This window comes from Amycolatopsis stemonae (genome assembly GCF_054781455.1).
Genome location: NZ_BAAGUJ010000001.1, coordinates 163159 through 275607 on the forward strand (window position 1 = coordinate 163159; position 112449 = coordinate 275607).

Sequence of the window (112449 nt, forward strand, 5' to 3'; positions counted from 1 at the left end):
ACGGGGTTGCGCGTGATGCCGCACAGCGGGCTGTCGGTGACGCCCTTCCACGCGATCTCCGGCGTGGTCGTCTTGCCCAGAACCACCAGGCCGGCTTCGCGCATCCGCGCGGCGACCGGGCTGTCGACGTCCCACGGCTGGTCCGGGCTGATGCTCTTCGAGCCCCGGACGGTCGGCCAGCCCTGGGTGAGGAACATGTCCTTGATCGACGCCGGGACGCCGTCGAGCCAGCCGATCGGGTTGCCGTCCCGCCAGCGCACCTCCGACGCCTTCGCCTGCTCCAACGCGCGGTCGGCGTCGACGAGGCAGTAGGCGTTGCACTCGCCGTCGCGGGCTTCGATGGCCTGCAGCGCGTTCTGCGTCGCCTCGATCGGTGAAAGTTCGCCGGTCGCATAGGCGGCCACGAGCTCACTGGCGGTCAGCATCCTGTCGTTCATCCGGCTCCCTGGTTCCCCGACGGCACGTAGCCGAGCGTCTTGTCGACGACATTGCGCAGCGGCTCCCCAGCCTGCCAGCGGCGGAAGTTTTCGCTGAACACCTCGACGAGCGTGTTCCGCCAGCCGATGAAGTCGCCGGACATGTGCGGCGAGACCAGCACGTCCGGCATGCTCCACAGCGGGCTGTCGGACGGCAGCGGCTCAGTGTCGAACACGTCGAGCGCGGCGCCGGCGATGGTCTGTTTCTCCAGCGCGTCGACCAGGTCCGACGTCACGACCAGCTCACCCCGGCCCACGTTGACGAACCGCGCCGACGGCTTCATCGCCGCGAACGCGCGCGCGTCGAACATGCCCTTGGTGTGCTCGGTCAGCGGCGCGACGGCGACGACGTAGTCGGCTTGCGGCAGGAACTCGGTGAGCCGCGCGGAGTCGTGCACGACGCCGAAGTCCGGGTCGCCGGCGCGTTCCCGGCGGCCGGCACCGCTCACCCGCATCCCGGCCGCGCGCAGCAGCCGCGCGATGGCCCGGCCGATCGGCCCGGTGCCGACGACGACCACCTCGCGCCCGGCGATCCGTTCACTCTCGCGGTGCAGCCAGCGGCCCTCGCGCTGCAGGTCGTGCGACCGCGCGAAGTCCTTCGCGAACGCGAGGACGACCCCCAGCACGTACTCCGCGATGGCGTCGTCGAACACTCCCCGAGAGTTGGTCAGGACGACGTCGCTCTCCACCAGTCCGGGGAACAGCACCGGGTCGACACCGGCGCTCGCGATGTGCAGCCAGCGCAGGCGATCGGCCGCGTGCCAGGCACCCGGGACGGCGGTCGAGAGGAAGTCGTAGACGAAGAGCGCGTCCGCTCCGGACAGCGCTTCCGCCAGGCCGGCCGCGTCCGTGTAACGCACGACCGCCCCGGATTCGACAGCACGCATGTCCGGTGGGCGGTGCTCGCCACAGAGCACCGCCAGGACCGGGGTTTCCTGGGTTTCCGCGGCGATCACGTTGACACGGTAAGAGTGGCTCGTATGATTGTCAACAATCCGAGGAACGACCCCCGGAGCACCGGACGTGTCATCGAGTTCAGACGTATTCCGGAGGCTGAGCCTTGGATTTCGACTTCCTGGCGTTCGAAGGCCCGCTGGCGCAACGGGGCATCGGCGTCATCGCGCCCTTCGACCTCGCGCTGGAGCGCGAGCTCTGGCGCTGGGTCCCGATGGAGGTTTCCCTCCACCTCGCGCGGACGCCGTACGAGCCGGTGCCGGTCAGCATGGAGATGGCCCGCCTCGTCAGCGACAGCCACCACCTGGCCAGCGCGACGCGCGACGTGCTGCACGTCGAGCCCGAGGTCGTCGCCTACCTCTGCACTTCGGGCAGCTTCGTCAACGGCGTCGACTACGAGCGCTCGCTGACCAAGGCGATCTGCGACGCCGGCGCGCCGGACGCCGTCACCACCTCCGGCGCGCTGGCCGAGGTGCTGCACCAGCTCGACCTGCACCGCGTCTCGGTGCTGACGCCCTACGACGGCGACCTCACCCAGGCCCTGCACGATTTCCTCGGCGAGCTGAACGTCGAGACCGTCGCCAGCGACCACCTCGGGCTGGGCGGCGGCATCTGGAAGGTCAGCTACCGGACCATCGCCGAGCGCATCCTCGCCGCGGACCACAGCCAGGCCGAGGCGATCTTCGTCAGCTGCACGAACCTCCCCACCTACGACCTGATCGAGCCGCTGGAAGCCGCGCTCGGCAAGCCGGTGCTCACGGCCAACCAGCTGACCATGTGGGCGTGCCTGCGCCGCATGCACCTCCCCATCGTCGGACCAGGGAAGTGGCTGCGTGACGTGTCGTGAGAGACGGCTCCGGGGAATCCGCCCCGGCTCGCCCGCGGACCCGGCGGAGGGTAGGCGGGTTCGTGAGCCGATCGCGGGTTTCCCGGCCAGTCGTGAAGGTGTTCCTTGACCATCCCTCTAGGATTGTCGACAATTTGCGTCCCTCCGGAGGTTCCGTGCCCACCATCGGCTTCATCTACCCCGACCACGCGGCCGAAGACGACTACCCGCTGGCCGAGCAGCTGCTCGGTGGCGCGGCCGCCGACGAGGGCGACATCCGCCTCCCGGTCGAGCACATCTACGGCACCGACAAGCACGCCGTCGCCGAACTGCTCGACCTCGGCAGCGAAACCCGCCTCGCCGACGGCGCCGCCCTGCTCAAGAAGCACGAGCCGGACGCCGTCATCTGGGCCTGCACCAGCGGCAGCTTCGTCTACGGCTGGGACGGCGCGCGCGACCAGGCCGACCGCCTCACCGCCGTCGCCGGGGTCCCGGCCTCCAGCACCTCCTTCGCGTTCGTGCACGCCGCGCACGCCCTGGACGTCAAGCGGGTCGCCGTCGCCGCCAGCTACCCGGACGACATCGCCCGCCTGTTCGTGGCCTTCCTCAACGCCGGCGGCATCGAGGTCGTCTCGATGGCCAGCGCGGACATCATCACGGCCGCCGAAGTCGGCGCGATGAGCGCGGAAGCCGTCGTCGAGCTCGCCGTGCGCCACGACCACCCGGACGCCGACGCCGTCCTCGTGCCGGACACCGCCATGCGCACCCTCGGCGAAATCAACGCGATCGAGGAGGCGCTCGGCAAGCCCGTGCTGACCGCCAACCAGGTGACCGTCTGGGAGGGCCTGCGCCTGACCGGGCAGCACCGGCTCGTCCGCTCGCTCGGCGCGTTGTTCCGGCACCTGCCGGACGGGAGCGCCTGACATGGCCCTCCCGCCGGGCATGCTGCCCGAGATCGAGCCGGTCAGCCGCGAGTCGACGGCCGCGGTGATCGCGCGCCAGCTGCGCGACGCGATCATGACCGGCGCCCTCCCGCCCGGGACCCAGCTCGGCGAAACCGAGCTGGCGTCACGGTTCCAGGTGTCACGGGGGCCGCTCCGGGAAGCGATGCAGCACCTGGTGTCCGAAGGGCTCCTGCGCAGCGAACGGCACCGCGGCCTGTTCGTGATCGACCTCGAGCCGGGCGACGTCTACGACATCTATGCAGCGCGCTGGGCGATCGAACGAGCGGCCATGGTGCGCGCCATCCGTGGCGGCGACCGCGACCGGATCGCCGGCCTGCTCGAACACACCGTCGCCGAGATGGCGACCGCCGCGAGCGAAGACGACCCCACCGCACTCTCCACCGCGGACCTCAGGTTCCACGAAGCCCTCATCAACGCTTCCGGGAGCAAACGGCTCGTCCGGATGGCTCGGACCCTGCTCATCGAGACCCGGATGTGCCTGACCGCGCTCCAGAGCACCTACCAGCGGGTCGAGGAGCGCGTGGACGAGCACACGAAGCTCATCCAGGCGCTTCGTGACGGAGACGAAGAAACCGCGCTGGCGCTTCTCGAGGCCCACATGGAGGACGCCGTGCAGCGGCTCGCGCCGGGCACGAGCCTCCGGGAGGGGCAAGCCCCGCCGGTGCCGGGCAACGCGTGAGCGGAACTCCGACACCCGTGCTTTGAAGGCCTCGCCGCGTGCGGGCCGGATCGGCACCCGCACGTGGATCGGCCCGCGCACCCGGGACGGCGGTACACGTGCGTGGACGGCCGGCACGGGTTCCGGGAAGCAGTTGGCCGGGACGCCGCATCCGCAGTCAGCGCGCATGGCGCACCCCCAGGACCGGCTGGCCGCCCCGGTGCCCGGGCGACCACGGCCAGCGGCCGCGCTCGTCCACGTGAACCAGTTGCAGCGCAAGGATTTCCGGACCGTACAGGGCCGCCGCGAACACCAGGTGGGCCGGCGGGTCCGCCACCGCGACCACCTCGATCAGCGGCCCGCCCCGCAGCGGGATGCGTTCGCCCGCCGCGGGTGGCGACGCGTGCAGCGCGTGCGCTGCCAGGTCGTTCAGCAGTTCGGCGCATTCCGTCAGCGGCAGGCCGGTGACGACCAGTTCGGGCAGACCGTACGCGCTCAGGCCGATCGTGTAGGCCCACGGTGGATCCGCACCGGCGTCGTCCACGCCTTGCACGAGCCAGCCCCGGTCCGCCACGCCTTCCCGCAGCAGGGTCAGGTATTCGGACCGGGGCCGGTCCGGGTTTTCGCAGTACCAGCACATCGATGTCTCCTCCCCCTCGGTGGGTTCGCGACCACCGTGCCGGAGGGCACCGACAAAAACTCAGCCCAGCGCTTCGGCCACCGCCGTGCCGAGCCGCTCTGTGGTATCCGTGCCGCCGAGGTCCGGCGTGCGGACCCGGCCCTCGTCGAGCACCCGGTCCACCGCGGCCCGGATCGCTTGCGCGGCAACGGTTTCGCCCAGGTGTTCGACCAGCATCGCGGCCGCCAGGACCTGGGCCACGGGGTTGGCGATCCCTTGCCCCGCGATGTCCGGAGCGCTCCCGTGGACCGCCTCGAACATCGACGGATATTCACCCGATGGGTTGATGTTGCCGGACGGCGCCATGCCGAGTCCGCCGGTGATCGCGGCCGCCAGGTCGCTCAGGATGTCACCGAAGAGGTTCGACCCCACGATGACGTCGAGCCGGTCCGGCGCCTGGACCATGCGTGCTGCCAGCGCATCCACGTGCATCTGTTCACTGTGGACATCCGGGTACTCCGCCGCGATCTCGGCGAAGATCTCGTCCCAGAACGGCATCGAGTGGATCAGGCCGTTGGACTTCGTCGCCGAGCAGACGCGCGAAGACCGCGTGCGCGCCAGCTCGAACGCGTACCGGATGATCCGCGAAACGCCGACGCGCGTGAACACCGACTCCTGCAGCACGAACTCGTCCGGCCGCCCGGCGTTGTGCCGGCCGCCGATCGCGGAGTACTCCCCTTCGGAGTTCTCCCGGACGATGACGAGCTCCAGCTCCTCGGCCTTGCGCCCGGCCAGCACGGATGTCGTCCCCGGCAGCAACCGCACCGGCCGCAGGTTGACGTACTGCTGGAACGCGCGCCGCAGCGGGATCAGCAGGCCCCACAACGAAACGTGGTCCGGAACGCCCGGGAAGCCGACCGCGCCGAGCAGGATCCCGTCGAACGCCGAGAGCTGCTCGACGCCGTCCTCCGGCATCATCGCCCCGAGCTGCGCGTACCGCTCGCAGCTCCAGTCGAACTCCGTCCACTCCAACGAGAAGCCGAAGAGCGCGGACGCCCGGTCGAGGACCTTGCGGGCCTCGACCGTGACGTCCACGCCGATCCCGTCGCCGGGGATGCTCGCGATGCGGTAGGCCGTCACAGGGCCACCGCGATGTACTTGGTCTCCAGGAACTCTTCGATGCCCACCGAGCCGCCCTCGCGACCGAGCCCGGACTGCTTGATCCCGCCGAAGGGCGCCGCCGGGTTCGACACGATGCCCTGGTTGAGGCCGATCATGCCGGCTTCGAGGGCCTCGGAGACGCGCAGCGCGCGCTTGAGGTCGCTGGTGTACACGTAGGAAACCAGACCGAACTCGGTGTCGTTCGCCTTCGCCACCGCCTCTTCTTCGGTGTCGAACGACGTGATCGGGGCGACCGGCCCGAAGATCTCCTCGTGCGTCAGCCGCGCGTCCTGCGGGACGTCGGTGAGCACGGTGGCCTGGTAGAAGTGGCCGGGCCCGTCGACGCCGGCGCCGCCGGTGAGCACGCGCGCGCCGCGGTCGGTGGCGTCCTTGACCAGTTCCGTCACCTTGTCGACGGCCTTCTCGTCGATCAGCGGGCCGACGACGACGTCCTTCTCGGTGCCGCGGCCCATCGGCAGGGCCTGCATGCGCTCGGTCAGCCGTCGCGAGAACTCCTCCACGACGCCGCGCTGCACGTAGAAGCGGTTCGCCGCGGTGCACGCCTCGCCGATGTTGCGCATCTTCGCCTGCATCGCGCCGTCGATGGCGGCGTCCATGTCGGCGTCTTCGAAGACCAGGAACGGCGCGTTGCCGCCCAGCTCCATGGACGTCCGGAGGATCTTGTCGGCGCACTGTTCGAGGAGCTTCCGCCCGACGCCGGTGGAGCCGGTGAAGGAGAGCTTGCGGGCGCGGCCGTCGCGGATCAGCGGCTCCATCACGCCGCCGGAGTCGCTCGTCGTGATGACGTTGAGCACGCCCTCGGGCAGCCCCGCCTCGGCGAGGATGCCGGCGAGCGCGAGCATCGACAGCGGCGTCTGCGCGGCGGGCTTGATCACCGACGTGCAGCCCGCGGCGATCGCCGGGCCGATCTTGCGGGTGCCCATCGCCATGGGGAAGTTCCACGGCGTGATCAGCAGCGTGGGCCCGACCGGCTGCTTCGTGATGAGGAACCGGCCGACGCCGTTCGGGGCGGTGGCGAAGCCGCCGTCGATGCGGACGGCCTCCTCCGCGAACCAGCGGAAGAACTCGGCGGCGTAGGCGATCTCACCCTTCGACTCGGCGAGCGGCTTGCCCATCTCGAGCGTCATGAGCAGGCCCAGCTCGTCTTGGCGCTTCATCAGCAGCTCGTACGCGCGGCGCAGGATCTCGCCGCGTTCCCTCGGCGCCATCTTCGCGAAGTCCGATTGCGCGGCGACGGCGGCGTCCAGCGCCGCGACGCCGTCCGCCGGGGAGGCGTCGGCGACCTGGCACAGCTCCTTGCCGGTGGCCGGGTCGACCACCGGGAACGTCTTCCCGGACGCGGCGGCGACCCACTTGCCGCCGATGAACAGTTCCTTGCCGACCGCGTCGACGACGCCGGACTCGGTGCTCGTGCTCATCCCGACTGCTCCTCACGTGTTGTCCCGAGGGCCATGCTATGGATATTGTCAACAATCGACAACCCGCTCAACCGACCTAGGAGCACGCTGCCATGGCCCAGCTATCTCCGCTGCTCAAGCAGGCAACGCCCGTCGTGGTCGACCACGGTGAAGGGGTTTACCTCTACGACGTCGACGGCAAACGCCACCTCGACTTCACCGCCGGCATCGGCGTCACGAGCACCGGGCACTGCCATCCCCACGTCGTGCGGGCCGCGCAGGAGCAGATCGGCAAGCTCGTCCACGGGCAGTACACGACGGTGATGCACCAGCCGCTGCTGGAGCTGACCCGGCGCCTCGGCGACGTGCTGCCCAGCGGGCTCGACTCGCTCTTCTACTCGAACTCCGGCAGCGAAGCCGTCGAAGCGGCGTTGCGGCTTTCGCGACAGGCGACGAAGCGCCCGAACGTCATCGTCATGCAGGGCGGCTTCCACGGCCGGACCGTCGCCGCGGCGAGCATGACGACGTCCGGGACGCGGTTCAGCGCCGGCATCGGCCCGCTGATGGCGGGCGTGCACGTCGCGCCGTTCCCCTACGCCTACCACTACGGCTGGGACGAGCAGACCGCGACGAAGTTCGCGCTGCGGGAGCTGGACTACCTGTTCCAGACGGTCAGCGCGCCGAACGAGACCGCCGCGATCTTCGTCGAGCCGGTGCTCGGCGAGGGCGGGTACGTCCCGGCGAACACCGAGTTCATGGCCGGCCTGCGCGAGCGCGCCGACCGGCACGGCATCCTGCTGGTCGTCGACGAGATCCAGACCGGCTTCGGCCGCACCGGCAAGTTCTGGGGGCACGACCACTTCGACGTCTCCCCCGACATCGTCCTCATCGCGAAGGGCCTGGCCAGCGGCTTCCCGCTGTCGGGCATCGCCGCTTCGCAGGAACTGATGGCGAAGGCACTCCCGGGCTCGCAGGGCGGCACGTACGGCGGCAACGCGGTGTCATGCGCCGCGGCGATCGCGACGCTCGAGGTCATCCAGCAGGAGAACCTCGTCGAGAACGCCGCCGAGCGCGGGCGTCAGCTGCTCGAAGGCGCGCGGGTGATCGCGGACAAGACGCCGGCGATCGGCGAGGTGCGCGGTCTCGGGCTGCTGGTCGGCTCCGAGTTCACCACCGCCGACGGCGAGCCCGACGCCGCGACCGCGGCGGCCGCGCAGCAGACGGCCTCGAAGAGCGGCCTGCTGCTGCTCACGTGCGGGCCGTACATGAACGTCGTCCGCATGGTGCCGCCGCTGATCGTCAACGCCGAGCAGGTCGACGACGCGCTGCGCATCTGGGGCGACGTCGTCGCGTCCGTCACGGGGAGCTGAGCATGGCCCGGTACATCACGATCACGCTCGACAAGCGCGGTGTTTCCTGCCGTGCCCGATTGCTGGACGACGAAGCGCCGCGGACGTGCCGCGCGGTGTGGGACGCCCTGCCGCAGAGCGGCTCGGCCTACCACGCGAAGTACGCGCGCAACGAGGTCTACACGCTCGTGAAGCCCTTCGCGGACCCGAAGCCCGGCCGGGAGAACCCGACGATCACGCCGATCCCGGGTGACGTCGTGTACTTCGGCTTCGAGGCCTGGGAGATCGGCAACCCGGCGTACGGCTACGACGAAGGCAGCGAGGCCCACGGTGACCAGGGCGCCACCGACCTCGCGATCTTCTACGGGCGCAACAACCTGCTGATCAACGGCGACGCGGGCTGGGTGCCCGGCAACGTGTTCGCCACGATCGAGGAGGGCCTCGCCGAGATGGCGGCGGCCGCGCAGGACCTCTGGCTGCGGGGTGTCGAGGGCGAGACGCTCTCGTTCGCGCGAGCCTGAATCCCCTGTCCGGCAAGGGGACGCCGGGTGCGGTGACCGCATCCGGCGTCCCCTTCCCATGTCCGGAGCCACTCGAAAGGGTGATCACCGCGATTTCACTTTTCGTGGCTGGTGATCACCGGATCGAGCTACGCGCCTACCCGGGATGCCGGATCAAGGTCAGCATTACCGACAGTGATGTTCGCCCGCCCTGCTACCCACAGTGGTGGACCGCCGAAGTGGGCACCCCGGCGTCGAACACGAAGGGATTACATGTTTAGTATGGGAAGATTCCGCGGCGCCGGGGTCTCCCGGAAATGACTCTTTGACACGTCGCCAGCACGGTGAAAACCTGATTCCGCTCCCCACGGGGAGCTCTCCAGGGAATCAATGAGTTATTCGACAAGGAGTCATTCCATGCAGATGTTCGCCCAGCACGCCCACTACTGCCACGACATCATCTCCGGCGCGCTGGCGCACCTGGCGCACGTTCTCGGCTGGCTCGTCTGAGCCAGGCCAGAACCGGACGCCCGGCCGCGGGAAACCGCGGCCGGGCCGTTTTTACGCGAGTTTCCCCAACCGTGCGAAATCGTCGTCGGAAAGCGTGATCCCGGCGGCACCACAGTTTTCTTCGAGGTGCGCGAGCGACGACGTCCCGGGAATCGGGAGCACCACCGGCGCTCGACGCAGCAACCACGCGAGCGACACCTGGGCGGGTGTCGCTCCGAGGTCGGCCGCGACCTTTCCGAGCACTCCGCCCGCCGCCGCGTGGTCACCGCGCGCGATCGGCAACCAGGGCACGAACGCGATCCCTTCACGCTCGCAGTAGACGAGGACGTCTTCGGAGGTGCGGTCGGTCAGGTTGTAGCGGTTCTGGACGCTCGCGATGGGCGCGACGGCCCGCGCTTCGGCCAGCTGCGCGACGGTGACCTCGGACAACCCGATCCGGGCGACCTTGCCCTCGTCCCGCAGCCGGGCGAGCGCGCCGACCTGTTCGGCGAGCGGGACCTTCGAGTCCAGCCGGTGCAGCTGCAGCAGGTCGAGCCGCTCGACGCGCAGGCGCCGCAGCGAAAGCTCCGCCTGCTGCCGCAGGTATTCGGGCCGGCCGAGCGGCACCCATTCGCCGCGGCTCGGGCGCGCGTGACCGCATTTCGTCGCGATGAACAGTCCCTCGTACGGGTGGAGGGCGTCGGCGAGCAGTTCCTCGTTCAAGCCCAGGTCGTACGCGTCGGCGGTGTCGAAGAACGTCACCCCGAGCTCGGCCGCGCGGCGCGCGACCGCCGCGGCACCGTCGGGGACGTGGTCCCATTCGGTCAGCCGCATGGCGCCGAAACCCAGCCGCCGCACGGAAAAGCCGTCTTCGAAGGTGTACGTCGATGTCATGCCGGAAAGCTTCACGCGCCTGGCCGTCACCCGCCAGAGATTTAGTCACAGCTAAATCCTGATCTGTAACCGCCTGATCACAGGTTTCATCGGGATTTCATCGGCCCTCCCTAACGTCGCCGCCGCAGTGATCAACTGATGGAGGGGACTGCGCAATGAAAAACCTGAAACGGCTTTCGCTGATCGGGGCGGCGGTGGCGGCGCTCGTCACCGGCTTCGTGGCCGTGCCGGCCGCCCACGCCGACGGCGCGCACTACTACATCCTGATCGGCGGCACCTGCAACGGGAACGCCGACCAGTACCAGGAAGCGTGGCTGCGCGGCGGGATCCGCAAGGTCGTGAACTACCCGGCCGGCGCGTCCGGGCTGCCGGGGCCGTGCGGCCAGACGCCGATGGACCAGAGCGTCGCCATCGGCCGGGAAGAGGCGAAGCGCGTCGCGCAGGATTCGTTCCACGAAGACCCGGGCGGCGAATTCACCGTCGTCGGGTACTCGCAGGGCGCGATCGTCGCGAACTTCCTGCTGAACGACATCGCGGACGGCGTCGTCGACGTCGACAAGGGCCACTTCAACGCGAAGCTCTACGCGGACCCGATGCAGCCGGTCGGCCCGCCGGGACGCGGGATCAGCGCGGTGATCCCGCAGGGCGCGGGCGCACCGTCGCCGTTCGGGGGGTACGTCTCGTTCGGTCCGGGGCGGACGGACTTCGGCGGCATCCCGTACATCCGCTACTGCATCCAGACCGACGGGGTGTGCCACTTCGACACACCCGAAGCGCCGGGCGGCTACTTCGCGCAGCACTGGTGCTACGTCGAACGCCCGATCATGGAGAACACCCTCGCCGACGGCGTGTACACGAACTCGTCGATCGAGCTGCCGCGGCAGGACTGCCGTCCGCCGTGGCCGATCGGCTGATCCCGGCGGTCCGGGCAGGCGTCGCGAAGGCGCCCGCCCGGACCGCTCCGCGCTAATGTGAAAAACCTTCATAGCGGCGTACCGGCGGTACGTACTACGCTGCGGTAACCACAGCAACGGTGCGGAGGAGAGGCTGTCGATGGGCGACGTGGCGGCACGGCTGGCCGAGATCGTCGGGGACAAGAACCTGCTGACCGGCGAGGCGATTTCCGAGGACTACGCGCACGACGAAGCGTTGACCACGGAGCCGCAAAAGCCTGCGTACGTCGCGAAGCCGGCAACCCCCGAAGAAGTCGCGGAGCTGCTGAAGGCTGCTTCGGAGCACAACGTGCCTGTCACCGCGCGAGGCTCGGGAAGCGGACTCTCAGGCGCCGCGCGCCCGCAGAGCGACGGCCTGCTGATCTCCTTCGAGCGGATGAACGCGGTACTCGAAGTCGACACGGGCAACCACGTCGCCGTTGTACAGCCCGGTGTGACGCTCGCCGAACTCGACGCCAAGACCGCCGAAGCGGGGCTGAGCTACACCGTCTACCCCGGCGAGCTGAGCGCGAGTGTCGGCGGGAACGTCGGCACCAACGCCGGCGGGATGCGCGCGGTGAAGTACGGCGTCACGCGCAACAACGTCCTCGGCCTGCAGGCCGTGCTGCCGACCGGCGAGATCCTCCGGACCGGCGGCAAGACGTCGAAGATCTCCACCGGCTACGACCTCACGCAGCTGATCATCGGCTCCGAAGGCACCCTCGCGCTGGCCACCGAGATCACCGTCAAGCTGTACCCGCGGCTCACGCACGGCGCCACGGTGCTCGCCCCGTTCGGCGACTTCGGCCAGGTGATGGCCGCGGTGCCGGCGATCGTTTCCAGCGGGCTCGCGCCGCACATCCTCGAGTACATCGACAACATGACGATGGCCGCGATCGTCTACAACGAGAAGCTCGAGCTCGGCGTCCCGGACAAGATCCGCGAGACCAGCGAGGCGTACCTCGTGGTGGCGCTGGAGAACCGGGACAACGGACGCCTGCACGAGGACGTCGAGACGGTCGGCGAGCTGCTCGGAGAGCTCGGCGCGACCGACGTCTACGTCCTCGAAGGTCCCGCCGCGCGCAAGCTCATCGAAGCCCGCGAAAAGGCCTTCTGGACCGCGAAGGCGGCCGGCGCCGACGACGTGATCGACGTCGTCGTGCCGCGCACGGCCATGCCGCAGTTCATCACCAAGGCGCGCGAGCTGGCGATGGCCGCCGGGGGCGGTGCGCTCGGCTGCGGGCACGCCGGCGACGGCAACGTCCACCTCGCGATCTTCTGCAAGGACGCGGACAAGCGGAAGCAGCTCCTGACCGACATCTTCGCCCACGCGATGGGACTCGGCGGCGCGATCTCCGGCGAGCACGGTCTCGGCCGCTCCAAGGCGAAGTACCACCAGGACCTCGAAGACCCGGCGAAGATCGAGTTGATGCGCCGGATCAAGCAGAGCTTCGACCCCGCCGGGATCCTCAACCCCGGCGTTCTCTTCCCCGAAGGAACAGCATGAGTGAGCTTGCGAACGAATCATTCAACACTGCGTTTGCCGCTCAGGCCGCGCCGAGCGTCAGCGAGGTGTGCGCATGAGTGAGCTGAACGGCGCCCAGTCCCTGATCCGCACGCTGGTCGACGCCGGTGTCGAGGTGTGCTTCGCGAACCCCGGCACGTCGGAGATGCACTTCGTCGCCGCGCTCGACACCGTCCCGGAGATGCGGGGCGTGCTCGCGCTCTTCGAAGGCGTCGTCACCGGGGCTGCGGACGGCTACGCGCGCATCGCGGACAAGCCCGCCGCGACGCTGCTGCACCTCGGCCCGGGCCTGGGCAACGGCCTGGCGAACCTGCACAACGCGCGCCGCGCGCACACGCCGATCGTGAACGTCATCGGCGACCACGCGACCTACCACAAGCAGTACGACGCGCCGCTCGAGTCGGACATCGAGTCCATCGCGAGCTCGCTCGAAGGCTGGGTGCGCCGCTCAGAGCACACCAAGGACGTCGGGGCGGACGCCGCCGCCGCGGTCGCCGCGGCGCAGGACGCGCCCGGCCGGGTCGCGACGCTGATCCTGCCCGCGGACGCTTCGTGGGGCGAAGGCGGCGAGACGTGTGCGCCGATCCCGCCGCGCGTTCCGCAGACCGTCGACGCGACGACCGTCAAGGACGTCGCCGCGGTGTTCGGCACCGGCGAGCCGGTCGCGCTGCTCATCGGTGGCGGCGCGTGCCGCGAGGAAGGCCTGCGTGCCGCCAGCCGGATCGCGGCCGCGACCGGCGCGAAGGTGTTCGTCGAGACGTTCCCGGCGCGGCTGGAGCGCGGTGCCGGCCTGCCGACGATCGAGCGGCTCGGCTACCTCGCGGAGCAGGTCACCTACCAGCTCGACGGGGTCAAGCACCTCGTCGTCGCGGGCACGAAGGCGCCTGTGTCGTTCTTCGCTTACCCGGGCAAGCCGAGCGACCTGGTGCCCGAAGGCGCGCAGGTGCACAGCCTCGCGGCGGTAGGCCAGGACGTCACGCGCGCGCTGAACGAGGTCGCCGACCTCGTCGCCGCGGACACCGAACCCGTGCTGGCGCAGGCGTCCCGGCCCGCGCTGCCCAGCGGTCCGCTGACCCCGCAGAACTGGGTCGACGTGATCGGGGCGCTGCTGCCGGAGAACGCGATCATCGCCGACGAGGCCAACACGTCCGGCCTGATGCTGCCGATGGCGACGGCCGGCGCGCCGCGTCACGACGTGCTGACGCTGACCGGCGGCGCGATCGGATACGGCATGCCCGTCGCGACCGGCGCCGCCATCGCGGCACCGGACCGGCCGGTGCTGAACCTGCAATCGGACGGCAGCGCGTTGTACACGATCTCGGCACTGTGGACGCAGGCGCGGGAGAACCTGAACGTCACGACGGTGCTGCTCAACAACCGCGCGTACGCGATCCTGCGGATGGAGCTGCAGCGCGTCGGCGCGGAGTCGGGCGGCCCGAAGGCGAACGAGCTGCTCGACCTGTCCCGCCCGGACATGGACTTCGTGAAGATCGCGGAGGGCATGGGCGTCCCGGCGACCCGCGCGACGACGGCCGAAGAGCTGGCCGAGCAGCTGCAGCGCGCCTTCGCCGAGCCGGGACCGCACCTCATCGACGCCGTGGTGCCGCCGCTGCTGTGAACCGGACTATTCTCCCGGGCACACCCTGAGCCCGGGAGCGGCGATGAGCGAAGACGAACACGCGAAGCGGGGCATCGACCTCGAAAGACCGAACGCCGCGCGCGTGTACGACTACATGATCGGCGGCGAGCTGAACTACGCCGTGGACCGGATGTTCGCCGACCGGATCCTCAGCGTGCTGCCGAACGCGCGGCACATGGCGCTGGTCAACCGGGCGTGGCTGCGGCGCGCGGCGCGGTTCGCCGCGGAGCAGGGCGTCCGGCAGTTCCTCGACATCGGCTCGGGGATGCCGACGGTCGGGCACGTGCACGAGGTCGTCCAGGAGGTCGACCCCACGTCGCGCGTGGTGTACGTCGACAACGAGCCGATCGCCGTCGCGCACAGCGAGATCGTGCTGGAGGGCAACGACAACGCGGCGATGGTCCAGGCCGACGCCGAGTACCCGGACGAAGTCCTGGAGGCCCCGGCGACCGAAGCCCTCCTGGACTTCAGCGAGCCGGTGATGGTGATCATGGCGGCGTTCGTGCACTTCATCCCGGACTCGCGGGACCCCGCGGGGCTGATCGCCGCCTACCGCGACGTCCTCGCGCCGGGCAGCTACCTGGCATTGTCGTCGGGCACGTGGGAAGGGCAGGGCGAGGAGTCGCAGCGCTCGGTCGCGCTGTACGAGAAGAGCGGCACGCCCCTGACGTTGCGTTCGCCCGACGAACTGCGCGCGCTGGTGAAGGGCTTCGAGATCCTTCCGCCGGGCGTCGTGTTCACGCCGGAGTGGCGCCCCGACGGGCCGCTCGAGGACCCGCCGGAGCTGTCGGGCGGGCTGGCGTTGGTGGGCCGCAAGGAGTGAACGGCCGCTATCCTCGCCGTCACACCGACGGCGAGGAGCGGCGATGACCGACGAACACGCGGCGCGCGGGATCGACTTCGACAAGCCGAACGCGGCGCGCGTGTACGACTACCTGATCGGCGGCAAGCTCAACTACGCCATCGACCGGATGTTCGCCGAGAAGATCCTCGAGGTGCGGCCGGAGGCGAAGGACCTGGCCCTGCTGAACCGGCGCTGGCTGCGCCGGGCGGTGCGCTTCGGCGCCGAGCAGGGCATCCGGCAGTTCCTCGACATCGGCTCGGGCATGCCGACCGTCGGGCACGTGCACGAGGTGGTCCAGGCCATCGACCCGGCCGCCCGGGTGGTCTACGTCGACAACGAGCCGGTGGCCGTCGCGCACAGCGAAATCGTGCTGAAGGACATCGACAACGTCGAAATGGTCCAGGCCGACGCCGAGCTGCCGGACGAGGTCCTCGAACACCCCACCACCGAGCGGCTGATCGACTTCGGCCGGCCCGTGATGGTCGTCATGGCCGCGTTCATCCACTTCATCCCGGACGAGCGCGACCCCGCCGGGCTGATCGCCGCCTACCGCGACGTCCTCGCGCCGGGCAGCTACCTGGCGCTGTCGTCGGGGACGTTCGAGGGGCAGGGCGAGGAGGTCCGCCAGGCGGCCGCGCTCTACCAGAAGAGCGGCACCGAAGTCGTCGCGCGGTCGAAGGACGAACTGCGCGCGCTGCTGGACGGCTTCGAGCTCGTGCCGCCGGGGATCGTGTTCACGCCGGAGTGGCGCCCGGACGACCCCGCCGAGGTCGGCGCCCACCCGGAGCTGGCCAGTCAGCTGGCTTTGGTGGCCCGCAAGGATTAGCCGTGCGCTGGGTTTACGTCGTCACGCACCCCGAAGCCACCCACCACGTCGAGAACCGGGTCGGCGGCTGGTTCGACTCCGCGCTGACGGCCCGTGGCCGCCTGCACGCCGGGGCGGTCGCCGCCCGGCTCTACGAGCTCGTCCCGCGGACGGCGCGGATCGCGTTGTACAGTTCCGACCTCCGGCGCGCGGTCGAGACGGCGTCGCCGATCGCGCGGCTCTTCGACGTCGAGCCCACGCTCGTGCGCGACCTCCGCGAGAAGTCCTACGGCCAGGCCAGCGGACGGTCTCAGGCGTGGCTCGACGAGCGTTTCGTGCCGCCACCGGCCACGGGCGAACGGCTCGACCACGACGAAGGGATCGAGGGCGCCGAGACCAAGCTCGAGTGGGTGACCCGCGTGTACCGCGCGGTGGATGGAATCCGCGCCGCGGCCGGCGAGCACCAGGTGGTCGTCACGCACGGCGGCTCGCTGAGCTGGGTCGTCGCGGCGTGGCTGGGCCTGCCTGTCACGGCGTGCGCGTACGCGTCGTTCCGGGCGAGTGCCGGCGGCATCACCGTGCTGCACGAAGACGACCGATTCGGCAACCGGACGCTGCACACGCTGAACGACACGAGCCACTTGATCGGGTGACCCGCTATCCTCGCCGTCACCACCGATCATGGAGCGGCGATGAGTGAAGACGAGTACGCGCGGCGCGGCATCGACCTCGACAAGCCGAACCCCGCGCGCGTGTACGACTACATCCTCGGCGGGCAGCTCAACTACGCCGTCGACCGGATGTTCGCCGACCAGGTGCTGGCCGCCCAGCCGAACGCGCGGGAGCGGGCCCAGCTGAACCGGCAGTGGCTGCGCCGCGCGATCCGGTTCGGGATGGACCAGGGCATCCGGCAGTTCCTCGACATCGGCTCGGGCATGCCGACGGTGGGGCACGTCCACGAAGTCGCGCAGTCGATCGACCCGACCTCGCGCGTCGTGTACGTCGACAACGAGCCGGTCGCCGTCGCGCACAGCGAGATCGTGCTGGAAGACAACGAGAACGCGGCCATGGTGCACGCCGACGCCGAGTTCCCGGACGACGTCCTCGAGCACGAGACCACCGAGATGATGCTGGACCTCGACCAGCCGGTGATGGTCGTGATGGCGTTGTTCGTGCACTTCATCCCGGACGAGCGCGACCCGGCCCGGCTGATCGGTGCCTACCGCGACGCGCTGGCGCCCGGCAGCTACCTGGCGATGTCGTCGGCGACCCCGGAACAGCAGAGCGCGGGGACGGCGCGGGCCGTGGCGATGTACCAGAAGAGCGCGAACCCGGTGACGCCCCGCTCGGCCGACGAACTGCGCGCGCTGGTGGACGGCTTCGAGATCGTCGACCCGGGCATCGTCTTCATCCCGGAGTGGCGGCCCGACTCCCCCGCGGACGTCCCGGCGAACCCCGTCGAGTGCGGCGGCCTGGCCCTGGTGGCGCGCAAGGACTAGACGGCGACCAGTTCCGGCGCCACCTTCGTCTTCGGGACCAGCGCCGCGAGCAGCACGCCCGCGAGCGCGGCGCACGCCGCCACCGCGAACGTCGCCCGGAAGCCGAACAGCGACGGCACCGGCAGGCCGCCCACGGTGATCGTCAGCTGGGCCAGCATCGCCGCCATCACCGCGCTCGAGATCGCCGTGCCGACCGAGCGCATCAGCGAGTTGAGGCCGTTCGCGGACGCCGTTTCGGTGACCGGCACCGAGCCCATGATCAGTGCCGGCATCGCCGCGTACGCGATCCCGACACCCGCGCCGATGATCACCGACGCCGTGATCAGCTCCAGCGCGTTGTCCATCAGCACGATCGCGAACGCGTACCCGACGGCGATCACCAGGGCGCCGCTCATCAGCGTCGGGCGCGGGCCGAACCGGGCGATCAGCCGCGCGGAAACCGGCGAGAGCAGCATCATCACCAGGCCGTTCGGGGCGAGCGTCAGCCCGGACTCGACCATGGTCTGGCCCAGCCCGTAGCCCGTCGACGCCGGCGCCTGCAGCAGCTGCGGGAACGACAACGCCATCGCGTACAGCGCGAAGCCGACCATGATCGACGCCAGGTTCGTGAACAGCACCGGGCGGCGCGCGGACACCCGGAGGTCGACCAGCGGGTCGCGCCGGCGCAGCTGGTAGGCGCCCCAGCCGAGCAGGATGACGACCGCCGCCGCGGCCAGGCCGAGCGTCGGCAGGCTGGTCCAGCCCCACGCGCCGCCCTTCACGACCGGCAGCAGCAGGCAGAGCAGCCCGGCGGCCAGGCCGAACGCGCCGAAGTAGTCGAACGACGCGGGCGTGCGCAGCGGCGACTCCGGCACGACGGCGACGATCAGCAGCGCGCAGGCGAACCCGAGCGCGGCGGCCATCCAGAACAGCACGTGCCAGTCGGCGTTCTCCGCTACGACGGCCGCGACCGGCAGCCCGATCGCGCCGCCCACCCCGAGCGTCGCGCTCATCAGGGAGATCGCGCCGCCGACGCGTTCGGGCGGGAGCTCGTCGCGCATGATGCTGATGCCGAGCGGGATCACACCCATCGCGCAGCCCTGCAGGCCGCGGCCGAGGATGTGGAACCCGAGCTCGCTGGTCGTCGCGGACACGATCGAACCGGCGATGAGCAGCGCGAGGCTGACGAGGATCATCCGCCGCTTGCCGTAGAGGTCGCCGAGCCGCCCGCTCACCGGGGTGATGACGGACGCCGCCAGCAGCGTCACGGTGACGACCCAGGACGCGTCGGCCGCCGAAGCGTTCAGCAGCCGCGGGAACACCGGGATGAGCGGCACGACCAGCGTCTGCATGAACGAAGCGACCAGCCCGCACGAGGCAAGCACCACGACGATCGCGGAACCGGACCGTCCGGGTCGGGACACCACCACACCCCCAGTGCGTAGTTAGTACGCATCATGCAACTTCATGCACTGTACCCACGCACTGGGGGATTTCCGCCTCGATTGGTGCTCTCGTCACAGCCAGGTGCGCACGCCGCCGTGCCCGGAGCAGGTGCCGGAGCGGTGCTGGCTGTAGCTGTAGCTGCCGTCCTTGCAGAGCGCCGTCGCGCCGGACGGGTTGTCGCTGGGCCGGTGGACGCAGTTGCCGCTCGAGTTCACGTAGTAGTCCGCGCCGCACTCGGCGGGTTTCGGCGCGGCCTGCGCGGTGCTCTTCGGCGCGGTCTTGGGCTTCGCCGCCGCGGTCGTCTTCGGCGCGACGGCCTGCGGTGTGGTCACCGGTGCCGCCGTGGTGGCGACCGGCGCCTCGGACGTGGGCGTCTCCGTCGTGACCGGAACGGAATACGCCGGCGTCGAAGACGTCGAAGCCGGTGCTTCGAGAACGCCGACGCTGCCCGGGTCCTTGACCTGCGGAGCACCGACGCCACACCCCGCGACCAGCAGGCCTGCGGCCAGGATCAACCCCAGTTTCTTGCTCACGAACACCCCTTAGCTACGCGAACCAATGCCGCAGAGTCGCTCGCTCCGGAGTGTTTGTTACGCCCTTGGACTCGACGCTTCGCGCGCGAAGGCTACGAAGCCGCTGTCGTGGAGGACAACGCGCGTAGCGCTGTGAAACGCCGTGAAGGCCCCCTCGCGACGCGAGGAGGCCTTCACGGACTTACGGCTTATTCGTAGATCTCGCCCTTGGCGGCCTTCTCCACCAGCGAAGCCGGCGGCTCGAAGTGGTCGCCGTACCGGGCGGCCAGCTCGCGGGACCGGTCGACGAAGCCCTGCAGGCCACCCTCGTACTGGTTGATGTACTGGATGACACCGCCGGTCCACGCCGGGAAGCCGATGCCGAAGATCGAGCCGATGTTGGCGTCCGCGACCGACGTCAGCACGCCTTCGTCGAAGCACTTCACCGTCTCGAGCGCCTCGGCGAACAGCATCCGCTCCTTGAGGTCCTCGAACGGCACCTCGGTCGAGCCGGACTTGAACGCGTCACGCAGGCCCGGCCACAGCCCGACGCGCTTGCCTTCGGCGTCGTACTCGTAGAAGCCCGCGCCGGTCGAGCGGCCCTTGCGGTCGTACTCGTCGAGCATCTTGTCGATGACGGCCTCGGACGCGTGCGCCTTCCACGTACCGCCCGCGGCTTCGATCGCCTCGCGGGTCTCCTTGCGGATCTTGCGCGGCAGCGTCAGGGTCAGCTCGTCCATCAGCTGCAGCGGCGGCGCCGGGTAGCCGGCCTGCGAACCCGCCTGCTCGATCGACGCCGGCTCGACACCCTCGCCCAGCGCGGCGACGGCCTCGTTGATGAACGTGCCGATGACGCGCGAGGTGAAGAAGCCGCGGCTGTCGTTGACGACGATCGGGGTCTTCTTGATCTGCAGCGTGTAGTCGAAGACCTTCGCCAGCGTCGCCGGCGACGTCTTCTCGCCGCAGATGATCTCGACCAGCGGCATCTTGTCGACCGGCGAGAAGAAGTGGATCCCGATGAAGTCCTCGGTGCGCTGCACGCCCTCGGCGAGGGTGGTGATCGGCAGCGTCGAGGTGTTGGAACCCAGGACCGCGTCGGCGTTCACGACGCTCTCGATCTCGCCGAACACCTTGTGCTTCAGCTCGACGCTCTCGAACACGGCCTCGATGACGAAGTCGACGCCGGCGAAGTCGGCCGGGTCGGCGGTCGGCTTGATCTTCGCCAGCAGCGCGTCCGACTTCTCCTGCGTGGTCTTGCCGCGCGAGAGGGCCTTCTGCTCGAGCTTCTCCGCGTAGCCCTTGCCCTTCTCGGCCGCCTCCTGCGAGACGTCCTTGAGGACGACGTCGATGCCGGCCTTCGCCGACACGTACGCGATCGCGGCGCCCATCATGCCCGCGCCGAGCACACCGACCTTCTTGGCGGTGTACTTCTCGAAGCCGTCCGGCCGCGAACCGCCGGAGTTGATCGTCTGCAGGTCGAAGAAGAACGCCTTCGTCATGTTCTTCGAGACCTGGCCGGTGGCGAGGCTGATGAAGTAGCGCGTCTCGATCAGGATCGCGGTGTCGAAGTCGACCTGCGCGCCCTCGATCGCGGCGGCCAGGATCGCCCGCGGCGCCGGCATGTTCGCGCCCTTGATCTGCTTGCGCAGGTTCGCCGGGAACGCCGGGAGGTTGGCCGCGAAGCTCGGGTTCGACGGCGTGCCGCCCGGGATCTTGTAGCCCTTCACGTCCCACGGCTGGACGCCGCCCTCGGGGTTCGCCTTGATCCACGCCTTCGCGGCGGGGACGAGCTCCTCGACCGTGCCGACGAGCTCGTGCACCAGGCCGAGCTCGAGCGCCTTGGCCGGGCGGTGCCGCTGGCCCTGCAGCAGGACGTTCAGCAGCGCGCTCTGGATACCCAGCAACCGGACAGTGCGCACGACACCGCCGCCGCCGGGCAGCAGGCCCAGCGTCACCTCGGGCAGGCCGATCTGGCTGCCCTTGACGTCGGCGGCGATGCGGTGGTGCGTCGCCAGCGCGATCTCGAGACCGCCGCCGAGCGCGGCGCCGTTGATCGCCGCGACGACCGGCTTGCCGAGCTGCTCGATCCGCCGCATCTGCCCCTTCATGAGGCTCGACGACTCGGTGAACTCGACCGCGTTCTCGGGCTTCGCCTGGATGAGGTCGTTCAGGTCGCCGCCGGCGAAGAACGTCTTCTTGGCGGACGTGATGACGACGCCGGTGATGGAGTCCTTCTCGGCCTCCAGGCGGTCGACGGTGACGCCGAGCGACTCGCGGAAGTCGGCGTTCATCGTGTTCGCCGACTGCTTCGGGTCGTCCAGGGTCAGCGTGACGATGCCGTCGGAGTCCTGCTCCCAGCGGATGGTCTTGCTCTCGGCCATTGTGGTCCTCACACCCGCTCGATGATGGTCGCGACACCCATGCCGCCGCCGATGCACAGGGTCACCAGGGCGCGGCGCGCCTGGCGGCGTTCCAGCTCGTCGACCACGGTGCCGACCAGCATCGCGCCGGTGGCGCCGAGCGGGTGGCCCATGGCGATCGCGCCGCCGTTGACGTTGACCTTCTCCTCGTCGAGGTGCAGGTCCTTGATCCACTTGAGCACGACGGACGCGAACGCCTCGTTGAGCTCCCACAGGTCGATGTCCTCGGGCTTGAGGCCCGCGGTCTTCAGCACCTTCTCGGTGGCCGGGGTCGGGCCGGTGAGCATGATCGTCGGCTCGGAGCCGATCGACGCGGTCGCCACGATCCGGGCGCGCGGCGTCAGCCCGAAGGTCTTGCCGATCTGCTCGGAGCCGACGAGCACCAGCGCGGCGCCGTCGACGATGCCGGAGGAGTTGCCGCCGGTGTGGACGTGGTTGATCTTCTCCACCGAGTGGTACTTCTGCAGCGCGACGGCGTCGAAGCCGCCCAGCTCGCCGATGCCGGCGAAGGCGGGCTTGAGCTTGCCGAGACCCTCGATGGTCGAGCCCGGACGTCGGTGCTCGTCGTGGTCCAGCACGGTCACGCCGTTGATGTCCTTGACCGGCACGACGGACTTGGCGAAGTAGCCACCGGACCAGGCCGCCTCGGCGCGGTCCTGCGAGCGGACCGCCCAGCGGTCGACGTCCTCGCGGGAGAAGCCCTCGATGGTCGCGATCAGGTCGGCGCCGGTGCCCTGCGGGACGATGTAGTTGTCGTACGCGGTGGCCGGGTCCATGAACAGCGCGCCGCCGTCGGAGCCCATCGGCACGCGCGACATCGACTCGACGCCGCCGGCGATGACCAGGTTGTCCCAGCCGGAGCGGACCTTCTGCGCGGCGGTGTTGGTGGCCTCCAGGCCGGAGGCGCAGAAGCGGTTGAGCTGCACACCCGCGACGGTCTCGGGCAGGCCCGCGTTCAGCGCGGCGGTGCGCGCGATGACCGCGCCCTGCTCGCCCACCGGGGAGACGACGCCGAGTACGACGTCGTCGATCACCGCGGGGTCGAGGTTCGGGTGGCGGACCTTGAGTTCGTTGATCAGGCCGACCACCAGGTCGACCGGCTTGGTGCCGTGCAGGGCACCGCCCTTGTTCTTGCCGCGAGGCGTGCGGATCGCCTCGTAGATGTAGGCCTCGCTACTCACAGAACAACTCCTCGCGAGCGTGTGGGACGTCTTCGTACCGTGGCCGATGATACCGGCCAGTAGTGCTAATGACCATTAACATATCGCCGGACAACCCCATGGTGTCAATGGGTTGCACCTGTGCCGTTAGCCGCTATCGTCGACTCACCATGACCGACTCCGTGCGTAACGTGCGCCCCCGCGACCGCAAGGCCCAGCTGGCCGCGGTGGCGGCGGAGCTCTTCCGCGCGCGGGGCTTCCCCGGCGTCGGCATCAAGGACATCGCGGACGCGGCAGGCGTCACGGGGCCGGCGCTGTACCGGCACTTCGCGGACAAGCAGGCGATCCTGGCGTACGTCGTCCTCAGCGGCTTCGAAGACCTCGAAGCGGCGACGGCGGAGGCGTTGTCGGACTCGGTTTCGCAGGCCGACCAGCTGGAATCCCTCCTCGGCCGGCTCGCGACGCAGGCCGTCGAACGCCGTGAGATCGCGGCGCTGTGGCGCTGGGAGGGCCGTCACCTCCCGAAGGAAGACCAGCGCGAAATCGCCCGCCGTTCGACGCTCGCGCTGACGTCGTGGTCGAAGGCACTGCAGGTGCGACGCCCGGAGCTGGCGGCCGACGACGCGGAGCTGCTCTGCTGGGCGGCGCTGTCGGTGTTCGGCAGCGTGTCGGTCCACCACACGTCGGTGGCGCGCCGCCGCTTCGCCCAGTTGCTGGTCGAACTGGCGCTCGGTGTGCTCAACGCCACACTCCCGACGCCGTCTTCACCCCCCTCCGAACCGGCGCTGAGCCTCGGCACCCCGTCCCGCCGCGAGCAGGTCCTGGCGGCGGCGACCGGCCTGTTCGCCCAGCGCGGCTTCCACGACGTCAGCATGGAGGACATCGGCGCGGCGGCGGGCATCGCGGGCCCGAGCGTCTACCGCCACTTCCCGAGCAAAGCGGCCCTGATGGTGGCGATCGGCCACCGCGCGGCGGACCGCCTGGCCCTGGCGGCCGAGCGCGCACTACAGGCATCAGACGAACACGACGCCCTCCGCAGGCTCGCGGCGTCGTACGTGCACACGATCCTCCACACGCCGGAACTGCTCGTCTCGTTCTCGGCCGACCGCGTGACGATGCCGGACCGCGACAAGGCGGACCTGCTGCGGGTCCAGCGCGACTACGTCGCCCAGTGGGTGACGCTGCTGTCGGCGGTGCGCCCGGAGCTGCCCCCGCGCGAAGCGAAGATCACGGCCCACGCGGGGTTAACGATCGCTAACGACCTGGCCCGGACGCGACGGGTGGCGTCCCGGCCCCACTTCGAAGCCGAGCTGACGACTTTGCTCCACACTGTCCTCGGCGTGACATAATATCCCCGGACCGGTGGCGTTTCGAACCACTCGGGTGACAATTCTGGGACATCTCGCCGGGAAACATCACGGAAACGCGACCGGAAGCGGAAAATCACCCACCCGGAAATGACCGTTCGGATGACCGGATCCGGCACCGAACGCCACTGACTCCCGTGTGTGGACACGGAAGTAACACAGCGAAGTCGGGTGCGCGGGCCGCCGCGAGAATCGCCGGAGCGCGTAGAATGACTCGCACGGTCGCCACCTGGGGAAACGTCGAACGATGCCTCGCCTTCGGCAGCGATTCGCTTGCCTGCTAGGTTTTCACCCCTCCAGACCGGCTCCACTGAGAGGGGACGTCGCTATGCGCGGAGACCCGGAGATCTCGAGCGAACTCCTCGATCTCGGTGCCATGCCGCTGTCCGCGCTGCGCGCACTCGACTCCGTCGCGCTTCGACGTTCATTGCGGCACGCCGTCGAACGGACCGCCCACATTCCCGTCACGGCCAGCTCGAGCGGCGGGGCCAAGCGGGTCGATTGATCCAGGAAAAGGTTTTTCGCGTGCCGAGACCGAACCACGCAGTTTCCGAACCGGCCCCCCACACCCTGTCCTGGGCGATGTTCGACCAGCTGGCCCGCGGCGAAGGCGGGGCCGACGGCGTGCGCGCGCTGCGGGCCGTGGAACGCAGCCGGCGGCTGCTCCTGCTGCGCTGGCTGATCGACGAAGCCGCGGCGGTGCCGGGACCACTCCCCTCTCCCGAGGCAGCTTGGGAACTGCTCACCCAGGTCGAAGAAGCGGCCCCGGAAGCGCTGAACACGGTGCTCGCCCATCCGTACACCGGCTTCTGGGCCGGCTACGCGACGCGGATGCTCCACGAGCACCTGACTCCCTCGCAGCCACCGTGGATGATCGTCGGGCACATCCACGCCCTTGCCGCGGCCGCCGCCGTCCACGCGGGGCTCGGCTTCGTGCTCGACGTCCCGGCCTGGGAGGGCCGGGTCGCGCTGCCCACGCTCGGGCTGGCCCGGCTCACGCACCCGGACACGTTCTCGGTCGCCCGCGTGCGCAGCGAACACGGCGTCGTCCGGATAGCCAACGAGCACGCGTCGGTGACCCTGCCGGCCGACCCGGCGACCGACGCCGACGGCTGGTCGGGCATCCGGACCATCGCGCCGGGCTCCGGGGACGCCAGGCTGAAGCTGCGCATCGACGACGTCGACCCGTACCGCGGGCTGTTCGAGCCGGTCGCCCCCGACCGGCTGCGCCCCGAGGCCTTCGAAGCCTGGCGGGACGTCCTCGGCCGGGCCTGGCGGATGATCGCCGACCACCTGCCGGAGTTCGCCGCGGCCCTGCCGGCCGGGCTCGACTCCGTCGTCCCGGCGCCCGCGGTCCCCTTCCGGTTGCCCAGCGCGTCGACCGGGGAAGCCTTCGGCAGTGCGGTGATCGCCGAGCCCGACGACCCGGCGCCGCTGGCGGCCGCGCTGGTTCACGAGTTCCACCACATCCGGCTCGGCGGGCTCCTGCACCTGGTCCGGCTGCACGACGACGACCGCACCGAACGGCTCTACGCACCCTGGCGCGAGGACCCGCGACCGCTCGGCGGCGTCGTCCACGGCATCTACGCCTTCTTCGGCGTGACGTGGTGCTGGATGGCGTTTTCGGCCGCGGCCCCGGCCGACCGGCTCGCGGCGTTCGAGTTCGCGCACTGGCGTGGCCAGACCTGGCGGACGCTGCTGGCGGTCCGGGACGACCCGGCGCTGACCGACGCCGGGAAGCGCTTCCTCGACGGGATCGCGCAGCAGCTGAGGCCGTGGCAGGACCTGCCCGTCCCGGCCGAAGCGGCGGACTGGGCGGACACCCTGACGACCGACCACTACGCCGGCTGGCGGACACGTCACCTCCGGCCCGCGCCGGAAACGGTGAAGGAGCTCGTGAGCGCGTGGCTGGCGGGCGACCCCCGGCCACCCGCCGTCGACCTCACGGGATCCGTCGTCCTGGACACCGTTTCGGACGGCGAATGGCACAACGCCCGCACGGACCTCGTCCGGCTGCGGCTCGGCGATGACGGCGAGGCGCGGCTGGCGGAGCTCTGGCGGAAGGTCCACGGCGCGCTCGAAGCCGACTACGCGTACGTGGACGGGCGGATCGGCGACGCCGCGGCCGGCTACCGGGCCGTGCTCGCGGCCGACCCGGACAGCCCGGCCGCGCTCGTCGGGCTCGGCCTCACGCTGTCCGGCACGGGCAGCGGCGCCGCGGAAACCCTGCTGCGCTGCCCGGAACTGGTCCGCGCGGTCCACCGGGACCTGCGGACCGGCACGCCCGAACCCCCGGCGGTCGAGGACCTCGCCGAATGGCTCGGCCAGGGCTACAGCGGCATCGGGTCGATGTCGCATTCGGCCCGGACGCCGCCTTCGGCCGCCGCCAGCATCGGGTGACCGTCCCGCAGCACGTGCTGGAGCCGGGCCACCACGGCCAGCTGTTCGGCCCGGCCCTCCAGGTCCCGGCCCAGCCGCTGCAGGTCGATGGCCCGGTTGAGCCGGACCGCCAGCGTGCCGGGGTGGTGGTCGCCCTGCGTGCTGCGCGCCCGGATCAGCACTTCGGTGTCGAGCAACAAAGCGCGTTCCAGCTCGCCCAGCTCGAACCAGCCGTTGGCCAGGTTCGTCGCGCACGCGATGGTGTGCGGGTGGTCGCCGCCGAGCCGGTCGCGGAGCCGCTCGAGCGACCGTTCGTCCTGCCGCACCGCGGCTTCGGCGTTTCCCCGCCGACGCAACGTGACAGCCAGGTCCACCTCGGCGGCCACGGTGTGCGGGTGGTGCTCGCCGAGACTGCGGCGGTAGAGCTCCAAGGCACGCAGCCCCAGCTCGAGGGCTTCGTCCGGGCGGCCCGCGTGGCGCAAGTCGATGGAGTGCGCGAGCGCGCACGCCACGGCGTTCGGGTGCGCTTCGCCGTAGCTGAGCCGGAACTGCTCGAGCGCCCGGCCCGAAAGCGTCAGCGCCGCGGGGAAGTCGCCGTCCTTGCGCCGGGCCACGGCGAGGAAGTGGTTGCGCCGCAACACCCCGACCGTGCCCTCGCCGAACAGCTCGCGCACCCGCTGGACCACTTTCTCCTGCTCGACCCGGGCCCACGTGTAGTCGCCCAGCTCGCGGCGGCTGATCACCAGCAGCGTCAACGTGGTGATCGTCGCCGCGTTGTCCTGGCCCAGCACCTGGTGCCGGAGGCGGTAGGTCTCCGTGCAGAGCCGGTGCGCCTTCTCGTACTCGCCGGTGAGCAGCCACGAGACGACCAGGTCGGAAGCCGCGTCGAGGGTGACCGGGTCGTCGACGCCGAAGAGCTTGCTGGCCTTCGTGTAGGTCCGCAGGTTCAGGTCCCTGGCCTCGAAGAAGTCGCCTGCCGCCTTCTTGTCCACCGCCACCGAAAGCTGCGCGTTGAGCACCTCTTCGGAGTCTTCGTCGGCGATCTCGCGGTACAGCTGCAACGTCCGCTGGTTGATCTCGGCCGCTTCGGCGTAGCGGCCGAGCATGCAGAGGAAGAACCCGAGCCGCTCGGAGGCTTCGAGCGTCTGCGGGTCCGGACCCTCGGCGCTGCGCTCCCGCGACCGCTCGGACCAGCGCCGGACCGCGTGCCCCGCGAGCGCGACGGCGCCGTGGTGGTCACCCCAGTGGTAGAGGAACTTCATCAGGTTGATCACGAGCTGGCGGACCCAGTGGTCGTCGCTCTCGATCAGCTCGGCCGCGTACATGTGCGGCACGATTTCCTGGTAGCGCGGCCATTCCCGGGTCGACGCCGGGGCGTTCGGGTCGGTCTTGGCCAGCAGCATGTGCGCCCCGTGCTGCATGACGGCGCGTCGCGTCGGTGACATCCGGTTGCGCAGCACCAGCTGCACGAGCCGGTGCAGCAGCAGGGTGTCGCTGCGGTGGTCGAGCCGGGCCAGCCCGCACCGGTTGATGTCGCGCAGGACCCGGCCGAGCCGCATGGGGTCGCGCAGCGCGAGGTCGAGCTCCGGGGCGATCGAGACGCCGTGAACGCCGGTGAACAGGTTCCGGGAAATGGGTTCGGGCGCGAAGAACGCGCAGACCTGCAGCAGCTGGTACGCGGCCGGGTCCAGCGTCCGCAGCTGGTCGAACGAGACGCTCCAGGCTGCGGCGATCGGCACCTCGTACTCGGCGGGCATCGAGGCGTCGAGGATCTCGGCGACCTTCTCGTCGAACAGCCGCAGGTACTCCTCGATCGGCATGCCCGTTTCGGCGCGCCAGGTCGCCGCCTGGGCCAGGGCGAGCGGGAGGTCGCCGAGCTTGCCCGCGAGTTCGTCGGCCTGCTCGTCGGTGATCACCGGGTCCCGCCGGCACAGCAGGTCCTTGCTCTCCGCCCGCTCGAACAGGCCGACCTCGATCGGCTCGGCGACGGTGCCCGTCCAGCCCGGTGCGCGGGAGGTGATCAGGATCCGGCCGGGACCGCCGGGGAGGAACGGGGCGACCTGCTCGGGTGCTTCGGCCGAATCGAAGACGAGCAGCCAGCGGACGTGGGGCGTGCCGGTCCGCAGCGCTTCCAGCACCGCGGGCACCGCCGTGACCGACTCGTCGGCCCCGGGCAGGTGCAGCTGGCGCGCCAGCTCGGTCAGCGACGCCCGGATCTGCATCTCCTGCGCGGCCCGGATCCACCAGACGACGTCGTAGTCCTGCAGGTGTCGGTGGACGTACTCGATGGCCAGCTGCGTCTTCCCGAGCCCGCCCATCCCGTGCAGCACCGCCCGCGAGTCGCGGTCGAGCTCGCGCGCGAGGGTCGCGAGAAGGTCGCGCCGGCCGACGAAACCCGGGTTGCGGCTGGGCACTTCGCCGAGGACCGCGGGCGAGTCGGTGCTCACCGGCCCGGCGCTCCGGGACGGCTCGGTCTCTTCGTCCTCCGGGCGGGCGCGCCCTTCCGTCCTCGGCTCGGCCTCTTCCAGCTCGAGCTCCAGCGCGCGCAGCCGGTCGGCCCGGGCCAGGTACGGCCCGGACAGCGCCCGCATGACCGCCTGCTCCAGCCGCACCTCCGGGGCCAGTTCGACGGCCGGTTCGGGCAGCCGGGCCCGCTCCGGATCGGCCAGCGCGTCCCGCAGCCGCACCAGCACCGGGTACTCGGCGCCGAAGCGGTCGGTGGCCGCGACCACGACCTCCGCCGTCTCCGACCGGCGCCCGGCGGCCAGCAGTGCCGCCCGCACCGGCGCCGGGATCTCGAAGACGACGTCGTCCCAGCTCCGCTCCGGGCCGGTGTCGCCGGGGAGCTCCAGCAGACCGCTGGTGAACACCTCGGCGAGGTGCGTCGTGCCCGCCTCCGGCACCAGCTCGGCCTGGACGAACCGGGCGATCGGCAGCGTGACGGGCACCGCGGCCAGGAGCTTGGCCAGCCGGAACGCCGGCTCCGACGCGACGCCGTGGAACCGCCGCACGCGTTCCTGCGGAGTCACCGGAAGTGCCTGGTCGTCCGCGCGGGTGACCGGGTTCGGCTCGCCGGACACCAGCAGCACGGTCGCGGTGACGGGGTCCCGGTGCGTCCGGGTCACCAGCCGCGCCCACCAGCCGAGCCACCGCGCGTCCAGTTCGAGGAGCGGGATCGGTACCGGGCGCGGTCCCGGCTCGGCGGGCTCGTCGGCGGTCAGCCAGGCGTCCGGCAGCTCGACGCCGTAGGTCCCGTTGGGCCGGAGCGGCCCGGGGGTCTCGAGGAGGGCCTGCTGCGGGTTCAGCCCGCCGTGGCCCCACAACCACTGCGGCAGCAGGTGCACGACGGCCACCGGCATCGCGCCGCCCCACTGCGCGAGCAGCGGGGCGACGAGGTCGTCGCGCCACAGCTCGCTCGCGCCGTCGGTCAGCACCAGCAGCACCCGGTGCCCGGCCGGGTCCAACAGCTCCGCCGGCGGCCGTTCCGGTGCGTCCGCGGTGCCGCCGCGGAGCACGGCCCGCACGGCGCCGCCGGGACCGCGTTCGGCCGCCAGGAGCCGGATCCGGATCGACTGGAACGCACCGAGCTGCTTCAGCAGGGCGAGGAACGCGTCGATCGTCGGCTGCCAGAGGGCCATCGACGGGCCCGTGTCCAGCACGACGGTGAGGTCGAGCCCGCGGACCCGCCCGGGAACCGTGACCGGCAGCCAGATCCGGTCCTGGACACCGGTCTCCGCGGTGAGCTCCTCGTCGAGGACGGCGTCTTCCGCCCACGGTGACGACCGGGTCAGCTTGAGCAGCCGGAGCGCTCGGACGATGTCCGCCGCCCCCGGCAAGGGCGACGCCGGGGACCTGCTGCCCGCGCCCGGGTTCGCCGAGAGCGACGCGACGGCCTCACGCGAGAGGCCGGCGACCATCCGGTGCGGCGGCCGGGCTTCCGAGACCACCGGTTCGGGCGGCTCGCCGGCCGGCTCGGGCGCCCGGCGCGGTGCTTCCGGCACCGCTTCGGGGGCGTGCTCCGGCCCCGGCGCGCGCGGGGAACCGGTGTCCGCGTCCCTGATCGCGGCCGCCAGCCACAGCGCGTCGCCGACCTCGCTCCAGGTCGCTCCGGAGCCCGGCGAACCGCCACCCGGCCGGTCCACGTCAGCGCGCCAAGGGGTTCAGCTGCCGCCACAACGCGTCGACGAGATCCGACCACGACTCGTCGTCCGGCCGGTACGCCCCCGAAGTGGCCAGGAAGATGGCGTCGAGCAGCTTGTCCGCCGGAAGACCACCCGCGGCGGCACTGCGGGCGAGGAACTCGGCGATGAGCCCGGGACTTTCCGGGCCGTCGAGGGCGTGGCTGGCGACGATCGCGGCGAGCTGCTCGGCGTTCGGCTCCTTGGTCTCGAGGCGGAGGCACCGGCGCAGGAAGGCCGGCGGGAAGTCCCGTTCACCGTTGCTGGTGATCACGATGACCGGGAACGCGCAGCAGAGCACGCGACCGCCGTCGATCTCGGCCGTGCCCTCCGGGTCCGCGGTGAACACCTCGACCGAGCGCATGCGGTTGCGCACCCGGACCAGTTCGGGGATGTCGAACTCGCCGTCTTCGAACACGCTGAGAAGGTCGTTCGGCAGGTCCGCCTCGGACTTGTCCAGCTCGTCGATGAGCAGCACCCGCGGCAGCCGCCGGGGCAGGAAGGCCGTGCCCAGCGGGCCGAGCCGGACGAACTCGCCGATCGGCGGCTCGCCCGCGCCGGGCTCGTCGGCGGCCAGACGGGCACCCGCGGCCTGGGCGCGGCCGATGGCGTCGTAGCCGTACAAGCCCGCCTTGACCGTCGTCCGGGACCCGATCGGCCAGCGCAGCACCCGGCCGAGCCGCAGCTCCCGCGCGATCCGGTAGGCGAGGCTGGACTTCCCGCTGCCCGGCCGCCCGGTGACGAGCAGCGGACGTCGCAGGTACAGCGCCGAGTTGACCATCATGACCTCGAGCGGGTCGACGTGGCGAGTCGTGCGGATGTGTTCGGCGCCGAGCCGGCGATCCGTCTCCCGCTCGTCCTCGGGTGCCGGGCCGGCGCCGGGCGGCGGCACACCGGAGAACCGCCGCCACGGCGGCGGCTCCGGCAGCACGTCCATCAGGTCGATGCCGTCGAGCGGCCGTCCCGAGCCCTGGTAGACCGACCAGACCGGCGGGCCGTCAGGATGCGCGGTCTCGCTCATCCGGGCCTCCCTTCCGCGCACCGGCGGGGAACGGCGGGCCGTCGAGGAAGACCAGGCGGGCCGGGTCGTCCCAGAGGATCACCAGGTTGCGCGCCAGGGTCAGGTGCACCGGAATGGCGACCTCGCGGAACGCCTCCCGGCGGGACGCCTGGACGCGCGCCGGCAGGTCGTCGAGCCCGCCTTTTTCGACGAGCCACGAGACCACCTCCCGCAGGAGGTCCGGCGAAGCGTCGGGGTGCCAGAGCAATGCTGGGAGACCGGACCGCAATCCCGCCGCGAGTGCGTCCGAGCCCGGCCGCGGACGGGGCGGCGGAGCACAGTCGAGTATCATGACCACCCATTTCTCGTCGCTCAGGATCGCGTCGAGCTGGTGCCTTTTCCCGGTATCTTCACTGTCGCAGAAATACACCCGTTCAGCCGAGGGATCGGCCATCATCGCTTCCCACCGTATCCGCCAGGCGCGGTGCCATTGGCGGGACCGCATCCGTTCCAGTGACCGGACGACGATCGGGTAATCGAGGAACAACGGCCGCGGGTCGCCGCTTTCGTGCTCCTTGCACCACAGGTGCACGGGCAGGTTCAGCAATGAACGTGGCAACACGAACTCAAGCGCGACTTCGCCGCGGTACTCCGCCCACGCCCGTTCGGCGTCCACGACGAGCGCGTCGACGTGGTGTTCCAGCTGCTCGACCTCGACGGCGACGAGACCGCCGCGCGTGGGTGGCCATTCCGCCGGATCCTCCTGCCGCCAATGGGAAACCAGGTGCCGGTCCGGGTCGATCCCGTCGGGTTGCACGACGATCATCAGGTGCAGCCGCGCGCCTTCCGGCACCGCCCGTTCGCGTTCCGCGCGCAGTTCGTGCAGCCGTGGTTCGGCCTGCAACCGCCGCGCCTGGGCCGTGTTCCAGTCGCGCAGCCGCTCGCCGAGCGCGGGAGCGCATTTCGCCGCGAGCAGTTCGACGAACGTCAGCGACGGCGGCAACCCGCTCGCCGGGGTGTTGAAGTCAGAGAGGACGTAGAAGGCTTCCCACGCGTCCCGCACCTCGGGCACCGGGCCGGCTTGCCCGGCCGCGCGCCGGACCAGCGCCGTCAGGTGCGGGGGCACGACGCCCGACAGCACCGAGCGCAGCCACGCCGATTCCGGCTCCGGCAACAGGTCGTGCATGCGCGGCTGGTGCACGAGCCGGCGGATCGCGTCGGATTCCGGGGAGCCCGGGCGCATCATGCGGACCGCACCGGCGAGCGCGCTCATCCCGCCGTCCGCTTTCGCACACGCGTTGACGACTTCGATCAGGTGGTCCCGCCCGGTGGCCTGTTCCGGAACGGTCAGGGGAAAACCCAGGTTGTCGTGGATCAGGTCGAGCAGCAACGCCCGCCCGGCCGGATCGACGGCGAGCCCGGCGGCCGCGAGGACGTTCACGATCGCTTCCCGGACCGCGACCCTGGTCCCCGGCGAAGCCCGGTATTCCTGCCGCGGTCCGTAGACCCTTTCGCCGGCCGACACCTGCCGAACACCTCCCCGTCGTGCGAGCCCGGGAAACGTGAGTTTACCTATCCGGACCCGGCGGAAAAGGGGCAAAAGCTGGACAAAGAATCAGGCGGGCCAGTTCGCGATGATCTCCGCGAGCGCGGTGACCTGGGGCGATTCCGGCTCGATCGTCTTGATCGCGTCCAAGAGGTCGTCGAGACCGTTCGTGAAACGCAGGCAAGTGCGCGCCAGCGCGATCACGTGCAGGCGGTCTTCGGCGTGGTAGGGCACCACGTCGGCGATTTCCCGGCGGGGGAACAGGTCCAGCAGCAACCGGCGGCTGTCGGCCTTGCGGACGCACGGAACCGCGAGCAGCGCGTCCACCAGAACCATCAGATCGGCGGGGGTCGACGGCCGGGTCACGCGCACCGGGAAGCCGTTCGCCACCGCGCCGAGCAGGCGCAGCCACGCTTCCGTCTTCGTTTCCTTGACCTCGACGGGGATTCGGCGGTAGGAATCGGCGTCGGCCGCCGGATCCGCGCGCACGACGTCGCGGAAGAACGTGTCGGAAACGATCAGCGCCAGCGCGGCACCCGATTCCTTCAGCGCTTTCTTCACCGCGGGCTCTTCCAGGAGGCGGAACGCGAAACTCGTCGCGTCGCTGATGGTGCCGTGGCTGCCCTGGTAGACCTCGCCGGCGTGGAGGGCCACCCGCAGGCGGACGTTCGCCTCCTCCGCGTGCACCGCGTTGTACCGGCGCAGCTCCGCGAGCATCCGGTCGGGCAGCTCCGCCACCAGGTCGGCCTTCGCCACCTCCGGGGGCAGCTGGATCATCGCGCCGTCGCCGGTGTTCTCCATGAAGAGGACGTCCCAGGGCACCCCGACGTCCGCGAAGGCCGAGCGCATGAGCTTCCAGAACCCCTCGTGGACGACGAGCCGGTGGGCCGTCGTGCGCCTGGGGTCGTTGTAGCCGGCGATGTCGACGGCCATGATCGTCTTGTGGTGCGCGGCCGCATAGGAATGCACGACCCACCTCCCCACGTCCGCCGTCCATTGTCCCAGACGTATGCACGTCCGGCCATGTTCGCGCAGGGCGTTACCGCGAAACGGGACCTCCTTGACCTGCTTTCGTCCATAATTCGGCGTGCCCACGAGACGCCTGCACCTGGTGAGCGCGGACGAGGACCACCGCGTCTCCACCATCGAGCTCTTCTTCGACCTGGTCTTCGTCTACGCCATCACCCAGACGACCCAGCTGATGGCCGACCACCTGAGCCCCACGGGCGTCGGGCAGGGGCTGGCCATGCTCGCCGTCCTGTGGTGGTGCTGGTGCAGCTACGCCTGGCTCGGGAACACCATCCACGTCGACCACGGGGTCGCGCGGCTGGCGATGTTCGGCGCGATGGCCGTGATGTTCCTGGTGTCGCTGACCATTCCCGAGGCCTTCGTCGACCACCCCGGCGGGCTGTTCGCGCCCGCGTTGTTCGTCGTCTGCTACGCGCTCGTGCGGTTGCTGCACCTGGTCGCCTACCTCGGCGCCGCGCGCCACGACCCGGGGTTGCGGCACGTGCTGCTGCGGATGTTCGTGGGGCTGCTGCCGAGCGTCGCGCTGCTGGGCGTGGCCGCGTTCCTGAGCGGGCCGTGGCAGCTGGGGCTGTGGGTCGTGGCGCTGCTCGCCGACTACCTCAACGTCTACCTCACCGGGCCCGAGGGCTGGCGGCTGAACTCGCCCGCGCACTTCGCGGAGCGGTTCGGGCTGATCGTGATCATCGCGCTCGGGGAGTCGATCGTCGCGATCGGCATCGGGATCGGGGCGCTGCCGATGTCGTGGCTCGTCGCGGGCGCGGCGGTGTGCGGGCTGGCGCTGGCCGCCGGGATGTGGTGGACCTACTTCGACGTCGTCGCGCGCGTCTCCGAGCACCGGCTGACCCGGGCCACCGGGATCGAACGCACGAAGCTCGCCACGGACTCCTACACCTTCCTGCACCTGCCGCTGATCGCCGGGATCGTGCTCGTCGCCCTCGGGCTGAAGAAGGCGTTCCTCTACATCGCCGACACCGAGCACCACACGCCCGGCGAAGCACTGCACGGCGTGCCGATCTGGACGCTGACCGGCGGGCTCGCGCTCTACCTCGTCGCGCTCAGCTCCCTGCGCAAGCGCAACCTCGGCAGCTGGAACCACCAGCGCGTCGTGCTCGCGGTGCTGCTGGTCGCGGCGACGCCGCTGCTGGAGCACGTGCCCGCCGCCGCGCTGCTCCTCATCGTCGCCGGGCTGGTGCTCGGGCTCATCACTTTCGAACGATTCCGGTTCGCCGAGTGGCGCAGAAAAGTGCACACCGCTCACTCGTAAGTGAGCCCACACTGGCGCCGAGCGGCCTCCCGCGTTAACCTACTGGCGAGTAGGTAACGGATGGAGGGCCACATGGCTGCGCCAAGGAAACGGGACGCGATGGGCTGGGGCCTTTCCGCGCTGACCCGGCTGGCCGGGAGCAAGGCCGTCGACCGGGCGGGGCTGCGCAAGCCCCTCGAAGGCCTGGTCACGGCGGGAACGCGCAACGGGTTCCGCGTCGCCGGCGCGGCGACGCGGTCGTTCAAGTCGGTGCAGAAGCTGGGCAAGCCCGCCCGTCTCGCGCCGGCCGGTGACACCGGGTTGTTCGATCTCACGCCGAGTGAAGACCAGCAGCTCATCGTCGAGACGGTGACCGAGTTCGCCGCCGAGCAGCTGCGCCCGGCCGCCGCGGACGCCGACGCCAAGCTCGAGGCACCCGAGGGACTGCTGACCAGGGCCGCCGAGCTGGGCATCAGCCTGGTCGGCATCCCCGAGGAGCTCGGCGGGGTCGGCACCGAACGCTCGGTCGTGACCAACGCGCTCGTCGCGGAAGCGCTTGCGCACGGTGACCTCGGCCTGGCCGTGGCCGTGCTCGCGCCGTCCGCCGTCAGCACCGCGCTGGTGAGCTGGGGCGACGAGCAGCAGCAGGCCGACTACCTGCCCGCGTTCGTCGGCGAGAACGTGCCCGCCGCGGCCCTGGCGCTGCAGGAGCAGAAAGCGCTCTACGACCCGTTCAAGCCGGCGACGAAGGCGCGCCGCACGCCCAAGGGTTACCAGCTCGACGGCGTCAAGTCGCTGGTCCCGCGCGCGGCGCAGGCCGAGCTGTTCATCGTGTCGGCCGATCTCGAAGGCCGCGGCCCGGCGCTGTTCCTCGTCGAGTCTTCGAACGCCGGCGTGACCATCGAGGCCGAGCCGGCGATGGGCCTGCGCGGCGCCGCGACCGGCAAGCTGCACCTGGAGAAGGTGTCGCTGCCCGCGGGCGCGCTGCTCGGCGGCGGCAAGCTCGACGTCTTCACCGACCTCGTCCGGCTTTCGCGGCTGGGCTGGGCGGCGCTGGCCGCCGGCACCGCGAAGGCCGTCCTCGACTACGTCGTGCCCTACGTGAACGAGCGCGTCGCGTTCGGCGAGCCGATCAGCCACCGGCAGGCGGTGGCGTTCTCCGTAGCCGACATCGCGATCGAGCTGGAGGGCCTGCGGCTGGTGACGCTGCGCGCGGCGGCGCGGGCCGAGCAGGGCAAGCCTTACGCGCGAGAGGTCGCGCTGGCCCGGAAGCTCGCCGTCGACAAGGGCATGCAGATCGGCAACGCGGGTGTGCAGCTGCTGGGCGGGCACGGCTTCGTCAAGGAGCACCCGGTCGAGCGCTGGTACCGCGACCTGCGTGCCATCGGCGTGATGGAAGGCGCCGTCCTTCTTTAGGCTTCGGAAAGGCGTTAACGATGATTAACCTGGAAACCCCCAAGAAGGCCGGCGCGCTGATCAACCAGGCGTACCAGGCCGCGGCCGAGGTGTTCCGGCCGATCTCGCGCAAGTACGACCGCGCGGAGCACACGTACCCGGCCGAGCTGGACATGTTCGCGGCCCTGCTGGACGGCCTGAACTCGTCGGGCGAGGGCGGCGCGGGCGCGGCGGGCGTCCGGCGGTCCGCCTCCGAGAAGGAGGAGAAGGGCAACCGCAACGGCGCCAACCTGAACGTCGTGCTCGGCACGATCGAGATGTGCTGGGGCGACGTCGGGCTGCTGCTGTCGATGCCGCGCCAGGGCCTCGGCAACGCGGCGATCAGCTCGGTGGCGACGGACGAGCAGCTCGAGAAGTTCTCCGGCATGTGGGCGGCGATGGCGATCACCGAGCCGAGCTTCGGCTCGGACTCGGCGGCGGTGACGACGACGGCCCGCCTCGACGGCGACGAGTACGTGCTGAACGGCGAGAAGATCTTCGTGACGTCGGGCGAGCGCGCGGACGCGGTGGTCGTCTGGGCGACGCTGGACAAGTCCAAGGGCCGCGCGGCGATCAAGTCGTTCGTGGTGGAGAAGGGCACGCCGGGCTTCGAGGTGGTGCGCGTCGAGCACAAGCTCGGCATCCGCGCGTCGGACACGGCGGTGCTGCGCTTCGAGAACTGCCGAGTGCCCCGCGAGAACTTGCTGGGCTCACCGGAGATCGACACGAAAAAGGGCTTCGCGGGCGTCATGCAGACGTTCGACAACACGCGCCCGCTGGTGGCGGCGATGGCGATCGGCGTCGCACGGGCGGCGCTGGAGGAGACCCGGAACATCCTGACCGCCGCGGGCGTCAAGATCGACTACGACCGCCCGGCGAACTCCCAGCACGCGGCAGCGGCGGAGTTCCTGCGCCTGGAGGCGGACTACGAGTCGGCATACCTCCTGACGCTGGAGTCGGCCTGGATGGCGGACAACCGCAAGCCGAACTCCCTGCAGGCGTCGATGGCCAAGGCCAAAGCGGGGCGTTCGGTGGTGGAGATCGCACTCAAGTGCGTCGAACTGACCGGGGCTTACGGCGAGGAATCACTCCTCGAGAAGTGGGCCCGGGACGCGAAGATCCTGGACATTTTCGAGGGGACGCAGCAGATTCAGCAGCTGATCGTGGCTCGCCGGATCCTCGGGAAGACGTCGGCCGAGCTGAAGTAGTTGTGACGTAACGGAAAGCCGCCCGATCGCTAGCCCTTCTCGGGGCACTGCGACCGGGCGGCTCTCGCGTCGGCGGGGACGGCGTTTCATGATCAGGCCGCCTCCAGGCCGTCATCCAGGGCAGGCCGTCCGAACACCGCGTCGACCGCCTCCCGCGCCCGCTGGTGGCTCGACGGGACGAGGTGCGTGTACGTCCGGAGCGTGAAGCCCGGGTCCGTGTGCCCAAGGTATTCGGCCAGTTCCGCGATCGAGACCGCACGGGCCAGGAGTGTCGACGCGTAGAAGTGACGGAGTGCGTGCATCCCGTCCCCGCGACCTCGGTACTTGACCCCGGCAGCCCGGAACGCTCCGTGCCATACAACCTTCGTGAACAGGTCCCCTGAGTACAGCCGGCCATCTTCACCAGTCATCAGCAGCCGTGCCGTCACCGGCTCACCGTCAGCGCTCTGCCAGGGAAGCGTGACGGCCACGGACGGGAACCGGTCCTCGTGGTCATCGATCTCGGCCAGCATGGCGGCCGACAGTGGGATGGTCCTTTCCTTTCCCCGCTTGGGAAGCGCGAACATCATCACGCCCCGAACCGTCTTGATCTGTCGACGAATCCGCACAGTCATCGCCGTCCGGTCGACGTCGTCCGGTGAGAAGCCCAGAATCTCACCCTGCCGCAGACCGAAACCGGCACCGAGCGGGACCGCGATCTTGAACCGCTCCGCGAGCCCCGATCGCACAGCCTGGACACGTTCCTCCGGCCATACGACGATCGGCGGGCTACTCGCGACCGGTCGCCGCACGGTCTTCGCGTGACACGGGTTCTCGCGAATCCGGCGGTCGTCCACGGCCGAATCCATCACGCCGGAGACGGTGTTGAACAAGACCGCCTGGTAGTTGTCCGAGAGCTTCCGCTCTTCCATCGAGCCGACCCAGTCACGAATCGTTGACGGCTTGATCTGCCCGACCTTCTTGGTTTCGAAGACCGGGTAGATCTGGCTTTCGAGCCGACTGAGGATGGTCGACCGCGTGCCGGGGTCCGGGGACTGGCTCTTCAACCAGCTCTCCGCCTGCTGACGGAACGTCGTCATCGAGGCCCGCGGATCGATGTACTTGTCTTCGCGCTTGTCGGATTCGACGCCGATGAGGAAGTCCTCAGCGCGCTTCTTTTGCTTGTCCGCGAACGACTTCGAGCGTTCCTCACCGTCCGGGTCGAGGTACCGCACCTTGTACCGCAGCCCGACGCCGTACAGCTCGGACCGTTCCATGACGGGCTTGCCCCGCGCGTTGAGGATGACCTTTCCGGTCACCGCATCCCGCGCGGGGCGATACCAGCGATCTTGAATGTGACCCATCAGGCCGCCTCCGCGTCGACCCAGGCACGCAGCTTGGCCGGGTCATAGCGCAGGTGCCGGCCGATCTTCTTGACCGGCGGGCCCTCGCCGCGCCACTTCCACTGGTAGAGCGTCTTCACCGGGACCCCGAGGTAGTCGGAGACGTCCTCGACGGTCCAGAGCCGATCGATGTTGCTGATGTTGTTCATTGCTCCCCCTTTGATCAGGCCGCGAGTCCAGTTGCCGAAGTTTCTGGAGGTCTCTCCGCTGCCAGTAGCGCCCGGTCGTACTCGGCCTTCCACGTGATCCGTTCCGCGATCGCCCGCATCACCAGGTGCGGCCTGGGCGGGACCTGCGGATCTCCGGGCTCGACCTTGCGCCACACCTGCTGAGACCGGTCGGCCTCCGGCTTCTCGATCCCGACCGCCGCGAGCGCCTGGAGCACAAAGGCCCGCCGGTCGGCCTTGTGGTCCACGAGCGTCTTGCCCGACCACTTCCGCGAGACCAGTACGCGGCGGCCGGGCAGCCCGAGCGTGGTCCGGCGGTGAGCGCGGCCCTTGCAGTGCCCCGGGGTTGTCTTGCCCGTGACGCTCTTGGGCTGGATGCCGTAGAGCAGCCAGACCGCGCAGCGCGGCGAGCACGGCGTGACCGACAGCTCGGCGTGTAGCCGGTCGTGGTGATCGGCTTGAGCCGCGCTGTCGGCCTCGACCACTTCACCCGTGGACTTGGTGAGGTACTTGGTCAGGTAGCCGATGTGGCGGCCGACCTCTTCGGTGCCGCCGAGGATGCCTTTCGAGTGCACCTGACGCCCGAACCGCACGACGTGCGCCGGACGCTCCATGGCCTCCACCGCGTCGTCCCACCGGGTCAGCGGCTGACGCGTCTCCGGGTCGACGAACCCGCGTTCGGGACCGTCCCAGACCGGGCGGCGGTCGGTGTAGACGATCTCGTCGTGCGTCGGCCACCAGACCTGGTGGTAGGTGGCTTCGGTGACCTGGCGGATCACGTCGTGCGGCACCGAGCCCCGGATGGCCGCGTGCAGGTGCGGAGCGGCCCGACGTTGGGGCTCGACGGTGGCGAAGTACTGCGCGTCCCAGCCGACGACCCGGCGCAGGTTCTGCCACCACCGGTCCACCAGCGCGGAGAAGTGCACCGCGTCCCGAGCAGCCCGCCGGTAGTCATATCGACTCGGGTCGACCGGCGAGCCGTCGCCACGGACCGGGCCGTAGGTGTCGCAGGTCAGCGTGACGAACATCGACGGCCGGAACTTCCCCGCGTACTCCCGCCCTACGGTGGTCTTCGCGACTTTGCGCCGGGGCAGGTTCGGCGCGTCCTGCCGCCGCTTGGTCGAGCGCTTCACGGCCCGCTTGGCTGGCAGGTCGAGGGCGGGCAGGCGACCCCGCATCCCGAGTTGCCGAAGTTCCGCGTCGACCCCGGCGACCTCCTCCCGCAGTTCCTCGGCCTCCGCCTGGTCGTGCTCGACTACCTCCCGATAGGCCGCGACCAGGTCCGCCCGGTAGGTCAGCAGCTCCTTGTGATCGTCCGAGGGCGGCTCGGCGGTCAGGTTGGGTTCTTCGGTCATGTGCCAGCCCTCGCGGCACTGGGCCTGCCGAAGCGCTTTTGCCTTCCGAGCGCACGGCAAGCACACCGACTCGACGGTGGAGCCGCAGGGCACCGGGACGTAGCGGAGTTCGCCGGTCGTGGTGTCACCGACTTCCATCGTGAAGGGCCGGACGCAGACGCCGTGCTTCTCCGCTGTCGCCCGGATCACGTCAGCCGCGAGCGGGGTCCGCATCCGCTGAGCGCGTGTCTCGGTCATCAGGCCGCCACCTCCCCGGGCGAGGACCAGCCGCGAAGCAGGTAGACGGGCATGTCCTGCTTTGCCCCGGCCGGGAGGTCGGGGAACGTGCTCGGCTCGAACGGAGCCACGCCGAAGACGCGGACGGGGATGCCGCAGGGTGTCCGGCCGGTGATCGACAGGTGGACCCACGTCCCGTCCCGCAGCCGCCACAACTGGGCTGAGACGTCCTCGAGCGTGTGCGCCCACACCACCAGCGCCCGGGCGACCTCGGACAGGCCATCGGCATCGAGCTGGACCTTGATCGGGCTCGACCAGGCGTTGACGTCGACCGTGGCGACCGGCGGCAGCTGGTGGGAGTCCAGGTGATCGCGGATCGCGTCGAGAAAGATCATCAGCCGGTTCACGCGGCCACCCCCTCACCGCCGTGCCGCAAATCCGCGACACCCCCGTTGGTCACATACGCCTCCAGCGCCTTCACCGTGCTGTCAGAGACCCACCCGGCCCGGATGCGCAGCGGTTCGCGGATGCCCTCGCCCCAGACGTAGCCCACGCCGGCCTCCGAGTCACCGATCCGGTTCGCCCAGGCCCCGCGCTCGTACGCCCCCTCACCGAGGACCATCCCGACGTGCGTCTTGGAGGTCACGCGCAGGCACACTCGCCGGGTGAACAGCTCCCGAACCGGCACAGTGTCCTTCGTCGGTTCCTGGACGTAGCCACGGACCGAGATCCCCAGCGCCCGACCCTGCGTCGTCAACAGCGCGACTCGCTCCACAATGGCCTCACGCGTCTTGCGGTCGGTGTACTTCGTCAACGCGCCGATCTCGTCGAACTCCAGCAGCTCCAACGGATACTCCGCCGACACCGGGATCGTCCGCAGCCGCCCGGCGAACGCGCGCTTGCGCGATTCCATCTCCTCCACCAAGCCGTCAAGCAGTTCAACCGCGTCCTTGCCGCCCACGGCGTAGCGGGAGAAGATCCCACGCCCGTAGGCCAGTTCCATGCCCTTGGGGTCGATGCCAGACATGCGCACCACCCCGGCCCGGATCGCCGAGGCCGCCGCGACAAGCGGGCACCACATGACGCTGTTCTTGCCCGCGCCCGAGGCACCGGCGGTCAGGCAATGCGCACCGGAGCCCAGCAGCGGGACGCGCCAGTCACGCCCGTACTCGGTCCGACCGGCCCAGACATTCCGCAGGTCCACCCCGGTCGAGTCGACGCCGTCCGGAACCTGCGGGCCGGCCACCCCTCCGCTGAGCAAGTCGCGCCGCTGGAAGTCGATGGACACGATGTTCGGGGCCAGCTCTCGGACCTGGCAGCGAGCGACCTTCCGCGCAACGGCCAGCGCCCGGGCGGCCTCGTCGAAGTCCTCCGGCTTCTGCCCGGCCACCAGCTCAACCCGCACCTCATCCCACGAGGCACCGGAACGGACACCGAGCACCTTCGGCAGCCGCGCGTTCGTCCGATTCGACGTCGAGCGGGACAGAGCGCGTCGACGGCCGACGAGGTTCACGTTCACCACCACCGGCATTGCCTCGTCCCGTGCGGACAGACCGCAGGCGTGCAGCCAGTCCGGGAGCTTCCGGCCGTAGACGGCCCACCGGAACCACCACGAGCGCAGGAACCGCCAGCACCACTGGTCAAACGAGACAGCGTCGATCACCCACCATGACAGCAGAACCGCCGCCACGCTGCCCAGGATGAGCGCCAGGGAGAGCCAGCCGAACAGCTCGCACCAGGCGTACACCGCGACCACAGCGAGGCTGGTTCGCCACCGGATCACGACCTGCGCGAGCATCCACACGACCGCCTTGCACAGCCACCACAGCGCCACGAACACCACGGCCGCCGCAGCCAAGGCTTCCAGCACTGAAGCGAGTGCCCGGCCGATCTTGTGCAGCACCCAGACGCCGAGTCCCAAGGCCGCCAGGGCGACCACCGCCAAGCTTGCCGACATCACCGAGCACCCCGCTTCACCCGGAGGTCCAGTGGCAGCATTCCCAGACAGGGAGCGCACTTGGTCTCGCCGGGCAGGAGTTTGGCGAAGCGTTTGCAGGAGGCGCAGCGCGTTCGGGTGACCCCCGTTGACGCTCGCCGGTTGTCGTCGTTTAGCGTTGTCATTGTTCACTTCCGCTGGTTGTGGACAGCGCAGGAGCGGCAAGGTTGGTAGCCAGGCACCGCTTCTGCGCCTTAACGGATCACACGCCCCCGCAACAGGACGTGCTTCATCGCCGCACGTCGGAGCGCGCGTTTTTCGCTTATACTGTTGACTTTTCCGTCGTCTACATGCGACTAATCAGCAGGCGTCCCCTCCGCCTGAAGCTCCGCCGAGATCTCACCCGCCTTCCGCTCCTCATACCCGGCCCAGTACAACGCCTCGTGATGGTGCCCCCGGTCGACGTCCGCGACGGCCTTATAGAGCCGTGCGTTGCCGAGGCGGAACGCCAGCCACACCGACGGGTTCGCATCGATCGGCGGCCGGCGGTCCATCACGACCTCGTGAGCGTCCCGCAACGTCTTCGGCTCACCCCTGCGCATGATCACGCCTCTCCGCGCGGGCTTCCAGCAGCGCCGCCAGGTCCTCGGCGTGGTCGCGGAGCCGGCGAAGGAACACCGCGCAACCCGGCCACGCGGTCTGGTCCTCCGGCGGCACCAGCGTCACCACGCACAGCCCACCAGCCAGCACCAGGACCGGCGGAGATGACGCGCCCGTCCCGGTCTCCTCCACCGTCACCTCGGTACCCACGCCCACCGTCCAGCGCAGCCCCAGCCCGTCCCACGTCGCCGTCATGCTGTTCCCATTCCCGGGCCAAGTCGGCGAACCCCTCGGCCGCCGACTCCAGCGCCGCCACACACCACCACGGCAACCCGCGCACCTGCGCCAGCTCGTGCCACGCCCGCGACACCCGCCGAGCAGCATTCGCCGTGTTCGTCGCACTCCCCGGTGACAGCACCGCACGGCCGTGTTCCCACGCGGCCATGTAGTCCCGATACGCCTGCTCCCACGCCTCGACCCGCTCGCGGAAGCCCATCCCTGTCACGCCGCCTTCGCCGTCTCACTGGCCCCACCGGACCGGGACGGCTTCGCGTTGCTGGTGGCCTGCTTGAAGCCGGTCGCGCGGAACACGTAGGACTGGTACTTGAACTCACCCTGCCCCGCCACGCGCGGTTCGGCGGTCAGGCCGTCCAGCTCGATCGGCCGCATGCCCGGCAGCGCCTCCGAGGTGGTCGGCACCGGCTGCACGTCGGCGAGAAGGGTGATCTCGAACGAGGCCCGCTTCGCCCGGGTCTCGGCCGGGTCGGTGACCATGACCTTCCACTGCCGCTTACCCGTGATCTCGTCGACCCGCTGCCGCACTGGACGGTTCGCGGCGCGGTCCTCACGCGACTGGTATTCGTTGTCCGGCGACACCTCGCCCACCATCACCAAGCCCTGCGGAAACGCGTCGTCGAAGTCGATGCCGAAGCGGTGTCCCTTATCGATAGCCATGCTGAATTCCCCTTGCTCGTATGGGTTTCTGGCGCTCAGTCGCGCTCTTCCGACCACTGGTCGCCGACAGGAGAGGAGTAGGTGCGCGTGCGGTTCTGCGTCTCGCACCACTCGCCGAACTCGTTCGCGGCCACGGCGAGGCTCCGCGCGAAGCGCGCGGTATCCATCAGGCCGCCGATCCGAGCCGGTACCTGGATCATGATCGCGGTTTCATCGCCCCCGGCCACCAGTTGGCGGACTCCCGGGGAAGGTGACACGACGGCAGCGCCGTATCCGACGAGGGGCTGAATCACCACGTGAATGCCCATGTGCTCTCCCGATGTCTCGGCTTCCGCGCGTCCGATTGGGCGCGCTGGGACCAGGAGACACCCGGGTGGGAGAGATCACCCGGACAAACTGTCCGGGTCGGTTCTAGCGGTCGGCAGGAACGGCCGTCTCGATCGCGTCCAGCATGGCTGACCAGGGCAGATCCCGGCCAGGAGCGGACCGCGGTTCATGCAGCGGCCAGACGTCGTCACCGTAGAGCAGATCCACGCCGACGCGCCGCAGGTTCTCGATGTGCATTGACCAGAACGGCTGACGCGCGTGGGCCGCGTTGACGCGCGGGAACACGATCACCGGCAGGTTCAACGTCCCGATCGCCTCGTTGACCTGCGTTAATGCCTGGTTGTCGGCGATGCCGAGGGACATCTTCGCGACGAAGTTCGCCGAGGCCGGCGCCACCAGGTAGCAGCTCGGGGCAGGGTGCGGGCTCTTCTGCGACGGCGAACGGGGCTCGACCCGCACCAGGTAGCCGGTGGCCTGCTCGATCTCGTCGAGCTGCCCGGTCTCAGCCAGCCAGCGGCCAGCGGTGGGCGTCAGGGTGACCGCGACCGTCCAGCCCGCTTCCTGGGCAGGCTTGATCAGACGCGGAAGCAGGTCTTCGACACCGCCGGCCCCGGAGGCGACCAGCCCGAGAACACGAGACATCCGACTACCTCACCGCGCCGCAGCGCTCAGCCAGCGCAAGCAGCGCCGAAGACTTGCCAGCCGTCGCCGGGGCACGCCGGTACATCGACCGCACGACCTCCCGCACCATCGTGTTGTGCCGGACGATGGTCGGCGACTTCTGCTCGGCCTCCAGGAGGACTTGAAGGGCGTCGTCGTCCTTTGCGAGCAGGCTCAACGCGCGGGCGAAGTCGATCAGGTGCGTGACCTGGCGTTCCACGGGCAGGTGGTCGACATTGACGCGCGGGGCAGTCTCGATCACCTGGTTGACGTCGCCGAGGTCCAGGGCGGCGGACAGCCGGTGGAGCTCGACGTTGGCGGGCCCGAACCCGGTCTGCCAGTAGTTCGCGTCCACGCCCAGCTGGTCAGCGGCGGTTTTCGCATGTCCAAGGAGGTCGTTCGCTGTGGTTCGGTCCTGGTGTCGCGCCGCCGCGACAGCCGTGCGCAGGTAGAGCATCCCGTACAGGCTCAGCGCGGCCGGGTCACCCTCGGCCATCCTCGGGAGCAGCCATTTCGCCGCGACGTCGCCCAGCTCAAGCGCGTCATCGAACCGGCCCACGGCCAAGAGCGCGTGTGTGCCGGACCGGGCGGCCGATGCCAGGACCAGCGGATCATCGGAGTCGTCTGCCGCCTGCATGGCGCGTTCTGCCGCGATCCAGGCGAGGTCGGCCTCACCGATCTTGCTCAGCGTGGTCGCGGCCAGGTGGTGTACACGTGCCGAGATCGCCGCGCAGGCCCGCTTGTACCCGGCATCATCCGCCGAGGCAGCTTCCATCGCCTGCGTGGTCTTGATCAGGCCGGGCAGGGCGGTGACGACGCGCCCCAGGTCACCCTTCTGGTAGCTCGACCAAGCACCTTCCACCAGCTGACGGACCGGCTGCGGATCGATGTACTCGGGCGACATGGCCGAGGCGAACAGCGTCCGCGACAGCCGGCGGGGAGCCATCAGCGCATCCCTGATCGCCGGGACGTCGTCGTGTTTGTCCTGCTCTTCCATCAGCACAGGTTCGCCGAGCAGGTCACCCAGAGTTACCCGCAGCGCCCGCGCGAGGTCGGCCAGCACGTCCAGCCGGCGGATATCCCTCTCACCGCGTTCGATCTTGCTCAACCAGTCCTCGGTACGGCCCACCAAGTCAGCAAGCACCGCCTGCGACAGCCCACGCCGCCGCCGGTAGAACGCGATCCGCTCACCGATGCTGAGCTGGTCACCCGCACCACGCATGGCTACAGACTAGCAGCGTCCCCTCAGTACAAATCTACTTCATCGAGCACGGGCAGCAGCGATCAGTTTTACCTTGATCTCATCAGTAAGCCCGACCTCTCCAGCGTTTCCTTTCGGACCGAGCAATCGACGCGCGTCTTCTAGCGTCTCCCTAATCTTTCGCCTTACCACTCGGGCCGGAAGATCTGCCAGCTTCGAACGAAGCTCATCCGCGAGAACTAGAAGATCCTCTGGAACCGCGTCAAGAACCGACATGTTCAACATCAAGGGTAGATTAGCGGTCTTCTGACCAGCTCGCTTCCGCACTGGCCCTATTGCAAGATAGTTGAGCATGAAGTCTGGACTAATAGCAGGGGTAGCAGGAGGCTTACCTTCGATTTCTCCGGCTATCTTATCCCGAACCCTAAACGCTGTTCGGTCGAGCGTTAGCCACCAACTCTTATAGCCGAAAGCTGATCGATTCTCACGCCGCTCTTGCCTTCGCATAACAATGCCTACATAGTTCTCCACATCGTGGTTAACCAGACGATCGCGCGTCGTCGCATCCATAACAGGTATACCCAAAGCGGCCTGCCGACGTTCTTTATGCTCCCGACTCTGGTACCACACTTCGGCGACAGCTGCGCGCAACTCCACAGGAGCCCGATTAACAAAATCAGTCAGCGATTCATTTTCAATACCATGCTCCTCTGCGAGATATTCGGCAATATCCACCTCCGGCTCAACCTTACCGCAAAAATTCTCTAACCAATTCTCAAAATCAGAATCCTCGCGGCCTGCAAGTCGATGAGCATTGAAAAGGAAGGGTATTGAACCGTGGGCACCCTCGCGCGAGATGGCCCGGAAATACGTTCGGCAACGACGAATATGTGTAGCCAGTTCTTCGATTACACCGTCGGTAACCCGCAGAGATAGGCCACACTCTTTGGCGGCCGCCAAAAGTTCCGAATGCGCGCGCTGATCTTCCTCAAGCAACTCTTCAGCGAAAAGCGGCAAGACAACAGATGAGTCCAACCAAATATCGCCTTCCGCGAATATCTTCACAACGGCCGACTGCACATCCGGAGTCTCCCTCATGAAGGAGAAAAGAGTGTACGTGTCCGCAAGGCTTCTCAAATAAACCCGCACGTCCGGAGGCGGCGAGACCAGAAGAGTCTGAAGTGTAGCGGCGATCACATGAACGGGGAGCAAAGGCTGCTTCCCAGATTTAGTAACCACGTCAGAAACAACTGCTTCGATATCAGCGGGCTTGACGTCGGCACCTTGATCACGCGACACCGCAATCGCGAAAGCTTCCCCGCGACTCAAGAGAACATTTTCGATCATAGCTCGGCAGGAATCGATCAATTCATCAAGATCTGCTTGCTTTATGTCGACGCCAGATTCAGACGCGGAAGTAGTTAGCGCCGCGGCCAAGTGGGTTCGCAGGGCGGAATCCTGCACCTCAAGATCCGTTAGGCGATTAGCCAGTCGAACACGCTCAGCCCAAGTGAGACAAAATTCGTCGATTTTTTGCCAATGCCGCAGGTATTTCTTATTCAACCTGCCTAGCGCACCGTCAACTTGCTCCTGCAGGATTCGCTCGTGATGACCCGGCAGAAGAGACGACACCATCTCATAGACTTTATTCCGAGTTAGTCTATTATCGCTATCAGTGTCGCGAAGTACAGATCTAACAATCGCCTCGAAGCAAACTTTCGTCAATCCCTTTTCACGACTGTCGTCTTGCCACTGTAACCCTAAATATACGAAGGCTGCCTTCGCTTCAGTGTCATCCAAAGCTTGCGCTTGTCGCTTGATAAGGTTATCTGGTTCGACAATTAAAGGATCAACGACTAGCCTGGCCAACTCTTCAGCCTCAGTCATCGAAGCCGAACTCTCGTTGCGCACCGAAATAAGCCAGTCCAAGCCGCGCGGGTCGAGGTGAATACCGTACTTTGCGCGAGCAGTCCGACGAAGCTCCACACTCTTTGAATCAATCGGCTGGTTTGTTACATACACTAACACTTTGACGTTTGGAAACGTATCCTTGATACGCTTGCATGTCTCCGATATTTTCGTCGCAAAGTCCACGCGAACTGAGTACTGAACTAGCGTCGAAGGATCATCTTCCACTGAAAATAGGAGAGCATCAGCGCCGCCATCCCCGGACATACCACTAACTGGTCGTATGTTGGGAAATTCATCTGCCAGGAAGACCGTCGCCAGCCGTTCGAACGGCCGCCACTGCGTGGGGTCAAGATTCTTCAGCGCAAGCGCAAAACGCTCGGTCGTGATGCTCATCTGCGACGTCCTCACAAAGCTAATCTAACTATCGTTTCAACATCAACGAAATATCTTCACCCACTCAGCGGCAAGATGCCCCCAGAGGTGTTGCCGAACTTGGCTCTATGGGATCAAGGGCGCGCCGCCGCCGCGGCGCGCCTGTCGCCTACGTAGCCCCTCGCCTGGGCGGCCGCATCCGCTTCCGACACGGCGGGCTGCCGCTCCGCTCCGCCCGCCGGCCGGGCGGTGCGGCCGCCAGCGGGTTACCTGGCGCAGCGCCGCGCGGCGGCGGCACACTGGTCCTCCGAGCCAACGTCGGCCTCCCTCCACGAGCGCTTGTGCCATTCGGGTCGTTCGTGACTCGATCTCCGTTACGCACCGTCGTGAGGGACCTCCATCCCGACGCCTGATCGTGACAACGGCCGGTAGCACCGCGTCAAGACGGTGAAGCGTGTCTTGACCCGGCACCACCGGCCGCGTGCTGGCTTCGTATCGGGATGCAGGGGTAGGTGCGGCTGGTCCGCCAGGCCGTCTCCAGGCCGTCAGAGGCCCGGGAGCAGCGACAGACGACGAGAACTAACGAGACGCATCAGCGCAGCGCAGAGGCGGTTTTCGCCCAAGATCACGAGGTCGAGGAAAACCGGCTGAGAAATCCTGGACATCTTCGAGGGGACGCAACAGATCCAGCAGTTGATCGTGGCTCGCCGGGTCCTCGGCAAGACCTCCGCGGAACTCAAGTAAGTCCGTGAAGGCCACCTTGACCCCTCAAGGTGGCCTTCACGGCTTTCAGGATGTGGCGAGCTGGTCGTCCAGGAACTCGTCCAAGTAGCGCCACGTCGTGCCGCGGGCCTTGCGGCCCGTCAGGACGCCCAGGTGGCCGCCCGGGGCGGTCTTGAAGCGGACCTCCGGGGCCTTGTCCAGCAGCTCCACCACTCGCTCCACCGAGGGCCTCGGGGCGATCGTGTCGTTTTCGCCCGCCACCACCAGGGTCGGGACGCGGACCGAGGACAGGGAGATGATGCGGCCGTTCAGGTCCACCTTGCCCTCCGCCAGGTCGTTCGTGCGGAACAGGCGGTGGTACAGCTGGCCGAACGTGCGGCCCGGGTAGGCGTACATGTTGCTCATGAAGTGGTCGACCGCTTCGATCTGGGCCAGGTAGTCGCGGTCGTCGAGGTGGGACAGGATCGCGATCGGTTTCGTGATTTCCTTGCTGATGCCCGTCGCGCGGAAGACCCGGCTGACCAAATAGGACGGTGCGCCGCCGAAGGCCCGGTAAATCGGGGTCAGCAGGTGGCCGCCCGTCAGGTCCACCAGGGGGCGGAACGGGGCGACGATCGGGATCGCCGTGAAGTCCACCGGGGAGCCGATCGCCGTGATCGACGCGATCGGGAGGTCCGGTTGGTCCGCGTTCACCAGCAGCGAGAAGATCCCGCCCAGCGACCACGACACCAGGTGCACCGGCTGCCCGCCCGCGTCCGCGCTCACCTTGCGGATCGCGCGCGGCAGGACCTCGTCGATCCAGTGCTCGATGCCCAGGCGGCGGTCCGAAAACGCGACCATGCCGTAGTCGACGAGGTACGCGTTGCGGCCGCCCTCGACCAGGTGCTCGATGAGGCTGCAGCCGCGGCGCAGATCGAAGCAGATCGCCGGCGCGGCCAGCGGCGGCACCAGCAGGATCGGCGGCCCGGACACCGGACGGCTGCTGTGCGTCATCCGGTACACCGAGCGGTTGGGGCCCTGGTCGATCAGCACCCGCGGCATCGGGCGCAGGTCGGCGACACCGCCGTGCAGCACCTTGCCGACCACGTTCGAAGCCGCGGCGGCCAGCCGTGCGGGCGGTGAAACCATTGTTCGAGCCTCCTGGACGTCGATTCCCGTCAATCTTGCCGGGTACCACCGGCGGACTCAACACCGCCCACGTCCAAATCGGACACTCGCTAGGCCGTCCGAGTTACTCCGTGCCCGCCCCGGGCGCGCTTTCCGCCGCGCGCGCCTCGTAGTCCGCGCGAGCCGGGGAATGGGCCGCTGAAGCCAAAAGCTGGTCCGCCTTCAACGCCCGCGCGAGGACTTCGCCCGCCCGCCGCGGCAGCAGGCGGGTGAGCTTGCCCATAGTTCCCACGGACCGGGGCACGTAGACGTCGAAACGAGGTTTGCGCAGCGTGGATACGATGGCATCGGCCACATCTTCCGGGCGCGAGGACTTGAACAGCTTCGCTTCGCCGAGGCCGCTCGCCAGCTCGGTCCGCACGATCGCGGGCATCACGCACGAAACGTGCACACCCGACCCGTGCAGCTCCAGGTGCACCGCTTCGGACAATCCGACCACGGCGTGCTTGGTCGCACAGTAAGTCGCCGCGCCCGGGAACCCTGCCTTGCCGGCGAACGAGGCGACGTTCACGATGTGCCCGGACCGCCGCGGCCGCATCCGTTTCATCGCTTCGCGCGTGCCGTGGATGACCGCGTGCACGTTGATCTCCAGCTGACGCCGGGTCGTCGCGTCGCTCTCCTCCTCGAGGTGCGAGAGCGGCATGATGCCCGCGTTGTTGATCAGGACGTCGATGCGGCCGTGGCGGCGCTCCACCTCGTCGAGGAACTCGGTGAAGCCGCGGATGTCGGTGACGTCCAAGGGGAGCGCCTCGGCGTCCAGCTCGCCGGCGGTCTTCTCGGCCCGGACCTGGTCGAGGTCGCCGATCACCACCTTCGCGCCCAGCCGGGACAGTGCCGACGCGGTCGCCGCGCCGATCCCCTGCCCGCCGCCGGTGATGACGACGACCTTGCCCGCGAGCTTCTCGGCCATGGCGACTCCTTCGTCTGTTGGCAACCCGTCAACAGTGTCACCCCTGGCTCGCGATCGCGCTACCCCACGCGCTGCTCCAGCACCTGCCCGACCCACTCCTCGACGTGGAACCGCACTGTCGGCTTGAAGCCCTGGCTCTCGTAGTAGCGCTGCAGCGCGCCGTCGCCGCCCGCCCAGCAGTCGACGCGCACGAGGTCGATGCCGCGCCGCCGCGCTTCGTCGAGCGCGTACTCGACCAGCCGCCCGCCGACGCGCCGCCCGGTGAACCGCCGCGACGTGATCAGCAACCGGACGTACAGTTCACGCTCGTCAACCGGCGGCACGTGCGGGTCGTGCTCCTCCGACACGATCAAGGCGCCGGCCGCCTCGCCGTCGACCATCGCGATGCGCAGGCCCGGGTCCGCGGCCATGCCTTCGACGCGTTCGACGCGGCTCGGGACGCGGCTCCACGGCTCGGTCCCCCACTGCTTCGCGCTGCCCCGCGCGACCAGCCATTCGACGGCTTCGTCGAAGAAGCCGAGCAACGTCTCGACGTCCCCGGAATCACCCGAACGGATGACGATGTTCTCCATGTGCCCTGTCTTACCGCATACGGGGGTACGCGCGGGCCGACTTCGGCGATCCACGCCTCGTTCAGCCCGCGGCTCGGTTCGCTTCATCCGAGCTTCAAGGAGCGCTGATTGACTTCGTCCGTTCCCCACCTCTCTCGCGACGAGGACGAATTGACTCAGTCAGTGCCTCCCGACGGCGATCCGTTGGCCGCGTTCACCGTCGAACTCGAAGAAATCAAGGCAAAAGCGGCAGCCGCACAGGAACGGCTCCAGTCGGCCACCGCCAGCGCGCAGTCACCGGACGGCGCGGTCTCGGTGACGGTCGGCCCGAGCGGCGTGCTGCAGGACCTCCGGTTCGGCCCCCGCGCGTACGAGCGGCCGCCGCACGCCCTGGCCGGAATGGTGATGCAGCTGGTCGGCCGGGCGCAGCAGAAGGTCTCGGCCCAGGTCGCCGACGCGTTCGGCGGCATGGTCGGCGAGAGCTCGGCCGCCCGCGAACTGCTGGACGAGTTCCTGCCGCAGCCCGAACCGGAGACGCCGCCGCCCCCGGGCAAGAGCGACGTGTTCATGCCGGAGCAGGAGGCCGAAGACCGGCCGCCCGCGCCGCCGCACCGCCCGCCGCCGCAGCAAGGCCCGCCGCGCCGTCGCCCCCGGCCCGCGCCGGAAGAGGACGAGGGCGAAAGCAACCCCTGGTAGTACGGAGGAGATCCGGTGGTTTCCGGAGAAGGTTTCTCGGTCGACCCGGCCGAGCTGCAGAAGTTCAGCCAGTTCCTGTCCGGCACCACGCAACCGGCGGTGCAGGACGCCGCGAACCGGATGCAGGCCGCCAACGGGTTCGACAACGCCGCGTTCGGCATCCTGCTCGCCCAGGTGCTCGCCGTGCCCTCGCGGATCACGATGGGCGTGATCACCGGAGAGATCACCAAGCTCGTGGGGGACATCGGCAAGTCCGCCGACGACGTCAAGAAGGCCGCCGAGACGTACTCGACCCACGACTCGAACACGGCGCAGGGTTTGAGCACCTTCGAAACGGAGCTGGGCAAGTGACCGTCCCCATCACGTCCGCGAACTCCACCACGGGCGCCGGCGTCTTCGACAGCTGGAAGCAGGTCGGCGACTCGATCGGCAAGGTCCAGACCGAGCACGGCGGCGACCTCGCGGCCGTCAGCGTCGAGCTGGGCGTCAACGTCGTCAGCGCCGTGCTCGACACCGTCGCGTTCGCCATGGACCCGCTGGCCAAGCTGATCGCGGCCGGCCTGGGCTGGCTGATCGAGCACGTCTCGTTCCTGAAGTGGCCGCTGGACCAGGTCGCGGGCAACCCGTCCGAGGTCACGAAGGTCGCCAACGAGCTGCACAAGATCGGTGAATCGCTGCGCAACACCAGCACCGAGCTGGACGAGACGCTCAAGGCGACGATCACCCAGTGGCAGGGCAAGGGCTACGACAGCTTCCTCAAGTCGATCAACGACCGCAAGGGCTGGATCGACGCCAACGCCAAGGCGGCCGACGTCGCCGGCTACATGGTCGAGACGACCGGGGCCCTGATCGGCGCGGTCCGCTCGCTGCTGCGCGACATCATCACGACGATCCTCGGCGACATCATCTCCACGATGCTGATCGCGCTCGCGCTGGCCATCCCCACCTTCGGAGCGTCGATCGCGGTCGGCGTGACCAAGTGCGTCGCGACGGTCTCGGTGCAGGTCGCGGCGATGATGGCGAAGCTCGCCAAGGTCGTCGCCTACGCCGGTCGCACGCTGGGCCGGCTCACCGGGCTTTCGAAGCTGGTCAAGGGGAAGCCGGGCTCCTCGGGCGCCGGTCACGAGCTGAGCAACCTGCCCCCGCACGGCGGCGGCGTGCCGAACTTCTCGCGGCCGCTGCCGAAGCCGCCCGGCACCGCCGTCACGCACGACGGTCCCGGCGGCGGTGGCGCGACGCCGAGCACCCGGCCCCCGGGCGACGGCACGACCCCGAACTTCTCGCGGCCGTTGCCCCCGCCGGGAACGGCGGTCACCCACGACGGACCGGGTGGGGGCGCGACGCCGAGCACCCGGCCCCCGGGTGACGGCACCACGCCGAACTTCTCGCGCCCGCTGCCCCCGCCGGCCACCCCGCCGAAGCCGACGCCGCCGAAGTCGCACCTGAGCGACCACGACATCTCGACGATCAAGAAGCACGAGGACTGGCTGAAGACGAAGTTCGGCGACAGCTACAAGAAGATGAAGTTCGTCGACGACTGGCTGAAGGCGAAGGCCCCGGACTACTACCCGATGTTGAAGGCCCTCTCCGACGCCAAGAGCTCGAAGAACTTCGTGGGCTGGGCCGGCAAGGACATCGTGCAGGTCGACCGCGGCCTCACCGACATCCAGATGCAGGCGGAGGCCGCCTGGGCAGAGGAAGACAAGAAGGAACAGCAGCAACCGAAGTGAGCCGCGCGAAAGGGCTCCTCACCGGCCGGTGAGGAGCCCTTCGTGGTTTCAGGCGACGCCGAGGTGGCGCGAGATCAGCATCTTCTGGACCTCGCTCGTGCCCTCGCCGATCTCGAGGATCTTGGCGTCGCGGTAGAAGCGGCTCACCGGGAACTCGTTCATGAAGCCGTAGCCGCCGAAGATCTGCGTCGCGTCGCGCGCGTTGTCCATCGCCGCGTTCGAGGCCACCAGCTTCGCGATCGAGGCTTCCTTCTTGAACGGCTCGCCGCGCAGCATCTTCGACGCGGCCTGGTAGTAGGCCAGGCGCGCGGTGTGCGTGCGGACCTCCATGTCGGCGATCTTGAACTGGATCGCCTGGTACTCCCCGATCCGCTTGCCGAACGCGACGCGGTCCTTGACGTACTGCAGGCACTCGTCGACGCACCCCTGCGCCAAGCCCACCGACAGCGCGGCGATCGCGACGCGGCCTTCGTCCAAAATGGACAGGAACTGCGCGTAGCCGCGGCCACGGACGCCGACCAGGTTCTCCGCCGGGACCCGGACGTCCGAAAAGGACAGTTCGTGGGTGTCCGAGCAGTTCCAGCCGACCTTCGAGTACTTCGGCGCCACCTCGAAGCCGGGCGTGCCGGACGGGATGAGGATCGCCGAGATCTCTTTGCGGCCGTTCTCCATCACGTCCGTCACGGCCGTGACCGTGACCAGGCGCGTGATGTCCGTGCCCGAGTTCGTGATGAACGCCTTGCTGCCGTTGACGACCCACTCGTAACCGTCCAAAGAGGCCCGGGTGCGCGTCGCGCCCGCGTCCGAGCCGCCGCCCGGCTCGGTGAGGCCGAAGCCGCCCAAGGCCGTCCCCGCGCACAGTTCGGGGAGCCACTTCTCCTTCTGCTCCTGGGTGCCGAAGCGGAAGATCGGCATCGCGCCGAGCGAAACGCCGGCCTCCAGGGTGATCGCGACCGACGAGTCGACCCGCGCCAGCTCTTCCAGGGCCAGGCACAGCGCGAAGTAGTCGCCGCCCATGCCGCCGAACTCTTCGGGGAACGGCAGACCGAACAGGCCCATCTCGCCCATCTTGGCGACGATCGCGTACGGGAACTCTTCCTTCTCGTACAGCTCGCCGATCACGGGCGCGACTTCGGCGTGCGCGAAGTCCTCGACGGTCTTGCGGAGGGCCTCGTACTCCTCGTCCAGGCGGAAGTCGATCACTGCTGCTCCTCTTGGGGCGAAACTACGGCTAGGGTTTCGTCGAGCGCGACCTGCTGGCCGGTCCGGACGGGCAGTTCGCTGACCACGCCGTCGATCGGCGCGGTGACGGTGTGTTCCATCTTCATCGCTTCGACGACCAGCAAGGGTGTTCCGGCCTTCACGACGTCACCCGCCGCGACCTTCACCACGAGCACCGTGCCCGGCATCGGACTGGTGACCGGCCCGGCCCCCGCGGTCTCGCCGCGCGACGAGAGCACGAATTCCTGCTCCCCGAAGGGAAAGCTCAGGCCGTCACGCGCCAGCCAGACCGTCCGGTCCGGACCGCAGGCCTGGCGGTAGCGGTGGAAGCCGCCGGCGTGCCGGACTTCGAGCACGTCGCCGTCGCGGCGGGCCGAGACCTCGACCGGCTCGCCGTCGTCGACGAAGACGGTCGCGGCCGACGGCGTGCCCTGCACCCGGACCGCGGCACGCGCCGAGCCGGACTTCAGCCGGAACGTCACCCCGCCGGAGCCGCCCATCCGCCAGCCGTCCGGCACGTCCCACGGGTCCACGACGGACCCGGTCGGCTGCAGCTCCAGCAAACGGTCCAACGCGGCCGCGACGAAGAACTCCGGCGGCACACCGGAAGAGACCAGATCGGACAGCCGCCGGTCGACCAGTTCGGTGTCGAGCCGGCCTTCGCGGACATCGGTATCGGCCAGGAGCCCCCGGAGGAACGCGGTGTTGGTGCCGACGCCCAGCAAGGCCGTGTCGGCGAGGGCCCGGTCCAGCCGGTGCAGCGCCGACGCGCGGTCCGGGCCCCAGGCGATGACCTTGGCCAGCATGGGGTCGTAGTTCGAGCCGATCACCGCGCCGCGCGTCATCCACGAGTCGACGCGCACGCCGTCGCCGGACGGCTCGTGCACCGCCAGCACCGTCCCGCCCGTCGGGATGAACCCGCGCGCCGGGTCTTCGGCGTACACCCGCGCTTCGACGGCGTGTCCATTGAGGACGACGTCTTCCTGGTTGACGGTCAGGTGTTCCCCGGCCGCCACCCGGACCTGCCACTCGACGAGGTCGAGGCCGGTGACGAGCTCGGTGACCGGGTGCTCGACCTGCAGCCGGGTGTTCATCTCCATGAAGAAGAACTCGTCGGGGTTCTTCGCCGACATGATGAACTCGACGGTGCCCGCGCCGACGTACCCGACCGAGCGCGCCGCTTCGGCGGCGGCGGTGCCCATCTTCTCGCGGGTGGCCTCGTCGAGAAGCACCGACGGCGCTTCTTCGATGATCTTCTGGTGCCGCCGCTGCAGGCTGCACTCGCGCTCGCCGAGGTGGATGACGTTGCCGTGCTCGTCGGCCAGCACCTGGATCTCGATGTGCCGCGGCGTCGTCACGAACCGCTCCATCAGGAGCGTGTCGTCGCCGAACGAGCCCTTGGCCTCGCGCCGCGCGGACTCGATCGCCGCGTCCAGCTCCTCGGGCGCGTGCACCAGCCGCATGCCCTTGCCGCCACCACCGGCGGACGGCTTGAGCAGCAGCGGATAGCCGACTTCCGCCGCGGCGGCCGCGAACCCGCCCTCGGGGATGTCCACATCGGACGCGCCGGGCACGACGGGGACCCCAGCCTTCGACACCGTCGCCTTGGCGCGGATCTTGTCGCCCATGGCCTCGATCGCCGCGACCGGCGGGCCGATGAACACCAGCCCGGCGTCCTCGCAGGCCTTCGCGAATTCGGCGTTTTCGGCCAGGAAGCCGTAGCCCGGGTGCACGGCCTGCGCGCCCGACGCCCTGGCGGCGTCGACGATGGCCGGAATCGAGAGGTAACTGCGCGCGGCTTCGGCCGGGCCGATGCGCATCGCCGTGTCGGCTTCGCGGACGTGCCGCGCGTCGGCGTCGGCGTCGCTGTAGACGGCGACCGCCCGGATGCCGAGCGCACGCAGCGTGCGGATGACGCGGACGGCGATCTCGCCGCGGTTCGCTACCAGCACTGAGTCGAACATGATCACATCCGGAAGACGCCGTAGTTGACATCGGAAAGCGGTGCGTTGGCCGCGGTCGAGAGCGCGAGGCCGAGCACCGTGCGGGTGTCCGCCGGGTCGATCACGCCGTCGTCCCACAGCCGCGCCGTCGAGTAGTACGGGCTGCCCTGCGCCTCGTACTGCTCGCGGATCGGGTCCTTGAACGCCTCTTCGTCCTCGGTGGACCATTCGCCGCCGCGGGCCTCGATGGCGTCACGGCGGACCGTCGAGAGCACCGACGCCGCCTGCTCGCCGCCCATCACCGAGATCCGCGCGTTCGGCCACATCCAGAGGAACCGTGGCGAGTACGCCCGGCCGCACATCGAATAGTTGCCGGCCCCGAACGAGCCGCCGATAACGACCGTTAACTTCGGCACCCGCGCGCAGGCCACCGCGGTGACCATCTTCGCGCCGTGCTTCGCGATGCCGCCGGCCTCGTACGCGCGCCCGACCATGAAGCCCGTGATGTTCTGCAGGAACAGCAGCGGGATCGAGCGCTTGTCGCACAGTTCGATGAAGTGCGCGCCCTTCATCGCGGACTCGGCGAACAGCACGCCGTTGTTCGCGACGATGCCCACCGGGTGGCCGTGGATCCTGGCGAACCCGGTGACCAGTGTCGACCCGTACTCCTTCTTGAACTCGCCGAACCGGCTGCCGTCGACGATCCGCGCGATGACTTCGCGCACGTCGTACGGCGTGCGCGGGTCGGTCGGCACCACGCCGTACAGCTCGGCGGGGTCGACGGCCGGTGCCTCGGTCGGCAGCACCTCCCACGGCCGCGGCGTGCGCGGGCCCAGCGTGGACACGATGGACCGGACGATCCGCAGCGCGTGCGCGTCGTCGTCGGCCAGGTGGTCGGTGACGCCGGACTGGCGCGCGTGGACGTCGCCGCCGCCGAGCTCTTCGGCCGTGACGACCTCGCCGGTCGCGGCCTTCACCAGGGGCGGCCCGCCGAGGAAGATCGTGCCCTGGTTGCGGACGATGACGGCTTCGTCGCTCATCGCCGGGACGTACGCGCCACCCGCCGTGCAGGAGCCGAGGACGGCCGCGATCTGCGGGATGCCGCGCGCGGACATCGTCGCCTGGTTGTAGAAGATCCGGCCGAAGTGTTCACGATCCGGGAAGACCTCGTCCTGCCTGGGCAGGAACGCGCCGCCGGAGTCCACCAGGTAGACGCACGGCAGGTTGTTGTGCAGCGCGACCTCCTGGGCGCGCAGGTGCTTCTTGACCGTCATCGGGTAGTACGTGCCGCCCTTGACGGTGGCGTCGTTCGCGACGACCACGCATTCGCGGCCCGAGACCCGCCCGATCCCGGTGATGATCCCGGCCGACGGCGCCTCGTCGTCGTACAGTCCGTTCGCCGCCAGGGGCGAGAGTTCGAGGAACGGCGAGCCCGGGTCGAGCAGCGTGTCGACGCGGTCGCGCGGCAGCAGCTTGCCGCGGTCGACGTGCCGGGTGCGGGCCTTCTCCGGCCCGCCCAGCCGCGCGGCGGCCAAGCGTTTGCGGAGGTCTTCGACCAGCTCCGCGTGGGATGTGGCGTTGCGGGCGTAGGCCTCGCTGTCCGGGGCAGCGGTGGTCCCCAGTGCCGGCGTGTCCATGGTCTCCCTCGAAGTTAGCAGTCGTTAACCTCGGCTCCGATGTTAGCGACCGCTAACGTGGGTGTCCAGTGACGCCGCACGCGAAAAGGCCCCCTCGTCGCCGAGGGGGCCTTTCCCGGTGGGGACGTCAGCCGATCGCGCCGCGCAGCGGGGCGTAGTAGCCGCCCGACTGCCCGGCCGCGGTCGGGTGGTACGACTCGACCACCGGCCAGGTCAGGCTGTGCAGGTAGTCGTCCGCCGACGAACAGATGTTGTGGCCGACGAACGACGGCCGGACGTCGACGAACGTCGCGCCGGCCGAGGCCGCCCGCGACTGGGTCACCGACGCCAGGGCGTCGGCGCCGGAGTTGATCGCCGACCGCTTGGTGTCGCTCAGCCCGACCCAGCAGGAGCCGGGCACGGTGTAGAAGCGCGGGTAGGACAGGACGACGAGGCGAGCGCCCGGCGCCTTGGCCTTGATCGCGTTGTAGGTGTTGGTCAGCAACGCGGGCAGGGTGTTGTTGACGTAGGTCTTCGCGGTGTTGACCCGGTTGGTGCAGTCCGAGTCGCTGCCGAGGGTGCAGGTGGTGATCACGTCGGTGAAGCCGGCGTCGTTGCCGCCGACGGTGACCGTCACCAGGTTCGCGTTGGAGGGGATGGAGTTGGCCTGGTTGATGACGTCCCCGGTTTTGGCACCGGAGCAGGCCAGGAAGGTGAACGACGTGCCGCTGTGGGCGTTGGCCCAGAGCTGGCCGTAGGCGTTCGAGCTGCGGTAGCAGCTCCCGGAGCTGCCGTAGCTCCCGGCCCCGACCCCGGAGGAGTAGGAGTCGCCGAGCGCGGCGTAGACGGTCCCGGCGGCGTGCGCGGTGCCCACGACGCCGAGAGTGGACAGGACTACGGCCCCGAGGGCCGTGCTCAACCGCAGGAAAAACCGTCGCGACAGACGGATCGGAACCCCCATGGGCCACTCCTTTGTGACAGAACCGACCCCAAAAGCACACCAGGTTGAGGCCCCACAAGGAACCCCTGGTTACCTGTAAGTAACCCACTCGGCCCACGCCGGAAGGCGGGAACAGTGTTAGCGGTCGCTAACCTCCCGCTCTAATATGACGGGATGCCGGCCAACCCGACCCCGCTCGTGAACGGCGAGAAGGCGAGCAGACGCGAGCAGATCCTGGCCGCGGCCGCCGAGCTGTTCGCCCACCACGGCTTCCACGGCGTCGGCATCGACGACATCGGCGCCGCGGTCGGCATCTCCGGCCCGGCGCTCTACCGGCACTTCCGCAGCAAGGACGCGATCCTCGGGGAGATGCTGAACTCGATCAGCCGCTACCTGCTCGACGGCGGCACGAGGTGGGCGGCCAGGCCCGGCTCGCCGGACGACACGCTGGCCGGGCTCGTGGCGTTCCACGTCGGCTTCGCGCTCGCGCACCCGGCGCTGATCACGGTCCAGGAGCGCAACCTCGCGAACCTCACCGACGCCGACCGCAAGCAGGTGCGCGCGCTGCAGCGCCAGTACGTCGAGGTGTGGGTCCGCGCGATCCGGGAAGCCATGCCGGAGCTGGAAGAACGGCAGGCGCGGTCGGCGGCACACGCCGTGTTCGGACTGATCAACTCGACCCCGTACAACCGCCATCTCGGTGACGGGGAACTCGCCGAACTGCTCTCCCGGCTCGCGCTGGGTGCCCTCCGCGCGGCCGGATGACCGACCCGGATCAAGGTATCCCCACGACCGCCGCCGCTGGTGTTTGATGGGGCACGTGGATGCGGACTGGAACGAGCAGGAGCTCGTCGAGAAGGCCCAGCGCGCGCTGACGGCGCTGAGCCTCGGAGACGACGCCGAAGCCCTCGTCGAGGTCGCGCCGACGGCCGTCGAACCGCAGGCCCGCGCGGACGAGACGAAGGCGCTGATGCTGCTGCTGTTCGGCGAATGCAGCGCGATGGTCTCCACCCTCGGCGACGGCGGCAGCGCGCCGGTGAAGGTCCAGGTCTTCGACGAAGACGGCGAAGAGGTGTCGATCGACCAGGCCGACCCGCCGGTGCGGACCGCGGTGCGGACCCTGCTGGCGGAGGTCCACGGCAACACCGAGGCCGCGCAGGAGCAGGTCGAGATCGCGCTGGCCAGCGCGGCGCCGGACGAGGTGGACAGCCTGGTGCTGCAGGCCCTGCGGTGGACGATCCGGCTGTCGGTCGAGTGCCTGGACCGCGACCTGCCGGTGGCGCCGTGGATCTCGGAAGCGGTGTCGGACTAGGCGGTCCCGGCCCGGATCGCGGCGACCAGCGTGCGCACGAGCTCGTCGCCGTCGACCTCCCACTTCTCCTTCGCCAGGTGACCGCTGAGCTCGAGCCCGGCGATGCCGTGCGCACTCGACATCAGCAGCGCGCCGTAGCGCCGGGCGTCGCGCTCGCCGACCAGGTCGGCGACGAGCGCCAAGTAGACGCTTTCGACGCGGCTCGCCGCTTCGGCGGCCACCGGGTCGCCGGCCACCGGTGTGCTGAACATCAGTGCGTACAGGTGCGGTTGCCGCCGGCCCACCGCGATGAGCGCGAGCAGGGCCCGCTCCAGGCGCGCGCTCGGCGTGGCGGCCCGCAGGTCGCCGACTTCGTCCGCCAGGGCGTTCCAGGCGTTGACGGCCAGTTCGGTCAGCAGATGCGCCTTGTCCTCGAAATGGCCGTAGGGCGCGCCGCGCGAAACACCCGCGCGGGCGCCGACCGCGCGGAGCGTCACGGCGTCCGGCCCGCCTTCGTCGAGCAGCTCGGACGCGGCGCGCACGAGCGCCTCCCGGGTCGCCGCGGCGGTTTCGGCTCGGGTCACCATGACGCCGCAGTGTAGTTGACAGTGTCACACGAAACCCGGACAGTGGTTCATATGACAACGTCACACCAAATCGTCGTCGTCACCGGCGCCTCGACGGGCATGGGCGCCGCGACCGCCCGTGAACTCGCCCGCCGCGGCTACCACGTCCTCGCCGGCGTCCGCCGCGAGCGCGACGCCGACGCGATCCGCGCCGACGGCATCGAACCGGTGCTCCTCGACATCACGCGCCCGGAGCACGTCCGGGCCCTCGCCGACCGCGTCGCCGCCGGCGGCCGGCCGCTGCGCGCACTCGTGAACAACGCGGGGATCTCGGTCAACGCGCCGGTCGAAGCGCTCCCGCTCGACGAGTGGCGGCGGGTGTTCGACGTCAACCTGTTCGGACAGGTCGCCGTCACGCAGGCGCTGCTCCCGTTCCTGCACGCGAGCCGCGGCCGGATCGTGAACATCAGCTCGGTCGGCGGAAAGGTCGCGATGGCCACCTACGGCGCGTACGGCGGCGCGAAGTTCGCGCTCGAGGCGGTCAGCGACGCGCTTCGCCGCGAACTCGCGCCACACGGCGTGCAGGTCGTCGTCGTGGAGCCCGGGGCCGTGCACACGGAGATGGGCGAACGCGGTGCCGCCACCGCCACCGGCCTCGCCGGGCGGATGAACCCCGAACACCGGCAGCGGTACGGCGGGCTCGTCGAAGCCGTCGTCGCGCAGTCGCTCGCGTACACCAGGAACGGCATGCCGGCGGACAAGGCCGGCGTCATCGTCGCCGAGGCCGCCACCGCGCGACGGCCGCGCACGCGCTACACCATCGGCCGCGACGCCGCGCTCATCACGCGCCTCGTGCGCGTCCTCCCCGACCGGGTGCTCGACCGCGTCGTCGCGGCGAACCTCCGGCGGTACTTCCCGGTGGCCGGGCGTTAACGTGCGTTAACTCGGGCGCAGCGAGCGGACGACCGGCGTCAGGTACAGCTCGGCCAGCCGGCGCCGCTGGGTGTTGTCGTCCACCGGCAGCACCGTTTCCGGCGTCAGGACCAGCGAGACGACGATCCGGATCAGCAGCTCCGCCATGCCGTCGATGTCCTCGGCCGGCAGGCTGAGCCGGCCCGCCGCGATCTCCGCGTGGAAGTGCGCCGCGATCCTCGACCGCGCCGCCGCGAACAGGCCGCCCGCCTGCACCGTCAGGTGCGGCAGGATCAGCTCCGGCTCGGTGCGCAGCAGCCGGTTCAGCAGCCGGTGCCCGCGCAGGTAGACCAGGGAGAAGCTCAACCCCTCGATGAGCTTCTCCTCCGGCGTCGCCTGCGCCTCGACGACGGCGTCGACCTTCGTCAGGAACCGCTTCATCTCCCGCAGGATCAGCGCGTTGAGCAGCTGGTCCTTCTTCGGGAAGTACCGGTAGATCGTCACGCGCGAAAGGCCGACGCGGCGCGCGACGTCGTCGACCGTGAACCGGCGCAGCCCGAAGTCCTCGGCCTGGGTCAGCGCCGCGCCCATGATCCGCTCCGCGGTCTCGTCGCCGGGCAGGTCGGCTTCGAGGGCGTGCTTCAGGAGATCGCGCATGGGCCAACCTTAGGCGGGTTTACAACTTGACGAAGATTGTTTCATGCGTTCTAGTGTTACACGACACAGGGAGGTGCGGCATGGGTGATCGCGAAGCCACGGCGGAACGCCTGCTCCGCTCGAGTGCCCGGCTCTCCTACGACCCGGACGTCGACGTGCACTGGGCAGCGCCGCTGAACGACGACCAGTTCTTCATCCCCGAAAAGCTGGTCTCGCTGTACGGCACGCCGGTGTGGGACACGCTCAGCCGCGAGCAGCGGATCGAGCTGTCACGCCAGGAGCTGGTGAACACCGTCAGCGTCGGGATCTGGTTCGAGCTGATCCTCATGCAGATGCTGCTGCGCGCGTCGTACCGGCAGGACCCGACGACCCGGCACGTGCACTACGCGCTCACCGAGGTCGCCGACGAATGCCGGCACTCCACGATGTTCGCGACGCTCATCGAGCGCGTCGGCGGCCGCCCGTACCGCAACAACCGCCGGCTCCAGCTTTCCGCGCAAGCGCTTCCGGCGATCCTGCACGGGCCGGCGATGTGGGTGGCGACGCTGATCGGCGAGGAGATCTTCGACGCGCTGCAGCGCGAGCACCTCGACGACGAGTCGGTGCAGCCGGTGGTGCGCGCGGTGATGCGGATCCACGTCACCGAAGAGGCCCGGCACGTCAAGTACGCGCGCGACGACCTGGTCCGCTCGCTGGCGAGCGCCCCGCGGTGGCGCAAGGAGTTCGCGCGGCTCGTGGTCGCGGTGGGTGCGCTGCTGATGTCGCGGCTGCTGTCCCGGCCGCGCCAGTACCTGCGCGCGGGGATCGACCCCGGCGTCGCGGTACCGGCGGCGCGCAGCAGCGAGCACCGGCGGGAAACGCTGACGTTCGGGGCTCGGAAGCTCGTCCGGTTCCTGCGGGAGAACGACCTGATCGGCGGCCCGAGCGCGGTGTTGTGGCGCCGCGCCGGAATGCTCTAGGCGGAGGGGAAGCCATGGCACTCAAGGACTTGCTGGCCGCGGGAACCGGCAGGCTCGCCGACCGGATCACCACGGCGGGCGACGAGGCGGGCGACCGCGCGGACGACGTCGCCTGGCGGGTGGCGAAGCTGTCGGACCGCGCGGCCGAACGGCTCGGCGACTACGCGGCCGGCGCCTCACGACGGGTCGCGAACCGCTTGGTGCGCCTGGGCGAGCGCGTCTCCGGCCGCTGACCCCGCCGCCTACCCCAGCAGCTGCTTCACCAGCGCCGCGATCTGGTCGGTCTCGATGAGGAACGAATCGTGGCCGTACGGCGAAGAAACCACCGACGGCTCGGGCGCGCCCGGGATCCCCGCCGCGATCTCCGCCGACTGGTACAGCGGGTAGAGCCGGTCGCTGTCCACGCCGCCGATCACCGTCCGGGCCGTCACGCGGCCCAGTGCCGAGGCCACGCCGCCGCGGTCGCGGCCGACGTCGTGGGTGTTCATCGACTCCGTCAGCACCAGGTAGCTGTTCGCGTCGAAGCGCCGGACCAGTTTGTCCGCGTGGTGGTCCAAATAGGACTCGACCGCGAACCGGCCGCCCCGCAGCGGATCCTCGTCGCCCTGGTATTCGCGGCCGAACCGCTGGGCCAGCTCCGGTTCGCTGCGGTAGGTGACGTGCGCGATCCGCCGCGCGACGCCCAGGCCGCGCCACGGCCCCGAAGGCTCCGAGTAGTAGTCACCACCGTGGAAGAACGGGTCCGACCGGATGGCGTGCAGCTGCGGCGACGCCCAGGCGATCTGCTCGGCCGACGCCCGCGCCGTGGACGCCAGCACCAGCACGGAGGCCACGCGCGCGGGGAACGTCACCGCCCACTCCAGCGCGCGCATCCCGCCCATGGACCCCCCGACGACCGCCGCCCAGCGCTCGATGCCCAAGTGGTCGGCCAGAACCGCTTCCGAAACGACCTGGTCCCGCGAGGTCACCACCGGGAACCGGCTGCCCCACGGCGTCCCGCCGGGGTCCGGGGAGGACGGCCCGGTCGAACCCTGGCAGCCGCCGAGCACGTTGGGCACCACGACGAAGAACTCGCTGGTGTCCAAGGCTTTTCCCGGCCCGATCAGGCCGTCCCACCAGCCCGCGCTGGGGTGTCCCGGCTCCGGGGGCCCGGCCGCGTGGCTGTCGCCGGTCAGGGCGTGCTCGACCAGGACGGCGTTGGACGCGTCGGAGTTCAGCGTCCCCCACGTCTCGTAGGCGAGGGTGAACGACGGCAGCACGCCACCGGCCTCCAGCGCGAGCGCGCCGGGGCCGGTGACGAACTCCCGGCGGCCCGGCGGATCACCGATCCGCCAGGCGCCGGTAACGGTCACAGTTCCGCCTTGGCCGCCCGGAATCCGGCCTCCAGGTCCGCCTTGAGGTCCTCGATCCCCTCCAGCCCGACGGCGATCCGGACCAGGCCCGGCGTCACGCCGCTGGCGAGCTGCTCCTCCGCCGAAAGCTGGCTGTGCGTGGTCGACGCCGGGTGCACGATCAGGCTCCGGACGTCGCCGAGGTTCACCAGCTGGCTGTGCAGTTCGGTGCCGTCGACGAACTTCCGGCCCGCCTCGACGCCGCCGCGCAGGTCGAACGACAGGACCGCGCCCGCGCCGCGCGGCAGGTACTTCTGCTTGGCCGCGTAGAAGGGGCTCGACGGCAGGCCGGCGTAGTACACCTTTTCGACCTCATCGCGCTGTTCCAGCCACTCGGCGAGGGCCTGCGCGTTCTGCACGTGCCGCTCGACGCGCAGCGACAGCGTCTCGATGCCCTGCAGGATCAGGAAGCTGTTCAGCGGGGCGATCGCCGCGCCCGTGTCGCGCAGCAGCTGGACGCGCGCCTTCGCCGCGTACGCGCCCGGGCCGAGCGCCTCCCAGTACTTCAGGCCGTGGTAGCTCGGGTCCGGCTCGGTGAAGCCCGGGAACTTCGCCGGGTCCTTGCCGAAGTCGAACGTGCCGCCGTCGACCAGGACACCGGCGATCGTCGTGCCGTGGCCGCCGAGGTACTTGGTGGCCGAGTGGATCACGACGTCGGCGCCGTGCTCGATCGGGCGAACCAGGTACGGCGTCGGGATGGTGTTGTCGACCAGCAGCGGGACGCCGGCCTCGTGCGCGGTGTCGGCGACGCCGCGGATGTCGAGGACGTTGCTGCCCGGGTTGGCGAGCGTCTCGGCGAAGAAGAACTTCGTGTTCGGCCGGACGGCGGCGCGCCACTGCTCGAGGTCGTCCTGGTCGTCGATGAACGTGACCTCGATGCCGAGCTTCGGCAGCGTGTAGTGGAAGAGGTTGTAGGTGCCGCCGTAGAGCGACTGGCTGGACACGAAGTGGTCGCCCGCGCCCGCCAGGTTCAGGATCGCCGCCGTGGTCGCGGCCGAGCCGGACGCGAACGCCAGCGCCGCGACCCCGCCTTCGAGGGAGGCGACGCGCTGCTCCAGCACGTCCTGCGTCGGGTTCATGATCCGCGTGTAGATGTTGCCGGGCTCGGCCAGGCTGAACAGGTCGGCGCCGTGCTGGCTGTCGCGGAAGACGTACGACGTCGTCTGGTAGATCGGGGTCGCCCGCGCGCCCGTGGCCGGATCCGGCGCGGCGCCCGCGTGGATCTGCCTGGTCTCGAAGGACCACGCCGAGGTGTCGTCCGCGCTCATCGGTTTCTCCTTGCGGGTCAAGGGGTTAGTCCGCCCCCGAAGCTACTTCGGCCGAACGGAGTACCCAACCGTTCCCACGTCCTGGGAGCCCACTCCCCTTGCCCGTCGAATATCTCTGTGTCTAAGATATCTCCACAGGGAGATTCACGGACTGGGAGGAAGTCATGTCGGAGCGGGTACAGGTGCTGGTCGTGGGGGCCGGGCTGGGCGGATTGTCGGCGTCGCTGTTCCTGGCGCGGGCGGGAGTGGACGTGCTGACCGTCGAACGCCACGCCGGAACGTCGGTCCACTCACGGGCCGCCGGGCAGAACTGGCGCACGATGGAGTTGTTCCACTGGGCAGGAATCGACCGCGAAGTCCTCGAAGTGAGCCCGCGGGCGTCCCAGGGGCTGCGGATCACCGTCGCGACCAGCCTGGCCGGCCGCGTCCTGCACCGGCTGATGGAGGACGGCAGCGAGTTCGACGTCTCGGCGTCGACGACGATGCCCGCCGGGATGGCGGGCCAGGACGTCGTCGAGCCGATCCTGCTGGCCCACGCGGAGAAGGCGGGCGCGCGGGTGCGGTTCCGGACCGAACTCGCCGACCTCGCGCAGGACGAAGCCGGCGTCACCGCGACACTGCGGCACCGCGACTCCGGCGAGGAGACGGTGGTGCGCGCGGACTACGTCGTCGCGGCCGACGGCGGCCGCAGCGGCATCCGGGCCCGCCTCGGCATCGGGACCACCGGGCTGGACGCGCTGAGCCACTGCCTCGGCGTGGTGTTCGACGCCGACCTCGGCGACCGCGTCCAGGCCGGCGTGACCGACCTGTTCTACCTGCAGCACGGCGACTTCACGGCCGGGCTGGTCAACACCGACGTCCCGGACCGGTACGTCTTCGCGCCCGACTACTTCCCCGAGAAGGGCGAGAGCCCGGCGGACTTCACCCACGACCGGCTGGTGGCGATGATCCGCGCCGCCACCGACCTGCCGGACCTCGAGCCGGAGATCGTCTGGACCGGCTCGTGGGAGGTCGCCGCGCGCCTGGCCGACCGGTTCCGCGACGGGCGCGTCTTCCTGGTCGGCGACGCGGCGAAGGTGACGCCGCCGACCGGTGGCCAGGGTGGCAACACGGCAGTCGGCGACGGCGCGGACCTGGCGTGGAAGCTCGCCGCCGTGCTGCGCGGCGAAGCGGGCCCGGCCCTGCTCGACACCTACGAAGCCGAGCGGCGGCCGATCGCGCGGATGATCATCGACACGTCGCTGCACAACATGAAGCAGCGGATGCACCCCGGCCTCGACGTCTCGGGGATCACCGAGCCCGAGGACATGCTGAACGCCGTCCTCGGGTTCCGGTACCGCTCGACCGCCGTGCTGACGGAGGAGCCGGACGACGGTTCCCGGGTCGAGGACATCCACGCGCCGACCGGGCGGCCCGGCGTCCGCGCGCCGGGCCTGGCGTCCACTTTGGACCTGCTCGGCCGGGGGTGGGTGCTGCTGTGCGCGGGCGACGGCTGGACGTCGGCCGCGGCCGACGCCGGCATCGACTGCCACGTCGTCGACGACGACCGGTTCGCCCCGCGCTACGGGCTTTCGCGAGGGGGCGCGTCGCTCGTGCGCCCGGACGGGATCGTCGCCTGGCGGGCCCCGGAGCCGGTCGCCGACCCCGCGGCCGAGCTGCGGCGGGTGCTGGACGCGGTCCTCTCGCGCTAGACACGTCGTGAGCGGGAAACCAGTGCAGGAACCCGGTTTCCCGCTCACGACGTGCTTCACCGGGCCGCGGGCCGCCGGGCCGCGCGCACGAAGTGCTCGTGGAGGTCGCGCACGTGCTCGGCCCAGAACGCCTGGCGCCCGCCGCGGCTGCGCGGCACCGCCAGGCCCTTGCGGCTCGCGAGCCGGTAGAACCCGGGTCCGGCGTCGTCGGCGCCGAGGTCCCGCACGAACGCCCCGAGCAGCCGGCCACCCGCCTCTTCGAAGGCGGCCTCCGAGACGCGGTCGACCAGGTGGGCCATGCCCGCGCGGCCGTCGCCGGTGGTGAAGTCGAACCGGGCGTGTCCCGTGCAGCGGGCCAGCGCGGACGCGAATTCCCCGTAGGAGATCGTCCGGTTCACCACGGCTCTCGCGACCAGGATCGCCTTCCCCGCCACGACCAGCCTTTCCCATTCCGCCTCGTCACGCCCGTACACTTCATCACCTCGCGTTTTCCCGAAAAACCGTGTGATCGCCATTCCCGCGTCACCCGCCCAGGACGCGCGGGACGAGAGGATGCCACAAGGCCCCGGAACGCCGGATGGCGGGCCGGTCTTCTTGTCCTGCAAGGAAAATTCGGACACCTGTGTCGGCGCGGCCGTCCCCGCGGTATGCCACGCGGTGGTTTCTTTTCGCTCCCAACGGTTCATCGGCAGGAATTTTCGGCGATTGCGAAAAACGGGGGAACCCCCTGGGAAGGCGCCCGCGACTGTCATAGAGTCGGCCCTCTCCTCGGGCCTGAATTCGATCAGTCCCGCCATTTCCGGAAATTCCAGGGAGCGCGGTGGCCGACACCCGAGACCGGTCTTCGTTCGACTTTCTCGCCTGGGTGCTGGGCGCGTGCCGGACCGATCGGGTCACCGGCTGCCTCTACCTCGCGGGCCGTCCCGGTGGCGTCGTCCACCTGCGAGACGGCGCGGTGGTGGCGGTCGACAGCCCGGGCGCGCCGGGGGTGGACGCGCTGCTGCTGCGCTCGGGCCGGATCAGCGAGGCGGACTGGTCCGCGGTCGTGCGCGCCGGCGCGGACCCGCACGACGAGCTGCGCGAGCGCGCCGGGATCGGGGGCGCCGAGCTGCGGCTGGTCACGACGACGGCCTGCCACGACGGGGTGTTCGCGGTCGTCGCGGGCTCGATCGACGAGTACGCCGTGGACCGCCGGCCGCTGGACGTCGCGCTGCCGATCACGCCGGGCGTGGACCTCGACCGGCTGCTGGCCGAAACCTCGCGGCGGATCGACGCGCTCGCGTCGCTGGCCACGCCGGTCGCCCCGCACCGCGAACGGCTCGAGCCCGCGCCCGGCGCCGACCCGCCCGCGGCCGCACTGAGCCCGGCGCGCCGCGACATCATCGCGTGCGCCGACGGCCGCCGCTGCGCCCGCGACATCGCGTTCGTGCTGGGCCGCAACGTCTTCCCGGTGACGGTCGAGGTGTCCAGGATGGTCGGCGACGGGCTCCTGGCCGTGGCCGGCGCCGCGCCGGTGGCCATCGCCGGCCCGCTCCCGTCACTGCGCCCCCGCGCCCCCGAGCCGCCCGGGACCGAAGGCGACACCGACCCGAAACCACCCCTGCCGCGGCGCGAACCCGGCGCGAGCGGCGTCACGGACGACGCGCGTGCGCCCCGCGTTTCCGGCTGGCAGGTGCTGCCCCGGCTCTTCAACCGCATCCGGGCCGGCCCCTCGCACCAGGAGGACCCCGACCCTTCGTGACCCCCGTCCCCCACCCGCAAAGGAGAACCGCCGTGCTGGGCCAAGGCCAGAACATGTCGGACCAGATGAACATCATGGTCAAGCGGCTGCGGCAGGAGGTGTCCGACTGCCTGGCCGCCGGCGTCGTCGACCTGGCGACCGGGATGCTGCTGGCCGTCGACACGACCGACGCGCACCCGCCCGAAGTGCTGGACCTGCTCGCCGGCGCGACCCTGGACCTGTTCCAGGGCCGCACGGTCGTGATGATCGAGGACGTGTTCAAGGAACGCCGCGGCGTCGCGAGCAGCGAGCACTACTTCCAGGAAATCCTCGTCAACAGCGCCAACCTGACGCACCTGTTCATCCGGAACAACCGCGACGAAGACGTCGTCGCGGTCGTCGTCTGCCCGCGCTCGGTGAACATCGGCATGCTCTTCGCCGGCGCCCGCCGGGCGGTCAAGACCCTGCTGGTCTGACCCCACGATCGCCTGCCGGGGCGGCGCGTCCGCCCGCCGCCGCCCCGGTAGGCCCGCTCAAGTCCGGCCGAGCACCCAGTGGAACGTCGCGGGGCCTTCGGGTTCCCGCATGGTCACCGGCTCGTCGACGAGGAGCGTGAACCCGGCCGCCGCGAGCAGGCGCCGGTTCTCCGCCGTCGAGTGGCTGCTGAAGAACATCGGCGTGCCGAGCCAGTCGTCCTCGACGCCGTTCGCTTCGCTGCAGCCCAGCGAGGCCAGGAACCAGCCGCCGGGCCGGAGCCAGCGGGCGATCCGCGCGAACAACGCGCCCTGTTCCTCACGCGGGACGTGCAGCACCGAGTAGAACGCCGTGACGGCGTCGAACGTCCCGTCCGGAAAGGACACCTCGGTCATGTCGGCCCGCTCGAAACGCGCCGCGGGGACGTTGCGCCGGGCGAGGTCGAGTTGCGCCGAAGACACGTCGACGCCGAGGACGTGGTGGCGCTCGGCCAGCAGCGCCGTGCCGGGCACGCCCGCGCCGCAGCCGAGGTCGAGCACGTCGGCGCCGTCGGCGAGGCGGCCGGTCAGCTCGGCCAGGAAGCGCGACCGCGGGTCGTCCGGGATCCGGGCGCTCCATTCGAGGTATCGCCGCGCCGAACGGTCGTAGCCGGATTCGACGATCCGCCGGGCATCGCTCACCCGTCGACCCTACCGAGCCGTCCAGCGGTTTCTCGGCCAGAATGAGCCCGTGGTCTCGGTGCGCAGCGTGGTCGACCGGGTGGGGCCGACGCTGCTCCACGCGCTCCAGGTGCCCGACGACCCGCCCGCCGTGGCCGACGTCGTCATCGCCGAACCCGGCGGGGCCGTCGCCGCCGGGGACCTCGTGCTCGGCGTCGCCACCACCGGTCCAGAAGACGCCGCGGACCTGGTGAAGCAAAGCGCCGAGCAGGGCGCGGCCGCGGTGCTCCTGAAGCCGCCGCTCGCCGCGAAGCCCGCCGTGAAACGGGCCGCGAAGGCCAGCGGGATCGCGCTCGTCCAGGTGCACGCCGCGACGTCGTGGGCCCAGCTCGTCTGGCTGCTCCGGACCGTCCTCGACGCCCTCGCCGACGAATCCGAGGACCTCGATCCCGGCTCGGGTGACCTGTTCCGGCTGGCCGACGCCGTCGCGTCCGTCGTGGACGCGCCGGTGACCATCGAGGACACCAACTCGCGCGTGCTCGCCTACTCCGCGCGCCAGGACCTCACCGACCCCGCGCGCGTCGCCACGATCATGGGCCGCCGCATCCCGGACGACGTCCTCGCGCGCTTCCGCTCGCGCGGGGTGTTCCGCGAGCTGTCCCGTGGCCGGCAGACGATCTTCGTCCCCGCCCAGCGCGACGGCACGCTGCCGCGGCTGATCGTGCCGATCCGGATGGGCGGCGAGCTGCTCGGGTCGATGTGGGCGGTGGTCGCCGGGCCGGTGTCCGACGAGCGCGCGGCCGCGTTCGCCGACGCCGCGCCCGTCGTCGCGTTGCACCTGCTGCGGCGGCGCGCGCACACGGACGCGCAGCGCCGTGCGTCGGCCGAGCTGCTGCGCGGGGTGCTCGAAGGCCGCGCGAACCCGCGCAAGGCGATGGCCGAGCTGGACCTGTCCGACGAGCCGCACCGCGTGGTCGTCATCGAGGTCACCGGCGGCGACGGCCGCGACGCGGAAGGCCTGCGGCTCGCGCTGCTCGAGCGGATCGCCCAGGGCATCGGCCGCCGTCCGGTGACGACCGAGCTGGCCGGGCTGCTCTACGCCGTGGTGCCGGACCGGCCGGGCCCCGGCGGCTGGGAGGAGCTGCGCGAAGCACTGACGACGACGGCTTCGAGGCGCGGCGGCGCCCCGCGCGCCGCGGCCGGAGCGCCCGGCGAAATCGGCGACCTCTCCGCGTCACGCCTACAGGCCGACGAAGCCCTCGGCCTGCTGCGGGCCGAGCTGCTCGACCAGCGCGTGATCACCTTCGACGAAGCTTGGACGGCGTTGACGCTGCACCGCGGCGCGACGGCGGCCGTCGCGGCGAAGGTCGCGGAGCTCGGCCCGCTGGGCGCCCTGCGCGCGCACGACGAGACGGGCAAAGCCGGCTACGTCGAGACGCTCTACGAGTGGCTGCGGCACCCGGGCGACCCCCGGGCGGCGGCGCGCGAGCTGCGGATCCACCCGAACACCCTGCGGTACCGGATGCGCAAGCTCCTCGAGCTGGTGCCGCTGGACCTCGACGACCCCGACGTGCGGCTGGCCCTGCTCACCCAGCTGGTCGCGCTGCGCTGGAGCTGATGGGCCGTTCGGCCCAACCTGCGACGTATGCACTACTCCGCATGGATCGCGCCGATCGTTCGGATTGTCTTTTCCAGCCGAAAGATGGTGGATTCCGGTGATCGCCTGACGCATTTTCTCTTCCACCACCCGGGGTGGCCGGGTCGTCGCAGAGGAGTGTCCATGAGCAGTTCGGAGCGGATTCGCAGAGCCGTCAAGCTGGGTGCGGTGTCCGCGCTCTCCTTGGTCGCCCTGGTCGTCCCGGGCGCAGGCGCCGGCAGCTCGGTGGCCGCGCCCGCCGGTGACTGCTTCACCCCGACCCACAGCGCGGACCGCAGCAAGGACGGCCACGCCGACAGCCTGTCGCCGGCCGAAGCGGCCCGCGTCGAAGCGGACATGCAGAGCAAGCTCGCCGGCAAGCGGACGGCGTTCAAGGCCGCGGCCGCCGTCTCGATCCCCGTCTACTTCCACGTGATCACCAGCGGCTCGACCGGCAACCTGCCGGCGTCGACGATCACCAAGCAGATCTCGGTCCTCAACAGCGCGTACGCCGCGAGCGGCTACAGCTTCTCGCTGGTGAGCACGGACTACACGAACAACTCCACCTGGTACAACGGCATCACCGACGGCACGTCGGCCGAGCGCAACATGAAGAACGCGCTGCGCAAGGGCGGCAAGAACGCGCTGAACATCTACACCGCCAACCTCGGCGACGACCTGCTCGGCTGGGCGACGTTCCCGTGGAACTACAGCTCGCAGCCCAAGATGGACGGCGTCGTCATCCTCGACGAGTCCCTCCCGGGCCGCTCGGCGACGAACTACAACGAGGGCGACACGGCCACGCACGAAATCGGCCACTGGATGGGGCTCTACCACACGTTCCAGGGCGGCTGCTCCGGCTCGGGCGACTACGTGTCGGACACCCCGGCCGAGGCGACGGCGACGTCCGGCTGCCCCGCGAACAAGGACACCTGCACCTCGACGGGCAAGGACCCGGTCCACAACTTCATGGACTACAGCTACGACTCGTGCATGTACGAGTTCACCGCGGGCCAGACCGCGCGGATGAACAGCTCGTGGTCGGCCTACCGCGCCTGACGAAATGCCCGTGAAGGCCACCTCGGGGTGGCCTTCACGGCACGCGGTCACGCGACCAGGAGCGTCTTGCCGATCGTGGCGCGGGATTCGATCGCCGCGTGCGCGTCGGCGGCCTTCTCCAGCGGGAAGCGCTGCCCGATCACCGGGACCAACCGCCCGGCCGCGGCTTCCGTCAGCGCGGACTCCGTGAACGCCCGCATCTCCGCCGGGCTCCCGATCGAGCGCACCAGCGAGACGTCGCGGCGCGCAGCGTCCTCTTCGGACACTTCGGCCCACGACCCACCCGCCAGGCCGTAGACCGCCATCCGGCCGCCCGGGCGCAGCAGCCCGAACGCCGCCGTGCCGATCTCCCCTCCCACGCCGTCGAACACGACGTCCACCTCGCCGGCGCGGGCCGTCCAGTCCGGCGCCAGGTAGTCGACGACGACATCGGCGCCCTGGACGTTGGCCACCTTCGCCGGCCCGCCCGCCGCGCCGACCACCGACGCTCCCGCCGCCTTCGCCAGCTGCACCAGCAGGCCGCCGACGCCGCCCGCCGCCGCCTCGACGAGGACCCGGTCGCCGGGGCGGACGCCGGTCGCGCGCACCAGGCCCGTCGCCGTCCGGCCGTCCGCGAGCAGGGCCACCGCCGCGTCGAGCCCCAGCGCGTCCGGCACCGGGTACACCCCTGCCGCGTCCACGGCGACGCGCTGCGCGTACCCGCCCGAGCCGCCGGTCGACGTCACCACCCGCAGCCCGGCCAGCCCCGGGTCCACGCCCGCGCCGACCGCGCTGACCACACCGCCGACGCCGTTGCCGGGGATGACCGGCAGCACCGGGCGGAAGGGGCCCGTCCCGGCGCGCACCTGCGTCTCGACGAACGTGATGTTCGCGAACGCCACTTCCACCAGTACCTGACCGGGCCCGGCGACCGGATCGGGCGCGTCCTCCGGGACGAGCGCCTCCGGCCCGCCGAACTCCCGCAACCACACAGCTCTCATGTGCTCACGCTGCAACCTCCAGTGAGATCGAAGTCAACACTCTTGTCCGCGGAGCACTACGATCACGGCGGAAAAATGTCCGTGCAGCACGATGACACCGCCGTCCGGGTGGCTCACCGTGAGTGGCACCACCGCATTCGAATCCGACGCGACCGACCCTGGAGGCCGACCGTGCGCATCGCTGTTCCCCGTGAGATCAAGAAGCACGAATACCGGGTCGCGCTGACCCCGGCCGGGGTCCACGAGCTGGTCGGCCGCGGGCACGACGTGTTCGTCGAGACCGGCGCGGGCGTCGGCTCGTCCATCACCGACGACGAGTACGTCGCCGCCGGCGCGAAGATCCTCGCGACCGCCGCCGAGACGTGGGCCGAGGGCGAGCTCGTGCTCAAGGTCAAGGAGCCGATCGCCGAGGAGTACCCCCGGCTGCGCGCGGACCAGGTCCTCTTCACCTACCTGCACATCGCCGCCGACCGCCCGCTGACCGACGCGCTGCTCACCGCCGGCACGACGGCGATCGCCTACGAGACGGTGCAGACCGCGAACGGCGCGCTGCCGCTGCTCGCCCCGATGTCCGAGGTCGCGGGCCGGCTGGCCCCGCAGGTCGGCGCGTTCTCGCTGATGAAGCCGAGCGGCGGCCGCGGGGTGCTGCCGGGCGGCATCCCGGGCGTGCACCCGGCGCGCGTGGTCGTCATCGGCGGCGGTGTCGCGGGCCTCAACGCCGCCCGCGTCGCGCTGGGCCTCGGCTCGGACGTCGAGATCCTGGACACGAACGTCGACCGCCTCCGCCAGATCGACAACGACTTCGGTGGCCGCATCCGCACGGTGACGTCGAACCGCCTGTCGGTGGAGGAGTCGGTGCTGCAGGCCGACATGGTCGTCGGCGCGGTGCTGGTCCCGGGCGCGAAGGCGCCGAAGCTGGTCTCGAACGACCTCGTGTCCCGCATGAAGCCGGGCAGCGTCCTCGTGGACATCGCGATCGACCAGGGCGGCTGCTTCGCCGACTCGCGGCCGACCACGCACGACGACCCGACGTACACCGTGCACGAGTCGGTCTTCTACTGCGTCGCGAACATGCCGGGCGCGGTGCCGCGGACGTCGACCTACGGGCTGACGAACGTCACGCTGCCGTACGCGGTGCAGCTGGCCGAGCACGGCTGGAAGGCCGCGCTGCAGGCCGACGCCGCGCTGGCGAAGGGCCTCAACACGCACGCGGGCGCCCTGACGAACGGCCCGGTCGCGGTGGCCCACGACCTGCCGCACACGCCGCTGGACACCGTCCTCGCCTGACCCCATTTCACCCGAGCGGGTCCCTGCCGCACCGCGGCAGGGACCCGTTCCTCTTTTCGCGCGGCTTGACGGACAGCTGCTATCCCCCAACAGCCGAAACGGCAACCCCCGAAATCAAAAAACAATGGCAGCACAAGAATGCCACCCGGCAAAGCCGAACCCATCCCACCCACCAAAAGCAAGATCAACGGCCCACCCCCCGCTGGAAGCCGCACCAAAGGCACCGTGGGGGTCCGGGGGCTCGGCCCCCGGGAGACAAGGATGAGTTGACGCGAAGGGCGAAGCCCGAAGCAGAAACGAGGGCGACCCGCTCAACCAGCCTGGGGGTCACTGGGAGCGGGTCGCCGGTTCCTAGCTTAGAGGGGTCTGGCGGACTTTGCTGCACCGGGTGGGCAAGTCGAGCGAATTCTTTACCGAGTTGATCTGGCTCCGACGTGTGAGCGGAGGGTAAACGCTGAGGTCAGGACCCTTTCGGGGGTGCTGCGGGGGACCGGCTACGGTTGCGGAAAGTGACGAAGGTCGCTCTGCGTGGGTTCGTGCGTTCCGTGGGCGGGTGCGGCGCGGGTAGGGCAGGATGACGCCGCATCAGCGGGAACGTTAGGGGACGGTATGCACGACGGCAGTGGCCGGATTGTGGTGCAGAACCTGAGCAAGCAGTTCGGCGCGGTGAACGCGGTGCAGAACCTCAGTTTCACGGTCGAGCCGGGTTCGGTGACGGGGTTTCTGGGGCCGAACGGTGCCGGGAAGACGACGACGTTGCGGATGTTGCTCGGGTTGGTGACGCCGACGGCGGGGCAGGCGACGATCAACGGGCGGCCGCACTCGCAGCTGGGGAATCCGGCGCGGGTGGTGGGTTCGGTGCTGGAGAACGAGGGGTTCCACCCGAGCCGGACGGCGCGCAACCACCTTCGGGTGTACGCCGCGGCGATCGGGGTGCCGGATCAGCGCGCGGACCAGGTGCTGGGGCTGGTGGGGCTGGGGAGTGCCGCGGACCGGAAGGCGGGCGGGTTCTCGCTGGGGATGCGGCAGCGGCTGGCGCTGGCGACGGCGTTGCTCGGTGATCCGCAGGTGCTGGTACTGGACGAGCCGACGAACGGCCTGGACCCCGAAGGCATCCTTTGGTTGCGGAACTTCCTGCGTTCGTACGCGCGGGAGCAGGGGCGGACGGTGCTCGTGTCGAGCCACCTGCTGAACGAGGTCGAGCAGCTGATCGACCAGGTGGTGATCATCAGCCAGGGTGTCACGCGGTACTACGGGTCGCTGGACCAGCTGCGCAAGAGCCAGCAGTCGCGGGTGCTGGTGCAGCCGGCGGATCCGGCCGCGCTGGTGAAGGCGTTGCAGGAGAACGGCGTCCAGCAGGTGTCGCCGACGCCGGACGGGCGGGTCGCGGTCGCCGGGTCGAGTGTGCAGCAGATCGGTGACCTGGCCGCGAAGGCCGGGATCGCGGTCTACGGGATGCAGGAGGACCACGCTGATCTGGAGCGGATGTTCTTCCAGCTGACGCAGGGTCAGTACACCGGCGGGCCGGGTCATCCGCCGCAGCCGCAGTACCAGGGTCCGCCGCCGGGGTACCCGCCTCAGGGGTATCCGCCCCAGGGGCCGCCGTCGGGTCCGCAGCAGCAGCAGTACTGGGGAGGACCGCAGCAGTGATGGGCAACCTGATCAAGGCGGAGTTCCGCAAGACGCTCTCGCTGAACACCTGGTGGGTGCTGCTGATCCCGCTGGCGCTGGTCGCGTTCTGGCTGACGTTCGCGTGGGGCAAGATCACCAACGACTTCGCGGACTTCCTGGGGTCGGACGAGGCCCGGCAGGTCACCGAGCTGATCGGCCTGGACCCGGCGAAGGTGCCGGTGGGGTTGCTGGCGCTGGCGCACGGCGTGAACATCGCGCAGCTGGTCCCCGGGTTGTTCGGCATCTTCGCGCTGGCCGGGGAGTACCGCAGCAAGACGATCACGACGACGTTCCTCACCGCGCCCAACCGGATCTCGGCGCTGACCGCGAAGATGCTCACCTACGTCGGGTGGGGCGCGATCTACGGGCTGGTCAGCTTCGGTGTCTCGGCGGTGGCCGTGATGGCGTCGGTCGACTCGGGCCGGTGGCCGTCGGCGGGGCAGTGGCTGGCCGCGCTGGGCGGCACGGTGCTGGCCGCGGTGCTGGTGACGTTGTTCGGCATCGGGTTCGGCGCGGTGCTGCGCAGTGTGCCGCTGGCCGTCGTGCTGTTCCTGGTGTGGTTCCTGATCATCGAGAACGTGCTCGTGATCCTGCTCTGGGGCCAGACGACGCTGCTGGGCGGGATCCTGCCGAACGGCACCGCGAACGGGATCGTGGGCGGGATCGCCGCGGACGCGTTCGGGTTCAACTCGCTCAACCTGCCCGCGGACGTCAGTTCGGGCGCGCAGTTGCTGCTGCAGTACACCGCGGCGGCGCCGGGCGTGCTGTCGTGGTGGGCCTCGGCGTTGATCTTCTTCGCGTGGACGCTGGTGTTCTTCGGCCTCGGCTGGGCGGGCAACCAGAAGCGCGACATCACCTAGGTTTACCCTTCCGTGAAGGCCACCTCGAAGTCTTCGAGGTGGCCTTCACGGCTTTCCGGGAAATATTTTGTCGGTGGGGACGCTTACTGTGACAACGTGACCATCGCTCCGCCCCGCTCCCGTCAAGAGCTCCCACCCGCTGAGACCGTCGGCTGGGTCCGCCGGCTGTCCGCCGCGGCCTGGGAGCACCGTGCCCTCGTCGTGCTCTCGCTGCTCGCGGCCGTGTTCAGCGTCGGCGTGCAGGCCGCGAGCCCGCTGCTGGTGCGCTCGGCGGTCGACGACGCGGTGGCCGGGCACACGTCGGCGCTGGGCGGGATCGCCGCGGTTCTGGTCGCGTTGCAGCTGGTGGCGTTCGCCACCGCGTTCATGCGGCGGTACTTCGGCGGGAAGCTCGCCCTCGACGTCCAGCACGACCTGCGGCAACGCGTCTTCAACGCGGTCTCGAGGCTCGACGGCGGCAAGCAGGACGCGCTGCGCACCGGGCAGGTCGTCTCGCGGGCCATCTCCGACCTGCAGCTCGTCGTCGGGATCCTCATGCAGATCCCGCTGTCGTTCGGCTCGGTGATCTTCGCGGTGCTGTCGTTCGCGGCGATGCTGTGGATGTCGCCGGTGCTGACGCTGATCGCGCTGGTCGTCACGCCCGCGGTCGGCGTCGTCATCGCCCGCAGCCGCAAGCGGCTCTTCCCGGCGACGTGGTCGGCGCAGCAGCGCGCGGCGGACGTCGCGCAGCAGGTCGAGGAGACCGTCACCGGCGTCCGCGTGGTCAAGGGCTTCGGCCAGGAGACGCGGGAGGTCTCGAAGCTCGAGAAGACCGCGCGCAAGTTGTTCGCGGAGCGGCTTCGCGCGGCGAAGCTGTCCGCGGTGCCGACGGCGACGACGGCGGCGCTGCCCGCCGCCGGCCAGGTCGCCGTGCTCGGCATCGGCGGTGTCCTCGCGCTGAACGGCTCGATCAGCCTCGGCACGTTCCTCGCCTTCGCGACCTACCTGGCGACGCTGATCGGCCCGGCCCGGATGCTGTCCGGCCTGGTCGTGCAGGCCCAGCTGACCCGCGCCGGCGCCGAGCGCGTGTACGAGCTGATCGACGCGCAGCCGGAGGTCGTCGACTCCCCCGGCGCACGGCCGCTGCCGCCGGGGCCGATCGGCGTCGAACTCGAAGACGTCCGGTTCGGCTACACGCGCAACGAGCCCGTGCTGGCCGGCCTCTCGGTCACCGCGAACCCGGGCGAGACGCTCGCGCTGGTCGGCACCGCGGGCTCCGGGAAGTCGACGATCTCTCTGCTGCTGCCCCGGTTCTACGACGTCCACGCGGGCGCGGTGCGGGTCGGTGGCCTCGACGTCCGGGACGTCCCGCTGCGGCAGCTGCGGCAGGCGATCGGCGTGGTGTTCGAGGAGGCGTTCCTGTTCTCCTCGTCGATCCGGGACAACATCGCGTACGGCCGCCCGGACGCGAGCGAAGAGGAGATCGTCGCGGCCGCGCGCGCCGCGGAGGCGGACGGCTTCATCCGCGAGCTGCCCGAGGGCTACGACACGCTGGTCGGCGAGCGCGGGCTCACCCTGTCCGGCGGCCAGCGGCAGCGGCTCGGGCTGGCCCGCGCCCTGATCACCGACCCGCGGATCCTGATCCTCGACGACGCGACGTCGGCCATCGACACCGTCACCGAGGCGGCGATCCACGACACCCTGCGCTCGGTCACCGCCGGCCGGACGACGCTGCTGATCGCGCACCGGCGCTCGACGCTGGCGCTGGCCGACCGGATCGCGGTGCTCGACGAAGGCCGCGTCGTCGACGTCGGCACCGAAGCAGAGCTGATGGCGCGCTGCCCGCTGTTCCGCGAGCTGGTCGCGGGCCCGGGCGACGACGTCGAAGAGAAGCACCGCTGCGAGGGTCTCGACTGCGGCCCGGCCGGGATCACGCCGGCGCTCTGGCCGCGGGACGAGAGCCGCGACGAGGTCGACGACCTGGCCGACGCGGCGCGGCAGCGCAGCGGCAACCCGAACAACAGCGGCTTCGTCGGCGGGGGCGGCGGCCTCGACGTGCCGCCGACGCCGGAGCTGATCGAGGGCGTGCGGAAGCTCCCGGTCGCGGCCGACGAGCCACGACTGTCCGATGTGGACGTCACCGCGCCCGACCCAGGGTTCCGGCTGGCCCGGCTGCTGCGGCCGGTCCGCTGGCCGCTGGCCGTGGTGATCGCGCTGGTGGCGGCCGACGCGCTGGCGTCGATCGCGCTGCCCGGGCTGTACCAGTTCGGCGTCGACCACGGCGTCCGGACGGGCGTCGAGTGGATGATCTGGCTGGCCGCCGGGATCGGCGCCGCGGTCATCGCGGCCGACTGGGCCGTGGTGTTCGCGCAGACGCGCCTGACGTCCCGGGTCGGCGAGACGGTGCTGTACGCGCTGCGCGTCCGCAGTTACGCGCACCTGCAGCGGCTCGGGCTCGACTACTACGAGCGCGAGCTGTCCGGGAAGATCATGACCCGGATGACGACGGACGTCGACGCGCTGTCGACGTTCCTGCAGACCGGGCTGGCCACCGCGGTGGTCAGTGCGCTGACGCTGGCCGGGATCACGGCCGCGCTGCTGGTCACCGACGCCGGGCTGGCGCTGTACGCGCTGGCGATGGTCCCGGTGCTGGCGGTGGCGACGGTGATCTTCCGGCGGGCGGCGTCGAAGGCGTACAACGAGGCCCGCGAGCGGGTCAGCGTCGTCAACGCGGACATGCAGGAGAACGTCAGCGGCCTGCGCGTCGCGCAGGCGTACACGCGCGAAGACCGTTCGGCGGAGGCCTTCGCTTCGCGCAGCGACGAGTACCGGCTGTCGCGGCTGCGGGCGCAGCGGTACGTCGCGACGTACTTCCCGCTGGTGGCGCTGCTGTCCGACCTGGCGACGACCACGGTCCTGGTCGCGGGCGCGAACCGCGTCTCGGCGGGCACCCTGTCGGCCGGCGTGCTGCTCGCGTTCCTGCTGTACCTGCAGCAGTTCTTCTCGCCGATCCAGCAGCTGTCGTCGGTGTTCGACGGCTACCAGCAGGCGCGCGTCGGCCTGAACCGGATCGGCGACCTGCTGCGGACGCCGACGTCGGTACCGGCGGCGGAGAACGCCGTCGCGGTGCCCGCGCGGCTGCGGGGCGAGGTCTCGTTCAAGGAGGTCGAGTTCTCCTACACCGGCACGGAGGCGAAGGCGCTGGAGCAGTTCTCGCTGGACGTCGCGGCCGGGGAGACGGTCGCGCTGGTCGGCGCGACCGGCGCCGGCAAGTCGACGGCGGTGAAGCTGGTCGCGCGCTACTACGACGCCACCGGCGGCGAGGTCCGGATCGACGGCACGGACGTCCGCGAGTACGAGCTCGCCGGGCTGCGGCGCCGGATGGGCGTGGTGCCGCAGGAGGCGCACCTGTTCTCGGGCACGGTCGCGGACAACGTCCGCTACGGCCGCCCGTCGGCGTCCGACGCGGAGGTCGAGGCGGCGGTCCGGTCGGTGGGCGCGTTCGACGGCGTCGCGGCCCTGCCGGCGGGCTTCCTGCAGCCGGTGGGCGAACGCGGCCGGTCGCTGTCGGCCGGCCAGCGCCAGCTGGTCGCGCTGGCCCGGGCGGAGCTGGTGGACCCGGACGTCCTGCTGCTCGACGAAGCCACGGCGGCCCTGGATCCGTCCACCGAAGCGGCCGTGCTCCGCGCGACGGAGACGGTGTCCCGCCGCCGCACGACGTTCGTGGTGGCCCACCGCCTGGCCACGGCGGCCCGCGCGGACCGCATCGTGGTCCTGGACCACGGCCGCATCGTCGAAACCGGAACCCACGAAGAACTCCTGGCGGCCAACGGCCCCTACGCCCGCCTCTGGGCCCTCGGCTGACGTGATGCCCCTCCAGTCACGGGTGATGCCTCTCTGATCACGGGTGATGCCTCTTCGATCACGGGTAGGGCCTCTTTGGGCACGAAAGTTCGTGGCCCGGCGGGCGGGGCGCTGGGAGCATGGCGGGCATGTTCGAACAGCAACGGGCGCCCGACCGGCAGGTCCGGGCCGCGCAGACCGGGACGACCGTCCGGGTCTACCAGGCCTACACCCCCGCCATCGCCGACGCCGCGCTCGAAAAACAGACTTTCGTCGCGCCGTTCAAGCGGGACCGGATGACGTGGATCAAGCCGTCGTTCCGGTGGATGGCCTACCGCTGCGGCTACGGGAGCAAGCCGGGACAGGAGCGCGTCCTGGCGATCGACATCACGCGCGACGGCTTCGAGTGGGCCCTCGCCCACGCCGCGCTCAGCGTTCCGCGCCCCGGTCAGGACCACCACGAGTGGAAGCGGCAGCTCGAGACGAGCCCGGTGCGCGTCCAGTGGGACCCGGAGCGAGACCTCCACCACACCGCGCTGAACTTCCGCGCCATCCAGGTCGGGCTGGGCGGCGAGGCGGTCGGCCGCTACGTCGACGAGTGGATCACCGCGATCACCGACGTCACGCCGCTGATGCGCGACATCTCCGGCCTCCTGGCCACCGACCAGCTGCACAAGGCGGTCAAGCTCGTCCCGCACGAGCCGCCGTACGACCTGCCGGCCGGCCTCGCGGAAGCCATCGACGCCACGGCTTAGGGCAGCGCCCGCCACTTCAGCGAGCCCATCCCCGCCGCCTCGACGTCCGGGCGCCCCGCCCAGCGGAACGTCCCCGGCCGCACGTGGACGCCGGCGCCGACCAGCCAGTCCGGCTCGCCGGGCTCGACCCACTCCATCTCCTCGAAGTCCGCCGGCGTCGACCAGACGGCCGAGCACGAGTCGCACATCAGCACGACCGCGCCGGACTCCGTCACCAGCGGCCTGACCAGGCCCTGGTCCCAGAACGAAGGACATTCGACCAGCCACATCCCACCAGTGGAACCCGCCGCGGTGAACGACCGGCGGACACCGCGCGAACCCGGCCGGAAGAGCCCGAAAACCCTGTACCCGGTCCACCGCTTAAGGTTCCCTTAGCACATCTTGATCGAGTCAGTGACCGATCCCCTAGTGCGCCACGCCTCACACAGGCCGGTTCCATCACATCGCGGTCACCGAGGGGGTTAGCCTGGTAGGCGCATCAGCGGATTCATGATCGAGATCGAGACGGATAGAGGCGAGCCCAAGCCGTGTCCAGCAGCAGCCCTGCGTCACAGTTCGGCCCCAACGAGTGGCTGGTCGAAGAGATGTACGACCAGTTCCTCGCCGACCCTTCCTCAGTCGATGCCGCATGGCACGACTTCTTCGCGGACTTCAAGCCGACGCAGAACGCTCAGGCCAAGGCCGACTCGGCCCGGCAGCAGGCCGAGTCGAAGCCCGCGACGAACGGCCAGGCGGCGCAGCCGTCGCCGAAGGCCGTGCAGAACGCGGAGTCGGCGGCCAAGCAGGCGGCCACCAAGCCCGCTCCGGCGAAGCCGGCGCCCGCCAAGCCGGCGCCGAAGCAGGAGCAGAAGCCGAAGGCCGAGCCGAAGAAGGACGAGGCGGAGTCGAAGCAGCTGCGCGGCGCCGCGGCGGCCATCGCCAAGAACATGGACGCCTCGCTGAGCGTCCCGACCGCGACGAGCGTGCGCGCGGTGCCGGCCAAGCTGATGGCCGACAACCGCATCGTCATCAACAACCACCTCAAGCGCACCCGCGGCGGCAAGATCTCCTTCACGCACCTCATCGGCTACGCGATGGTGCGCGCGCTGAAGAGCTTCCCGAACATGAACCGGCACTACCAGCTGATCGACGGGAAGCCGTTCGCGATCACGCCGGAGCACGTCAACTTCGGCCTCGCGATCGACATGAAGGGCAAGGACGGCTCCCGCACGCTGGTCGTCGCCTCCATCAAGAACTGCGAGGACATGACGTTCCTGCAGTTCTGGCAGGCGTACGAGGAGATCGTCAAGAAGGCCCGCAACAACAAGCTGACCGCGGACGACTTCTCCGGCACCACCATCTCGCTGACCAACCCGGGCGGCATCGGCACCAACCACTCGGTGCCGCGCCTGCAGGCCGGCCAGGGCGCCATCATCGGCGTCGGCGCCATGCAGTACCCGGCGGCGTTCGAGGGCACCAGCGAGAAGACGCTGGTCGACCTCGGCATCAGCAAGATCATGACGCTGACCTCGACGTATGACCACCGCATCATCCAGGGCGCGGAGTCCGGCGAGTTCCTCAAGCGCATCCACCAGCTGCTGCTCGGCGAAGACGGCTTCTACGACGACGTCTTCACCAGCCTGCGCCTGCCGTACGAGCCGATCCGCTGGGTCGCCGACATCCCGGACGGCCCGGTCGACAAGACCGCCCGCGTCATCGAGCTGATCGACGCGTTCCGGATGCGCGGCCACCTGATGGCCGACACCGACCCGCTGAACTACCGCCAGCGCAGCCACGCCGACCTCGACGTCCTCTCCCACAACCTGACCCTGTGGGACCTGGACCGCGAGTTCCCGGTCGGCGGCTTCGCCGGCCAGGAGCGGATGAAGCTGCGCGACATCCTGGGCGTGCTGCGCAACTCCTACTGCCGCACGGTCGGCATCGAGTACACGCACATCCTCGACCCGGAGGAGCGTCGCTGGATCCAGGACCGCGTCGAGATCCCGCACGAGAAGCCGGACCCCGCGGTCCAGAAGTACGTGCTCTCGAAGCTGAACGCCGCCGAGGCGTTCGAGACGTTCCTGCAGACCAAGTACGTCGGCCAGAAGCGGTTCTCCCTCGAGGGCGGCGAGACGGCGATCCCGCTGCTGGACACGCTGCTGGACAAGGCGGCCGAGCACGAGCTCGACGAGGTCGTCATCGGCATGCCGCACCGCGGCCGGCTGAACGTGCTGGCGAACATCGTCGGCAAGCCGATCAGCCAGATCTTCCAGGAGTTCGAGGGCAACCTCGACCCGGGTCAGGCGCACGGCTCCGGTGACGTGAAGTACCACCTCGGCGCCGAGGGCAAGTACTTCCGCATGTTCGGCGACGGCGAGACGAAGGTGTCGCTGACCGCGAACCCGTCCCACCTGGAGACGGTCGACCCGGTGCTCGAGGGCATCGTCCGCGCGAAGCAGGACATCCTCGACAAGGGCGGCGAGGGCTACACCGTCCTGCCGGTCCTGATGCACGGCGACGCGGCCTTCGCAGGCCAGGGCGTCGTGGCCGAGACGCTGAACCTGGCGCTGCTGCGCGGGTACCGCACCGGCGGCACCGTGCACGTCATCGTCAACAACCAGGTCGGCTTCACGACCGCGCCGGAGCACTCGCGCTCCTCGCAGTACGCCACCGACGTCGCGAAGATGATCGGCTCGCCGATCTTCCACGTGAACGGTGACGACCCGGAGGCCGCGCACTGGGTGGCCAAGCTGGCCGTCGAGTACCGGCAGGCGTTCCACAAGGACGTCGTCATCGACCTCATCTGCTACCGCCGCCGCGGGCACAACGAGGGCGACGACCCGTCGATGACGCAGCCGGCGATGTACGACATCATCGACACGAAGCGCTCGGTCCGGAAGACCTACACCGAGTCGCTGATCGGCCGCGGCGACATCTCCGTCGAGGAGGCCGAGGCCGCGCTGCGCGACTTTTCGAGCCAGCTGGAGCACGTCTTCAACGAGGTCCGCGAGCTGGAGAAGCACCCGGCGAAGGCGAGCCCCTCGGTCGAAGAGGAGCAGCAGGTGCCGGCGAAGGTCTCGACGGCGATCACCGCCGAGACGCTGCAGCACATCGGCGACGCGTTCGTGAACGTGCCCGAGGGCTTCACCCCGCACCCGCGCGTCAAGCCGGTCATGGAGCGGCGCCACAAGATGTCGCGCGAAGGCGACATCGACTGGGCGTTCGGCGAGCTGCTCGCGTTCGGGTCGCTGGCGATGGAGGGCCGCCTGGTGCGGCTGTCCGGCCAGGACTCCCGCCGCGGCACGTTCACCCAGCGGCACTCGGTGTTCATCGACCGCAAGACCGGCCAGGAGTACTCGCCGCTGCAGAACCTGGCCGACGGCCAGGGCCGCGTGATGATCTACGACTCGGCACTCTCGGAGTACGCGGCCGTCGGCTTCGAGTACGGCTACTCGGTGGCGAACTCCGAAGCGCTCGTGATGTGGGAAGCGCAGTTCGGTGACTTCGTCAACGGCGCGCAGACCGTCATCGACGAGTACATCTCCTCCGGCGAGGCCAAGTGGGGCCAGCGCTCGGACGTCGTGCTGCTGCTGCCGCACGGCCACGAGGGCCAGGGCCCGGACCACACCTCCGGCCGCATCGAACGCTTCCTGGCACTGTGCGCCGAGGGTTCGATGACGGTGGCGGTGCCGTCCACCCCGGCGAACTACTTCCACCTGCTGCGCCGCCACGCCCTCGACGGCATCCAGCGCCCGCTGGTCGTCTTCACGCCGAAGTCGATGCTGCGCAACAAGGCCGCGACGTCGGCGGTCGAGGACTTCACCGGCCAGTCCCGGTTCATGTCCGTCATCGACGACGTGACGCCGGACCCGGCGAAGATCCGCAAGGTGCTGCTGACCTCCGGGAAGCTGTACTGGGAGCTCGTCGCCGAGCGGGCCAAGCGCGAAGCGGACGACGTCGCGATCGTGCGGATCGAGCAGTACTACCCGCTGCCGAAGAAGAAGCTGGTGGCGGCACTCGAGCGGTACACGAACGCGGCGCAGGTCGCGTGGGTCCAGGAGGAGCCGGAGAACCAGGGCGCGTGGCCGTTCTTCGGCCTGAACCTGCCGCGGAAGTTCCCGGAGCTGTTCTCGAAGCTCGAGGTCGTCTCGCGGCGTCCGATGGCGGCGCCGTCGGCCGGCTCGTCGAAGGTGCACGAGGTCGAGCAGAAGGCGCTGATCGCGAAGGCGTTCGACTGATCGCTTGACGGTCCGTGAAGGCCGCTTTGAGGGACTCGGAGTTCCTCGAGGCGGCCTTCACGGCTTTCCGGGGCACGCGAAACGGCGTTGCCGTCACGTGGCGCTCGCGGCAAGGTGACGACCATGCTGATCCGCCGCGAAACACCCGCCGACCACGCGACCGTCCACGCGATCCACAGCGAAGCCTTCCGGCGCGAACCCGGCGTCACGCCGGTCGAAGCCCCGCTGGTGGACGAGTTGCGTGCCGACGGCGACCTGGTCGACGCGCTGTCGCTGGTGGCGGTCCGGGACGGCGAGGTCGCCGGGCACGTCTGCTGCAGCCGCGCCCGGGTCGGCGAGGACACGACGTCGGCCGTCGGGCTCGGGCCGATCGGCGTGCGGCCCGCGCACCAGGCGAGCGGCGTCGGCGCGGCGCTGATGCACGCGGTCCTCGGCGCGGCGGACGCGCTCGGGTACGGGCTCGTCGTCCTGCTCGGCAACCCGGACTTCTACACGCGCTTCGGCTTCGTGACGGCCTCGACGCTGTCGATCGCGGCGCCCGAACCGGCCTGGGGCAAGCACTTCCAGGCCCGCACGCTCACCGGTTACAAGCCCACGTCGGCGGGCGCCTTCGCGTACGCGCCGGCGTTCTCCCGGATCTGAACAGGAGCCCTGGCATGTACGCACCGAGTTCGTCCGTCGGCGTCCGGATCAACCGCGAGCAGCACCCGTCCCGGCTGGTCGACCTCGCGCGTCAGGCCGAAGACGCCGGCCTCGACGAGGTCTGGCTGGTCGAGGACTGCTTCTGGGCGGCCGGGATCGCGACGGTCGCGACGGCACTGGCGGTGACCTCGACGATCAAGGTCGGCATCGGCGTCCTGCCGGCGGTCGCGCGCAACCCGGCGATCGCGGCGATGGAGCTGGCCGCCCTGGCGGAGCTGCACCCCGGCCGGCTGATCGGCGGGTTCGGCCACGGCGTGGCGTCGTGGATGCGGCAGATCGGCGCGTACCCGGCGTCCCCGCTGGCGGCGCTGGAGGAGACGCTGGTGGCGGTCCGCCGGCTGCTGGCGGGCGACCGCGTCTCGGTGGCCGGCCGGCACGTGGACCTGGACGAGGTCGAGCTGGTGTTCCCGCCCGCGACGGTCCCGCCGCTGCTGGCGGGCGTCCGCCGGCCGAAGTCCCTGGCGGTCGCGGGTGCCGCGGCGGACGGCACGGTCCTGGCCGAGCCGTCGCCGCCGGAGTTCGTCCGGACGGCGCTGGCGGGCATCGCCGCCGGCCGCGCGCAGGACGGCGCCCCGCCCCACCACGCGGTGGTGACGTACAACTGGCTGGCGCTCGGCGACCGCGAACGAGCCCGCCGGACGGTCGCGGAGTCGCTGACGCCCGGCGCGCGCGTCCAGGTCGAAGGCCTGCCCTTCGCCGACGAGCTGCTGGCCCTGGTCGACTCGGCGTCCACAGTGGACGACCTGGCGGCGGGCCTGCGCCCGGAGTGGATCGACCGGCTGGCCGTCTGCGGGAGCCTGGCGCAGTGCGTGGCCGCGGTCCGCGCGCTCCACGAAGCCGGGAGCGGCTCGGTGGTGCTGCTGCCGCTGCCGGAGGAACCGCCGGAGCGCGGCATCGAGGAGGCGGGCAAGGTCGCGGCGGCCGTGCGGGCCTGAGGCCTCAGCGCGCGAGGCGGCCCGCGATGCCGTCGAGGAGGCAGTCGAGGCCGAGGGCGAAGGTCTGGTCGGCGTCCAGGTGGACGGCGTCGTGGATGACCTTCGCCATCGCGGGGAACTGGCCGCTCGCGAACGTCCGCGTCAGGTAGGGCCCGTAGGTGGCCTGCCACTGCCGCTTGTCCATCCCGCTGGTCCGCGCGGTGCGCCTCTCGGTGATCTCGCGGCGCACGGCGCCGATCACGTACGCGTTGACGGCGTCGATCACCGGCATGACGTCGTCCACGCCGACGCCGTCCAGCGCGGTCACCACGGCCTCGCCCCTGGCCAGCGCGTTCGGCCCGATCTGGGGCCGGCCACCGAGCAGGTCGGCGAGCCATTCGTGCCGGTGCGCGGCCCGCCGGGTCTGCTCGGCGAGCGAGCGCAGCACCTCGCGCCAGCCGTCCCCGGCCGGCCGGATCTCCGACTGGATCGCGTCGACCATCAGGTCGAGCAGCTCTTCCTTGGTGTCGATGTAGCCGTACAGCCGCATCGGCCCGACGTCCAGCTTCGCGGCGACCTTGCGCAGCGACACCGCCGCGAGGCCGTCCGCGTCGGCCAGCCGGATCGCGGCGGCCACGATCCGCTCCCGGCTCAGCGGGGCCGGCACCGGCCGTTCCGGCGGCTCGGGCCGCTCCCACACCACCATGGACGGTGACAGTACATCGTCCCGTCCGATACAGTGTATTGACAGATACACCGTATCGGAGGGGGATCGATGACCACGAAAATCGCCGTCGTCGGAGCCGGGCTCGGCGGCTTGGCGCTGGCCCGCGTGCTGCACGTCCACGGCATCGAAACCGTGGTGTACGAACGTGAGCCGTCGCGCGACGCACGCGGACAGGGCGGCATGCTCGACATCCACTCGGGGCAGCGGGCGCTGCGCGAAGCCGGCCTGATCGAGGAGTTCTTCGCGATCGCCCGCAGCGAGGGCCAGGACATGCGGCTCCTCGAACCGGACGGCACCCTGCTGCTGCAGGAGGACACCCCCGAGGACGCCCCGATGCTGCGGCCCGAGGTGGACCGCGCCGACCTGCGCGACCTGCTGTTGGACTCGCTCCCCCCGGACGCCGTGCGCTGGGGCCACGCGTACGCGTCCGCGAGCGACGGCGTGCTGCACTTCTCCGACGGTGGTAGTGCCCCGTACGACCTGCTGGTCGGCGCCGACGGCGCGAACTCCCGGGTCCGCGCCCTGCTCACCGACGCCCGGCCGCGGCACCTCGGCCAGAACGCCGTCGAACTCCGCATCGCCGACGTCGACCGCACCCACCCCGGCCTGGCGGCGATGGTCGGGCGCGGCAACTACTGGGTGATCGGCGACGGGCGCTCACTGGCGGCGCAGCGCAACGGCGACGGAAGCGTCCGCGTCGGCCTCAGCTTCTACAACACGGGCGAGGACTGGTTCACGACGACCGGAATCCCGTTCGACGACCCGGCCGCGGCCCGGGCGCGGCTGCTGGACCTGTTCGCCGGCTGGGACCCCCGCTGCACCGCGCTGATCGCGGCGAGCGACGACGAGATCGTGCCGCGGTCCCTCACCACGCTCCCGATCGGCCTGACCTGGCCGTCCCGGCCGGACGTGACCCTGCTCGGCGACGCCGCGCACCTGATGCCCCCGGTGGGCGAGGGAGCGAACATGGCCCTGCTCGACGGCGCGTTGCTCGCACTCGCGCTGGCCGAGCGCCCGGGCGACGTTCCGACCGCGATCGAGGAGTACGAACGCGAGATGTTCGAACGCACCGGCGCGGCCGCGCGGATGTCGGCGAGCATGCAGGAACTGCTGATGTCGCCGGACGCGAGCCGGCGGCTGCTGGAGTTCTTCCAGCCGGGCTGAGCGATCGGCTAGGACTTCAGGTTGTTGCGGGCCAAGAAGTCCTCGGCGATGTCCAGGGGGTTCCGCTTCTTCTCGGTGAACTCGACGTTCAGCTCGGTCAGCTGGTCGGTCGTCAGCGCCGCCGAAACGCGGTTCAAGGCGGCCACTTCGGACGGTGACAGCGTTCCCCGCGCCACCAGCGGCACGATGTTCTGCGCCGGGAACATGTTCTTGTCGTCGGTCAGCGGCACGAACCCGTTCGCCGCGATCGTCGACGACGTGCTGAACAGGTCCGCCACCTGGACGTCGCCGGACTTCAGCGCCGCCACCGTCACCGGTCCGCCGGTGTCGGTCGTGCGGATCTCCTTGAACTCGCAGCCGTACAGGGACTTGATCTTGTCCTTCCAGCGGCTGCTCCACTGACCCGGGCCGCCGAACACCAGCTCGCGGCACCGCGGGCCCAGGTCGGAGACCGTCCTGACGCCCGTGGACGCCAGCTGCGGGCCGACGACCAGCAGGTCCTTGTCCTCGGCGGGCGCCTGGTCCAGCACCTCGAAGCCCGGCGGGATCTTCTGCCGCAGCTGCGCGTAGACGTCCTGCGGGGTCGTCGCGGTGGCGTTCTTGTCGAAGTAGCGCAACAGGTTCCCGCTGTAGTCCGGCACCACCGACAGCGACTTGTCCTGCAGTGCCTTGACGACGACCTCGCGGCTGCCGACCGGCGGCCGCACCGTGACGTTCGTGGCGCCCGCGTTCTTCAGCGCCCCGGCGTAGATCTGGGCCAGCAGAAGACTTTCCCCGACGTCCGAAGCCCCGATGATGATGTCGCCGGACGCCCCGCCCTCGCCGCCACCCGCCAGCGGGTTGCCGCAACCGGCGACCAGCAGCACCACCGCGAGGAGAGACGCGAGCCGTTTCACGCCGTCACCTTCTTCACGGCCGACGCGAGCCGGACACCACGCGGTACCAGCGCGCGGTTCAGCAACGCGAAGAGCAGGTCGAGGACGATCGCCAGCAGCGTCGTCAGCAGCGCGCCCGCGATCACCTCGGAATAGTCCAAAATGGCCAGTCCGTCGAGCAGGAACCGGCCCAGGCCACCGAGTCCGACGTACGCGGCCACCGCGGCCGTCGCGACGAGCTGCAACACGGCGTTGCGGATGCCGCCCAGCACGAGCGGCAGCGAGATCGGCACCTCGACCTGCCAGAGCCGCTGCCAGCCGGTCATCCCGATGCCCTGGGCGGCGTCGACCACGCCGTGGTCGGTCGCCTGCAGCCCCGCGTACGTGCCGGCCAGGACCGGCGGCACCGCCAGCACGACGAGCCCGATGATCGTCGAGGTGACGCTTTCGGTGAAGAGCAGGAACAGGAACGTCACGAGGCCCAGCGTCGGCAGCGCGCGGATCACGTTGCCCGCGCCCACGAGCGCGACGCCGCCGCGTCCGGTGTGGCCGACGAACAGTCCCAGCGGGACCGCGATCACCAACGCGATCACCAGCGACAGGAACGTGTAGCCGAGGTGCTCCAGCAGCCGTTGCGGGATCCCGTCGGGTCCCGACCAGTGCGCCGGGTCGCCGAACCAGTGGACGAGGTCGGTGATCATGCGGCAGCCACCCGTTCCCACGGCGTCAGGAGGTTCCGGAGGCCGATCAGGACCAGGTCGACGACCAGCGCCAGCAGCAGGGTCAGCACGATGCCGACGACGATCGGCGAGAAATATTCGCGCTGGAAGCCGTCGGTGAACAGCACGCCGAGGCCGCCGGTGCCGATCAGCGCGCCGACGCTGACCAGGCTGATGTTGCTGACCGACGCCACCCGCACGCCGGCCGCGAGCACGGGGACCGACAGCGGCAGCTCGACGGCGAAGAACCGGCGCACCGGCTTGTACCCGACGGCCGTCGCGGCGGCGATCACCGGCGGCGGCACCGCGTCCAGGGCGTCGAGCACCGGCCGGACGAGCAACGCCGTGGTGTAGATGGTCAACGCGACGACGACGTTGACGCTGTCCAGGATCTTCGACCCGATCAGGCCGGGGATGACGACGAACAGCGCGAGCGACGGGATCGTGTAGAGCAGGTTGGCCAGCACCGTGAGGACCTGCCGGGCCGGTCGCCAGCGGTGCCCGAGCCAGCCGGCCGCGATCGCCAGGACGATGCCCACGACCAGCGGGAGCAGCGCGAGGTAGACGTGGTCGCCCAGGTCGCCGAGGATTCCGGCGCGGTTGTTCCCGCTGCTCAGGTACTGCCCGAGCTCGGCGAAAAAGCTCATGACGCCTGCGGCGTCGCCTCGATCACGTCCAGGACCTGTCTCGCGACCACGGCACCGAGCACACGGTGTTCTTCGTCGACGACCACGCCGAGGCTGGCGGGCGACGACAGCGCCGCGTCCAGCGCGCCCCGGATCGGCGTCCCGCGGACCCACAGCGACCCGCCGGCCACGAGGTCGTCCTCGGTGAGCGAGCCGTCCACAGTGGAGTTCGGCGGGAGCCAGCCGCGGGGCTGCTTGTCCGCGTTGACCGCGAGCCGCCAGCCGTCGCTCGCGGCCACTGTGGACCCGACCTCGACGAGCTCCAGCTCCTTGACCTCGACGCCCTCGGCGGAGAGGAACGACAGGCCGCGGTAGCCGCGGTCCTTGCCGACGAACGACGCGACGAAGTCGTCCACCGGGTGGCGCAGCACGTCGGCGGGCGTGCCGTACTGGGCGAGCTTGCCGCCGACCCGCATCACCGCGACCTTGTCGCCGAGCCGGACGGCCTCGTCGATGTCGTGCGTGACGAACACGATGGTCTTGCCCAGCTGCGACTGCAGCCGCAGCAGTTCGTCCTGCAGGCCCTCGCGCACGATCGGGTCGACCGCGGAGAACGGCTCGTCCATCAGCAGCACCGGCGAGTCCGCGGCGAGCGCGCGGGCGACGCCGACGCGCTGCTGCTGGCCGCCGGAGAGCTGGGCCGGGTACCGCTTGCCGAGCTCGCCGGGCAGCCCGACGGTCTCCAGCAGCTCCGCGGCCCGCTTGCGCGCCTTCGCCTTGTCCCAGCCCGACAGCAGGGGCACGGTCGCGATGTTGTCCAGGACCGTCCTGTGTGGAAAGAGCCCGGCGTGCTGGATGACGTAGCCGATGCCGCGGCGCAGCGGGGCCGGGTCGCCCTCGGCGACGTCCTTGCCGTCGAGCAGCACCTGGCCGCCGGTCGGCTCGACCATCCGGTTGATCATCCGCAGTGACGTCGTCTTCCCGCAGCCGGACGGGCCGACGAACACGGTGATCGTGCCGTCCTCGACCGTCAGGCTCAGCTTGTCGACGGCGACCGTCCCATCCGGGTACTGCTTGGTCACGTCGCGGAATTCGATGGCCACTTGCCCACTCCCCATGTCCGGTGGAATCGACCGTAGCCGAGTCCGCGGCGGTTGGCACGGTGTTCCGCAGGGTGGTGACTACGCTGAATGCCCGTGAAGGCACTCGACGACGTCCTCGCCGCGCACGGTGTCGGCGTCCGCCCGCTGTACCGCGTCATCGACCTCCTGCGCACCGGTGACCACGACCTCGGCGAGCTGGTGCGGCTGAGCACCGCGCCCCGCCGCAGCGTCGAGGACGTCCTCGCCGCGCTGGGCGACGACCTCGACCGCAGCGGCGACCGGCTCCGGATCGCCCCCGGCGTCGCGGCGTCGTACCTGCGGTACAGCGCGCCGCGCTTCGGCGACCCGCTCGACCAAGCCGTCGCGGCGCACGAGTTGCTGCCGAAGGTCGCCGAGTGGGTCGCGGAGGTGCCGCCGCCGCTGGCCGCGCTCGACCACGTGCAGGCGACGCCGGAGACCGTGCTGCGACGCGCGTTGTGGCTCGACGCGCACTACGACCTCGCGTCGGCGCGCGTGCTGTTCCTCGGCGACCACGACCTGACGTCGCTGGCGGTGCACGCCGTCTGCCCGGCGGCGTCCCTGACCGTCGTCGACCTCGACGAGCGCGTCCTCGCCCACCTCGACGACCGCGGCGGGCGGGAGATCGCCACCGCGCACGCGGACCTGCGCGTCGGCCTGCCACCCGCGGTCACCGGCCGGTTCGACCTGGTCTTCAGCGATCCGCCGTACACACCCGAAGGCATGGGCCTGTTCGCGGCGCGCGGCGTGCAGGCGCTGCGGGAGCCGAGCGAGGGACGGCTGCTGTTCGCGTACGGCTACAGCCCGCGCCACCCGGCGCTGGGCGCGCAGGTGCAGCGGTCGCTGGCCACGCTCGGGCTGACGTTCGAGGCGATCCTGCCGGGCTTCAACCGCTACTTCGGCGCGCAGGCGATCGGCAGCGCGGCGGACCTGTACGTCTGCCAGCCGACGGCGAAGGCGAAGAAAGTCCGCGGTGGCAAGGCGATCTACACGCACGGGCCGCAGTCGGTCGAAGCGGCCGGGACGAAGCCGGCGCTGCTGGAGAAGCTGAAGGAAATCGCCGTCGCGGACGGGCTTTCGCTGGAGTCGCGGCCGGTGGACTGGTCGATCTCCGGGCCCGAGGGCGACGCGGTCGCGATGGACCTCTCGGCCGACCCCGGCCCGTGGCTGCTGCGCACGCTGCTGGGCACGAACGCCCGGCGCCTCGCGCTGCTGGTCCCGAACGCGCACCCGGACCTGGCCTCCCAGGCCGCGCAGGAGGCCCTCGCCGCGCTGATCGGCCGGAAATACGCGCTGCGGTACCTGCGCAGCACCCCGGACAACCGGCACGCGGTGGTGGTCGCCGATGCGGTGGAGCAGCAGGACGAGGTCCTGACCCGCGCCCACGCGCGGCTCGCGAACGTCTCCCTCGACGTCCCCGAGGACCTCACCGACCTGCGCCTGGTCGACGTCCCCCGCCACCGCCTGGCCGAACTCCTCTGACACGCCGAAGGCGGCACTTTCACGTGAAAGTGCCGCCTTCGCGAACCGCGAGAGGTCAGTCCGTGACGCCGTCGGCTTCCGCGGCCTTCGCCACCGCCGCGGCCACCTCGGGCGCGACACGCGGGTCGAGCGGCGAGGGGACGATGCGGTCCGGGCCCAGGTCGTCCATCGCCACCGACACGATCGCCTCGGCGGCCGCCAGCTTCATGCCCTCGGTGATCGCCCGCGCGCCCGAGTCCAGGGCACCGCGGAAGACGCCCGGGAACGCCAGCACGTTGTTGATCTGGTTCGGGAAGTCGCTGCGCCCGGTGGCCACGATCGACGCGTAGCGCGCGGCCACGTCCGGGTGCACCTCCGGGTCCGGGTTGGACAGTGCGAACACGATGCCGCCGCCCGCCATCCGGCCCAGCAGGGACTCGTCGATCGTCGCGCCGGACAGGCCGAGGAACACCTCGGCACCCTCGAGCGCCTCCGCCAGGCCGCCCTGGAGACCGGCCTTGTTCGTCGTCGCGGCCAGGCGCTCCTTGACCGGGTTCAGGCCCGCGCGGCCCTCGTGGATGATGCCGCGCGAGTCGAGGACGGTGACGTCGCCGATGCCGGCCTCCTGCAGGATCCGGGCGCACGCGACCCCGGCCGCGCCCGCGCCGGAGACGACCACGCGCTGGTCGGCGATCGCCCGGTCGAGGACCAGGTTGGCGCCGCGCAGCGCGGCCAGCGTGACGATCGCCGTGCCGTGCTGGTCGTCGTGCATGACCGGGCAGTCGAGGGCTTCCTTGAGCTTGTCCTCGAGCTCGAAGCAGCGCGGCGCGGAGATGTCCTCGAGGTTGACGGCCCCGAAGGACGGCCGCAGCCGGACGAGCGTCTCGACGATCTCGTCGACGTCGGTGGTGTCGAGCACCAGCGGGATCGAGTCGAGCCCGCCGAAGGTCTTGAAGAGGACCGACTTGCCCTCCATGACCGGCAGCGACGCGCTCGCGCCGATGTCGCCGAGGCCGAGCACCGCCGTCCCGTCGCTGACCACGACGACCAGCCGGTCCGCCCACGTGTACCGCTTGGCCTTGGCCGCGTCCTCGGCGATCGCGCGGCTCACCTTCGCCACCCCCGGGGTGTAGGCGATCGAAAGGTCACGCGGGCTGGCGATCGGCCGCGTCGCCGCCACCGAGAGCTTGCCGCCCTCGTGCCCGGTGAAGATCTCTTCGTCGGTGACCGGCGTGCCGGCGGGGTCGCTCATGGGGTTTCCTGTCGTCGTTTCCGTCATTCGTCCAGTGGGAATGACGGAACTCGCGGATCGGACTTGGGTCACTGGAATTTCTCCTGGGCATGCGAGCTGGGACCACGGCAAGAGGGGAAAACCGTGGTTGTGTCCCGGCACGGCAGCCCAGCGCGGTAGCGCCGGCCTGTCGGCGAGGCGTCTCGTCGGCCATCGGTGCCGTGGGTCTGGCGATGGCCGCGGACGCGGCGGTCCGGTCATTGTGACAGGTCTTGCTCCGGGGGTGACCCCTTGGTGCGGTTGAGGTCACACCACCCCCGCATTTCCGGCAATTGCCAAGACGTCCGTTCGGTTTTTTAACCGCCCGATATGGTGACGCCATGGAATTCCGCCGGTTGAGCGTCCCGGACGCCTACGAGTTCTCCCCCCGGACGTTCCCCGACGACCGGGGCCTGTTCGTCGCCCCCTTCCAGGAGGAGGCGCTGCTCGCGGCGACCGGGCACCCGCTGCGCCTGGCCCAGTCGAACCACAGCGTGTCCCGGCGCGGCGCGATCCGTGGCATCCACTTCGCCGACACGCCTCCCGGCCAGGCGAAGTACGTCTACTGCGCGCGCGGTTCGCTGCTCGACGTCGTCGTCGACGTCCGCGTCGGCTCGCCGACCTTCGGCACCTGGGACGCCGCCCGGCTCGACGCGGGCAAGTTCAACGCCGTCTACGTCGCCGAAGGCCTCGGGCACGGCTTCATCGCCCTCGAGGACGACACCGTGATGGCCTACCTGTGCTCCGAGGGCTACAACCCGAAGGGCGAGCACGGGATCACCCCGCTCGACCCGGCGCTGGACCTGCCCTGGCCGGCGGACCTCGAGCAGGTCCTCTCCGAGAAGGACCGCACCGCGCCCACGCTGGCCGAGGCGCGGGAGCAGGGCCTGCTGCCGCTGTACCAGGACTGCGTCGCCTACTACGACAAGCTGCGCTCAGCCCACTGAGCACCGCGCCACCGGGTCTCCAGTGACCCCTTGCGCATTTAGTAAGCGCGCATATAGTCTGCCCGCATGGCACTTTACGAGTACGAGCACAGCGAGACGTCCACCGCCCCCGCCGCCGCGATCTGGCCGCTCTGGGCCGACACCGGCCGCTGGCCCGAGTGGGACGCGGGCGTCCGCTCGGTGGTCGTCGACGGCCCCTTCGCGGCCGGGACCAGCGGGACCATGACCATGGACGGCATGCCGCCGATCCCGTTCACGCTGACCGAGGTCACCGAGGGCCGCAGCTTCACCGACGAGACCCGGCTGCCCGACGCCCACCTGCGGTTCGAGCACGTCCTGACCGACGTCGACGGCGGCACGCGGATCACCTACCGCGTCACCGTCGACGGCCCCGAAGGCTTCGGCGAGCAGGTCACGTCGGACACCCCGGACGCCATGCGCGCGCTGGCTCGCTTGGCCGAGGCTGAGGCAAGCTCGCGGGTATGACGGCCCCCGAGTCCCGCCTGCCAGGCCCCGAGCGCAGCCCCGGCTTCCTGCTGTGGCGCGTGACGCTGGCCTGGCAGCGGGCGATGCGGGCCGCGCTGGCCCCGCACGACCTCACGCACGTCCAGTTCGTGCTGCTGACGACCACGTGGTGGCTCACCCGCTCGGGCGAGCCCCCGACCCAGCGGCAGCTGGCCGAGCAGGCCGGCACGGACACGATGATGACCAGCCAGGTCGTCCGCAAGCTGGCCGGACGCGGCCTGCTCGCCCGCGCCGACGACCCGGCCGACGCCCGCGCGAAGCGCCTGGAAGTCACCCAGGCCGGCCTGGACCTGGTCGCGAAGGCCCTGAAGGACGTCGAAGCCGCCGACGCGTCCTTCTTCGCGGAAGTCGGCGACGACTTCACCGGCTCATTGGCGAAGCTCAGCCCTTGAGGTCCTCGGCGAGGACGCGCTCGATGTTGCGCTCGGCCAGGGCCGTGATCGTCACGAAGGGGTTGACGCCGGTGCTGCCCGGGATGAGCGAGCCGTCCGTGACGTACAGGTTGCGGTAGCCCTTGACCCGGCCGTAGTCGTCCGTCGCCTCGCCGAGCACCAGGCCGCCCAGCGGGTGGTAGGTGAAGCGGTTCTCGAAGGTGCGGGTGTCGCCGAACAGGTCGTAGCGGTAGATCGTCTTGTTCGCCCGGTTGATCTTGTCGAACAGGGCCTTCGCGGCGTCGACGGACGGCTGCCCCTGCGACGCCGTCCAGTGCAGCTTCGCCGAGTCGCTCGCCGGGTCGTAGGTGAAGTGGCCGCGTTCGGGGTTCTTCGTGATCGCCAGGTAGAGGCTGACCCACGTCTCGAGCCCGGCGGGCACCGGCGCGATCTCGGCGAACACCGGGTGCACCGGGTCCGCCCGGTTGTCGATGCCGAGCGCGGGCATGCCGGACTGCAGGCTGCCGGTGGTGTCCCAGACGTGGTTGGCGCGGCCGCACATGACGTTGCCGTTGGTGCCCCACCCCCGCCCGACGGCGTCGGTCAGCTCCGGGAGCCGGCCGGTGTCGCGGGCGCGCACCAGCAGCTCGGTCGAGCCGACGCTGCCCGCGCCGAGGAACAGGTGCTTCGCGGTCACGTGCCGGGTGCCCAGGTCCGTGCCGCGCTCGTCGATCTCCCGGACGGCCAGCGCGTACGTCCCGTCGGGCTGCTGCCGGATCTCGCGGACCTCCTGGAGGGTCTTGATGGTCACGTTGCCGGTGCCGAGCGCGGCGGCCAGGTAGGACTTGTCGAGCGAGCGCTTCCCGTGGTTGTTGCCGTAGATGACCTCGGACGCGTCCGCCGAGCGCGGCACCTCGCCCGCCTCCTCGCGCCGCAGGTACTCCTGGTCGTAGACGCTGGGCACGAACACCGTGCCGAAGCCGGCCCGGTGCGCGGCCTTCCGCGAAACGCGGGCGTACTGGTAGGACCGGCACGTCTCGAACCAGCCCGGGTCGACGACGTCGACACCGAGCCCGGCCCGCGCCCGCGGGAAGTACCGGCCGTACATCTCTTCGGCGTCGACCCGCGGCAGGATCTCTTCGAAGTAGGACCGCTCGGGTGTCACGGCCATCGCGCCGTTGACCAGCGAGCCACCGCCGACGCCGCGGCCGAGGTACACCGCCATGTCACCGAAGTTCACCCGGTCGAGCACGCCCGCGTAGCGCCCGATGTCGCGGTTGACGAGGTCGAGCCAGAGGAACGACGCGAGCGGCGCCTCGGTGCGGTCCTTGAACCACATCGCCCGCTCGTCGGGCTTGAGCATCGGGCAGAAGACCTTGCCGTCGGCGCCGGGCGTGGCCCACAGCCGGCCCATTTCGAGCATCAGCGTGGGGATCCCGGCTTCGCCGAGCCGCAACGCCGTGACGGCCGCGCCGTAGCCGGTGCCGATCACCACGGCCGGGGAGTGGCCCGGCAACGGCGTCGCGGCCGCGGGCCGCGCCGAAACCGTGGTCAGCCCGAGGGCGGCGGCGGAGTTCAGGGCGGCCAGGCCGAGGAACCGGCGGCGGGAGAAGGCAGACATGGTGCCGAGCATGCCCGAACCGAGTGAACAGTGTTAACTAACTAGAACACGTTTCACCCAGTCGAGGGAATTTCCGGTCTTCCCCTGGGGGCGATCCCGGATGTCCCGCGGCCGCGGGGCGAGCAGGCTCACGCCATGAACCTTCTCGCACTGGGGGCAGTCGCAGTGACCGTGACCGCGCTGGGGATCACGTCCGGAACGGCGTCCGCCGACACACTGCCGACCTTCGACTTCACCGACTGCCCAGCCCCGCCGGCGAACGCCGACCCGGGCACGTGGCGCTGCGAAGCCTTTGTCTCACAGGGGAAAATCACCATTCACGACCAGGAGATCCCCCTCGGGGAGATCCGCCTGACGTTCAGCGAGGGCCGGGTGAACGGCCAGTACGCGCAGGTCTTCGGCACGCTGCGGCACGCGCCGGTGCGCGTCCCCGGCCTGGCGGGCACGACGCTCCAGCTGCGCTACGGCGGTTACTCGGACTTCCAGAGCAACGACGAGCGCCGGGGCGAACTGGACGTCTACGCCGTGCTGCACCACCCGTTGCTGCGCAAGGACTGCCGGATCGGCGTCCTGCACACGGTGGTCCACGACGACCCGGCCGTGCCGCCGACAGTCATCTCGAAGACGCCGACAACCGTGCACTTCGGCGTCGTGGACACGACTCTGGCCGTCCCCGCGACCACCGGGTGCGGCCCGCTGGGCAAGGTCGCCGACCGCCGGCTCGGCCTGCCGTCGCCGTCCGGCGAGAACGCGTTCCACCAGACGACGTACGTGCAGTACAAGCCGCTCTAACGCTTCTTCGGCGTCACCCAGATCGTGATCGTCCCGGTGACCACGGGCTTGCCACTCGTGTCCGAAATGGTCACCGGGACCTCGAGCTCGAAGCCGTCGTCGCCGAAGTCCGGTAGCCCGGGCAGCGACGCGACCGCACGCAGGCCCGTCTCGGCCTTCGCGACGTACTGGACGTTCATGCCCTTCGGCAGCCAGCGGTGCGTCGGCGGGACGGTCGCCTCGGCGAGCATGCCCATCGCGATCTCGGCGAGGTTGCAGGCGGCGATGGCGTGGAACGTGCCGATGTGGTTGTAAACACCCCACCACTTCGGGGCGCTCACTTCGCAGTGGCCGGGACGCAGCTCGCGCACCGAGGGCAGCACCGTGCGGAAGTACGGCACGCGCAGGCACATCGCGGCGCTGAACAGCTGCTTCCCGCCCGGCTTCGCGGCCAGCTTGTGCCACAGCGCGAACGTCGGCGTCTCGGCCATTTCGGGTCTCCTCGAGCTAAGCTACTGCTCAGTAGCTAAGCAGACGACCTGCTGGCGCGCAAACCGCCGGATATATTCGCCCGCGTGGCGAACCGTCTCTTCCTCCTCCGGCACGGCCAGACCGAATGGTCCCTGAACGGACGGCACACCGGCCGGACCGACATCCCGCTGACCCCGGCGGGCGAAGGCCAGGCGCTGGCCGCGGGCGGCACGCTCCGGAGCCTGGTCGGCGGGCCGTCGCTGGTGCTGTCGAGCCCGCGCGGACGGGCGCTGCGGACGGCCGAGCTGGCCGGCCTGCGCGTCGACGAAGTCACCGAGGACCTCGCCGAGTGGGACTACGGCGACTACGAAGGCGTCACCACCGCGGAGATCCGCGAAACCGTGCCGGGCTGGACGGTCTGGACGCACCCGGTCCCCGGCGGCGAAAGCGCCGCGCAGGTGTCCGAGCGCGCGGACCGCGTCCTGGCCCGCGCGCGCGAGGACATCGAGGCCGGCGACGTGATCCTGGTCGGGCACGGGCACTTCAGCCGCGTGCTGGTGGCCCGCTGGATCGGCCTGCCCGCGACGTCCGGTGTCCACTTCGGACTCGACGCGGCCGGCATCGCGGTGCTCGGCGACGAGCGCGGCGAGCCCCAGATCGAACACCTCAACCTGCCACCCGCCCTGGAGGACTGACGTGCCCGACGACCGCATCCGCCGGATCAGACCCGACGACGTCGAGGCCGCCGTCGGCCTGGCGTACGCGCTGGCCGACTACGAGCGCGCCCCGGACGAGTGCCACCTGACCGCCCCGCAGCTGCACGAGGCGTTGTTCGGCGCCGCGCCCAAGCTGTTCGGGCACGTGGCCGAAGTGGACGGCGAGGTCGTCGGCTTCGCGGTGTGGTTCCTGAACTTCTCGACCTGGCGCGGCGTCCACGGCATCTACCTGGAGGACCTGTTCGTCCGCCCGGCCCACCGCGGGTCCGGCCTGGGCCAGGCGCTGCTGGCCGCACTGGCGGCGGAGTGCGTCGCGAACGGCTACGGCCGCCTCGAGTGGTCGGTGCTGGACTGGAACCCGGCGACGGAGTTCTACAAGGCGCTGGGCGCGGTGGCGATGGACGAGTGGACCGTCAACCGGCTCACGGACGAACCCCTGCGCGCGCTGGCCGCCCAGGCGTAGAAGAGCCGGTTCAGTCCTCTTCGCGGCCTTCGCGCTCGGCGCGGCGTCCGGCGAGACCGCCGCGCTCGGCGGCTTCCTCCTCGGACTCGCCTTCGCGCACGCCCAGCGCCCAGGCCCGCGAAGGGGCGCGGAACAGCAGCACCAGCGCGGCGATGCCGAACAGCGCGACCGGCACGCCCCACACCGGCTCCCCCGACGGGCCGAGCAGGTACCAGCCCAGCCCGACCACGATCAGCGCGATCACCACCCCGGGCGAGCGCGCCCACGTGTGGCCGAGCACGAGCCCCGCCGACGCGGCCAGGAACGCCAGCGCCACCACGATGAACGTGCCGGACTCGACGTAGACGTTGTTGCCCGGCTGCACGGCCGACCCCAGGCCGTTCACCAGCACGACCACCCCGAACACCAGCAGGGCGAGCGACGGCACCGCGGTGACCACGCCGGCCAGCCGGACCTCACGGGGAGCGGGCGAGAGCTTCACTGCGGCGGCCTTCCGGGGAACTGGTCGAGGTGGTTTGCGGGTGCACAGTGGACGCGACCAGGGCGGGTCACCGTGCGTGAGCCAATTCGATCGTATGCCACCCGGTCGGCCGTTTTCGCGGGACCGCCCGGGCACTGAGAATTCAAGGGTCGTCGATGAGCGGGCGGTCGGCCCGGGTGCACTTGTCACGACGAGCGGACACTCGCAGGCAAAGGAGGGCCGCCCGCCACAGGGTCTCGAAGGTCTGTCCCGAGGGGTCGCCGCCACCAGTTCCGCACCGGTGCGCGCGGGCGGGTTCGCCACTGAGCTTCCCGTCACCTTGCGCGGCCGGAAGGTTCTCGGGTGCCCGGAAGTCACCTACCCTGCGGTAGTGCGCGCAATCCTCGTCGTGAACCCCCAGGCCACCTCGACCACCGCCGGTGGCCGGGACGTCCTGGCGCACGCGCTCGCCAGCCAGGTGAAGCTCGACGTGGTCGAAACGGACTACCGCGGGCACGCCATGGCCGTCGCGCGCTCGGCCGCGCGGGACGGGATCGACCTGGTCGTGGCCCACGGCGGCGACGGCACGGTCAACGAGGTCGTCAACGGCCTCCTGGCCGATGTCGCGCCACCCGGAGCTTCGCCCCGGGCCGGGGGCTTCGCCACCCGGGCCCCCGAAAGAGGCTTGGATGGCGACCCGGCCCAGATCGGCCGTATCCCGGCCCTGGGCGTCGTGCCCGGCGGCTCGGCCAACGTGTTCGCGCGCGCCCTCGGCATCTCGTCGGACCCCGTCGAAGCCACCCACCAGCTGCTCAGCGCGCTGGAGGGCGAGCGGTCGCGCCGGGTCGGGCTCGGCCTGGCCGACGGGCACTGGTTCACCTTCAACTCCGGCCTGGGCTGGGACGCCGACGTCGTCGGCCGGGTCGCGAAGCGCCGCGGCAAGCAGACCACCGCCGGCCTCTACATGCGGGCCGCCGTCCGCTCCTACTTCCGGCCGCCGCTGGGCCGGCCGGCCCTGACGATCCGCGTCCCGGGCGAGGAACCCGCCGAAGCGCTGACCGCTTTCGTGTCGAACACCGATCCGTGGAGCTACCTGGGCGAGCGTCCGGTCCACCTCAACCCGGGTTGCTCGTTCGAGACGGGATTGGGTCTGTTCGCGTTGAACGGTCTCGGGTTGCCCACGGTGTTCAAGCATGTACGCCGTGCTTTGGCTACGAAGAGCAACCAAAAAGGCAAACGTCTCGTGCGTCACGACGACCTGCCGATGATCCGCATCGACGCAGCTGAACCGGTAAACTTCCAGGTGGACGGCGACCTCGTCGGCCAGCGGACCAGGGTGGAATTCTTCAGCGTCCCGAATGCACTCACGGTAATCGTGTGACGACGGGACCACTGATCGCCTGCGGCAAAGTGCACTTTGCCGTTCGTCGACGCAGAACCTCCACTCACCGCATCAGCCTTCCCTTCGGCGGGCTGTTTCGGAGAGAAACCGCAGGTCAGAGGGGTCGCTCGGCCGGGTGACCTGACTCACCGATCTCCAAGAAACCCTTGTCGAAAGCGGTGCTTCGTGAAAGCATTCACAAGCACCCAAAAAAACGACCGCCATGACGACTGTGGCGCGGCCCTCCCGCGCCGTATGAAGGAGCTCACGAACATGGACTGGCGCCACGACGCGGCCTGCCGAGACGAGGACCCCGAGCTGTTCTTCCCGGTGGGAACCAGCGGTCCTGCTCTGTCGCAGGTAGCGCAGGCGAAGGCCGTGTGCCACCGCTGCACCGTTGCTTCCGACTGCCTGGCCTGGGCTTTGGCCAGCGGCCAGGACGCCGGCGTGTGGGGCGGTATGAGCGAGGACGAGCGACGCGCGCTCAAGCGCCGCCGTACGCACATCGGCACGCGTACCAACGCCTGACATTTACGTAGCAGCACCAGGACCGCGGAAGAAAATCTCCCGGCAGGCACCTCTGTGCCACGCCGTCTGGGGCGATACCTACCCGGTCCGAGCTTAACAAGCGAGGCGAAACCACCTGGCGACGGGTGTCGTGAACCCTCACCAGGGCTTTCGAAGTCCTCCCGCGAAGCGCTGAACGGCCCGGCACCTCTGCACCAGGTGCCGGGCCTTCATCGTGTCGACCCCCCAATCACGCGTGATGCCCCTCCAATCACACGTGATGCCCGCCCGATCACGCCGCCGCGGCGGGAATGCCCCCGTTCGATTATGGGCAAACCACCCGTTCGGGCAGGCGGAACGTCAAAGGCGACGCGAAAGCGGGATGCGCAACGCGGCTTCCGTCCCCGTCACCCGGGTCGACGACGCCTCCGTCCGCACCTTCCGCAGCGAAAGCGACCCCCGCAGCTCGGACTCGACCAGGGTCCGCACGATCTGCAGGCCCAGCCCGTCCGAACGCTCCAGCGAGAACCCCGACGGCAGCCCACGGCCGTTGTCGCGGATCACGACGTCCAGCCAGCGCGCCGAACGCTCCACGATCAGCTCGACCTTGCCCGACCGGCCCGCCGGGAACGCGTGCTCGACGGCGTTCTGCACCAGCTCGGCCAGCACCATCACCAGCGGCGTCGCGATCTCCGCGACGACCACCCCGAACGAGCCCGTCCGCTTCAGCCCGACCTGCGACTCCGCCGTCGCGACCTCGCCGACCATCGGCAGCACGTTGTCGAGCAGCTTGTCGAGGTCGACGCGCTCGTCCACCGAGATGGACAGCGCCTCGTGCACCAGCGCGATCGACGTCACCCGGCGCACCGACTCGGCCAGCGCGAGCCGCGCCTCCTCCGACGTCGTCCGCCGGGACTGCAGACGCAGCAGGGCCGCGACCGTCTGCAGGTTGTTCTTCACCCGGTGGTGGATCTCCCGGATCGTCGCGTCCTTCGACAGCAGCGCCCGGTCACGCCGCTTGACTTCGGTGACGTCGCGGACCAGCACCAGCGCGCCCGCCGCCTGCCCGGCCGGCCGCAGCGGCAGCGCGCGGAACAGCACCACCGCGCCGCGCCGCGAGTCGGCCTCCGTGCGGCTCGACGGCTTCCCGTCGAGGGCCTCGATGATCCGGTGGGACACCTCGGTCGCGTCGAACGGGTCGCGGATCAGCGACCGCGTCAACGGCGCCAGGCGCGTCCCGACCAGGTCGGACTCGTGCCCCATCCGGTGGTAGGCGGACAGGCCGTTCGGGCTGGCGAACACGACCGTGCCGCTCGAGTCGAGCCGGATCAGCCCGTCCCCCACCCGCGGCGACGTGTGCGTGTCGGTCGCGTTGCTGCCGCTCGGCGGGAACGTGCCGTCGACGATCATCTGGCACAGGTCGCCGGCGCTGCCCAGGTACGCGATCTCCAGCGGCGAGGGCACCCGTGGCGCGGCCAGGTTCGTCTCGCGGCTCATCACGGCGATGACGTCGTCGTGGAAGCGCACCGGGATCGCTTCGCGCCGCATCGGCAAGTCGCGGTACCAGTGCGGGTCCTCTTCGCGGCAGATCCGCACTTCGCGCATGGCCTTGGCCAGCTGCGGGTGCTCGTCCACGGTGAACCGCGTGCCGACGACGTCCTCGGGGTGCGCGGTGGGCGCCGTCGTCGGCCGCGCGTGCGCGACGCAGACGAAGTCGCCGCCGTCGGGCTGCAGCTCCTCGGTGACCGGGACCCAGAGCAGGAAGTCGGCGAAGGACAGGTCGGCCAGCAGCTGCCACTCGGCGACGACGGTCTGCAGGTGGTCCGCGGCCTCCCCGGGGAGTCCGGTGTTGTCGGCGAGCAGTTCGGCGAGGGTCGACACGGCGTTACTCGACCACCCCGAGCAGGTCGCCCTGCTGGACCCGGTCACCCTTCGCCACCGCGAGGCTGGTCAGCGTGCCGGCCTGCTCGCTCACGGCGGGCAGCTCCATCTTCATCGACTCCAGGATCACCACGGTGTCGCCGGCGGCCAGCGCGGCGCCCGGCCGCGCGACGACCTGCAGCACGGTGCCGACCATTTCGGCCCTGATCTCGCCCATCGACACCCTCCTCGCGCCCGGCTCGCCCACCCCATCCAACCAGAACGGGACGTCATGACACACTTGAGAGGTTGACCAGCTTTGACGACGAGGAGTGAACATGTCGAAGCGCGCCCGCAAGCGTCGCAGCCGGAAGAAGAACGCCGCGAACCACGGCGGCAAGCCCAACTCCTGAGCCTGCGCCGGCACGCAAAAGGCCCCCGCACCGAAGTGCGGGGGCCTTTATCGTGCTCGGGCGCTATTCGGACCGCTGCTCGAGGGTGATCTCGGTGCGTTCCACGGTGACGCCGCCGCGCGTGGCGACGGTCTGGCGGATCGACGCGCGCAGCCGGCTCTTCAGCTCGGCCGGGGCGTGGTCACCGCCGCACTTGCGGGCCAGCAGCTGCTTGATGTGCTCGTCGATGCCGTACTCCTCGAGGCACGGCGGGCAGTCGTCGATGTGGGCGCGCAACGCGGCGTCCCGCTCGGGGCTGCACTCGCGGTCGAGGAGCAGGTAGATGTCGGCGAGCGCCTCTTCGCAGCGGACCTTGTCCGACGCGCCCTCGCACATGTCGTTCATCGCCCGGCCACCTCCTCCTTGGCCCCCCGGATGAAACCGCGTTCACGGGCGACGTCGGCGAGCAGGTCGCGCAGCTGGGCGCGGCCGCGGTGCAGGCGGGACATCACGGTGCCGATGGGCGTGTCCATGATCTCGGCGATCTCCTTGTACGCGAAGCCCTCGACGTCGGCCAGGTAGACGGCCAGCCGGAACTCCTCGGGCAGCTTCTGCAGCGCGGCCTTCACATCGGTGTCGGGCAGGTTGTCCATCGCCTCGACCTCGGCCGACCGGAGCCCGCTGGAGGTGTGGCTCTCCGCCTTGGCGATCTGCCAGTCGGTGATCTCCTCGGTGGGCTGCTGCACCGGCTGCCGCTGCCGCTTGCGGTAGCCGTTGATGTAGGTGTTGGTCAGGATGCGGTACATCCACGCCTTGAGGTTCGTGCCCGCCTTGAAGGAGGCGAACGCGGCGTAGGCCTTCAGGTAGGTCTCCTGGACCAGGTCCTCGGCATCGGCGGGGTTGCGGGTCATCCGCATCGCGGCCGAGTACAGCTGGTCGAGCAGCGGCATCGCGTCCCGCTCGAAGCGCTCGGCGCGCTCGGCCTCGGTCGCTTCTTCCGACGCTGGGTTCTGCGTGCTCGGCAAACCGTTCCCTTCCCGCTCGGCGTCGATGCGCGTACGCGCATACGGCAGACCCGAGTTTACGCGGGGGCCGGGCACACCGCGGTTCGCCGGGGCCTCAGGGCGGCGACGGCTGCGAGAGCGTGTGGTGGCGAGCGTTGTGGTCACGCCCGGTACAACCGATCGGGGGGTGCGCGCATTCCCTAGACTCCGGCCCATGGCTGGCAAGGGCACCCCGGCGACAGCGTTGTTGGGCAAGCGGAAAGTGGCCCACACGCTGCACGCGTACGACCACGACCCGCGCGCGGAGTCGTACGGGCTGGAGGCGGTGGAGGCCCTCGGCCTCGACCGCGCGCGCGTGTTCAAGACCCTGGTGGCGGAGGTCGACGGCCGCCTCGTCGTGGGTGTGGTCCCGGTCACGGGGCAGCTGGACCTGAAGGCCCTGGCGGCCGCCGCGGGCGGCAAGAAGGCCAAGATGGCCGACCCGGCGGCGGCCCAGCGCGCGACCGGGTACGTGCTGGGCGGCATCTCGCCCCTGGGTCACCGGAGCCGGCTGCCGGTGGTGATCGACGTCTCGGCTTCGCAGTTCGAGACGGTGTTCTGCTCGGCCGGCCGAAGGGGGCTCGAGGTGGAGCTGGCCCCGGCCGACCTGATCGAGCTGACGGCCGCCGTGGTGGCGGCGATCGCGGCCTGACCTGCGGTTCGGGTCAGGCCAGCGGGCGCAACACGCGGGACAGCCATTCCGTCGCCGCCCGCGAGACCGTCTCCAGGTCCTTGCCCAGGCTGTGGTCGCCGTCCACCAGGACCAGCTCCTGGTGGGGGCCCGGCTTCGGGCGGCCGAACGGGTCGCGCTCGCCCTGGATGACCAGGGTCGGGACCTCGACCGCGTCGAACTCCGGCTGGCGCGTCTTCTCCGGCCGGCCCGGTGGGTGCTCCGGGAACGCCAGGCAGAGCACCGCCACCGCCTGGCCCGCGGACGCCGTCCGGCAGGCCACCCGCGCGCCCGAGGACCGGCCGCCGAACACGAACGGCAGGCCGTCGAAGCGTTCCGACAGCTCGTCCGCGATCGTCAGCCAGGCCGCGTCCAGCTGGTTCGCCGGGGCCGGGGCGCGGCGGCCCGCCACCTTGTAGGGCTGCTCCACCAGGGCCACGTGCACGCCGGCCGCCTGGGCCGCGCGCGTCACCGCCACCAGGTCCTTCGCGCCCAGGCCACCGCCCGCGCCGTGGCCCAGCATGAGGACCGCCGTGCCCTCCTCGGCGCAGTGGAGGTAGACCCTGGCCAGGCCGTGCGCGGTGTCGATCTTGAGCGCGGTCATGACTGCGGCACGTCGAAGAGAGCACCCTCTTGCGCTGGGTCGACGCGCTCCAGCAGCTCGGGCCCGTTGTTGCGGACGTTGTTCACCAACGTCGAAATCGGCCGCAGCTCCAGCGACGCGACGATGTCGTCCGGCGTCGGCACCAGCAGGTCCTTGATGTCCTCGCGGTCCGGGTCCAGCCACCCGTCCCAGTGCGCCTTCGGCACGATCAGCGGCATCCGGTGGTGGACGTCGGTGAGCTGGCCCGCCGCGTCGGTCGTGATGATCGAGAACGTGATCAGCGGCGACGCGTTGTCGTCGTCCTTCGGCCGCCAGCTCTCCCAGATCCCGCCGAACGCGATCGACGAGCCGTCCGGTTCCGTCATGTAGAACGGTTCCTTCTCCTTGCCGGTGCGGCGCCACTCGAACCAGCCGTCCGCGGGCACCAGGCAGCGGCGCGACACCAGCGCGCGGCGGAAGGCGGGCTTCTCGGCGGCCGTCTCGGCGCGGGTGTTGATCATCCGCGAGCCGACCGACGGGTCCTTGGCCCAGAACGGCACCAGGCCCCACTTCATCATCCGCAGCGAGCGCACGGCGGGCTCGTCCTCGAGGACCTGGCCCTCGTCGTCGCGCGGGTGCCGCTGCACGACCGTGACGACGTTCTTCGTCGGCGCGACGTTGTGGTCGGCGCGCGCGTGGCCCTCGGTGAGGTCGATCGCGTCGAACTCTTCGATCAGCTTCGCCGGGTCCTTCGTGGCGGCGTAGCGCCCGCACATGGGCCAACCTCCTCCGCGGGACAGGACGCCATCGTTACACGCAGGCCAGGGCCGTGGCGAGCGGCATGGGATCATTCGGGTGGGCATCGGCGCACGGGAGGACGACGGGTTTGGCGCGCAACGACTGGAGCAAGCTGGACGAGTCCGACGTCCGCGTGCGTCCGGGCAAGGGCACCCGGCCCCGCAGCAAGCGCCGTCCCGAGCACGCCGACGCCGTCAACGCCATGGTCATCGGCAAGGACCGCGGCCGCTGGACCTGCGCGGTCGACGCCGATCCGGAGCGGGTGGTCACCGCGATGCGGGCCCGCGAGATGGGCCGGACGCCGGTGGTGGTCGGCGACCGGGTCGGGATCGTCGGCGACGTCTCCGGCAAGCCGGACACCCTCGCGCGCATCATCCGCGTCGA

At 70.3% G+C, this 112449-nt stretch carries 108 protein-coding genes (2 of these 108 cut by a window edge); 52 read left to right on the top strand and 56 right to left on the bottom strand.

Features of this window, described 5'->3' with window-relative positions; translation table 11 throughout:
- Together ACYVLJ_RS00925 and ACYVLJ_RS00930 are read right to left on the bottom strand one after the other, a co-directional pair.
- Window positions 1-437, bottom strand: the 5' end (the start) of a protein-coding gene (locus ACYVLJ_RS00925) for an amidase (protein WP_460437432.1). The gene continues 946 nt to the left of window position 1, outside the view; the window shows 437 of its 1383 coding nt (coding positions 1-437); it begins with the start codon at window positions 435-437; the stop codon falls past the left edge of the window.
- A complete protein-coding gene (locus ACYVLJ_RS00930; RefSeq protein ID WP_460437991.1) occupies window positions 434-1363 on the bottom strand; it encodes a D-2-hydroxyacid dehydrogenase in 930 nt (309 codons plus the stop codon). Before ACYVLJ_RS00930 ends, ACYVLJ_RS00925 begins: the two co-directional genes overlap by 4 nt.
- Window positions 1364-1536: 173 nt before the next feature.
- Here ACYVLJ_RS00930 and ACYVLJ_RS00935 point away from each other — a divergent pair, with 173 nt between their 5' ends.
- The 3 genes from ACYVLJ_RS00935 to ACYVLJ_RS00945 all read left to right on the top strand — a co-directional run bounded on the left by ACYVLJ_RS00935 (window position 1537) and on the right by ACYVLJ_RS00945 (window position 3900).
- Window positions 1537-2277 (top strand): maleate cis-trans isomerase family protein, encoded by a 741-nt coding sequence (locus ACYVLJ_RS00935; RefSeq protein ID WP_451967859.1) that lies wholly within the window; start codon window positions 1537-1539, stop codon window positions 2275-2277.
- A 155-nt stretch (window positions 2278-2432) separates the two neighbouring features.
- Window positions 2433-3179 (top strand): maleate cis-trans isomerase family protein, encoded by a 747-nt coding sequence (locus ACYVLJ_RS00940; RefSeq protein WP_460437433.1) that lies wholly within the window; start codon window positions 2433-2435, stop codon window positions 3177-3179.
- Between the two features lies 1 nt (window position 3180).
- Entirely contained in the window at window positions 3181-3900 is a 720-nt protein-coding gene (locus ACYVLJ_RS00945) for a GntR family transcriptional regulator (RefSeq protein ID WP_451967863.1), read from the top strand.
- A 157-nt stretch (window positions 3901-4057) separates the two neighbouring features.
- Here the strand turns inward: ACYVLJ_RS00945 and ACYVLJ_RS00950 are convergent, their stop codons facing one another.
- Genes ACYVLJ_RS00950 through ACYVLJ_RS00960 form a run of 3 tightly spaced genes read right to left on the bottom strand, consistent with a single transcriptional unit; the run spans window position 4058 to window position 7098 of the window.
- On the bottom strand, window positions 4058-4519 hold the full coding sequence (locus ACYVLJ_RS00950; protein ID WP_460437434.1) for a DUF4262 domain-containing protein: 462 nt from the start codon (window positions 4517-4519) through the stop codon (window positions 4058-4060).
- Window positions 4520-4579: 60 nt separating this feature from the next.
- Window positions 4580-5638, bottom strand: a complete 1059-nt coding sequence (locus ACYVLJ_RS00955) for a tartrate dehydrogenase (RefSeq protein WP_451967866.1) — start codon at window positions 5636-5638, stop codon at window positions 4580-4582.
- On the bottom strand, window positions 5635-7098 hold the full coding sequence (locus ACYVLJ_RS00960) for an NAD-dependent succinate-semialdehyde dehydrogenase (RefSeq protein ID WP_460437435.1): 1464 nt from the start codon (window positions 7096-7098) through the stop codon (window positions 5635-5637). The genes ACYVLJ_RS00955 and ACYVLJ_RS00960 overlap by 4 nt, the downstream gene beginning before the upstream one ends.
- 92 nt (window positions 7099-7190) lie before the next feature.
- Here ACYVLJ_RS00960 and ACYVLJ_RS00965 point away from each other — a divergent pair, with 92 nt between their 5' ends.
- Together ACYVLJ_RS00965 and ACYVLJ_RS00970 are read left to right on the top strand one after the other, a co-directional pair.
- Window positions 7191-8447, top strand: coding sequence for an aspartate aminotransferase family protein (locus tag ACYVLJ_RS00965; protein ID WP_460437436.1), 1257 nt, complete (start codon window positions 7191-7193; stop codon window positions 8445-8447).
- A 2-nt stretch (window positions 8448-8449) separates the two neighbouring features.
- Window positions 8450-8947, top strand: a complete 498-nt coding sequence (locus ACYVLJ_RS00970; protein ID WP_451967872.1) for a DUF3830 family protein — start codon at window positions 8450-8452, stop codon at window positions 8945-8947.
- 540 nt (window positions 8948-9487) lie between these two features.
- On the opposite strand, the gene ACYVLJ_RS00975 is transcribed toward ACYVLJ_RS00970, so the two are convergent.
- Window positions 9488-10309 (bottom strand): aldo/keto reductase, encoded by an 822-nt coding sequence (locus ACYVLJ_RS00975; protein ID WP_460437437.1) that lies wholly within the window; start codon window positions 10307-10309, stop codon window positions 9488-9490.
- 155 nt (window positions 10310-10464) lie between these two features.
- Between ACYVLJ_RS00975 and ACYVLJ_RS00980 the strand changes: the two genes are divergently transcribed.
- From ACYVLJ_RS00980 to ACYVLJ_RS01010, 7 genes are all read left to right on the top strand, one after another.
- Window positions 10465-11223, top strand: coding sequence for a PE-PPE domain-containing protein (locus ACYVLJ_RS00980; protein WP_451967876.1), 759 nt, complete (start codon window positions 10465-10467; stop codon window positions 11221-11223).
- A gap of 139 nt (window positions 11224-11362) precedes the next feature.
- Window positions 11363-12748 (top strand): FAD-binding oxidoreductase, encoded by a 1386-nt coding sequence (locus ACYVLJ_RS00985; protein WP_460437438.1) that lies wholly within the window; start codon window positions 11363-11365, stop codon window positions 12746-12748.
- Between the two features lie 73 nt (window positions 12749-12821).
- Window positions 12822-14384 carry an acetolactate synthase large subunit gene (locus tag ACYVLJ_RS00990; RefSeq protein ID WP_460437439.1) on the top strand — a complete coding sequence of 521 codons (1563 nt, stop codon included), beginning with the start codon at window positions 12822-12824 and terminating at the stop codon, window positions 14382-14384.
- 43 nt (window positions 14385-14427) lie between these two features.
- Window positions 14428-15228 carry a class I SAM-dependent methyltransferase gene (locus ACYVLJ_RS00995; RefSeq protein WP_460437440.1) on the top strand — a complete coding sequence of 267 codons (801 nt, stop codon included), beginning with the start codon at window positions 14428-14430 and terminating at the stop codon, window positions 15226-15228.
- A 43-nt stretch (window positions 15229-15271) separates the two neighbouring features.
- Entirely contained in the window at window positions 15272-16075 is an 804-nt protein-coding gene (locus ACYVLJ_RS01000; RefSeq protein ID WP_460437441.1) for a class I SAM-dependent methyltransferase, read from the top strand.
- A gap of 2 nt (window positions 16076-16077) precedes the next feature.
- Window positions 16078-16707 (top strand): histidine phosphatase family protein, encoded by a 630-nt coding sequence (locus ACYVLJ_RS01005; RefSeq protein ID WP_460437442.1) that lies wholly within the window; start codon window positions 16078-16080, stop codon window positions 16705-16707.
- 39 nt (window positions 16708-16746) lie between these two features.
- A complete protein-coding gene (locus tag ACYVLJ_RS01010; RefSeq protein WP_451967887.1) occupies window positions 16747-17553 on the top strand; it encodes an SAM-dependent methyltransferase in 807 nt (268 codons plus the stop codon).
- On the opposite strand, the gene ACYVLJ_RS01015 is transcribed toward ACYVLJ_RS01010, so the two are convergent.
- The 4 genes from ACYVLJ_RS01015 to ACYVLJ_RS01030 all read right to left on the bottom strand — a co-directional run bounded on the left by ACYVLJ_RS01015 (window position 17550) and on the right by ACYVLJ_RS01030 (window position 23091).
- On the bottom strand, window positions 17550-18962 hold the full coding sequence (locus tag ACYVLJ_RS01015) for an MFS transporter (protein ID WP_451967889.1): 1413 nt from the start codon (window positions 18960-18962) through the stop codon (window positions 17550-17552). The genes ACYVLJ_RS01010 and ACYVLJ_RS01015 overlap by 4 nt on opposite strands.
- Window positions 18963-19049: 87 nt before the next feature.
- Complete coding sequence (locus ACYVLJ_RS01020) at window positions 19050-19511, bottom strand: DUF3761 domain-containing protein (RefSeq protein WP_460437443.1); 462 nt, start codon at window positions 19509-19511, stop codon at window positions 19050-19052.
- 188 nt (window positions 19512-19699) lie between these two features.
- On the bottom strand, window positions 19700-21871 hold the full coding sequence (locus ACYVLJ_RS01025) for a fatty acid oxidation complex subunit alpha FadB (protein ID WP_460437444.1): 2172 nt from the start codon (window positions 21869-21871) through the stop codon (window positions 19700-19702).
- An 8-nt stretch (window positions 21872-21879) separates the two neighbouring features.
- Complete coding sequence (locus ACYVLJ_RS01030) at window positions 21880-23091, bottom strand: acetyl-CoA C-acetyltransferase (RefSeq protein ID WP_451967894.1); 1212 nt, start codon at window positions 23089-23091, stop codon at window positions 21880-21882.
- Between the two features lie 149 nt (window positions 23092-23240).
- Here ACYVLJ_RS01030 and ACYVLJ_RS01035 point away from each other — a divergent pair, with 149 nt between their 5' ends.
- The 3 genes from ACYVLJ_RS01035 (at window position 23241) to ACYVLJ_RS01045 (ending at window position 26837) form a co-directional block, all read left to right on the top strand.
- Window positions 23241-24419 (top strand): TetR/AcrR family transcriptional regulator, encoded by a 1179-nt coding sequence (locus tag ACYVLJ_RS01035; protein ID WP_460437445.1) that lies wholly within the window; start codon window positions 23241-23243, stop codon window positions 24417-24419.
- Window positions 24420-24765: 346 nt separating this feature from the next.
- A complete protein-coding gene (locus ACYVLJ_RS01040; RefSeq protein WP_451967897.1) occupies window positions 24766-24942 on the top strand; it encodes a hypothetical protein in 177 nt (58 codons plus the stop codon).
- A 20-nt stretch (window positions 24943-24962) separates the two neighbouring features.
- Window positions 24963-26837 carry an HEXXH motif domain-containing protein gene (locus ACYVLJ_RS01045; RefSeq protein WP_460437446.1) on the top strand — a complete coding sequence of 625 codons (1875 nt, stop codon included), beginning with the start codon at window positions 24963-24965 and terminating at the stop codon, window positions 26835-26837.
- On the opposite strand, the gene fxsT is transcribed toward ACYVLJ_RS01045, so the two are convergent.
- The 4 genes from fxsT to ACYVLJ_RS01065 all read right to left on the bottom strand — a co-directional run bounded on the left by fxsT (window position 26768) and on the right by ACYVLJ_RS01065 (window position 34524).
- The gene (fxsT, locus tag ACYVLJ_RS01050; protein ID WP_460437447.1) at window positions 26768-30958 is read right to left on the bottom strand and encodes an FxSxx-COOH system tetratricopeptide repeat protein; all 4191 of its coding nucleotides are present in this window, start codon (window positions 30956-30958) and stop codon (window positions 26768-26770) included. The genes ACYVLJ_RS01045 and fxsT overlap by 70 nt on opposite strands.
- Before the next feature lies 1 nt (window position 30959).
- Window positions 30960-32015, bottom strand: a complete 1056-nt coding sequence (locus ACYVLJ_RS01055) for an AAA family ATPase (protein WP_451967901.1) — start codon at window positions 32013-32015, stop codon at window positions 30960-30962.
- Entirely contained in the window at window positions 31993-33435 is a 1443-nt protein-coding gene (locus ACYVLJ_RS01060; RefSeq protein ID WP_460437448.1) for a VMAP-C domain-containing protein, read from the bottom strand. The genes ACYVLJ_RS01055 and ACYVLJ_RS01060 overlap by 23 nt, the downstream gene beginning before the upstream one ends.
- A gap of 174 nt (window positions 33436-33609) precedes the next feature.
- Complete coding sequence (locus tag ACYVLJ_RS01065; RefSeq protein WP_451967905.1) at window positions 33610-34524, bottom strand: effector-associated domain 2-containing protein; 915 nt, start codon at window positions 34522-34524, stop codon at window positions 33610-33612.
- A 103-nt stretch (window positions 34525-34627) separates the two neighbouring features.
- Between ACYVLJ_RS01065 and ACYVLJ_RS01070 the strand changes: the two genes are divergently transcribed.
- The 3 genes from ACYVLJ_RS01070 (at window position 34628) to ACYVLJ_RS01080 (ending at window position 38454) form a co-directional block, all read left to right on the top strand.
- On the top strand, window positions 34628-35833 hold the full coding sequence (locus ACYVLJ_RS01070) for a low temperature requirement protein A (protein WP_460437449.1): 1206 nt from the start codon (window positions 34628-34630) through the stop codon (window positions 35831-35833).
- A gap of 99 nt (window positions 35834-35932) precedes the next feature.
- Window positions 35933-37228, top strand: coding sequence for an acyl-CoA dehydrogenase family protein (locus ACYVLJ_RS01075; RefSeq protein ID WP_451969796.1), 1296 nt, complete (start codon window positions 35933-35935; stop codon window positions 37226-37228).
- Between the two features lie 20 nt (window positions 37229-37248).
- Complete coding sequence (locus ACYVLJ_RS01080) at window positions 37249-38454, top strand: acyl-CoA dehydrogenase family protein (RefSeq protein ID WP_460437450.1); 1206 nt, start codon at window positions 37249-37251, stop codon at window positions 38452-38454.
- Between the two features lie 92 nt (window positions 38455-38546).
- Here ACYVLJ_RS01080 and ACYVLJ_RS01085 read toward each other — a convergent pair whose 3' ends face one another.
- From ACYVLJ_RS01085 to ACYVLJ_RS01155, 15 genes are all read right to left on the bottom strand, one after another.
- A complete protein-coding gene (locus ACYVLJ_RS01085) occupies window positions 38547-39797 on the bottom strand; it encodes a tyrosine-type recombinase/integrase (RefSeq protein WP_460437451.1) in 1251 nt (416 codons plus the stop codon).
- Complete coding sequence (locus tag ACYVLJ_RS01090) at window positions 39797-39985, bottom strand: helix-turn-helix transcriptional regulator (protein ID WP_176175096.1); 189 nt, start codon at window positions 39983-39985, stop codon at window positions 39797-39799. The genes ACYVLJ_RS01085 and ACYVLJ_RS01090 overlap by 1 nt, the downstream gene beginning before the upstream one ends.
- 14 nt (window positions 39986-39999) lie before the next feature.
- Window positions 40000-41595: a replication initiator gene (locus ACYVLJ_RS01095; protein WP_460437452.1), complete on the bottom strand. Its 1596-nt coding sequence runs from the start codon at window positions 41593-41595 to the stop codon at window positions 40000-40002.
- Window positions 41595-41981, bottom strand: a complete 387-nt coding sequence (locus ACYVLJ_RS01100; RefSeq protein WP_460437453.1) for a hypothetical protein — start codon at window positions 41979-41981, stop codon at window positions 41595-41597. The genes ACYVLJ_RS01095 and ACYVLJ_RS01100 overlap by 1 nt, the downstream gene beginning before the upstream one ends.
- A complete protein-coding gene (locus ACYVLJ_RS01105) occupies window positions 41978-43531 on the bottom strand; it encodes an FtsK/SpoIIIE domain-containing protein (RefSeq protein ID WP_460437992.1) in 1554 nt (517 codons plus the stop codon). Before ACYVLJ_RS01105 ends, ACYVLJ_RS01100 begins: the two co-directional genes overlap by 4 nt.
- Before the next feature lie 335 nt (window positions 43532-43866).
- Window positions 43867-44112: an AMED_5909 family protein gene (locus ACYVLJ_RS01110; RefSeq protein WP_460437454.1), complete on the bottom strand. Its 246-nt coding sequence runs from the start codon at window positions 44110-44112 to the stop codon at window positions 43867-43869.
- Window positions 44099-44365 (bottom strand): hypothetical protein, encoded by a 267-nt coding sequence (locus ACYVLJ_RS01115; RefSeq protein WP_460437455.1) that lies wholly within the window; start codon window positions 44363-44365, stop codon window positions 44099-44101. The genes ACYVLJ_RS01110 and ACYVLJ_RS01115 overlap by 14 nt, the downstream gene beginning before the upstream one ends.
- A gap of 246 nt (window positions 44366-44611) precedes the next feature.
- Complete coding sequence (locus ACYVLJ_RS01120; RefSeq protein WP_460437456.1) at window positions 44612-45064, bottom strand: hypothetical protein; 453 nt, start codon at window positions 45062-45064, stop codon at window positions 44612-44614.
- Between the two features lie 35 nt (window positions 45065-45099).
- Window positions 45100-45372 (bottom strand): hypothetical protein, encoded by a 273-nt coding sequence (locus ACYVLJ_RS01125; RefSeq protein WP_372663754.1) that lies wholly within the window; start codon window positions 45370-45372, stop codon window positions 45100-45102.
- 103 nt (window positions 45373-45475) lie between these two features.
- Window positions 45476-46033 (bottom strand): HFCD family protein, encoded by a 558-nt coding sequence (locus tag ACYVLJ_RS01130; RefSeq protein WP_460437457.1) that lies wholly within the window; start codon window positions 46031-46033, stop codon window positions 45476-45478.
- 4 nt (window positions 46034-46037) lie between these two features.
- Window positions 46038-47273, bottom strand: coding sequence for a helix-turn-helix domain-containing protein (locus ACYVLJ_RS01135; protein ID WP_460437458.1), 1236 nt, complete (start codon window positions 47271-47273; stop codon window positions 46038-46040).
- Between the two features lie 39 nt (window positions 47274-47312).
- A complete protein-coding gene (locus ACYVLJ_RS01140) occupies window positions 47313-49556 on the bottom strand; it encodes a hypothetical protein (protein ID WP_460437459.1) in 2244 nt (747 codons plus the stop codon).
- Window positions 49557-50324: 768 nt separating this feature from the next.
- On the bottom strand, window positions 50325-51386 hold the full coding sequence (locus tag ACYVLJ_RS01145) for an alpha/beta hydrolase (RefSeq protein WP_460437460.1): 1062 nt from the start codon (window positions 51384-51386) through the stop codon (window positions 50325-50327).
- A 103-nt stretch (window positions 51387-51489) separates the two neighbouring features.
- On the bottom strand, window positions 51490-52335 hold the full coding sequence (locus tag ACYVLJ_RS01150) for an SDR family oxidoreductase (RefSeq protein WP_460437461.1): 846 nt from the start codon (window positions 52333-52335) through the stop codon (window positions 51490-51492).
- 59 nt (window positions 52336-52394) lie between these two features.
- Complete coding sequence (locus tag ACYVLJ_RS01155) at window positions 52395-52907, bottom strand: GNAT family N-acetyltransferase (protein WP_451967915.1); 513 nt, start codon at window positions 52905-52907, stop codon at window positions 52395-52397.
- A 162-nt stretch (window positions 52908-53069) separates the two neighbouring features.
- Here ACYVLJ_RS01155 and ACYVLJ_RS01160 point away from each other — a divergent pair, with 162 nt between their 5' ends.
- From ACYVLJ_RS01160 to ACYVLJ_RS01170, 3 genes are read left to right on the top strand one after another with little or no spacing between them, the layout of a single operon-like run.
- Window positions 53070-53582: a YbaB/EbfC family nucleoid-associated protein gene (locus tag ACYVLJ_RS01160; RefSeq protein WP_460437462.1), complete on the top strand. Its 513-nt coding sequence runs from the start codon at window positions 53070-53072 to the stop codon at window positions 53580-53582.
- 15 nt (window positions 53583-53597) lie between these two features.
- On the top strand, window positions 53598-53933 hold the full coding sequence (locus ACYVLJ_RS01165; RefSeq protein WP_451967917.1) for a hypothetical protein: 336 nt from the start codon (window positions 53598-53600) through the stop codon (window positions 53931-53933).
- Entirely contained in the window at window positions 53930-55312 is a 1383-nt protein-coding gene (locus tag ACYVLJ_RS01170) for a hypothetical protein (protein ID WP_460437463.1), read from the top strand. Before ACYVLJ_RS01165 ends, ACYVLJ_RS01170 begins: the two co-directional genes overlap by 4 nt.
- Window positions 55313-55360: 48 nt before the next feature.
- On the opposite strand, the gene ACYVLJ_RS01175 is transcribed toward ACYVLJ_RS01170, so the two are convergent.
- From ACYVLJ_RS01175 to ACYVLJ_RS01190, 4 genes are all read right to left on the bottom strand, one after another.
- Entirely contained in the window at window positions 55361-56515 is a 1155-nt protein-coding gene (locus tag ACYVLJ_RS01175; protein ID WP_460437464.1) for an acyl-CoA dehydrogenase family protein, read from the bottom strand.
- Complete coding sequence (locus ACYVLJ_RS01180) at window positions 56512-58497, bottom strand: acetyl/propionyl/methylcrotonyl-CoA carboxylase subunit alpha (protein WP_460437465.1); 1986 nt, start codon at window positions 58495-58497, stop codon at window positions 56512-56514. The genes ACYVLJ_RS01175 and ACYVLJ_RS01180 overlap by 4 nt, the downstream gene beginning before the upstream one ends.
- A 2-nt stretch (window positions 58498-58499) precedes the next feature.
- Complete coding sequence (locus ACYVLJ_RS01185; RefSeq protein WP_460437466.1) at window positions 58500-60113, bottom strand: carboxyl transferase domain-containing protein; 1614 nt, start codon at window positions 60111-60113, stop codon at window positions 58500-58502.
- Window positions 60114-60240: 127 nt separating this feature from the next.
- The gene (locus tag ACYVLJ_RS01190; RefSeq protein ID WP_451969800.1) at window positions 60241-61011 is read right to left on the bottom strand and encodes an SGNH/GDSL hydrolase family protein; all 771 of its coding nucleotides are present in this window, start codon (window positions 61009-61011) and stop codon (window positions 60241-60243) included.
- Between the two features lie 195 nt (window positions 61012-61206).
- Between ACYVLJ_RS01190 and ACYVLJ_RS01195 the strand changes: the two genes are divergently transcribed.
- Both ACYVLJ_RS01195 and ACYVLJ_RS01200 read left to right on the top strand, forming a co-directional pair.
- On the top strand, window positions 61207-61797 hold the full coding sequence (locus tag ACYVLJ_RS01195) for an SACE_7040 family transcriptional regulator (protein WP_451967923.1): 591 nt from the start codon (window positions 61207-61209) through the stop codon (window positions 61795-61797).
- 46 nt (window positions 61798-61843) lie between these two features.
- Window positions 61844-62344: a hypothetical protein gene (locus ACYVLJ_RS01200; protein WP_451967926.1), complete on the top strand. Its 501-nt coding sequence runs from the start codon at window positions 61844-61846 to the stop codon at window positions 62342-62344.
- On the opposite strand, the gene ACYVLJ_RS01205 is transcribed toward ACYVLJ_RS01200, so the two are convergent.
- Window positions 62341-62910, bottom strand: a complete 570-nt coding sequence (locus ACYVLJ_RS01205; RefSeq protein WP_460437467.1) for a TetR/AcrR family transcriptional regulator — start codon at window positions 62908-62910, stop codon at window positions 62341-62343. The two genes, ACYVLJ_RS01200 and ACYVLJ_RS01205, sit on opposite strands and share 4 nt — an antisense overlap.
- Window positions 62911-62961: 51 nt before the next feature.
- Between ACYVLJ_RS01205 and ACYVLJ_RS01210 the strand changes: the two genes are divergently transcribed.
- Window positions 62962-63822, top strand: a complete 861-nt coding sequence (locus tag ACYVLJ_RS01210) for an SDR family oxidoreductase (RefSeq protein WP_460437468.1) — start codon at window positions 62962-62964, stop codon at window positions 63820-63822.
- Window positions 63823-63828: 6 nt separating this feature from the next.
- On the opposite strand, the gene ACYVLJ_RS01215 is transcribed toward ACYVLJ_RS01210, so the two are convergent.
- Entirely contained in the window at window positions 63829-64458 is a 630-nt protein-coding gene (locus tag ACYVLJ_RS01215) for a TetR/AcrR family transcriptional regulator (protein ID WP_460437469.1), read from the bottom strand.
- An 80-nt stretch (window positions 64459-64538) separates the two neighbouring features.
- On the opposite strand from ACYVLJ_RS01215, the gene ACYVLJ_RS01220 reads away from it, so the two are divergent.
- Window positions 64539-65417 (top strand): AurF N-oxygenase family protein, encoded by an 879-nt coding sequence (locus ACYVLJ_RS01220; protein ID WP_460437470.1) that lies wholly within the window; start codon window positions 64539-64541, stop codon window positions 65415-65417.
- 14 nt (window positions 65418-65431) lie between these two features.
- A complete protein-coding gene (locus ACYVLJ_RS01225; RefSeq protein ID WP_451967936.1) occupies window positions 65432-65650 on the top strand; it encodes a hypothetical protein in 219 nt (72 codons plus the stop codon).
- 9 nt (window positions 65651-65659) lie between these two features.
- Here the strand turns inward: ACYVLJ_RS01225 and metX are convergent, their stop codons facing one another.
- Complete coding sequence (metX, locus tag ACYVLJ_RS01230) at window positions 65660-66769, bottom strand: homoserine O-acetyltransferase family protein (protein WP_460437471.1); 1110 nt, start codon at window positions 66767-66769, stop codon at window positions 65660-65662.
- The gene (locus ACYVLJ_RS01235; protein ID WP_451967940.1) at window positions 66766-68076 is read right to left on the bottom strand and encodes a bifunctional o-acetylhomoserine/o-acetylserine sulfhydrylase; all 1311 of its coding nucleotides are present in this window, start codon (window positions 68074-68076) and stop codon (window positions 66766-66768) included. Before ACYVLJ_RS01235 ends, metX begins: the two co-directional genes overlap by 4 nt.
- Before the next feature lie 164 nt (window positions 68077-68240).
- Here ACYVLJ_RS01235 and rdmE point away from each other — a divergent pair, with 164 nt between their 5' ends.
- The gene (gene rdmE, locus ACYVLJ_RS01240; RefSeq protein ID WP_460437472.1) at window positions 68241-69767 is read left to right on the top strand and encodes a Rossmann-fold NAD(P)-binding domain-containing protein; all 1527 of its coding nucleotides are present in this window, start codon (window positions 68241-68243) and stop codon (window positions 69765-69767) included.
- 56 nt (window positions 69768-69823) lie between these two features.
- On the opposite strand, the gene ACYVLJ_RS01245 is transcribed toward rdmE, so the two are convergent.
- Window positions 69824-70240: a hypothetical protein gene (locus tag ACYVLJ_RS01245; protein ID WP_460437473.1), complete on the bottom strand. Its 417-nt coding sequence runs from the start codon at window positions 70238-70240 to the stop codon at window positions 69824-69826.
- A 347-nt stretch (window positions 70241-70587) separates the two neighbouring features.
- On the opposite strand from ACYVLJ_RS01245, the gene ACYVLJ_RS01250 reads away from it, so the two are divergent.
- The gene (locus ACYVLJ_RS01250; protein WP_451967946.1) at window positions 70588-71508 is read left to right on the top strand and encodes a hypothetical protein; all 921 of its coding nucleotides are present in this window, start codon (window positions 70588-70590) and stop codon (window positions 71506-71508) included.
- Window positions 71509-71540: 32 nt separating this feature from the next.
- On the top strand, window positions 71541-71963 hold the full coding sequence (locus ACYVLJ_RS01255; protein ID WP_451967948.1) for a hypothetical protein: 423 nt from the start codon (window positions 71541-71543) through the stop codon (window positions 71961-71963).
- A 57-nt stretch (window positions 71964-72020) separates the two neighbouring features.
- Here the strand turns inward: ACYVLJ_RS01255 and ACYVLJ_RS01260 are convergent, their stop codons facing one another.
- The gene (locus ACYVLJ_RS01260; protein WP_460437474.1) at window positions 72021-72641 is read right to left on the bottom strand and encodes a class I SAM-dependent methyltransferase; all 621 of its coding nucleotides are present in this window, start codon (window positions 72639-72641) and stop codon (window positions 72021-72023) included.
- Window positions 72642-72690: 49 nt separating this feature from the next.
- Between ACYVLJ_RS01260 and ACYVLJ_RS01265 the strand changes: the two genes are divergently transcribed.
- Both ACYVLJ_RS01265 and ACYVLJ_RS01270 read left to right on the top strand, forming a co-directional pair.
- The gene (locus ACYVLJ_RS01265) at window positions 72691-74238 is read left to right on the top strand and encodes a PucR family transcriptional regulator (protein ID WP_451967952.1); all 1548 of its coding nucleotides are present in this window, start codon (window positions 72691-72693) and stop codon (window positions 74236-74238) included.
- Window positions 74239-74400: 162 nt separating this feature from the next.
- The gene (locus tag ACYVLJ_RS01270; RefSeq protein WP_451967954.1) at window positions 74401-75315 is read left to right on the top strand and encodes a zinc metalloprotease; all 915 of its coding nucleotides are present in this window, start codon (window positions 74401-74403) and stop codon (window positions 75313-75315) included.
- A gap of 47 nt (window positions 75316-75362) precedes the next feature.
- On the opposite strand, the gene ACYVLJ_RS01275 is transcribed toward ACYVLJ_RS01270, so the two are convergent.
- The gene (locus tag ACYVLJ_RS01275; RefSeq protein ID WP_460437475.1) at window positions 75363-76295 is read right to left on the bottom strand and encodes a zinc-binding dehydrogenase; all 933 of its coding nucleotides are present in this window, start codon (window positions 76293-76295) and stop codon (window positions 75363-75365) included.
- Between the two features lie 171 nt (window positions 76296-76466).
- Here ACYVLJ_RS01275 and ald point away from each other — a divergent pair, with 171 nt between their 5' ends.
- From ald to ACYVLJ_RS01300, 5 genes are all read left to right on the top strand, one after another.
- On the top strand, window positions 76467-77582 hold the full coding sequence (gene ald, locus ACYVLJ_RS01280) for an alanine dehydrogenase (protein ID WP_460437476.1): 1116 nt from the start codon (window positions 76467-76469) through the stop codon (window positions 77580-77582).
- Window positions 77583-78191: 609 nt separating this feature from the next.
- The gene (locus tag ACYVLJ_RS01285) at window positions 78192-79232 is read left to right on the top strand and encodes an ABC transporter ATP-binding protein (protein WP_460437477.1); all 1041 of its coding nucleotides are present in this window, start codon (window positions 78192-78194) and stop codon (window positions 79230-79232) included.
- On the top strand, window positions 79232-80113 hold the full coding sequence (locus tag ACYVLJ_RS01290) for an ABC-2 transporter permease (protein WP_460437478.1): 882 nt from the start codon (window positions 79232-79234) through the stop codon (window positions 80111-80113). Before ACYVLJ_RS01285 ends, ACYVLJ_RS01290 begins: the two co-directional genes overlap by 1 nt.
- A gap of 96 nt (window positions 80114-80209) precedes the next feature.
- Window positions 80210-83956 carry an ABC transporter ATP-binding protein gene (locus ACYVLJ_RS01295; RefSeq protein WP_460437479.1) on the top strand — a complete coding sequence of 1249 codons (3747 nt, stop codon included), beginning with the start codon at window positions 80210-80212 and terminating at the stop codon, window positions 83954-83956.
- 128 nt (window positions 83957-84084) lie between these two features.
- Window positions 84085-84690: a DUF4291 domain-containing protein gene (locus ACYVLJ_RS01300; RefSeq protein WP_460437480.1), complete on the top strand. Its 606-nt coding sequence runs from the start codon at window positions 84085-84087 to the stop codon at window positions 84688-84690.
- Here ACYVLJ_RS01300 and ACYVLJ_RS01305 read toward each other — a convergent pair.
- Window positions 84687-84959 carry a hypothetical protein gene (locus ACYVLJ_RS01305; RefSeq protein WP_451967972.1) on the bottom strand — a complete coding sequence of 91 codons (273 nt, stop codon included), beginning with the start codon at window positions 84957-84959 and terminating at the stop codon, window positions 84687-84689. The genes ACYVLJ_RS01300 and ACYVLJ_RS01305 overlap by 4 nt on opposite strands.
- A gap of 258 nt (window positions 84960-85217) precedes the next feature.
- On the opposite strand from ACYVLJ_RS01305, the gene ACYVLJ_RS01310 reads away from it, so the two are divergent.
- The 3 genes from ACYVLJ_RS01310 (at window position 85218) to ACYVLJ_RS01320 (ending at window position 90544) form a co-directional block, all read left to right on the top strand.
- Window positions 85218-88907, top strand: coding sequence for a multifunctional oxoglutarate decarboxylase/oxoglutarate dehydrogenase thiamine pyrophosphate-binding subunit/dihydrolipoyllysine-residue succinyltransferase subunit (locus ACYVLJ_RS01310; RefSeq protein ID WP_460437481.1), 3690 nt, complete (start codon window positions 85218-85220; stop codon window positions 88905-88907).
- A gap of 123 nt (window positions 88908-89030) precedes the next feature.
- Window positions 89031-89549 (top strand): GNAT family N-acetyltransferase, encoded by a 519-nt coding sequence (locus ACYVLJ_RS01315; protein ID WP_460437482.1) that lies wholly within the window; start codon window positions 89031-89033, stop codon window positions 89547-89549.
- Window positions 89550-89563: 14 nt separating this feature from the next.
- A complete protein-coding gene (locus tag ACYVLJ_RS01320; protein ID WP_460437483.1) occupies window positions 89564-90544 on the top strand; it encodes an LLM class oxidoreductase in 981 nt (326 codons plus the stop codon).
- Between the two features lie 4 nt (window positions 90545-90548).
- On the opposite strand, the gene ACYVLJ_RS01325 is transcribed toward ACYVLJ_RS01320, so the two are convergent.
- Entirely contained in the window at window positions 90549-91229 is a 681-nt protein-coding gene (locus tag ACYVLJ_RS01325; RefSeq protein ID WP_451967980.1) for a TetR/AcrR family transcriptional regulator, read from the bottom strand.
- Between the two features lie 69 nt (window positions 91230-91298).
- Here ACYVLJ_RS01325 and ACYVLJ_RS01330 point away from each other — a divergent pair, with 69 nt between their 5' ends.
- Window positions 91299-92414, top strand: coding sequence for an FAD-dependent oxidoreductase (locus ACYVLJ_RS01330; protein WP_460437484.1), 1116 nt, complete (start codon window positions 91299-91301; stop codon window positions 92412-92414).
- A gap of 8 nt (window positions 92415-92422) precedes the next feature.
- Here the strand turns inward: ACYVLJ_RS01330 and ACYVLJ_RS01335 are convergent, their stop codons facing one another.
- From ACYVLJ_RS01335 to ACYVLJ_RS01350, 4 genes are read right to left on the bottom strand one after another with little or no spacing between them, the layout of a single operon-like run.
- Window positions 92423-93310 carry an ABC transporter substrate-binding protein gene (locus ACYVLJ_RS01335; protein WP_460437485.1) on the bottom strand — a complete coding sequence of 296 codons (888 nt, stop codon included), beginning with the start codon at window positions 93308-93310 and terminating at the stop codon, window positions 92423-92425.
- Entirely contained in the window at window positions 93307-93990 is a 684-nt protein-coding gene (locus ACYVLJ_RS01340) for an ABC transporter permease (protein WP_451967986.1), read from the bottom strand. The genes ACYVLJ_RS01335 and ACYVLJ_RS01340 overlap by 4 nt, the downstream gene beginning before the upstream one ends.
- Complete coding sequence (locus ACYVLJ_RS01345; protein ID WP_451967988.1) at window positions 93987-94655, bottom strand: ABC transporter permease; 669 nt, start codon at window positions 94653-94655, stop codon at window positions 93987-93989. Before ACYVLJ_RS01345 ends, ACYVLJ_RS01340 begins: the two co-directional genes overlap by 4 nt.
- Window positions 94652-95737 (bottom strand): ABC transporter ATP-binding protein, encoded by a 1086-nt coding sequence (locus tag ACYVLJ_RS01350; RefSeq protein WP_460437486.1) that lies wholly within the window; start codon window positions 95735-95737, stop codon window positions 94652-94654. Before ACYVLJ_RS01350 ends, ACYVLJ_RS01345 begins: the two co-directional genes overlap by 4 nt.
- A 93-nt stretch (window positions 95738-95830) precedes the next feature.
- Between ACYVLJ_RS01350 and ACYVLJ_RS01355 the strand changes: the two genes are divergently transcribed.
- Window positions 95831-97237: a bis-aminopropyl spermidine synthase family protein gene (locus ACYVLJ_RS01355; RefSeq protein ID WP_460437487.1), complete on the top strand. Its 1407-nt coding sequence runs from the start codon at window positions 95831-95833 to the stop codon at window positions 97235-97237.
- Window positions 97238-97292: 55 nt separating this feature from the next.
- Here ACYVLJ_RS01355 and ACYVLJ_RS01360 read toward each other — a convergent pair whose 3' ends face one another.
- On the bottom strand, window positions 97293-98468 hold the full coding sequence (locus tag ACYVLJ_RS01360) for an NAD(P)-dependent malic enzyme (protein WP_460437488.1): 1176 nt from the start codon (window positions 98466-98468) through the stop codon (window positions 97293-97295).
- 359 nt (window positions 98469-98827) lie between these two features.
- On the opposite strand from ACYVLJ_RS01360, the gene ACYVLJ_RS01365 reads away from it, so the two are divergent.
- The 3 genes from ACYVLJ_RS01365 to ACYVLJ_RS01375 all read left to right on the top strand — a co-directional run bounded on the left by ACYVLJ_RS01365 (window position 98828) and on the right by ACYVLJ_RS01375 (window position 100350).
- Window positions 98828-99433 carry a dTDP-4-dehydrorhamnose 3,5-epimerase family protein gene (locus ACYVLJ_RS01365; RefSeq protein WP_451967996.1) on the top strand — a complete coding sequence of 202 codons (606 nt, stop codon included), beginning with the start codon at window positions 98828-98830 and terminating at the stop codon, window positions 99431-99433.
- A gap of 66 nt (window positions 99434-99499) precedes the next feature.
- A complete protein-coding gene (locus tag ACYVLJ_RS01370) occupies window positions 99500-99919 on the top strand; it encodes an SRPBCC family protein (RefSeq protein ID WP_451967998.1) in 420 nt (139 codons plus the stop codon).
- Entirely contained in the window at window positions 99916-100350 is a 435-nt protein-coding gene (locus ACYVLJ_RS01375) for a MarR family winged helix-turn-helix transcriptional regulator (RefSeq protein ID WP_451968000.1), read from the top strand. The genes ACYVLJ_RS01370 and ACYVLJ_RS01375 overlap by 4 nt, the downstream gene beginning before the upstream one ends.
- On the opposite strand, the gene ACYVLJ_RS01380 is transcribed toward ACYVLJ_RS01375, so the two are convergent.
- The gene (locus ACYVLJ_RS01380; RefSeq protein ID WP_460437489.1) at window positions 100340-101950 is read right to left on the bottom strand and encodes a GMC oxidoreductase; all 1611 of its coding nucleotides are present in this window, start codon (window positions 101948-101950) and stop codon (window positions 100340-100342) included. The genes ACYVLJ_RS01375 and ACYVLJ_RS01380 overlap by 11 nt on opposite strands.
- Before the next feature lie 135 nt (window positions 101951-102085).
- On the opposite strand from ACYVLJ_RS01380, the gene ACYVLJ_RS01385 reads away from it, so the two are divergent.
- Window positions 102086-102742, top strand: a complete 657-nt coding sequence (locus tag ACYVLJ_RS01385; RefSeq protein WP_460437490.1) for a hypothetical protein — start codon at window positions 102086-102088, stop codon at window positions 102740-102742.
- On the opposite strand, the gene ACYVLJ_RS01390 is transcribed toward ACYVLJ_RS01385, so the two are convergent.
- Window positions 102739-103212 (bottom strand): hotdog fold domain-containing protein, encoded by a 474-nt coding sequence (locus tag ACYVLJ_RS01390; protein ID WP_451968006.1) that lies wholly within the window; start codon window positions 103210-103212, stop codon window positions 102739-102741. The genes ACYVLJ_RS01385 and ACYVLJ_RS01390 overlap by 4 nt on opposite strands.
- 84 nt (window positions 103213-103296) lie before the next feature.
- On the opposite strand from ACYVLJ_RS01390, the gene ACYVLJ_RS01395 reads away from it, so the two are divergent.
- Both ACYVLJ_RS01395 and ACYVLJ_RS01400 read left to right on the top strand, forming a co-directional pair.
- Window positions 103297-103887, top strand: a complete 591-nt coding sequence (locus ACYVLJ_RS01395) for a histidine phosphatase family protein (protein WP_460437491.1) — start codon at window positions 103297-103299, stop codon at window positions 103885-103887.
- Window position 103888: 1 nt separating this feature from the next.
- Window positions 103889-104371, top strand: a complete 483-nt coding sequence (locus tag ACYVLJ_RS01400) for a GNAT family N-acetyltransferase (RefSeq protein WP_460437492.1) — start codon at window positions 103889-103891, stop codon at window positions 104369-104371.
- A 10-nt stretch (window positions 104372-104381) separates the two neighbouring features.
- On the opposite strand, the gene ACYVLJ_RS01405 is transcribed toward ACYVLJ_RS01400, so the two are convergent.
- On the bottom strand, window positions 104382-104852 hold the full coding sequence (locus ACYVLJ_RS01405; protein WP_451968012.1) for a hypothetical protein: 471 nt from the start codon (window positions 104850-104852) through the stop codon (window positions 104382-104384).
- Window positions 104853-105222: 370 nt separating this feature from the next.
- On the opposite strand from ACYVLJ_RS01405, the gene ACYVLJ_RS01410 reads away from it, so the two are divergent.
- Both ACYVLJ_RS01410 and ACYVLJ_RS01415 read left to right on the top strand, forming a co-directional pair.
- Entirely contained in the window at window positions 105223-106212 is a 990-nt protein-coding gene (locus tag ACYVLJ_RS01410) for a diacylglycerol/lipid kinase family protein (RefSeq protein ID WP_460437993.1), read from the top strand.
- Window positions 106213-106485: 273 nt separating this feature from the next.
- Window positions 106486-106740 carry a WhiB family transcriptional regulator gene (locus tag ACYVLJ_RS01415; RefSeq protein WP_072481920.1) on the top strand — a complete coding sequence of 85 codons (255 nt, stop codon included), beginning with the start codon at window positions 106486-106488 and terminating at the stop codon, window positions 106738-106740.
- Window positions 106741-107079: 339 nt separating this feature from the next.
- Here ACYVLJ_RS01415 and ACYVLJ_RS01420 read toward each other — a convergent pair whose 3' ends face one another.
- Both ACYVLJ_RS01420 and ACYVLJ_RS01425 read right to left on the bottom strand, forming a co-directional pair.
- Window positions 107080-108600 (bottom strand): sensor histidine kinase, encoded by a 1521-nt coding sequence (locus tag ACYVLJ_RS01420; protein WP_451968014.1) that lies wholly within the window; start codon window positions 108598-108600, stop codon window positions 107080-107082.
- A 4-nt stretch (window positions 108601-108604) separates the two neighbouring features.
- Window positions 108605-108817 (bottom strand): acyl-CoA carboxylase biotin carboxyl carrier protein subunit, encoded by a 213-nt coding sequence (locus tag ACYVLJ_RS01425; protein ID WP_460437493.1) that lies wholly within the window; start codon window positions 108815-108817, stop codon window positions 108605-108607.
- A 100-nt stretch (window positions 108818-108917) separates the two neighbouring features.
- Between ACYVLJ_RS01425 and ACYVLJ_RS01430 the strand changes: the two genes are divergently transcribed.
- Window positions 108918-108992, top strand: coding sequence for a 50S ribosomal protein bL37 (locus ACYVLJ_RS01430; RefSeq protein ID WP_370444718.1), 75 nt, complete (start codon window positions 108918-108920; stop codon window positions 108990-108992).
- Between the two features lie 63 nt (window positions 108993-109055).
- On the opposite strand, the gene rsrA is transcribed toward ACYVLJ_RS01430, so the two are convergent.
- Window positions 109056-109376, bottom strand: coding sequence for a mycothiol system anti-sigma-R factor (gene rsrA / locus ACYVLJ_RS01435; protein WP_257918242.1), 321 nt, complete (start codon window positions 109374-109376; stop codon window positions 109056-109058).
- Window positions 109373-109996: a sigma-70 family RNA polymerase sigma factor gene (locus ACYVLJ_RS01440; RefSeq protein WP_257918241.1), complete on the bottom strand. Its 624-nt coding sequence runs from the start codon at window positions 109994-109996 to the stop codon at window positions 109373-109375. The genes rsrA and ACYVLJ_RS01440 overlap by 4 nt, the downstream gene beginning before the upstream one ends.
- Before the next feature lie 193 nt (window positions 109997-110189).
- On the opposite strand from ACYVLJ_RS01440, the gene ybaK reads away from it, so the two are divergent.
- Window positions 110190-110666 (top strand): aminoacyl-tRNA deacylase, encoded by a 477-nt coding sequence (gene ybaK, locus ACYVLJ_RS01445; protein WP_460437494.1) that lies wholly within the window; start codon window positions 110190-110192, stop codon window positions 110664-110666.
- Window positions 110667-110679: 13 nt separating this feature from the next.
- On the opposite strand, the gene ACYVLJ_RS01450 is transcribed toward ybaK, so the two are convergent.
- Window positions 110680-111288 (bottom strand): alpha/beta hydrolase family protein, encoded by a 609-nt coding sequence (locus ACYVLJ_RS01450; RefSeq protein WP_451968020.1) that lies wholly within the window; start codon window positions 111286-111288, stop codon window positions 110680-110682.
- Window positions 111285-112043, bottom strand: a complete 759-nt coding sequence (locus tag ACYVLJ_RS01455) for an SOS response-associated peptidase (protein ID WP_451968022.1) — start codon at window positions 112041-112043, stop codon at window positions 111285-111287. Before ACYVLJ_RS01455 ends, ACYVLJ_RS01450 begins: the two co-directional genes overlap by 4 nt.
- A gap of 110 nt (window positions 112044-112153) precedes the next feature.
- Between ACYVLJ_RS01455 and rsgA the strand changes: the two genes are divergently transcribed.
- Window positions 112154-112449 carry the 5' portion of a ribosome small subunit-dependent GTPase A gene (rsgA, locus tag ACYVLJ_RS01460; RefSeq protein ID WP_460437495.1) on the top strand. Its footprint extends 727 nt past the window's final position, so 296 of the gene's 1023 nt are visible here — the first part of the coding sequence; it begins with the start codon at window positions 112154-112156; its stop codon lies off the right edge, out of view.

Bases quoted from the DNA above. Each gene is read 5' to 3' on its own strand.
- ACYVLJ_RS00930 (WP_460437991.1), bottom strand. From the start codon at position 1,363: ATGCGTGCTGTCGAATCCGGGGCGGTCGTGCGTTACACGGACGCGGCC.
- ACYVLJ_RS00945 (WP_451967863.1), top strand. From the start codon at position 3,181: ATGGCCCTCCCGCCGGGCATGCTGCCCGAGATCGAGCCGGTCAGCCGC.
- ACYVLJ_RS00950 (WP_460437434.1), bottom strand. From the start codon at position 4,519: ATGTGCTGGTACTGCGAAAACCCGGACCGGCCCCGGTCCGAATACCTG.
- ACYVLJ_RS00960 (WP_460437435.1), bottom strand. From the start codon at position 7,098: ATGAGCACGAGCACCGAGTCCGGCGTCGTCGACGCGGTCGGCAAGGAA.
- ACYVLJ_RS00965 (WP_460437436.1), top strand. From the start codon at position 7,191: ATGGCCCAGCTATCTCCGCTGCTCAAGCAGGCAACGCCCGTCGTGGTC.
- ACYVLJ_RS00970 (WP_451967872.1), top strand. From the start codon at position 8,450: ATGGCCCGGTACATCACGATCACGCTCGACAAGCGCGGTGTTTCCTGC.
- ACYVLJ_RS00975 (WP_460437437.1), bottom strand. From the start codon at position 10,309: ATGACATCGACGTACACCTTCGAAGACGGCTTTTCCGTGCGGCGGCTG.
- ACYVLJ_RS00980 (WP_451967876.1), top strand. From the start codon at position 10,465: ATGAAAAACCTGAAACGGCTTTCGCTGATCGGGGCGGCGGTGGCGGCG.
- ACYVLJ_RS00985 (WP_460437438.1), top strand. From the start codon at position 11,363: ATGGGCGACGTGGCGGCACGGCTGGCCGAGATCGTCGGGGACAAGAAC.
- ACYVLJ_RS00990 (WP_460437439.1), top strand. From the start codon at position 12,822: ATGAGTGAGCTGAACGGCGCCCAGTCCCTGATCCGCACGCTGGTCGAC.
- ACYVLJ_RS00995 (WP_460437440.1), top strand. From the start codon at position 14,428: ATGAGCGAAGACGAACACGCGAAGCGGGGCATCGACCTCGAAAGACCG.
- ACYVLJ_RS01000 (WP_460437441.1), top strand. From the start codon at position 15,272: ATGACCGACGAACACGCGGCGCGCGGGATCGACTTCGACAAGCCGAAC.
- ACYVLJ_RS01010 (WP_451967887.1), top strand. From the start codon at position 16,747: ATGAGTGAAGACGAGTACGCGCGGCGCGGCATCGACCTCGACAAGCCG.
- ACYVLJ_RS01025 (WP_460437444.1), bottom strand. From the start codon at position 21,871: ATGGCCGAGAGCAAGACCATCCGCTGGGAGCAGGACTCCGACGGCATC.
- ACYVLJ_RS01035 (WP_460437445.1), top strand. From the start codon at position 23,241: ATGACCGACTCCGTGCGTAACGTGCGCCCCCGCGACCGCAAGGCCCAG.
- ACYVLJ_RS01040 (WP_451967897.1), top strand. From the start codon at position 24,766: ATGCGCGGAGACCCGGAGATCTCGAGCGAACTCCTCGATCTCGGTGCC.
- ACYVLJ_RS01055 (WP_451967901.1), bottom strand. From the start codon at position 32,015: ATGAGCGAGACCGCGCATCCTGACGGCCCGCCGGTCTGGTCGGTCTAC.
- ACYVLJ_RS01075 (WP_451969796.1), top strand. From the start codon at position 35,933: ATGGGCTGGGGCCTTTCCGCGCTGACCCGGCTGGCCGGGAGCAAGGCC.
- ACYVLJ_RS01080 (WP_460437450.1), top strand. From the start codon at position 37,249: ATGATTAACCTGGAAACCCCCAAGAAGGCCGGCGCGCTGATCAACCAG.
- ACYVLJ_RS01085 (WP_460437451.1), bottom strand. From the start codon at position 39,797: ATGGGTCACATTCAAGATCGCTGGTATCGCCCCGCGCGGGATGCGGTG.
- ACYVLJ_RS01090 (WP_176175096.1), bottom strand. From the start codon at position 39,985: ATGAACAACATCAGCAACATCGATCGGCTCTGGACCGTCGAGGACGTC.
- ACYVLJ_RS01095 (WP_460437452.1), bottom strand. From the start codon at position 41,595: ATGACCGAGACACGCGCTCAGCGGATGCGGACCCCGCTCGCGGCTGAC.
- ACYVLJ_RS01105 (WP_460437992.1), bottom strand. From the start codon at position 43,531: ATGTCGGCAAGCTTGGCGGTGGTCGCCCTGGCGGCCTTGGGACTCGGC.
- ACYVLJ_RS01110 (WP_460437454.1), bottom strand. From the start codon at position 44,112: ATGCGCAGGGGTGAGCCGAAGACGTTGCGGGACGCTCACGAGGTCGTG.
- ACYVLJ_RS01115 (WP_460437455.1), bottom strand. From the start codon at position 44,365: ATGACGGCGACGTGGGACGGGCTGGGGCTGCGCTGGACGGTGGGCGTG.
- ACYVLJ_RS01120 (WP_460437456.1), bottom strand. From the start codon at position 45,064: ATGGCTATCGATAAGGGACACCGCTTCGGCATCGACTTCGACGACGCG.
- ACYVLJ_RS01125 (WP_372663754.1), bottom strand. From the start codon at position 45,372: ATGGGCATTCACGTGGTGATTCAGCCCCTCGTCGGATACGGCGCTGCC.
- ACYVLJ_RS01130 (WP_460437457.1), bottom strand. From the start codon at position 46,033: ATGTCTCGTGTTCTCGGGCTGGTCGCCTCCGGGGCCGGCGGTGTCGAA.
- ACYVLJ_RS01135 (WP_460437458.1), bottom strand. From the start codon at position 47,273: ATGCGTGGTGCGGGTGACCAGCTCAGCATCGGTGAGCGGATCGCGTTC.
- ACYVLJ_RS01140 (WP_460437459.1), bottom strand. From the start codon at position 49,556: ATGAGCATCACGACCGAGCGTTTTGCGCTTGCGCTGAAGAATCTTGAC.
- ACYVLJ_RS01145 (WP_460437460.1), bottom strand. From the start codon at position 51,386: ATGGTTTCACCGCCCGCACGGCTGGCCGCCGCGGCTTCGAACGTGGTC.
- ACYVLJ_RS01150 (WP_460437461.1), bottom strand. From the start codon at position 52,335: ATGGCCGAGAAGCTCGCGGGCAAGGTCGTCGTCATCACCGGCGGCGGG.
- ACYVLJ_RS01155 (WP_451967915.1), bottom strand. From the start codon at position 52,907: ATGGAGAACATCGTCATCCGTTCGGGTGATTCCGGGGACGTCGAGACG.
- ACYVLJ_RS01180 (WP_460437465.1), bottom strand. From the start codon at position 58,497: ATGTTCGACTCAGTGCTGGTAGCGAACCGCGGCGAGATCGCCGTCCGC.
- ACYVLJ_RS01185 (WP_460437466.1), bottom strand. From the start codon at position 60,113: ATGGACACGCCGGCACTGGGGACCACCGCTGCCCCGGACAGCGAGGCC.
- ACYVLJ_RS01195 (WP_451967923.1), top strand. From the start codon at position 61,207: ATGCCGGCCAACCCGACCCCGCTCGTGAACGGCGAGAAGGCGAGCAGA.
- ACYVLJ_RS01200 (WP_451967926.1), top strand. From the start codon at position 61,844: ATGGGGCACGTGGATGCGGACTGGAACGAGCAGGAGCTCGTCGAGAAG.
- ACYVLJ_RS01205 (WP_460437467.1), bottom strand. From the start codon at position 62,910: ATGGTGACCCGAGCCGAAACCGCCGCGGCGACCCGGGAGGCGCTCGTG.
- ACYVLJ_RS01210 (WP_460437468.1), top strand. From the start codon at position 62,962: ATGACAACGTCACACCAAATCGTCGTCGTCACCGGCGCCTCGACGGGC.
- ACYVLJ_RS01215 (WP_460437469.1), bottom strand. From the start codon at position 64,458: ATGCGCGATCTCCTGAAGCACGCCCTCGAAGCCGACCTGCCCGGCGAC.
- ACYVLJ_RS01220 (WP_460437470.1), top strand. From the start codon at position 64,539: ATGGGTGATCGCGAAGCCACGGCGGAACGCCTGCTCCGCTCGAGTGCC.
- ACYVLJ_RS01225 (WP_451967936.1), top strand. From the start codon at position 65,432: ATGGCACTCAAGGACTTGCTGGCCGCGGGAACCGGCAGGCTCGCCGAC.
- ACYVLJ_RS01235 (WP_451967940.1), bottom strand. From the start codon at position 68,076: ATGAGCGCGGACGACACCTCGGCGTGGTCCTTCGAGACCAGGCAGATC.
- rdmE (WP_460437472.1), top strand. From the start codon at position 68,241: ATGTCGGAGCGGGTACAGGTGCTGGTCGTGGGGGCCGGGCTGGGCGGA.
- ACYVLJ_RS01270 (WP_451967954.1), top strand. From the start codon at position 74,401: ATGAGCAGTTCGGAGCGGATTCGCAGAGCCGTCAAGCTGGGTGCGGTG.
- ACYVLJ_RS01275 (WP_460437475.1), bottom strand. From the start codon at position 76,295: ATGAGAGCTGTGTGGTTGCGGGAGTTCGGCGGGCCGGAGGCGCTCGTC.
- ACYVLJ_RS01285 (WP_460437477.1), top strand. From the start codon at position 78,192: ATGCACGACGGCAGTGGCCGGATTGTGGTGCAGAACCTGAGCAAGCAG.
- ACYVLJ_RS01290 (WP_460437478.1), top strand. From the start codon at position 79,232: ATGGGCAACCTGATCAAGGCGGAGTTCCGCAAGACGCTCTCGCTGAAC.
- ACYVLJ_RS01300 (WP_460437480.1), top strand. From the start codon at position 84,085: ATGTTCGAACAGCAACGGGCGCCCGACCGGCAGGTCCGGGCCGCGCAG.
- ACYVLJ_RS01305 (WP_451967972.1), bottom strand. From the start codon at position 84,959: ATGTGGCTGGTCGAATGTCCTTCGTTCTGGGACCAGGGCCTGGTCAGG.
- ACYVLJ_RS01315 (WP_460437482.1), top strand. From the start codon at position 89,031: ATGCTGATCCGCCGCGAAACACCCGCCGACCACGCGACCGTCCACGCG.
- ACYVLJ_RS01320 (WP_460437483.1), top strand. From the start codon at position 89,564: ATGTACGCACCGAGTTCGTCCGTCGGCGTCCGGATCAACCGCGAGCAG.
- ACYVLJ_RS01325 (WP_451967980.1), bottom strand. From the start codon at position 91,229: ATGGTGGTGTGGGAGCGGCCCGAGCCGCCGGAACGGCCGGTGCCGGCC.
- ACYVLJ_RS01330 (WP_460437484.1), top strand. From the start codon at position 91,299: ATGACCACGAAAATCGCCGTCGTCGGAGCCGGGCTCGGCGGCTTGGCG.
- ACYVLJ_RS01340 (WP_451967986.1), bottom strand. From the start codon at position 93,990: ATGATCACCGACCTCGTCCACTGGTTCGGCGACCCGGCGCACTGGTCG.
- ACYVLJ_RS01345 (WP_451967988.1), bottom strand. From the start codon at position 94,655: ATGAGCTTTTTCGCCGAGCTCGGGCAGTACCTGAGCAGCGGGAACAAC.
- ACYVLJ_RS01360 (WP_460437488.1), bottom strand. From the start codon at position 98,468: ATGAGCGACCCCGCCGGCACGCCGGTCACCGACGAAGAGATCTTCACC.
- ACYVLJ_RS01365 (WP_451967996.1), top strand. From the start codon at position 98,828: ATGGAATTCCGCCGGTTGAGCGTCCCGGACGCCTACGAGTTCTCCCCC.
- ACYVLJ_RS01370 (WP_451967998.1), top strand. From the start codon at position 99,500: ATGGCACTTTACGAGTACGAGCACAGCGAGACGTCCACCGCCCCCGCC.
- ACYVLJ_RS01375 (WP_451968000.1), top strand. From the start codon at position 99,916: ATGACGGCCCCCGAGTCCCGCCTGCCAGGCCCCGAGCGCAGCCCCGGC.
- ACYVLJ_RS01380 (WP_460437489.1), bottom strand. From the start codon at position 101,950: ATGTCTGCCTTCTCCCGCCGCCGGTTCCTCGGCCTGGCCGCCCTGAAC.
- ACYVLJ_RS01385 (WP_460437490.1), top strand. From the start codon at position 102,086: ATGAACCTTCTCGCACTGGGGGCAGTCGCAGTGACCGTGACCGCGCTG.
- ACYVLJ_RS01390 (WP_451968006.1), bottom strand. From the start codon at position 103,212: ATGGCCGAGACGCCGACGTTCGCGCTGTGGCACAAGCTGGCCGCGAAG.
- ACYVLJ_RS01415 (WP_072481920.1), top strand. From the start codon at position 106,486: ATGGACTGGCGCCACGACGCGGCCTGCCGAGACGAGGACCCCGAGCTG.
- ACYVLJ_RS01425 (WP_460437493.1), bottom strand. From the start codon at position 108,817: ATGGGCGAGATCAGGGCCGAAATGGTCGGCACCGTGCTGCAGGTCGTC.
- rsrA (WP_257918242.1), bottom strand. From the start codon at position 109,376: ATGAACGACATGTGCGAGGGCGCGTCGGACAAGGTCCGCTGCGAAGAG.
- ybaK (WP_460437494.1), top strand. From the start codon at position 110,190: ATGGCTGGCAAGGGCACCCCGGCGACAGCGTTGTTGGGCAAGCGGAAA.
- ACYVLJ_RS01450 (WP_451968020.1), bottom strand. From the start codon at position 111,288: ATGACCGCGCTCAAGATCGACACCGCGCACGGCCTGGCCAGGGTCTAC.
- ACYVLJ_RS01455 (WP_451968022.1), bottom strand. From the start codon at position 112,043: ATGTGCGGGCGCTACGCCGCCACGAAGGACCCGGCGAAGCTGATCGAA.